A 115,343-nucleotide genomic window follows, 5' to 3' on the forward strand; every position below is an offset into this window, starting at 1 on the left:
AACATAGGTGAATTCTTTAAAATTTTGATTAGGCGCATTACGAGTAATCAAAACCACATCATCTGTATTAACATTAATAGTTTGACAATGAAGGTCAGAAATATCGTAAGTAAAAGCTTCTGCGAACGACGCAGAAGAAAATAATAAGCTAGAAACTGCCAGCCCTTTTAGAAAGCGTTGACTAGGCATATATTACTCCATTTTCACTGATTTATAGTGGTATAGAGAATAAGGTAAAAAAAAGATAAATCAATAATTAATTGAAAGATAAAATAGTCGATAATTTAAAAATAAATCAATCAATAAAAGATGCAGGTTGATACGTGGAAAAGCAAAGCGACAATACTTTGCTAACAAACAAAAAACAACCACAAAGCTAAAGCAACAAAACAAATACTTTTATTTTAATGTGTGCTTTAGATACCTTCTAATCGACATTGTCTGCACATCCGATACAATTAAAAACATTCAAGTTTTACTCTCTATTTCATTCAAGCATTCTAGTTGACCGCAATTCTGTATTTAAGTAGAAATCTAAGCTTATGATAATTATCGAATATTAAGTATGCATCGTTGAGCCCAACCAGCCTCGAAGATTGTTAAGCGAAATACGTCAATGAAAATTTTCTTCAGCAGATTGTCTCGCTCAACCTTGCCTTTGATTTCGTGACAACCCTTCTATTTGCCATAGTTGTACTGTGAGTCTTTCTTAGTTTCATCAAACTACCATTGGAAAACCCCAGTTAGCGGTTTCATTATAATTATATTTTAATTTATTATTGTTTTTCTGGTAAAACTGTACTACTAACTCCTCAGCATTTAATTACTTCATGTAATTTTTCTGAACAATAAATTCCTTTCACTCGACGCTGCAGCTTTTCTGTCTTGAGATTAGTAAGGTGGATCAAAAAGGCCAAGCTACTGCTACGAGCCCTGCAAGATGTTCTCAACATCACAGCAGCAGGTTGATAACACTAAAGTGTCACTTTCTTTCTTTTACGTAAAATTAGTTATTTGCTAATTAGTCACCTTAATGTTGCCACATTATTTTTTGATAAATTAAATAAGCCACTGAAAACAAAGCTTTCAAATAAATCTGACATGCCGTCAAAAATTACATTACTTGCATTGACAGCCAGGATTCTTTTCACTGGAATGCTCTGTAGGGCAACGTTCTATCGCAGAAACGATGGCCTATTTAAATCCATAGAGCCGAACTAAATTTTAACAAAATAAAATATCATGACAGCTGATGCTGCAAGCTAGCCTAATCAATATTGTGACATATTATGATATTTGGTTGGATTCTTTAATACTATATGATACCTACAAAAAACAAGCGAGACAAATATTATGCATTCCTAATTCTTATAAAATATAAAGCGATTGGTAGTTATATTAATGGCTATTAATTGAGTTCTAGTATCACAATTAGACACGTATTGGCAGGCGCGTTTAATGATACTGCATCTTTTATAGATCAAGCAGAAAAGGTTACAAGCCAAAATAAAATAATGAGTCAGTTACGAACGAACCAAAAGATGTTGAGCAACAGCTGAGGCGTTTCATTGCGAGACTATTTTACTCGTAGTAAGAATGTTGAAGCAACGATGGTCATTCGAGGTAGAAAATCACAACATTGACAGCACGATTGTATGTGAAGGCATATAAAAAACGCTATTTTATTGCGGCATTAAAATATGAAAATAAAATAGAATGTCAGTATTTGGTTGTGAAAAATCTGTCGTGGCACTACGCAGATATTGCTCGATTCTATTTACTAAGGTGGTTATTACAGATTTCCATTCAGGTTTGGAAGGCACACGATGGTTAGAAAGAAGAATCAGAGCAAGGCCTGATTCTGATTCTGAGTCTGTTATGCGAGCATTTGTTGTTACTGTATCCTGAGCAATCGGCAAGGCTTAAAAACTAACAGCTCGGTTTGCCTGTTAGTTGTTTGATAGCGCACCTTAAAACAGAAGCTTTGATCTATACCGTGAAGTCTGTGATGAATGCAAAAACCTTAGATATTGCATTAAATGATTTAATTTTCGGTCTGGAACTAGTGCTGCTTACACGAGAATCAGGTCGACATATGGCGGGCAAAGATTTAGGCAATCAAGAACCAAAACCGTCTTTAATTCGCCATGAAAAACATGTGGCATGATTTGATTAGTCATTCAATCACTCAAAACTAAAGTATCGAGCAATAGTTGCTGGAACGGTTTTATAGATATTGAAATATATCACCTGACCAAAGAAACGATAAACTGCATTTGCGCCAGATTTGATTGCCCAGCTCTCTTTAACTGACAGCTCAAAACTTATTATTTCAACCTTTATCGCCAAAGGCTTCCATTTCGAATGGTTCAATATCTAACTGCAAATTTTTGGCCGCAGGACTAAACTGTAGCGATTTATCGTCAAAGTAGATCAATCCGTTAGCATCTTTCCAAGTGTAGATTGCTGCCGAAGCACACTAATAGAACTCAACAGCAACAAGCTAGGCAAGGCAGCGGAAGAATAATTAACCGGAGAAACGATACATTTAATCAAGGCTTCGGTAACTAACACAAGACTTAATAGGCTGACTAAATATATCCATAATATCGACGCCATAAGTCATGTTGTAGATGCAGTTATTCAAAAACTAGGCATTCCCATGTGGATAGACCCCATACTTCCTTGTTCGGGGTATCCCATTATTAACTACAGCATTTTTATCCCAACTGCCTCAGCACATTAACCGGTGGCGTTTGTAGCGCTTTACGTGTCACCAATTGGCCACTAATTAAAATCAACAATACTGAAGCAATTGGTGAAATCACCCACCAAATGAACTGCGGTTGAAATTCAATTTCAAATATCCGCTGATAAAGCATCCAAAGCACGGCCTGTGATGCCAATAGTGCCAGCACGCCTGAAATCAGCCCGAGCAATACCAGCTCAGTTCGAAATATTTGGCCAACTTTTGATAAAGGTGCGCCGAATGTTTTTAATAATGCACCAAGTCGAGCCCGATCACTGCGGCTAGATTGTAATGCCGTTAGCAACACCATTAATGCCGCCAGCAATACAAAAACCATTAGCAGCTCAACCGCTAAAGTCACCTGCTGCAACATGCTGGTGACTTGGGCTAGTATTCGACTGATATCGAGTAATGTAACTGTTGGGAATTGCCTAACCAGCGAGCTATATGCTTTTTCGGAAGCTGCTCGTTCAGTAGCATTGGTTACTTCAGGCACATTAAAACTGGTCATCATATTAACTGGCAATTGCTCAATTAATTTAGGGCTGAATAACAAGAAGAAGTTTGGCTTCATTCGCCCCCAGTCAATTTTACGTAAGCTAGAAACTGTCGCATTAAATTCAATGCCACTAGCACGTAATGTCAGCTGATCACCAATCGATAAACCTAACCAATCCGCATAACCTTCTGCCACTGAAACCTGGTGTTGATAAAGCGGACTTTCCACCGTTTGAGTATTATCTTTTGATCCTGATTTACTCGTTTCTAGTTGCTGCAAAATATCTTTAGGCGGCCATGCGCCAGCAACAATTTCATTGCCATCGGGCAGCAGTTCGCTGGCACCAAACATTAAATCTCGGTAAGTTTTGCTTTGCTCACCTTCTCTAGAGAATTCTGATATTGGCGTGCTATTTACTTCGATAATTCGCCCTGGAATCATCGGATATAATGGTGTTGCCTGATAATTTCGTTCGGCAATTGCGGCAGCAAAGTCATCTGCCTGCCAGCGCTGAATATTTAAGGCGAACTGATTTGGCGCATCAACTGGCAAGCTTTGCTGCCAATCTTGTAACAAGCCTGAACGGACTTGCAGCACCACTAGCATAATCATCATTGGCAATGAAAAGGATAAAACCTGAGCAGCGGTCTGTTGCTTATTTCTCGCTAATTGCTGGCTAGCCAAACGCCAGTTCAAACCGCGATTTTTTAACAAGCTGCTGGCGGCTAGCACACCGATTAACCAACTGAATAACTGCATTAGCAACCAAATGGAAATTAACCCACCACCACAAATAATTAGCGTCAGGGTTAAGTCACCGCTATACCACCAAAATAATCCACCCAGCACTAACAAAGCCGACAAATAAGTTAACCAGCTACTGGCCGGCATTGGCGCTAATTGACGGCGCAATACTCGCAGTGGCGGCACTGCACCTAAACGGAAAAAGTGAGGACTGGCAAACCCCAATAATATTGCAATACCGGAAACAAAGCCGGTAACTAATGGTGCAATGCCTGCCGGAGGCAATTTGGTTGGTAATACATCAACCAGCAATTGCACCAATAGCCAATGGGCGCTCCAGCCAATGATTAATGCGATGCCGCTGGCAATCGCACCTAATACAAAAAGTTGGCTGATAAATAATTGGTTAATCTGCTTACGACTAAGCCCCATGGTGCGTAATAAAGCGCTAGTGTCGTAATGTTTCAGTGCAAAATCTCTTGCCGCCATACCGGTTGCAACACCGGCTAATAACAGTGCCAATAACGCCGACAAGGAAAGAAAACTTCTGGCTCGATTGAGTGAGCGCGCCAAACCGCGATTACCATCTTGCAGATTTTCCAGCTGCTGGTTATCGGCTAATTGGCTTTCGGCATAATCAGAAAACTGTGCAACGGACTGAGCATTACCTTGCAGCAGTAAGCGCCAGCTAACCCGGCTACCCGGTTGAATCAATCCAGTAGATTGAATATCGCTAAGATTGACCATTACTCGCGGTGAAAGGGTATAAAAATTGCCACCGCGGTCGCTTTCTTGCAATAAAATACCACTGACAGTGAATGCTGACTCACCCAATTCAATCGGGTCATCCAGCTTAATATTCAGCAAATTAAAGAGCCGCCGCTCCAACCAGACTTCACCGGGTTGTGGCCCACTATTTTTTATTTGCCCTACAGATGTGTCGGCACTCTCAGCGACCTCCAGCTTAGCTGCCAGCGGATAGTGATCACCCACTGCCTTTAATGCCGACAGCGACATTTCTTCACCGGCAATTACCACGGTGGGAAATTGCAAGGTAATCGCACTATTTAAACCCAGTGCATCGGCCTGCTTTTGCCAGTGATCTTCAATCGGGGTTGAAGACTTCAAGCGCAACTGGCCACCGAGTGTTTCCGCTGAGCGATCCAGTATTGCGCTATCGAGCCGCTCGCTGATTAAAGCAATGCAAGTTGCCGAAGCGACCGCGACAATAATCGATAGGCTAAGCAGCCATAACTGGCCAGATTTCCACTGGCGCAATAGCAGTCGCAATGACATTTTAAAATTCGACCAAGCATTCATAAGTCAGCCTGCGTACTTATTGAATCAGTAGTTTGCAGAGCTTGTAAGTAACCACTATCCATCACTCTTTGATGCTGACAACGGGCAGCCAATCGCTCATCGTGAGTTACTAGAATTAGAGTGGTTTGCTGTTGCTGATTTAACCGAAATAACAGCTCGGTGACTTGGTCACCATTTTGTCGATCTAGGTTGCCGGTAGGCTCATCGGCAAAAATAATTCTAGAACCACTGGCAAAAGCTCGGGCAATCGCCACTCGCTGCTGCTCACCGCCAGATAGCTGATTCGGGTAATGCTCGACTCGTTCAGCCAACCCTACCTTCTCTAACCAGCTGGCTGCTGTTTGCCTGGCTTGGCGGGTGTTATCAGACTTCAGCTCCAGCGGCAGTAATACATTTTCCAATGCGGTTAAGCCGGGCAACAACTGGAAATTCTGAAATACAAAACCAATGCCTTTGGCCCGAACTGCAGAACGCTGGTCTTCATTTAGTTGGTGCAATGGCTGGCCATCAAGCCAAACCTCTCCTGAGCTGGAACTATCCAGCCCGGCCATCAGTCCCAGTAGGGTCGACTTACCTGAACCAGACGGGCCGATAATGGCGAGGCTTTCGCCATAGTTGATGTTCAGGCTCACCCCTTGCAGTATGTCCAAGGAATGATCGGCCACTGCCACCTGTTTGCGGAGATTAACGACTTTGACAGCAAAATTTTCCATAGCTTCCATTTTCACAACTATTAGCTTCACAACCATCAGATTCACAACCATGGTAAGCCTGAGTGCCAGATTATTTAGATTTCTTTTGATTTCTTTGCTACTGATTGGTTTCAATTCAGCCCAGGCAGAGATATCGGCAACACCCGCCAAAGCTAGCTTTTCAGAAAAAGGTAGCCTTGCAAAAACCTCACAACAAGATCAACAAAAGAAACTTTTGGTGATTGGAGACAGTATCAGTGCAGGATACGGGATTGACCAACAAAAGGGATGGGTGGTTCTACTAGAAAAGCGAATCAAAAGTGCAAGTTTAAATTGGAAGGTTATCAATGCCAGCGTTAGCGGCGATACCACATCCGGCGGATTGACTCGCTTAAGCAAAGCATTACAGCGAGTTAAGCCAGATTTATTATTGATTGAGCTGGGCGGCAATGATGGCTTGCGCGGCACACCGACTAAATTGATCAAAGAGAATTTACGGCAAATGATTCGTCAAGCTCAAGACAGAAATGTCGACGTTGCCATTTTAGAAATGCGTATCCCTCCTAATTACGGCAGAAAATATACCGAAGCTTTTCACAATCTTTACCAAAAACTGGCTAATGAAGAAAAAATTTCATACATCCCGTTTTTTCTAGAACAGATCGCACTGAAACCAGAACTCATGCAAGCCGATCGAATTCACCCAACCGAGCAAGCGCAACCATTAATGGCTGAGAGTGTGTTTGAAACAATTAAGCCGCAGTTAAAATAAAAATCCGCCAGTGCATTCACACTGGCGAAAAACTATCTCTACAATAACTCTAGAATTTTTCTAGCAAGTCATTTTTCTTCAAATAACTTACTACTTTAGAAGTTTTCTCCAGAGCAGATGGGTTTACCGATAAACGTTTATTAAGCTGCTTTTGATTCGCAACAAAGCCAGGTGATTTTTTATATAATACTGGCTGAACTAACCAATTTCCGGGCATCGACTGCTGAGCCTGCACCGTTAGCCGCTCTTGATACTCCATTTTTTCCAGTCGAGCTATCCATAGTCGATTTTCTGCAAAATCTAACATTGGAAGGTCATTTGGACTATCACCACCAATCAAGAAAGGCCGTTCTTTGCTGATATATTTCATAATGTTGGCAACCTTACCAAAGTATCCAGTAATTGGATAAACTATCTGACTGGTTAATTGATAGTTGGCTAATTCTTTCTTATTCAAGCTTGCATATTCTGAATTGGATTTTACTAGCAATGGATCTTTGTAAAGCTGTCCATCACGTTTATCCATCAACAAAACACTCACGCCAATCACATGATCCGCAGCAATTTTAATACCTTCGCCAAATTGAGCTTCCAACACTGGATTAAGGTTTTCTAAAACCATCCACCGAACAGTCCAAACATTTGAAGCTGAACAGACGTACACATCGTATCCATTTTTAATCAACGTACCATAAAGCTCAACCATTTCTGGATAAAAAAATGGCATTCGATAGCCATGAGTTTTACTTTCCTTCAACCCACTATTAAATTTATCTTTAATAGCCATATTATTGGAAAAAGCGGTTTTGCTGAAAGGAATTATCTGATCTGGCGACATGCCTGACATTATTTGCACCACCCAAGCATAACTATTAGAGTAAGGAGTAGATTCTCCCTTTTGATGCTTAGTGGCAGATAAGAAAGCTTCATAAAAATCTGGTAAATTTCCAACTGTATCAATTGAATATTTTTTACCATTCAAAGTAAATGGTGGCGTAATGCTTTTGGGTATATTCTTGGTAGACAGGCGGTTTTCACCAGCCATTACCGCAAATGTCGCCTCACCAATATCTCTGCTGATGGTTGTGTTATCAAAATCAAAAACAACTTTCTTACCTTTAAATGCATTTTCAAAGATAAGCTTTTCAAGCCTGGCTTTAACTACAGGGTTCCATCCATCTGATTTCAGTTGAACATCAGCCCATACTACCGGGCTAATTAAAAAAGAAATGATTACCAGGGCTATATTTACAACTGCTGATACTTGAAAACTTAACTTCATAAGTACTCCGAAACACTCGAAACAAGAATATGATGCAAATAGGTCGAATCATATTCACTCATTGAGTAGAAACACCATTCTTTATATATCTTTTATTTTGGCCTATATGCTTTGAGCAACTAACTTATTAAACATTTTAAAAAGCTTTTACAAGAGAAATATTAAACATACTAATAAACATCACCATTGCGTGAGCAAACTTTGATGCTATGCAATACGATCTAATCAGCAAACCATTAGAATCCAACCCGAACCAGTCTTCACCAAGCAACCTTATGACAATCTGCATTCGAACCTATCAGGGCAGCGATTACTCCGAGTTAGAGCGAGTCTACAATCTGTGCAAACCACTTGAGCTAGCCGGTGAACATGAACCTTACCAGCTAGAGACTTTTGCCGAAGATGGCCCAAGACGATCTATTATTTTTGAGTCAGATATCTATGTTTGCGGCAATTCAGAAAAAATGGCTGGCTTTGTAACCATCAAGCAAGAACAAACTCTGCAGCAGATCGGTTGGCTTTATGTTGACCCAGAATTTCAACGCATGGGTATTGGTCAGCAACTATTGTCACATATTATTCTTCAGTATCCGGGCGATCTGATGTTGAATATTGTGCCATCGAATAAGCCAGCATTGCGGTTATACAAAAAGAATAATTTTGTAAAATTCAATTCATTTTCAATCAATTTGTCAGGGCGAAAATTAACAGTTGATCAAATGAAACGATCTATATAAAAATTTAATTCAGAACTATTTACGGTGAACACAATGAAAAAAGCTTACTTCGGTATTAAATTTTATCCCGACAATCAAAACCGTCCATTAATTGATGCGATTTCAGCTGCATTAGAAGCACAGAAAATTGAAACCTTCTGTGTTGCCCGGGATCTGGAAAAATGGGGTGAGATTCAGTTTACCAACCAGAATATGATGCAGTTAACCTTTGCTGAAATCGATCAGTCTGATCTTGTAGTGATCGAGATGAGTGAAAAAGGTGTCGGTTTGGGTATTGAGGCGGGTTATGCCGTTGCTAAAGGCAAGCAACTGATACTGCTGATACAACAGGGGATTGAGCTAAGCGCCACCATGGATGGCATTGCTGACCGGGTCCTCTACTACAGCGACCCATCGCAAATCGTCATTAATATCTAACGGCTAAGGTATATTTACTCACTAGCTACTTGCTAACGGCAGGTGCTTATCGTTCAATAGCACCACTTCGCAACAGTTATCTCGGCAACTCAACGAGATCAAACCGTGCCTGATTTGAACCATCACTTTTCAAGATTATTAAATGAAACTCTATATTTATATCGATCAGTTTGATCAAGATGAACTGGAACAAGACATCATCAACTCGCTTTCCAGTTGGGTTGGTTCAAGCAAAGGCAGTTATCAACTGGTCAATCTTCGCCCGGAAGATCATCCAGAACTGGATTGCTGGAAGCTGGGGATCACGCTGGAAATCAAAAAGAAGATTGAGCTGAAAAGTCCACTGAATTTATTATATTCATTGGCCAAGAAGCACAAGCTGGATTTTGTCATTGGTATTATCGATAACAAAAGCGGTGATGAAGAAGATATCTGCTACTTTGGCCATGAAGAAGGGCGCCCGGATCTTTATGAAATAGGCAGTTACCTTGGCATGTAGCTTATCTTGAGCTATTTTTATGTTTCTGTATGCTCTACTGAATTAGTAGAGCATTCTTCGCATAAAAATGGATTTAATGTGTGGCTAGTATTTTTTGACCTAGACCAAACTCTGATTTGTGCAGCACATGAATTAGGTCGTCTCAGCGAGACCCAGAAAAAAAACCTTAATCAATCGATTAGTTTTCAGGTTAAATCTCCTACAAGTAAAAAGGGCATTGTCGAAATAACTACCCATCCCCTCTACCAAATACCGCATTATATTTTTTTCAAAGAGCTTTCAAAAAAAGAAGACCATCTACTGTTTTTTATGACAGCAGCCACTTACCAACCATCTTCAATAACTCAAATGATAAAAAGTTTTTTCTCTATAAGCGACCAAGATCTTTCTAGTTATTTCGAAAAATCGAATATTATTAACAGAGAAATGCTAACCTATTTTTATAAAGAAAGAAGGAAGAATACGAAAAAAACCGTAGCTCTAAAGAAGAAAGAAATGATGTTATACTGGATAGAATTATTTGAAGATCCACATGAAGCAGTTTCTACTTTAGCAAGCAACCAAACAACTTTTCTAATCGATGATAATCTTGATAATTTATTAGCTGCTGAAAATTCTAGCATCAACTACATTGATTCAACTAAGGCTGCATACCAACAATACCTTAAAATATTACTTTCGAAAATACCTTAAAAATATTCCAATCCTCTCAATAATATCATACTCTGAATTCAGCCCAAGTAATAATATGCGCTATGAGTTTGATAACCTGCCACGATTGTGGCTTACAGCAACGCTTACCACCAATACCTGAAGGCACTCGCGCTAGCTGCACTCAGTGTAATCGTTCGATTTTTTCAAATCATCGTGACGGTTTAAATCGTTTGCTAGGCTACAGCTTTAGCGGTGTGGTACTGCTGTTTCTTTCGTTAGCCTTTCCTTTTATGTCTTTGGTCGCCAATGGCCAACAACAAACTATGTCTTTGTTTAGCGGTGTCATGGACATTTGGTTGCAAGGCTATCCATTCCTTTCGATCATTGTTGCCATCTCTATTTTCTGTCTGCCCGCCATTATCTTGCTTCAAATTATTTATCTTTTATTACCAGTAAAGCTTGGCTTTAAACCACCAAAAGGCAGCCAGGTTTTTTATCGTCTATTAGAAAAACTGATCACATGGAGCATGGCTGAGGTCTTTTTGATCGGCGTATTGGTCTCACTGGTGAAGCTGGCTTCGTTGGCAGATATTATTCCAGGGTTATCCTTTTGGGCTTACTGTGGTTTCAGCATTTGCTTGGTGATGGTGCTAGCTACATTAGATAAAAATCAATTAGATGATTGGCTGCAGCATCAAATTCACCGCCATCATACCGAAAGGCCTGTTAATCGTTCCAAAAGTCTCAATTTTTGCGGCGCATTATTATTAACTGCTTGTATCTTATATATTCCAGCTAATTTCTTACCGATTACTACCACCCATTTTTTTGGCCAGAAAGATGATTCGACTATTCTAGGCGGTATTATTACGCTATGGCAGTTGGGCTCATATCCAGTTGCCTGCGTTATTTTTATTGCCAGCATTGTAGTGCCTATTGCCAAGATTTTGTCTCTAACTTATTTGTGCCTGAGTGTAAGGTTTTCCAATCAACGCCGACGCCATCAAAGAACTACGATCTATCGTATTACCGAGCTCGTCGGTCGCTGGTCAATGATTGATGTTTTTGTCGTCGCAATACTGGTTTCGCTAGTTCAGTTTGGTGGACTATTGGCATTTAACCCTGGCCCTGCCGCAATGGCATTTTGTGCTGTGGTCGTTTTAACCATGCTGGCAGCAGAAAGTTTTGACCCCAGAATGATCTGGGATGAACCACCTAAAAATTCATCAGATAAATCCAATAAAGAGAATTCAGTTTGAGTGAGATAACAGCCACAGCAGCAATCAAACAAGGCCGACGTTTTTCTGCGATCTGGATTCTACCGCTAGTATCCATCGTGATTGGCATTTGGATGGTCGGGTATCACTTATCCAGCCAAGGGCCAACAGTTGAAGTTACCTTTGCCTCAGCCGAAGGCTTAGAGGCGGGTAAAACCTACGTTAAATATCGCAACGTAAATGTCGGCCAGGTTAAACAAGTCAAACTCAATAGCACCTTCGATGGCGTGAACGTAATCATTCAGATGGAACCAGAAACTGAAGCATTATTACGCCGAGGTAGTGATTTTTGGGTGGTTCGTCCTAGGATAGATGCGGGAGGTATTAGTGGTTTCGGAACTTTACTGTCCGGCGCTTATATTGAAGTCAGCCCCGGCTCAGGGGCTTTTGGCGAAACCAAATATCCTGGCTTGGAAAACCCTCCGATTACGGCGCCTGGCGTACCGGGCATTCGAATCACTTTAAAAAGTCTTAAAGCCGATACTTTAGGCATAGGTGATCCGGTGCTTTATCACGGCTATCAAGTCGGTCAAATTGAAACCGCTGGTTTTGATATCGACAAACAAAAAGCCGTCTACCAGTTATTTATTAGCGCGCCTTACAATCAATTAGTCACCAGTAATTCTCGGTTTTGGAACGCCAGTGGCATCAGTTTCAATGCCAGCACCGAGGGCATTAGCTTTCGTACCGGTAGCCTACAAACGCTATTACAAGGTGGGGTAGCTTTTGACCTTCCTGAAGGCGAAGCAAAAGGAGATCCGATAGCGATGGGGCGTGAATATCACTTATACCCGGATTTCGAAAGCATCCATGATCGCCAGTATCAGCAAAAACTAGAGTATGTACTGTTATTTGATGAATCTGTACGTGGTTTATCAGCTGGCGCACCAGTGGAATATCGGGGTGTTCGTGTTGGAACTGTAAAAAGAATTGCATTAGAACTAAGTGCACGCAGCGCAATGTCGATGGTTGAACAAACTCAAGCGATTCCAGTATTAATCACCATAGAGCCTGGACGGTTGGGAGAAGGCGACACGGCTAAAGTTGCTGAAGCTTATGCCAAGGAAATTACTAAAAGCGTTGGCATGGGATTAAGAGCATCACTTAAGTCAGGCAATTTACTCACTGGCAGTTTATTTGTTGAAGTGAATTATCACAGTAATGCTAAGCCAGCACATATTTCGAATTATCAGGGTTATATGGCTCTTCCCACAGTTAAGAGCGGGCTGGAGCGCTTGGGTGATCAGCTAGATGGCATGATTAGCAGAATGGACCAACTGAAGTTGGAAGAAACGCTCAGCAGTATTGAAGTAGCGATGAATAGCGCCGGCAGCAGCATGGACCAGTTCAAAGTCACCATGATGTATGCTGAACGATTTATGGATAGCAAAGAGTTTAAGGCATTGCCTGATAGTTTGGATAAAACCATTACCAGCTTGCAAAAATTATTGAATGATTATTCTGCTGATGGGCAATTATATAATGAGCTAGAAACCACCATGAATCAGTTGAAAGGGCTAATGTGGCAATTACAGCCGCTCATGCAATCACTACAAGAAAAACCAAACGCTATCATTTTTGGCAAAGACCGCAAAGCTGATCCATTGCTTTTGCAGGAGCAATAAATGCGCATATTAATTTTATTTTTCTCACTATTTTTGTTTGCTTGTAGTAGCGTGCCCGGCAAAACCTTTTTACTATTACAACCACCGCAGCAAGCTAGTGCAATTGAAATCACTCACCCGGTCAAAAAACTCAATGTTCAATTGAGTGAATATTTAAATCGACCCGCATTAGCAATCGCCAATCAACAGGGCGAAATTTTATTCAGTGAGCAATACCAATGGGCAGAACGGCTAGATATTGCCTTAGCTGATATTTTGCAACAGCGAATTAATCAGCAGTTTTTAAACCGGACTTCAAACCAGAAATACCGGTTACAGGTTTTTATCCAACGCTTTCACAGCATCAAGAGCAGCGACCCTGAGCTAGCTGCAAACCAAATGATTTTGAAAGGCGAATATTTATTGTTTTCTGATCAGGGTGATTTGTTGGAGCAAGCTGGCTTTGCTTTACAACAGTCGCAGCAAATTGAAGATTACCAAGATATAAACCTAGCGATGCAAGATCTAATCAAACAGCTGGCTGAGTTGATCAGCCAGCAGATTATCGAACTGGGAAAATTTAAGTAACCTACAATCTAAATCATTGCATTATCAAAGGGCGCTGAAATGGGATGGATTCCAAAGCAAATTCACTATATTTGGCTAGGAAATGCTATCCCCGCTCGATCTCTAGCCGTAGCTAAACGTTTTCAAGCACTAAATCCCGACTGGATTGTCAACATTTGGTCAGATGCGCCTCTTACAATTGAAAAAACAAATACCGAATATGACATGAACATCAAATGGTCATTTCGTCATTTAGATTCATTGTTTGACTTGAACAATGCTCTTGAAAAACAACTTTATCAAATATTTGTAAGAGAAAGCTCGGGGCATTTCGTAAATTATGCCGCAGCATCTGATGTAGCGCGCGTATTAATACTATATAAAGAAGGTGGAATTTACTCAGATCATGATGTTTTCTGCCTTTCAAAAATCCCCGAACTATTTGCTCCATCAGGACTACTAATTCCTTCTCTCGATGAAAGTTCAAGCGTTACAAATGCTCTAATAGCAGGATGTCAAGGCAGTCTCTTGCTTAACCTTATGCTCAAAAAAATGCAATTTTGTTATTTTGAAAGTAAAGAATATGCGCATTTAGCTTGGAGTGAAAAACGACCTTTTGCTACAAAAGGCCGCTTAGTTGCTTACAATCTCAGAAAAACATTAACTGTTATGATGACCGGCCCTGGGATGCTAACTGATGTACTTACGCGGCCGGGTATGCCAGTCCAAGTTGACTATGAACAGTTTAATGATGACTCTGATTATTACGTACTAGACCTAAGCCTCACGCTTCCACTCAATCTTTTTAAAATCTATTACGCCAATACATGGTCTCATTTAAGTCAACAAACTTTTGGGCAATCCATTCGTTAAACTGCAAACCAATAAAGCAATCCAAAACCAGCAAAGAATCGGCCGGTCACTGGCGGTAGCTTTTGCCGCTGGCCTTCTGGTTTGAGGAACTCTTTAAGCGGCGCAATTAGCAAAATGAGTGCAGGCAATACCATCCAGAAACGCGGAATCAACTCATAAAGCGAAAACACAGCTGCAAAAGGCGCAATTGCCAGTATTACGAACAAAATTCTTGCCGGCAATAAGCCGATTCGAACAGACAATGTGCCAATCTGCTTCGTCTTATCATCTTCATAGTCACGAATTTCATTGGCCAGCAAAATAAGTGAAGCAATCAAACTAACCGGCAATGAAAGCAGGAACACCCTTAAAGACCAGTCACCGCCCATGGCCATCCATGCGCCATAAACCATCATTACTCCAGTGAAGATAAAAACCCCCACCAAACCCAGTCCACGATGTTTATAAGCAATCGGTTTGGCGGTATAGAACCAGCCACCAGCCAAACCGATAACGCCCAGCAAAAACAGTTGCCAGCCAGTTAACCAAACCAGCCATAAGCCAAGCCCTGCAGCCGCTACAAAACAGCCAACACCTAGCCACAGATTGCGTTTTATGGCGTGTTTTGCTTGATCGGTCAAACTGTGGGTTTCGATATCCCGGTGGTCATTGATCAGGTTAACCCCAATTTGTGCGATCACTGCAGCAAAAAAAATCGCCAATGCGCGCCCGATATCCTGATAACCTGCTTGCCAGGACAAACGAATTCCCAGCCCACAAACTACCAAAGCTACGATCAACGAGAAGGGGCGAGCAGCCCGCTTGAGTAAATATTTATCCATTAAAATCGTCTATCACTTGCAGCAATCAGCCAGATGCAGTGATTATACCTGCAGTCTTAACACGCTTGCTATGTCATAATCTGGCCGCGAAATTTTGGGAGAGAGTAATGAAACTGTGGTTTGCACCTGTTGCACTTGCGTTATCCATGTCTCTAAGTGGCTGTGCTGCTGTAGTTTTAGGTAGTGCTGGTGTCGCTGCTTATGAAGTTCAAAAAGATGAGCGTAGTGCTGGAACTGTTTTAGATGATGCATCTATTACAGCCACCATCAAGACCCGCTTGTTGAAAGACAAGGGCGTCAATGGACTAGATATCAACGTTGATACCTTTGACGGCGGTGTCACCCTATATGGTTATGTCGACAGCTTGAAAGTTCGCGAGCGAGTGACCGCACTTGCCTGGAGCGTTAAGGGTGTTGATAAAGTGATCTCAAAGCTGGTTGTGATTCCACCGGCCGAATAGGACATTATCGATCTTGCTAGCAAAACTTTGTTGCCCGCCGGATTATCCGGCGCTGGCAAAACTGGCCGTTGAATACCCCCAACCCTCGGACCCTGATCATCCATCGCAGGTGCTATTGTGCCTAGATGATCAGCAACGTCTGGTATTACGCCAATCTGGGCCTAAGGCGCCTGGAGATGTATTGGTTGATTTTGTTGGCGGCTCACAAGGACATCGCCGTAAATTTGGTGGTGGCAAAAGCCAGCAAGTTGCTAAAGCCTGTGGTTTGCACAAAAAGAAAGATCCATTAATTCTTGATGCAACCGCTGGGCTCGGTCGAGATGGCTTTGTGTTAGCCAACATTGGCGCCCATGTTATTTTGTTAGAAAGGCATCCCTCAGTCGCAGTAATACTTCAGGATGGATTAGACCGAGCTGCTGCTTGTATTGAAACTGCAGAAATAGTCAGTCGAATTTGTTTGTACCACGGCAGTTTATTAGACGCACAATTACCAGAATTCGAGCAGCCAGATATTGTCTATCTTGATCCGATGTTTCCCGAGCGTAAGAAAAAAGCCGCAGTAAAAAAAGAGATGGTGTTGTTTCATAGCTTGGTCGGCTGTGATGAAGATAGCGACCAGTTACTGAAGCCTGCATTGGCGTTGGCTAAAAAACGAGTAGTGGTCAAAAGACCAACCCATGCGCCTTGGCTAGACAATCAAAAGCCTTCTCTAGAACTCACGGGGAAATCTTGTCGCTTCGATATTTACTTCACCGCCGAGTAGTGATTATTTTTTCTGTAAATATTTTAATATCTGATTACAAACCTAGATATAAAAAAACCTGCCAACGCAGGTTTTTTTATGATTATGATTCGTAAATTTAATTAAAAAACAATTCATTTGATTGCTTTTGGTAAGTATTTAAGTTTACTAAACCATTCTAAATTGAATCTACATCCGATTAATTTAAACGAACACGATACACTTCTGATAGAGATATTTTCTTTTCTCTGGCTAACGCTAAAGCGGACTGAGTTAGAGCCATCATCCCTTTACCCAATGCGTAACCTTCTATGTCGTAAGTTGACGCACCTTTAAGCACCATACCTTTAATAGCAGAATCGATCTTGAGCAGTTCATAGACCGCCATACGACCTCTAAACCCAAGCTGGTCACATTCATCGCAGCCTCGACCGATATAAAAAGTTTCATCCTCGGAAAGATCAAATGTTTTTCTAACTGCAGGAGATACCTGTTCAACAGCCAAGCAATGGGGGCAATTAACCCGCACCAGTCGTTGCGCCACTACACCTAACAGGCTGTCATTCAACAAATAAGGTTCTATGCCGATCTCAAGTAATCGTGTAATCGCCGATGCAGCAGAATTAGTGTGTAATGTCGTTAAAACCAAGTGACCAGTTAGAGAACTTTGTACTGCCATTTTAGCGGTTTCTTTATCCCTAATTTCTCCAATCATAATCACATCAGGATCGTGGCGAAGTATATGGCGCAGCGCAGTGGCAAAGTTATAATTTATTTTACTATTTACTTGTATCTGCCTGACACCTGCCACCTGATATTCAACAGGATCTTCAGCTGTAATAATATTTAATTCTTGTTCTTTAATTTGATCAATAGCAGCGTATAAAGTGGTCGATTTTCCTGACCCAGTAGGCCCGGTAACTAAAATAATGCCAGAGTTTTGGTGGATCATATCAACGATCGACTCAAGGTCATCCTGCCGAAAGCCTATTTCGTTAAGCGGTTTAAACCCGGCCTGTGTATCTAGTACTCGAATAACGACACTCTCACCCTGACTGGTCGGAATAACCGAGGTTCTTAAATCAACCAGCTTTCCATGGCGACGTACTCGGGTATTTCCATCTTGCGGCAATCTATGTTCTGCAATGTTTAATCGACCTAGAATTTTAATTCGACTGACCAGTGACGGCAACAGTCTTTTGCTTAACTTTCTAATTGGAACCATTTGCCCATCAATTCTAAAAAACAGTTCAATTTCATTTGGCATAGGGAAAATATGTATATCGGATGCCCGTCGACGAACTGCATCTGAAATAATACCATTAACTAATCTAACTGTTGGTCGATCAGTTCCTAAAACTGGATCAAAATCTCCGTTCGCATCCTCGTCGTCTGCTGATTCGAGTTCATCAATCATTTCTTCATCATTTAAAGCACTATAAAAACGACCGATTGAACGAGTAATATCTTCAGGTGTCGCAACCGCAACCTCAATCATCTTTCCAAGAATAAATTTCAGTGTTTGTTGTGTTTCATGATCGGTTGGATCTGCCATTGCAATAATTAAGCGTTCATTATGATGCATGATCGGTATTAGGTGGTGTTCAGAAACAAAAGATTCGTCTAACAAACCAGTGGCACTAGTACTAATAGGAAAATGCTTCAGTGAAACAAATGGAAGGCCTAGGTTAGCCGCAAGCGCCTGATGAACCGGAACGCTATCTACCATTTTTTTGTCTAATAAAATCTCACCCAACCGCCGATGTAATTGACCCGTTTCATCTTCCTGAGTTTGTAACAGCAATGCATTTCTAAGCTCATCATTAGTTAATCGACCCGCTTCTAACAACAATGCGCCCAAAGGCTTGCCTGGCTGCTGCAAACCAAAATCCAAAGCAGAAATTAATTGATCGGGTAATGTAATAATTTCCTGAGAGTCAATCGAGGAACCTTTGTTCGGATTATTATCAACTAGGCTAAAATCTCGAATCACTGAACGAGGAATAAAACCTCTAAAAACTTTATCATCACGAATATGAAAAACATGCAGACAAGACTCTTCATCAAGCGCACGTAAAATTGGTCCGGTATATCTTTGCCCATCTCGAAAAACCAAATGTAATGTTTTTCTTGGCTCTTGATCAAGGTCGCCACTTTCAGGTGGTAGCAAGCTTTGCTCAAACAATAAGCTTCGTATTTCAGAGAAACTTAATCGATAATTTTCTTCTTGATAAATTAATGATATTTGTTTCATGCTGAAGTCGATTGATACAAGCTTCGCTTTAAAAGGCGATTGAATGGTGCAACCGTTCATTCCCAACACAGTAATTGATGCATGCAGCAATGGCACATCAGTTCCGAGTTCAGCAGGTGCTGCTGGCCAAGCCATTGCCAGATCAGTTTGATCATTCATATAACGGGTTCCCATAGTTGATTTCAACAGTATAGGAGGCAACCCGCCAAGCCGAGTAAAGGTTAGGTTTTTGGTGATCGAGACAGCCGATAAGACAGCGCTTGAATATTCGCCATCAACTGACCATTTTGATCCTTCACTTCAGTTATATAGGTGTTAATTCTATTGTGATCGCTGATCCGTCGGCATTCAGCAACCAGCTTGCCTGCTGAGGTATTGGCCAAATAGTTGATTGAGACTTGCAAGCCAACTCCATTACTTGCCGTCGAATTACACGCATGAGCTAACGCAAAGTCAGCTAAAGCAAAGATCGCTCCACCATGAACTGCTCCAAAGTGATTTTTGTGATGCGGCGCAACCTGCATTGATACTCGCGCATACTCACAAGCAACTGACTCCAGCTCAAACTGATTATGTATCGCAAAAGGATCATCACCGTAAAATGGATTTTCTGCTACCGATGGCACCGTATTATTTTTCATAGAAATCACCAACGTTGTAATTTTTTACATGATAACCAGCGGGATAATTTAAGTCACTTGCTGAACCATCGATAACGCTTCATTGCATTTAATAACTTTCAACTGAACCTTACTGTTTGTTGCCGCAATATCGTATTGGCCAGTTTTATTTGAGTCCTGATCTACCACCACACCAAACCATTTAAGCTTGTTGCAAATTTTATCTCGAATCTGAGGAATATTTTCACCAATGCCGCCGGTAAATACCAAAGTATCTAAGCCATTTAAAGCCGGTAGAAGCGCTGCAATCTCTCGAACAACCTGAAATATAAAATGATCAATCGCCAATCGGCAGCGTTCATTATCTACTTCAAATAAACTGTTAATATCAGCACCAATACCTGACAGAGCAGACCAGCCGGAGTCTTTAAATAACATTTTTTCTAATTGATTCGCGCTATAGCCATCAGTTAGTAGTTTAAGAATAATACCTGCATCTAAACGCCCCGCCCTAGTCGACATTACCGGCCCTTCAAGGGCGGAAAAGCCCATACTGAAATCCTGACTCTGCCCTTGATGAATCGCACACACACTCACACCACTGCCTAAATGGGCAATAATAACTCGCTGGTTAAATTGTTCCGGCTGCTTATCACAGAGCTGTTTATACACATGTTGATATGACAATCCATGGAAACCATAACGGCGAATGCCTTGTGCACGAATCGATTCAGGTAAGGCATAGATTGTTTTGTAGCTAGGCATATTCTGGTGAAACGCAGTATCAAAGCAGGCATATTGGTCGATATCTTTAGGCAGAATCCCTTGAAATAACCGAATCACTTCAAGCGCTGGCGGCTGGTGCAAAGGCGCTAAAACAGATAACTCGGTTAAATCTGAAAAAACTTGGTTATCAATTTTCACTGCCTGAAAATACTTTTCACCACCGTGAACAATTCGATGCACCAATCGATCGGGTAATAAATCAGCTTGTGTTAATTGCTGCCACACCAAAGTAAGCAGTTGCTTAAGCGGTGTGCTTTCTGGAAATGTTGTCACTTGTGGTTGTAGTAGGCATTCAGAATTTACTTCAGTTTTCAGTTGAATCGATGAATTATTTAAACCGTTAATGGTGATTTTCACCAATCGTTCAGGTACTTCATCGTAAGACCGATACAAGCTAATTTTAAGGCTTGATGAGCCAACATTTAACGCAAGAATTTCCATAGTGTTTCTATTTATTTTTATGATGATTATTGTTTATGAAAAATTCATATATTTAGAACTGATCTTGTTTATAACGGCTAACTAAGCTTGCTACTGCACAAGAATAAATTCTGGTTTGCAGGCTATCAGAACGACTGGTTAAAATAATCGGCACCCGAGCACCCATCACCAAACCGGCAGACTGAGCACCACCCAAATAACACAACTGCTTGGCTAGAATATTACCGGCCTCTAGATCTGGGACTAACAAAATATCCGGCTCACCAGCAACGGGGGACTGAATGCCTTTAATTTGTGCTGCCTTGGCAGAAATTGCATTATCAAATGCCAGTGGGCCGTCGACAATAGCACCAGTAATTTGCCCGCGATCTGACATTTTACAAAGTGCTGCTGCATCAATTGTTGCAGGCATACTGGGTTTTACTTTTTCAACAGCAGCCAGAATGGCAACTTTAGGTTGCAACAGGCCAATGCCCGCTGCTAGATCAATCGCATTTTGTAAAATATCTCGCTTAACTGCTAAATCTGGCAAAATATTAATCGCAGCATCGGTGACCAGTAATAGCTTGTGGTAATGCTCAGCCTGCAACACAAAAACATGGCTAACACGGCGATCGGTACGAATCCCTAGCTGTTTGTGAACCACCGCCCCCATTAACTCAGCCGTCGCCAAGCTGCCTTTCATTAATGCTTGGACCTTTTGCTCTCGTGCTAAAGCAACAGCAATTTCCGCTGAAGCATGGCTGTGCTCGCAGTCAATAATTTCAAACCCACTAATGTCCAGATCAAACGATTCTGCAATCTGCAGCATTCGATCTTTAGGACCGACCATAATCGGCTCTATCAGACCAGCCTTAGCAGCTTCGACCGCAGCTTCTAGCGAATATTTCTTCATTGGATGTACTACCGCAACCTTCAGCGGCGGATTACTTGCTGCTTTTTTTAACAGCACATCCAAAGTAGATGAGACTGGCTCTGAAATTTCCATATTTCGCCTTTATTATTGTTTTTACGAAAAGAATGAACATCATTTGCCGATTTTGTCGTGAAATGAACAAAAAAGAAAGTTTCATAACAAAATGTCATATAACTTTCTTTTAGCAACACCACAGTAACCATCACAGTTAAGAGTGTCCAAACTTGTTGCGGCAACATCGATGCTTGTTTACGAAATACATTTGGAAATAACAAAAAAAACCCGCGATCATTTCTGATCGCGGGTTTTAATTTTTCAACAATTTCAGCAGGCCATCAAACAGATTAGTGTTTGATATTTAGCGTAAACTAGCCTTCTTGAATCGTCGCAATCTGGCACAGCTTCTGGTAATCGTTGATGCGTACTTCTTTGCTCTCAACCGCCAGAATACCTTGCTTTTGGAAACGGGTCAGAACACGACTTACCGTTTCAACTGCCAGACCTAAATAGTTGCCAATCTCAACACGTGTCATAGGTAAACGAAAAGCAGTAGTCGATAAACGACGACGCCCGTTACGCGTTGAAATACTTAACAATAATGAAGCGATACGTTCTTCAGCATTCTTCTTGGCTAACAGCATAATTAACTGCTGCTCTTCACGAATTTCCTTGCTCATCATCTGGAAGAAGTGACGCTGTAGACCAGGTAGTACTTTGGTTAGCTCTTCTAAACGGTTAAACGGAACTTCACAAACTGTTGTTGATTCAAGTGCCTTAGCAGAATTCACGTGATGGTTGGTATTGATGCCATCCATACCCATGATTTCACCCGGCAAATAGAAGCCGTTAATTTGTTCTTCACCAGACGGTGTAATTGAGTAGGTCTTGATAGCGCCGGTTCTAACAGCATAAATTGCTTTGAACTCGTCACCACTACGGAACAAGTGCTGACCTTTCTCAACGCGTTGTCCCTGTTTGATAATTTCGTCCAGCCGATCAAGGTCCTCTGCCTGGACAGCCAAAGGCAAACACAGGCTGCTTAAGCTGCAGTCACTGCAAGAAGCTTTAATCGTGCGGCAGGATCCTGCCTTATGAACTTCGGTCATTGCTAGCGCTCTCGTAATTCCAGGCGAATCCCCGATCCTAATAGCTTGTTTTTATTAATCAAATGAAACATTTGTTATTACACTGCTATCAGTGGTCTGCGGGTGAATCGCAGTCGCCGTTTCGAAAAACGGCTCGTTATGCATAAGTCCCTGATAATTAGATAGACAGCCGCCGCCAGAGTGACTTAAACAAGTATCAAAGCGGCCTGCCAATTACTGCGACCTCTCAACAACAATATTGGCTGGCTGAAAAACTGAATCGCAAAATCCTTTGCTATTCCAATGTAGTTTGTAGGATTGTAAACCACTGCCGTTCGTAACCGAACATGCAAAGGTATATTTTGACCGTGATCAAATTACTCGACATGATATAGATCATATTCTGGAGTATTGGCCGGAAGATTGTCAGCTAATGCTCAAAACAGTTAATCATTTCCGGCAGACGGCAATCAAAATAGAACAAAGGGCAAGCTTTAACCTCTCAATGTTTTGAGTGGTTAAAACTTGCCCTTATCGGTCGCTTTTTTTTAGATGATTTTTGAGTAAATAGTATCCTTAGTTGGGACCTGCTCACTCAAACGATTCATATTATATGAATCAAATGCCATGCAAATAGTTCGGATCAACAACCGGCCTTTATCGGTGACTTGAATCCGCTCTGAACGAATTTCCAGCAAACCATCTTGCTCCATACCACGCAGCAGTGCCAAAGACTCTGAAAAATGCTCAGCAAAGACGATGCCATACTTGCGCTCAACCTTGCCAATATCCAGCGAAAAATGACAAATCAGCTCGGTGATCACATGGCGACGCAATCGATCTTCATCAGTCAGTGCATAACCACGCTCAATCGCCAACTCACCTTTTGCAAGGTGCTCTTGGTAGGTTTCAATATTCTTACTGTTCTGGAAGTAAGTGTTATCAACCTTACTGATTGATGAACAACCCATCGCAATCATGTCAGTACCACCACAGGTTGAATAACCCTGGAAGTTGCGCTGCAGCTCACCGTTATTCTGTGCCTGACAAAGCGGATCTTCTGGACGAGCAAAATGGTCCATACCGATATATTGATAACCGGCATTGTTCAGTTGTTCGATTGATTGCTGCAAAATTTCTAGGCGAACTTCTGCCGATGGTAATTGCGATTCATCAATCTGTTTTTGCACCTTAAATAACTGAGGCAGATGCGCGTAATTGAACAAGGAAATTCGATCTGGGTTGAGATCAATGGTTTTTTCTATGGTAATCCGGTTGGTTTCTAAGGTTTGCAATGGCAAACCATAGATCAGGTCCATGCTCAAACCATGGAATTGGTTATCGCGAATCGCTTTAACTACGCCACGAACCATTTCTTCACTTTGAACCCGGTTGACCGCTTTTTGCACCGCCGGATCAAAGTCCTGAACTCCTAGGCTGATTCGGTTAAAACCAAGCCCACGCAATAGCGCAATGGAACCCGGACTGGATTCACGAGGATCCAATTCAATCGAATACTCACCGGTATCATCATTACGCAGATTGAAATGCTTACCTGTTTTATGCATTAACAAAGTCATTTCACTGGAATCGAGGAAGGTTGGCGTACCACCACCCCAGTGCAGCTGGATCACTTCACGGCTGTTATCATACAACTGACCTTGCATTTCGATCTCGCGCATCAGCTGCTGCAAATATGGCTCTGCACGGCGACGATTAGCGGTGATCACCTTATTGCAAGCACAGTAGTAACAAACCGTATTACAAAACGGGATATGGAAATACAGTGAAAGCGGGCGCGCACTAGCATTACTGCGACTAACAGCGGCCAGCATATCTTCCTGGCTAAAGTCTTCTCTAAACTGGATTGCAGTTGGATATGAAGTGTAACGCGGACCGTTGATGGTGTAGCGCTGAATCAGCTCACCATCCCATTGTATTTTGCAGCTCATGACTGGCTTGACTCCTCGTAAGCGTCCCTATTCGGATCGTGAGACATCTAAGGCTCGTTCCTGAAGCCTTCTATTTTGGCCGACAAATCTCATGGTTATATCACTTTGTTTACTTGACCTTGATGCAAATCAATCACTTGATTAAATTACAAATCAATCAACAACAAGCTTACCTAGCTTCTTCCATTGAAAAATTAATATTTTATGCTGCAAATCAGGATGTTAAACATCATCATTCTTGGGTTTAGCCACCAACCGTTAAATATCATAATTTTCATTAATGATATTCAATCATTAAAACAAAAGCTTATAACCAGAAAGAATCTTCACCTTTGGCTAGCGACTCATCACCGAATCACCAACAGACAATTAACTCAACTGATTAAAGCTGCATACTGCTTACAACCTGATCATCTGAAATACTGGTCTGCTCAAAGCAAGATTTTTGCAGAGTTTCACCTGATTCAATGATTCCTTTTTTATATTAATTTACCAAGCGCCAATCTTTTGTGGAATATGAAAAAGGTTGTGAAAGTTAGTTGACAGCTCACCGGAAATATCAGATAACTTCGCCAGATTTATTCAGGAATGTTGTATTACATGAACTTGTCCCACCAATATTTTTACTTTTTTGGTTGGTTTTGCTCCCATAGCGGGCGCGAAGGGATGGTTTGTGGTTAACATAAACTGAATTGAACAATTCCCGAAGCCCGCTCACTGAGCGGGCTTTTTTTTGCTTTGGAGAAAATCATGATCGTTGTATTAAAGCCTGGGGCAACCAAACAAAGTGCCCAGCCGCTGCTGAATAAAATTGACGCGGCCGGGCTGAAATCGCTTTATTTGCCAGGTGTCGAGCGAATCGTCTTGGGTGCTATTGGAGATGAGCGTATCCTTGCCTCACTGAATCTAGATGCGGATCCAATGGTCGAAAGTGTTAAGCCGATTCTCAGTCCATATAAATTGGTTAGTCGAGAAGCACACCCTTCATCTTCTATCGTAAAAATTGGCAATACCGAAGTCGGTGGTGACACCTTTACTGTTATCGGTGGCCCTTGCTCAATTGAAAGTCTCAATCAATCACTTGATATTGCCCGTGTGGTTAAAGATGCCGGCAGTCATGTCTTCCGTGGTGGTGCTTTTAAGCCTAGAACCAGCCCTTATGCCTTTCAGGGTTTAGGCGAAGAAGGTTTAAAAATTCTTCGTAAAGTCTCCCAACACACTGGCTTACCTACCGTAACCGAAGTCGTTGATGCTGGAGATGTCGGATTAATCACCGAGTACGTTGATTGTTTGCAGATTGGTGCCCGCAATATGCAGAACTATCGCCTACTCAAAGAGGTCGGCCAGGGACGAAAGCCGGTGCTACTTAAACGCGGGCTATCAGCCACATTAGAAGAAACCCTGCTAGCTGCTGAATACATCTACCACGAAGGCAACCATCAAGTGATTTTGTGTGAGCGAGGTATTCGCACTTATGAAACCGCGACCCGCAATACTCTGGATTTAAATGGCGTTGCTTGGTTGAAACAGCGTAGTCATTTACCGGTTCTAGTCGACCCGAGCCATGGCACGGGTGTTCGTGAGCTAGTGATTCCAATGAGTCGTGCGGCGGTTGCAGTGGGTGCTGATGGCATTATTGTTGAAACCCATACCAATCCGGCAGAAGCCTTATCTGATGGGCATCAAGCGCTCACTGAAGTGATGTATCAAGAGCTAATTAAAGAGATCATGCCGATTGTTCATGCGATGGGTAAAAAGCTATAAACCGTTTACTCAAAAAGGATGCTTCGAGCGTGGGCTTTATCAAGATTCCATCTGCATCAGACGTAGCAGATGGAATCGTTTAATTATCCAGAAACTGCTGCGTATTAAATTTTTCAGATAACGCCGGTAACTGGGCAATCAGTAAGTCGATACTGGTGGGGCTTGCTATATAATGGCCTTGCGCAACATGACAACCCGATTGATTCACTAGCTGGAATTCTTGTTCGGTTTCCAAGCCTTCAATTAACAGCTCAACACCCAACCCCTGCATCATTTGATTCAGAGAGCAAAGCAGCAGCTTGCCCCGGCTAAAATCTTCCAGCTCCTGTAAGAAACGGCAATCGAGCTTTACTCGAGACCAAGGTTTACTTACCAAGAAATTCAGAGAGCTACCACCTGGGCCAAAGTCATCGAGTACTAGTTCAAATCCCTTGTTACGACACATAGCCAAAATCCCTGGCTCAAGTCGCTCTGCTTTTCGCGCTAAAGATTCTTTCATTTCCAGCATGATTTTCTGCTGCTTCAAGCCGGTCATTTCTAATTGACGCTCTATTCGCTGTAAACGCTCACTAGATAGCCGATGTAAATTAATGCATAGCAGCCAATCTGCCGGCCAACGTCTGGCCGTTTGCAAGGCTTCATGAATTACCCACTCTTCTAGTTTTTCAAGCAGGGCATGCTTTTCTGCTAAATCCAATAATTCTTCTGGTTGAATTTCGCCATATCGAGGATGTTCCCAGCGCAATAAGCACTCAATCGCCACCAACTCTCCAGTTTTCATGTTTAGTTGTGGTTGGTATGCAAGCTGTAATTTGTCTTCTTCAACCGCATCAAATAAGTCTCTAATCAGATCACGTTTACGTTCCAACTGCTGATTTAATTTGTCTTGAAAGAATTGAAAAGGATGATCATTACCGGCCGCTTTTGCTTGATACATTGCTAAGTCAGATTGAGTCATCAGCTGCTCGACCGACTGACCATTTTCTGGAAACAAACTGATGCCGCAACTAACGCTAATACGACAAGATTCATCACCTAGCTGAATTGGCTTATTAAGGCAAGCACACAATCTGCGGGCTAAAGCTTCAGCACTGACCTCGTTATCGAGCATGGGCTGAATCACTGCGAACTCATCACCACCGATGCGAGCGATCAAATCACTCTTTCTCAGTTCGCGGCGAAACCTGTCAGCGACTGCCTGCAATAGTCGGTCACCATGACTGTGGCCAAGGCTATCGTTGATATCTTTAAAACCATTCAAGTCCAATAAATGAACTGCCACGCCACCATGATAGCGAGAGGCCTGCTGTACTTGTTCTTCTAATCGCTGCCTGAAACAAGTGCGATTGGCTAGCCCGGTCAAACCGTCCTTTAATGCTCGGCTTAAATTGGTCTGCTCTTGTTTGCGCAGGTGATAAACCAATATCGAGCCGAATAATAAAATCCATAAAAAATCTGCGAACAATAAAGTTTCCCAGCGTCGCGCTTCATCTAACCTGCGCTCAATTTGCAGGATCTGTCGCTGCTCTAGCGCTAAGCGAATTCTAGAAAGCTGCCGACTTGCTTCCAGCAAGTAACTTCTCAACTGATCTCGATTAATTTGTAAATTATCGGGGCCAGTCATTAATCCATGTAAGTTTTTTTGCAGTTGAATAATAGGTTTTTGCTGCAGGCTAATTGATGATTTCTCTACAGCGATCATTAGGGAAGAAAGGGTCTTTTGATAACTTTCCAGTTGATCTATGAGAACAATGCGGGGGATTAAGTTGGATTTATAAGTATTTAACTGGCGATGCATTGCTTGCTGGCGGCCGCTGAGTTGTTGCAACTCAACACCTAATGGATCGTTACGCCAATCCAATCGGGACATGCTGTAATGCAGCCCCCACAAACTACCCACCACCAGCAATAAACTGAGCAAAGTCAGGGTGATTAATAACACCTGAAATCGGTTAATTCGAAAGGCTATTTGACTGTCCAGAAGTTCCCTCTCCCGCCAGCAGCATGCTGCTGATCAACCGGATCGTCCTTGATCCAGTGAAAATTTATTTAATTACTGCCCATCGTAGATATCGTGTGCGTAATCATCAAACCGAGTAAAGCGACCTTGGAAGGTTAGCGGAACCGAACCAATTGGGCCGTTACGCTGCTTACCTATGATGATTTCTGCCTTGCCGCGCTCCGCTGTTTCAGGATTGTAGACCTCATCTCGGTATACAAACATAATCACGTCAGCATCCTGCTCAATCGCACCTGATTCACGTAAATCCGACATCACAGGGCGTTTATCTGCACGTTGTTCGAGTGAGCGGTTTAGCTGAGAAAGCGCAACTAAAGGGCATTCCAATTCACGTGCCAAACCTTTTAAAGAACGAGAGATTAAAGAAATTTCTGCGGTACGGTTTTCATTCATACCAGGCACCGACATCAACTGCATATAGTCGACAACAATCAGACCTATCTGACCACCGTTTTCACGGGCAACTCGCCGAGCACGAGCACGCATTTCATTCGGCGATAAGCCACCTTGATCATCAATATAGACTTTTCGTTCTGAGAGCATGGCAACCGTGCTGGTCAGCCTTGGCCAATCATCATCTTCCAGTTGACCTGCTCGAATCTTACTTTGATCAATTCGCCCTAGCGAAGATAACATCCGCATGGCCAATTGCTCTGCGGGCATCTCCAGCGAGAAAATCAGAATCGGCGCATCCTGCCCCATTGCAACATTTTCAGCGAGATTCATCGCAAAGGTGGTTTTACCCATCGATGGGCGACCTGCCACAATCACCAAGTCACCTTTCTGTAAGCCTGAAGTCAACTCATCTAGGTCGGTAAATCCGGTAGAGGCGCCGGTAATCGAACCCTCGGTATTAAACAGTTCATCGATTTTGTCGATGGTGCTCGCCAATATCTTTTTGATTCCCTGCGGGCCATCGCCTTTTTGGGTACTGTTTTCAGCAATGTTAAATACCTTGCTCTCAGCAATATCTAAAAGATCGTTAGTTGAACGGCCATCTGGATTAAACCCAGCATCGGCAATTTCTTGCGCCACTCCAATCAACTGACGAACTACCGAACGCTCCCGTACGATATCGGCATAGGCAGCAATATTGGATGCGCTAGGTGTGGAACGTGCCAGTTCACCCAAATATGCCAGTCCACCGGCTTGCTCAAGCACACCGTCCCGCTCGAGGGTTTCAGATAGCGTGATTACATCTAATGGCTGCGATTGTTCGGCAAGCTTAGCAACCGCCTGAAAAATCAATCGATGATCAGTGCGATAGAAATCATGCTCTGTTAAACGTTCAGAAACTTCATCCCATGCATCGTTTTTCAGCATCACGCCACCCAGAACTGATTGCTCAGCTTCAATGGAATGAGGTGGCGTTTTTAACATAGCCAGGTCGGTGGGCGCTGACGCTGAACGGGCTTTATAATCAGTTTTCATAGGATGAGGGACTGTAAAAAATCCAAGGATCGATTCGGTTGGCTATTTTGCCACAAAAAAAGCCAAGTTAATCTTCTATTTTGTTACAAGCTCGGCCACAAAAAGATCAATTCGGTCGTCCCTTTTTCCAGTTGCTAGGGTCAATGGACTAATTGATGATCACTTTAATTCACTCTAAAAACGTCAAACGTCAAATTTCTATTGCAGTCGTAAAATGCACCTTTTTCATCGACATTCTGGTTTCAGTACCGACAACACCCGGTAATCGCAGTAATTTTTCTGAAAAAATCTTTTCAAATGCGGCGTTGTCTTGGTAAACCAATTTAATTAGATAATCTGAACTACCGGTCATTAGGTGACACTCTTGAACTTCAGTTAACTCCCTGACCGCTTCTTCAAATTGTTCGAAAATTTCTGCCGACTGATGAGACAGAGTGACAAAAACAAATGCAGTACATTCCTTTAGTAATTTTTGTCGGTTAACCAGTGCGACATATTTCTCTAAATAACCTTGCTGCTCGAGACTTCTTACTCGACGTAAGCAGGCGGAAGCTGACAAACTAACTTTTTCTGCTAATTCAATGTTGGATAGTGCTGAATTTTTCTGTAGCAAATTCAGGATCTGACGATCACGACGGTCCAGTTCAATTTGGTTGCTCACAATTTAATTCCGCTTAAGCCGCTATTTAAACAATTATATTGCATAGCAGCCAAACAATGGCTGCAACTAAGCAAGCAAATCGCTCCATTCAGCACCCATAATGAAGTCATAACATCACAAGCTGAAAGCCAGATACATATTTTTAAGTTTGTAGCTGGTGTTTTTATAAATTGATCCTATTGGAGTGCTGCAAATGTTGATCGGTGTACCAAAAGAAATTAAAAACCACGAATACAGAGTAGGCATGACCCCGGAAAGCGTTGGTGAAGCGATTGTTTCTGGACACAAAGTTATCGTTGAAACACTCGCAGGTAGCGGTATCGGTGCTAGTGATCAAGACTACATCACAGCCGGAGCTGAAATTGTTTCCACAGCAGCTGAAGTATTTGATCGTTCCGAAATGGTAGTTAAGGTTAAAGAGCCACAAGCTGTTGAGCGCGCCATGTTAAAACCAGGTCAACTGCTATTCACCTACCTGCACTTGGCACCAGATCCACAGCAAACTGCAGAATTAATGAAATCTGGTGCAACTTGCATTGCCTATGAAACCATTACTGCCAATGACGGAAGCTTGCCATTATTGACACCTATGTCTGAAGTTGCCGGTCGCTTATCTATTCAAGCCGGCGCTCACGCACTAGAAAAAGCTCAAGGCGGTCTAGGTTTGTTACTCGGCGGTGTTCCGGGTGTTGCGCCGGCAAAGGTAGTCGTTATCGGCGGTGGTATCGTCGGTACTAATGCTGCTGAAATGGCAGTGGGCGCCCGTGCTGATGTGGTGATCCTTGATCGCTCTAAAGCAGCACTAAAGCGTTTAGACGCCCAGTTTGCTGGCCAAGTAAAAACGGTTTATTCAACTCGTGAAAGTCTGCTCAAGCATGTATTAGATGCAGACTTAGTAATTGGCGGCGTATTGATTCCTGGCGCAGCGGCACCGAAGCTGGTAACGGCTGAAATGATCAAGCAAATGAAGCCAGGTTCAGTTGTAGTTGACGTTGCGATCGACCAAGGCGGTTGTTTTGAAACGTCTCACGCCACCACCCACCAAGATCCAGTTTATGTAGTTGATGAAGTGGTTCATTACTGTGTTGCCAACATGCCTGGTGCCGTACCAAAAACATCTACCTATGCATTAAATAATGCCACGCTGCCATTCATTCTAACTTTGGCTAACAAAGGCTGGAAGCAAGCATGTGCCGATGACAAGCACTTGTTAGAAGGCCTGAATGTACACGACGGTAAAGTGACCAATTTCCATGTTGCAGAAGCATTGGGACTGGAATTCCACACACCAGATCAGTTTGTTTAGTTAGTTAATACTTCATACTAATTTTTCCGCCAGCTGTTTTATGCTGGCGTTTTTTTGTATTCGACTCTAACTATATTTATTTGCACCTCGCACTGATAGAACGTAGCGTTAAAACAACCTAATATATTGATTAATAACTCAATAAAAGTAAGCCATTGTTTTTAAAAAATTATATTTTCTTAGATCAACATATCTTTTTTAATCATTGCAATTATTAGCTAAACAGTAGAAAATGTTTTTGGAACTCCCCCTCTTACTTTATTTGTTATTAAATATTATGAATGTTCTTGCCAGAATCAAAACACCTAAAATACTAAACGAGTGGCTAGATCGTCGTCTCGAAAAAGAATTATTGAAATTAAAATACAAACCCGTAGAAATTCAACGAATTAAGGCTCTTTTAGACGCAAATAAAGGCATGTTAATTATGATGCCTATAAGTGATATGTATGTAGAAAAGGTCAGTGAAGATCGCTCAATCAAACTTGCTCATCGTATTTCTGGGGATGCATTTACTCAGAAACCTAGTTTTCTGAGTAAATTAGCAATAAAATCTTTTAGAGCCTTTCATACGCCTATTTCAGTCGCTCATGTGCATCATTGCTTATTAATATATTTCAAAGATGAGCTGGTATGGGGTTGTCCGATTACAGCACACCCATTAAAGCCATTAATTACGCCACATGAACTTGATTTAAATCGTGATCCTGATGAAGTAGATAATGCGCTATTAGATGCCATCGACGCAAGGCACACGCGCGACGACTTAAGAGCTGGGTAGAGGCATAAACCGCCTTAAATTTAAGTAATGCTTTCTGCACTGAGCGATCAGTTTTACTTATGCATAAAAAAACCGCCAACTGCAAAACAGATGGCGGTTTTTTTTATTGCGTTACTCCCGAAGGAGCAAGCAATTAAGCTTCTTCTGGTACGATAACCAAAGTCACAACTGCAGACACTTCAGCGTGTAATGCAATGCGAACTTCGAATTCACCAGTAGCGCGGAAAGCACCTTCAGGAAGACGAACTTCCTTCTTGGCAGTTTCAGCACCTGCTTCAGTCAATGCAGCTGCAATTTCAACTGTACCTACTGAACCAAACAGCTTGCCTTCGTCGCCAGCATTGGCAGCGATGGTAATATTTTCCAAAGCGGTCAGCTTATCAGCGCGTGCTTGTGCAGCAGCCAATTCGCCTTGAGCTTTAGCTTCCAGTTCAGCACGACGGATTTCAAAATCAGCAACGTTTGCTTCATTTGCAGGAACCGCTTTGCCTTGTGGCAGCAGGAAGTTACGACCGTAGCCAGCTTTAACGTTTACTTTGTCGCCCAGGTCGCCCAGGTTACGAACTTTCTCAAGTAAAATTACTTGCATTGTAATAACTCCTCGCTCTTAGTGCTGGTCGCTGTACGGCAGCAGAGCCAGGTAGCGGGCGCGCTTGATAGCGGTAGCCAGCTGACGCTGATACTTAGCTTTAGTACCAGTAATACGGCTTGGTACGATCTTGCCAGTATCAGTAACATAATTCTTCAGGGTAACCAGATCTTTATAATCGATCTCGGTAACGCCTTCAGCAGTAAAACGGCAGAACTTTCTGCGACGGAAAAAACGAGCCATGGTAATTCTCCTGTAGATTATTCGGCAGCTGCTTCAGGGGCAACTTCAGCGGCAACTTCAGGAGTAGCTTCAACAGCTACTTCAGGAGCAGCTTCAGCAACTACTGCAGGAGCAGATTCTTCAGTCTGTTCCTTGCGCTCGCTACGCTCTTCACGGTCTTCACGACGAGGTGCTTTTTGAGCATCACGCTCATCTTTAGCTTTCATCAAAGGAGAAGCTTCAGTGTCAGCGGCCTTAGTCTTCAGAACCATGCTACGAATTACTGCATCGTTGAAGCGGAAAGCATTTTCCAGCTCAGCCATTGCTTCCAAACCACATTCAACGTTCATCAGAACGTAATGTGCTTTGTGGATTTTGTTAATTGGGTAAGCCAGTTGACGACGGCCCCAATCTTCAAAACGGTGAATTTGGCCTTCGCCTTCAGTGATGATCGCTTTGTAGCGATCAACCATTGCAGGTACCTGCTCGCTCTGGTCCGGGTGAACCATAAATACTACTTCGTAATGACGCATATACGCTCCTTACGGGTTAGACAGCCCCGCAGTAAGTACCGCTGGGACAAGGAGTCTCTACCACGAGGGCAGAGGAAGGCGGGGATTCTATGGCTAAAAGCCCTTTCTGGCAAGGTTTTTTACTTGATTTCAGACACTTTAAACGCCCGGTCATTCAAGCGGCTTGATTTACTCTGCTCTGGTGGCAATCAGGATTTAAAATCGTATGTATAGAAGAGCAATCAATAACTCAACAAATGCCAGTATGGATCGAAGCGGCATTGCTTGAGTTAGAGGTTGCGTAAATTTTTATACGATGCACTCATTGCATGCTAAAAATATTGTATCTCGAATGGAAATAGATTGTCTAAGTTCGGCATTTAAACAGTGCAAAATCTAGTTTAAGCAAATTATTGAATAAGCTACTGCGCGGCAGAGGCTTTATTTTATCTCAAATATAAAAGATTGTAATCATTGACATATAACTTAAGGATAAGTGAATACCTATGTCAGAAATAGTCGCTCAAAAAATTATGTCGCTTCGAAGCATGTTGATTACCGAACTAAATAATTTAGGCGTAAGAAACATGCTACCTTTTAAAAATTTTCTTCCAGAACCCTCTAACATTGAAGAATGGCCTGATGTTGTTTTTTGCTGTGCATTAATTGTTAAAATAACTAATCAAGTTTTTTATGAGACAATTGTAAAACATAAATTACCCTTAACATGCAATGCTAGATTTTTAGATAGCACCGAGTTATACATAGACACTTGGTCATACAATAAAGATAAAGCACAAAAGATTAAAGTTATTTTTTCTAGAATTACAAGATTAATTATTAATGTATTATTCCCTATTGAATCGATATCAAGAAAACCTGGCGTTAAGGTTATACATAGAATATGGGTCGGAAAAACTCCGAGCCAGGATATACTCACCAGCATAGCTGCGGCTAATTTGAAGATTCAAGCATTTTGGCCTAATTCAGGATCAGCGAAATGCTATTTATGGACAGATTGCCACGCATTATTAAACAACTCTAGGAATACATACAACTTTGAAGTTAGGCATATAAATGAATTGTTAAATATTTCTAGCTTACAAAAAAATGATCCGCGGTTATTTGAAACCACTCGCTCTTTAGTTAATTTATTTATCGGTCGATCTTTTTTTGCTCATGCTGTTGATTTATTAAGACTACTAGCTTTGTACAAATATGGAGGATTATATCTAGATTTTGGCTTTATTTTTCCGCACGTGTGGCATGGCCTTTCAGAAATACCTTTTCCTTATCAAAACCAGGGAAGAGAGACAAACCAACACATCGAGGCTCCAATGATTTCTGGACACTGGTTTGAGCCAAGCGAGAATGATTTTTTAGTCACAAGAGCGCCTGTTCTTCAAGGTTCTTTTCACTTTGACTCTAGTGTATTTTCTGAAAACACTGCGGATATAGGGCAAACTCATTATGGCATCACAGGGTTAGAAAACGGTATGCTTTATTCTGGGAAAAAAGAATCTCGAGATATAACTTTTGCTCTTAAGCAAATTTGCAGCCAAACAGCAGGATTTAACGATATTACAAAAAGATATCCTTTGTTATTAGACAAAAACCATCATTTTAAAAACCTTCATCTTTTGATGGATTTAGAGCCACTGGCGCACACGCTAGTGAATTGTGGGAGGCTTGCTAAAATACACTTTAAAGTGTCTTTAAATTATAATGACATACCATACCCGACGCCAAGCAAATTCCATACGCAAGAAGGTAGATTTTATTGTGTATATTTCGAAGTAGATAAAAAGAGTTTGTTCATAGTTGATTTTACTAGCAATGCGAAGAACCCTTATGAATTAAAAAAACATTCCTCTTATTATTATCCGATTTTTCAGGTTAGTAAAAAACTTAACAGTACATGGGTTTTTGAAAAAACAGATAAAAAGAGCAGGGAAATTTGATTCGATGAATATTGCAAAAAACCACTTGAAAAATCAAGTGGCTGCCCAGAAGAAAAATCTAATTAAAATCAGACTCTAGTTCCAAATAAAATTTTCTTAGCCGCTTCTTTTTTGCGCCCGGCATCCATACGGTCAACCGAAGCGGCCATCAAATCAGAAACAGCACGCTTAAACTCGGCACAACTTAATACCGGTTTACGAATCGCTGCAGCCCAAGTTTTAGTAGTCCGATGCCGTCCAAAACTATTTAAAGCATCAGTAACACACTCCATCTTTTTTCTACGACAGAAAGATCCAACGTTGCATTCTAATACTGCTTCTAAATATCCTGTAAATTCTCGACTGCTCATCTTCATAACTTGCCCTCCAAAATTCTAAGATTATTGTCGGTAAGTAAGCAAAATCTAACCGGAATTAATCCACAAAGCAGCTTGGGACGGTCATTTGAAAGGATATAGTTGTGAACAAGTTGTCAGGATATCGCTGAATTGTGGACAGATTGACAGCTTTGAGGAATGGCAGTGACTGGAATAACGACTGGGAGTGTCTGGTATGTTGCGAGACCTATATGGGGACGTAAATTACAAAATCAAACCCCAAAAAAACTGAACTATAATGAACTTCACAGTAAAAATTGAGTTAGGGCTGAAGTGCTTGCAATCGACGTTTGTTAGCGAGATAGTATTGATAAAGATCAATACCGGATGAGCTCTCGCTGCTAATCTCAGAGTTAAGGAAACAGAGAGGAACGAACAATCATCCGATATCATCTAGAGGTCTAACAAGACCTTATGTAAGCTGCGCATCTCTTGCATCGATTATTAGCGCAGAATAACAACATTGGAGGTACTGCTATGCAGAAAGCGTTACAGGTGGTTTTCCGGGGCATCGAACATTCAGATGCAGTTGAAGTTAATATTCGAGAAAAAATGGGTAAACTCGAAAGATACTGCGATTCCATCACCTCCTGCAGGGTAGTAGTTGATAAGCCGCATAACCGGCATAGTAAAGGTGAGCTATACCATATTACGATTGATCTCGCCGTTCCAAATGAAACGATCGTAGTTGACCATGACCAACATGACAATGAGTCACACGGCGACGTATATATTGCTATCCGCGACGCATTTAATGCAGCAGAACGGCAGCTAAAGAGTTCAGCAGGTCGTCAACGTAAGAACCTGCGAGATGAAACACTGCAACCAGTTGATCCAATAGATCTGGAACCTGAGCCAGCAGCGCTTTAGCCACAAAGTTTAGCCGAAAGGCAATACGTCCTGTCCCATACAGGGCTATAAAACCCCCGCCAAATTGAGTGGGGGTTTTTCTTGGTCAATAGAAAATAAATTTAATTTGGTTATCGGCAATCATTACTTAATTAATATTGTTGATTACCACATAAAAAATTTCCTATGAATAAAAATATTAACCAAGCTAAAATTCAAGAAAAAAAAACGAGCGACCTATTCGGTGCCCGTTTTTTTTGTTGATATGACTTTATTTCGATCGATTACTTTACCGTATATCGATTTTTAATGTATCTGGTCTTCAGATAAATCAGCGTCACGATCCATCTGCTCATTTACTTCCAGCCACATCGCATTGATGATGCCGAAACTGCAAGCCAGTAAAACACCTAGAATCCAGGCAAAATACCACATATTAATATACCTCTGTACTAGCTCGGCTAGTAAAGTGAATGGCTATTAGCCTGAACATGATCGACCGTCACCCGACCCCACATTTTGTAATAACACCACAGGGTGTAACTCAAAATAATTGGCACGAATATCATAGCAACCCAGAACATAATAGTTAGGGTTAACTCACTGGAGGTTGCATCCCACATCGTCAAACTGGAATTTGGATTGATCGATGACGGCATTAAAAATGGGAACATTGAGAACCCAGCCGTCAAAATGACACCAGTTTGTGCCAGCGAAGTACCCAAAAACGATAGTGCGGGTCGTTTCACCAAAGCCATTAACAATGCCAGCAAAGCTCCGGCATAAGCCAGCGTCGGCGCAGCTATCATCCAAGGATATTGAATGTAGTTTGCAAACCAACCACCCGCGACCAATTCTACTTCTTTGGCTAGTGGGTTTGGATTAGCTAAAGTCGACGGCATACTGACAATTTGATAACCATCAATACTGCTCCATAACCAAAAACCCGCCAGCGAGAAGGTAGCAATTAACACCAGTGCCGCCAGCCAAATGACTTTACGCGCTCTGTCTGCAATCACTTTGTCGGCTCGCATAAACAACCAGCTCGCACCATGCATGATGGTCATGCTTACTGCGACTACACCAGCGAGTAGCGCAAATGGATTTAATAAACCAAAAAATCCACCGTCGTAATGGGTACGCATTAAATCATCTAGATAAAATGGAACACCTTGCAATAAATTACCAAAGGCTATGCCAAAAATTAATGGTGGAACCGCACCGCCAACAAACAAACCCCAGTCCCAGCTTTTTCTCCAACGAGGGTCATCAATTTTGCTTCGATAATCAAAACCTACCGGACGGAAAAACAAAGCAAATAATGCCAGAAACATTGCAAAATAAAAGCCAGAAAAAGCCGCTGCGTAAACCATCGGCCAGGCAGCAAAAATTGCGCCACCTGCTGTCACTAGCCAAACTTGGTTACCATCCCAATGCGGGGCAATGGTATTAATAATAACTCGGCGTTCCTCGTCTGTTTTACCAAGGAATGGAATCAGCGCACCTGCCCCCATATCCATGCCATCAGTTATCACAAAGCCAATCAGCAGAACACCAATTAAAACCCACCAAGCCAGCTTGAGCATTTCATAATCCAAAACCATGGTTTATCTCCTCAAGCTTTCTGTTCAAAGTGATAACGACCGGTATGCAAACTACTTGGCCCTTTACGGACAAATTTCTGCATCAGGAACACTTCGATAATTAATAAAATGGTGTAAAACAACGTTAATCCAGCAATACTCAGCATTAAATCATTTGCAGTTAAATCTGAATTAGCGATTGCGGTTGGTAAAACTTCTGCAACAGCCCATGGTTGCCGCCCATACTCCGCAACAAACCAACCCATTTCTATAGCAATCCACGGCAATGGAATACTAAACATTGCTGCTTTTAACAACCAACGTTTTTGTTCTGCAACATGTTTGGCAGAGAAGTAAAATGAAGCAACAAATACAAATAACATGATGAATCCGCAAGCAACCATAATTCTGAAACCCCAGAACATCGGCCAAACTTTTGGAATAGTATCCCTAGCGGCTTTCTTAATTTGCACTTCACTGGCATCAACAACATTTTCGGTATAACGCTTCAGTAATAAGCCATAACCTAAATCTTTTTTAACCAGGTCAAATGCGGCTCGATTTTCTAGCGTATCTTCACCACCGCGTAGTTTTGTCAATAAACCATAAGCAATCATTCCTGAACGAATTCTTAACTCATGGTCAATCATCAAATCTTTTATGCCAGTTACTTCCTTATCAAGAGACCGAGTAGCAATTAAACCTAACGCATAAGGGATTTTAATCGCCGCATGGGTCTCCATATTTTCATCATCCGGAAAACCAAAAGCAGTAAAGGCCGCCGGTGCTGGATGGGTATCCCATTCTGCTTCTATTACTGCGAGCTTGGTTTTCTGTACATCACCCACTTCGTAGCCTGATTCATCACCCAGCACAATCACCGAAAGAATAGCTGCTGTACCAAAACTGGCAGCAATTGCAAACGAGCGGCGAGCAAAGGGCAAGTCACGGCCTCTGAGCATGTAATATGAAGAAATACTCAAGACAAACATCGCACCGCAGGTATAACCAGCAGCCACCGTATGAACAAATTTCACTTGGGCTACTGGGCTAAATACCAAGGCTGCAAAACTGGTCATTTCCATTCGCATGGTTTCAAAATTAAATTCGGCACCCACCGGAAATTGCATCCAGCCATTGGCGATCAAAATCCACAATGCAGAAAAGTTGGTTCCGAGCGCCATCAACCAGGTTCCAGCCAAATGCTGATTTTTGCTCATTCGGTCCCAACCGAAAAAGAACATGCCGACGAACGTCGATTCAAGGAAGAAAGCCATTAAGCCTTCAATAGCTAAAGGTGCACCAAATACGTCACCTACATAATGCGAATAGTAAGACCAGTTAGTTCCAAACTGGAATTCCATCGTCAAACCAGTTGTTACACCTAGCGCGAAGTTAATACCAAACAGCTTGCCCCAAAATTTAACCATATCCTTATATACTTGCTTGCCCGTCATCACATAGACGGACTCCATAATCGCAAGCAATATAGAAAGGCCGATAGTCAGGGGAACAAACAGAAAGTGATACATCGCAGTCAGCGCGAACTGAAGTCGCGACAGCTCAACCACCATGTCGGTCATGCCAATTACCTCATTAATAACAAAAACAAAAAGATGCATTGAAAAGAAATTTTTACGTAAGCAGCAAGTACTTAAATTGGCGACATTCTATATCAGTCACTACTAAAGTTCGATGCTGTTTATAGTACGGTCGCAACAATAAGCAGCGCAATCATTTGATTTTAAACTTGTTTATATCGAATGATAGAATTATTCAATCAATGACTTAGCTAGTGGCTATGGTCAATTAGAACGCTTCATAACAGATCACTTTTGGTTATTGCTACAAATATTCACTCATTTAAACATGAAAAACTGAGTGATTTTATCGGATTTTATTCTGCTATGCTGAGACTTGTGAAAGTTGGCAACTAATAAGGATATGGACGCCTGCTATGCGATTACTAGTGATGGACCTAGATGAGACATTGTTTACATCTAAAAAAAGAATTGAGGCATCAAGGCAAGGAGGATTATATCACGGTACAGCGATTAGCCCATCTCAGTTATCTAACATTGGGGATAACTGTACTAAATTATTTCGCTTCGACAATGGTCACTATTCAGGAAGAATAGTTTATCCATTGTACCCAGTTTTACATAAAAGACTTTTTGCTTCGTTATGCCTGCAGCCACATAAATCATTTCACACACATTCTGATTTAATCGAGTCAGATACTATTGTGATAATATTAACAGATGGACACTATGATATTGAATCGATAAGACTCGCTTTAACGGAAACTTTCGGTCTATACCAAGCATTTAGAAATATTTATATTTTCAATTATTATAGTTTTTTTACTCCCGATAAAATAATTAGGCGATCTTTGAGTGGTAGCGGCGATCGATATCTTTCACCTGAACAAAGTAAAATAGGAAAAATAAAATATTTTTTAGACGTACAAGATATAAAAAGCTGCGATGTTACAATTGTTGACGACAACCCTTTAAACCTGCTTGCTGCTCAAACATTTGGATATTCTTTCATAGATTCTTCTGCCGCTGATTATTGCTCGAAAATGCATAGCTATTTAGGGCAACTCGCCAAGACAGCTAATTCACTGCTTTCAGGACAGGTAATCCGAAGATCTGAAAGCATGCCACTATTAACATCTTTTAATTTACTTGCTATAGAAGACAGCTCATCAGAAGCTTCAAGTGATGGCTTTGATATGATACCAGACGATTAATTAACCATACCTACTAATTCACAAGAAAACATTTCAAACTAAATTAAAATCAAAAATATCATCTTTAAGTACTAATTTAATTTTTACAGCAGATAATTTATGGCATCTAGCACCTAATTTTTCATAATCCTCTTCTGTTAATGCACCCTCCAATCGTTCTAGCCGCTTCAAATAGTAATAGCCATCAAACGAATAGATTTTATCACCCACAATAGGGTAGCCAAGCGTAGCTAATTGAGCTCGAATTTGATGCTTACGGCCTGTGAATAAAGCACATTCAATCAAGGCATAGCCATCTTCTCGTTTGAGTACCTTAAAACCGGTACGGGCCTTCTTTGGTTTTAAGTAAACACCGTCATAATCATTGTCGAGTGTTTGTTGGCTGATTGAATAAACCTGACTGCGAATTTTACTACCTGCTTTTTCAACCAGAATTGATCGATAATCCAGCACATCCCACTCAGGAGCCCCCCAAACTTTGGCGTGATAGATTTTTTTAGTAATTAATCGTTTAATTTTCGATTTATATTTTTTATCTGCCCGTTTGTTTTTTGCAATTACCAGCAAACCAGAAGTTTCAGCATCTAACCGATGTAATAAGTGTGCATCTCTAAAAGGCGTTTGCCGGCGAACTAACTGAATGAGTGTATTAAACAAGTTTCGTGTGGTACGGCTTACTGGCAAATTTGCTGGTTTATCAATCACCATCAACTGCTCATTTTCCCAAACCTTGCGCCATGAATTACAGGTTGTGGCTTCAAAATGATCCAACATCTTCAAAGTCACTTGCTGGCCTAACTCAAGCTGCAAATCCTCTCGACATAGTCGCTGATCCACCAATACTCTCGATTGTGACAGCCATTGCTCGGCCGTGCCTTCCACCACCTGATTGAACTGTTCTGTGAGAAATTCAATCAACCTTTGTGATTGGAAGATCTGATAACTGACAGGAAACTGACAATGGTACATAACAACTTGGCTCTGCAATCAATCGTGATAATGATGAGAAGGTAATGAGAATTTTAGACGTAATGGTGGCCGAGAAAATTCATGATGATCGATCTTGGTGATAACACTTACTTCAGCCTTACTAGCAGCTTACTTTATTTACCCGCTGGATAACCTTTATCTGATCAAAAAACAACCAGATTGATAAAAAGCGCTACAGCCAAGCTATATCAGCAAGATGTAAATCCATTCATAGTTGTCACACAGGCTATCCACTGACTTATCCACAGGAATAGTGTACTAATCAACCTGCTAGACCTGAACTCTATAAAACTATTCACAGACTACATCTAGTAGAATCAATATCGATCCACTACTAAATAGACTTGCCACATTACAGGCTGTGAATAACTTAAATTATTTACCCAATATCAAGCAGCATAGATAATTAGCTGTTTACTCGAATTAAAAAATAATTAATAACAAGTTATTCACAGGGTAATTCACACCGCTGTTTTGGCAAAAATTCTTCAACGTCACAGGAACAATCCACCAAGAAAGCAAATATGATCGACAAACTTAAAATTCGATACCTTCCCTCGCTTTAATACCGGCCCGAAATGCATGCTTCACATCGCGGATTTCACTCACCGTATCAGCCAAATCCGTTAGCGTTTGCGGACAACCACGGCCGGTAATAATCACACTTTGTTCTAATGGACGATTAGCAATTGCTTGCACCACTTCATCCAGGTCGAGAAATTTATTGCGGAACATATAGGTAATTTCATCTAACACCAGCAGATAAATATCCGGGTCTTGTAAGATCCGTTTTGCTTCGGCCCAAGCACCTTCAGCAGCTGCTTTTTGCCCTGCATGATCACCTGACTCCCAAGTAAAACCGGTGCCCATTTCATAAAATTGTACGCCGCTTTGCTTGCGCAGCATTAAGCGTTCACCTGTTTCTTGCCGGCCTTTGCAAAACTGAACCAAGCCTACCTGCTTGCCATATCCCAACGCCCGAAACGCAGTTCCGTAAGCTGAGCTGGTTTTTCCCTTACCATTGCCAGTAATCACAATAGTGACACCGCGCTCTTCAGTGGCCTTAGCGATTTTCTGATCGACAACTTCTTTCGTTCGTTTCATTCGCTGATCAAATTTTTCAGTATCGATTTCTTTGCTCATAAATAACCTATCAAAATAATTAAAACATGATCGATTAGATCATCTCTATTCCATTAAGATTTTCAAAACAGCTATCTTTCGCTGTTAATAAAAAATCTTTCATAAAAGGTGAAGTTAACTGTTCTTCACGTACTGCAGCATATAATACACTCCACAATCCATTTTTCTCAGGTGGCTTCAACCGGCGAGCCTGAACATAGCCTCGCTGTAAATATTCATCTAATGCCCAGTTAGGCAAAGCTGCTACGCCACGATTACTCGCCACCAACTGCAACATCATCACCGTCAGTTCTGACGTTCGTAAGCCAGCTGGTTCAACATCTGCTGGCTCTAAAAAATGACAGAAAATATCTAACCGCTGTCGATCAACCGGGTAATTAATTAATACCTGATTTTGTAAATCTTCCGCTTCGATCCATGTTTTCTCTGCCAATGGATTACGTTCGCTTAATGCTAACAATATTTCATAACGGAATAATGGGATATAACTAATACCTTCAATTGGCGAAGTATCAGAAGTTACTACCAAATCAAGATCACCACGGATTAACGCCGGCATCGGTGCAAAATTAAATCCCGCCGATAAATCGACTTCAATATTCGGCCAATGCTGTCGATAATCATCAATACACGGCATCAGCCACTGAAAGCAGCTATGACATTCAATTGCAATGTGCAATCGTCCAGCCTCCCCACTGCCCAGTCGAGTTAAATCTCTTTCTGTCGCACGAACCACAGGCAAAATCTGATCAGCTAGCTTCAATAATCTCAAACCTGCTGTAGTAAATCTGGGTGGCCGTGATTTTCTGATTAATAAATCATTACCCAGCTTTTGCTCCATCTCCTTCAGTTGGTGTGACAGTGCGGAAGCAGTCAAGTGCAACTTATTAGCAGCTTCTGCCAAACTTTTGCTATGACGAATCGCTTGTAACGTCCGGAGATGGCGCAGCTCCAGCCGATCTTTGATCGTAGATACTTCAGGTTGAACTTTGTTCATGCTTTTATTGAAATTATTGAAATTGATTCAATAGTAAAACCACTAGACACTAGAAGGCAAGCGCCAGAAATTAAGTAGTCGCTCTGGCATAGCGCAAAATAATAACAGTACCGGAGAGACCATGAGCCAGAGCCAAGTAACTCAACCCGCCCAGGATAGCCTGCAGCAGTTAACACAGCTTTTGAGTAGTTATTCAGTAGCAAGTCAGCCAAGCGAAATAGCCACGATTACCGGGCCGGTCAGTTTCATGCGCCAGGCTCAACTAGAACTTCCGCTTGAAGAGCGGTTGAGCTATCTAAACCAGGTCGTCGATCAATATTGCAGATTTTTACAGCAACAAGCAGACAGCGGACAGCAATGGATTCGAATCAATGAGCCTGCCTTCACTGGCAACTTAGCGGCGGTATGGTGGGAAGCTTTGGAATATGCCTGTAGCCGTTTGTGTAGTGCGCCACTTAACTTATTAATTAGTGGTATTAACCAACCGGCAGAGAATCTCGATCGCCTATTAGATCTGCAAGCCGATGGCATCGAACTGGATTTTACCGGTCAACCAGCATTGGTAGATATACTGCTAGATCGACTACCTGCTTATAAAGTTTTATCAGCTTACTTCCAAGCACACACTACGCACTCAAAAATCATCGCTGCCAAACTGGAACAAGCGAAACAGAAATTGCCAGAAAGACTATGGATTAGAATTCTCTAAAGACTCTGACCCGAGCTATATCTTTAGTAGCCCATGATGCATTAAGTGTCTTGCAAAGGCTTAAAACAGGATGATAGTGAAAAAAATCTTGATTTAACTTTTCAAAATGATCGATTAAATCAGGAGTGTACTGCGTTAAGAAACCCTCAGGTTTATACGAAAAAGACTGCCTTAAAGTTCCGAAGTTTTTTATTAAAGATTCATCTGTGGTCACTCTTAAATCTTGCCAGAGACCGTGATGAATTGGCAAATAATCAAACAAAGCATGAAGGCCCGGCAGTCGATAATCAATCTTATCAGTTTCTCCTAACAGCTCCATTCTATAACAATGCAAAATTTTATATTTACCATTGAAATGTTCAGATTCAATAGCTTCTTTCATAAACTTCAGCATGTGACCAGTACAATTAGAATAGGGCTTACCAATATATATTAAGCCATTTTCCATCCCGCATAAATAAATTGGAACAGGCTTATATATTGTTGACATAAAAGAATCGAATCCGGTTGAAACTCCCTGTGGAAGCACACAAGAACGAGGATTAGTTGGTTGATTAAATTGAGTAAACCTAACATCTTCAGTGTTAAATGAAAATTTTTCACTTCGATTATAAAGATAAGAATCGATAACATCAGGAAGTGAAAAAAAAGTAAAATCTAAATATAATCCACCAAAAAAAATATAATATTAGTATTCTTAGTATATCGCATGCATGAGCATATTCTTGATGCTGAATAAGGCTATTAGCAAATATAAGCGTTACTCTAATTTCTTTATATTCTTTAGTAGCTATATCGTATAAATCATCTATGTTTCGTATTTCAAGTGATGCATGTTTTGCTATGTGGTCATACACACCATTCATTAACAACTGATTATTTGTCCATAATATATGTCTCGGATTCGCCAGTTTTCCTCCTGCTTTCAACCATTTTTGTGATAGCCTTTTTTCTGCAGCACATACTCTTGTAAAGGTATCTTCATCAGGAAGCTTTCCAAGCCAAATCCTATGGCTAACAGCAACGCCTCCATTATCTTTAGGAAGAAAAGGATCACCCGATATGTTTAAAACAAGATTAACTCTCCGGTAACTCTCCGTAATTATTTTTATAAAATTAAGTGTAATTTCATCTGAAACACCGGAAAAAAATTTTCGACATAGAACTGACGTCCGCATTATAGAAAAAGAATTTTGAAAATAAACTCGCCGATAAGAACCAGTTTTTATATACGATAAAAAAACTTTTTTCAATAAAACACCAAATATTATTCCATTATACCCATGTAATTCAAGGCTAACTATTTTACTAATAAAAGTATCTTTTTCGATTAGATCGAGTCCTTTTAGCACATCACCAACTTCAGACTTGAGCTTTCGTAGTTCCATTAATAAAGCTTCTGAAGACATTTCCATTGCTCTGTAACTTACAATATCATAAAGTATAGCCCAGCATTAACAACTAAAAAATCACCTCCATTATTTAGCTCTTTGTCGCATTCCATACTCTTACTTAGCGGCATAAAAAACAAAGTCATTTTTCAGTCATCGACATAGAAAAACTCCCATACATTAAAATAAAATTACATCATTAAAATCAACTTGATTTTGCCAGCCAAAGGCATATCCTAAAAGACATAAACCAACAGGAGATTGGGTGATGCTAAAGGTTATTGGTTGGCTTTTGCTAGGTAGCGGTTTGACGGTTTGCTTCGGTCATATGGGTTTACTGCCTGGGTTGTTACTGATCATTGTTGGTGCAATATTAGTGACCAAAAGCTTAACAAGTGATAAGACAGCTTCTCAGTAGTGACTGTTTTGTTTTAAACAAAACAACTACCAAGTACTCAAAAAACCTTATTTACGGAATAGCTTCGCATATTTAATTAATTTTTTTGAGCTTTTAGCTAGATTTTATCATAAAGTTATGTCTAATTAGTCGTTTAGGTATAATTGATATGAAGGTATTTTATCAGCTCGTCCTACTAATTAGCGCTAGCTCCTTAGCTTTAGTAAGCTGTGGAGGCAGTAGTAATAGCAGTAGCCCTTTACCAAAATTACAAATCAATCAAATTGAATCTGATAGTTTTTTTATTGTCAAATCTAATAACAACAAGTGTTACGAAATTGTCGCCACAGACAATTCTCAAGTCTATGATTTGCAAAAAAACACTTGCGATATTTACAATAGAAACCAATGGTTTTATCGCCAGACTTCTGAGCAACAATTAGTACATCATGCGACACAAACGTTGTTACAGTTCTCTGGTGACAATCCTCATCAACTGTCTTCCATAGCAGAGCCTTCCTCGCCATTAACACTCAATCAACAATTAGTGAATGAAAACATCTATCGAGCAACCACTGTTAGCTTACCTTTACCCATAGCAAAAAGTCGCTTTAGCTTCACTGGAAGCCCTGCATTATCTGAAATACTGGATACGATAAGCTATCAACAAGATGCAACCAACAATAATCTTGAAAATATCATATTGACCAGTAGAAACTTACCGGGCATTTCTTTAGCTTTTTCAATTGAAAACAATCAAAATTTAAAGCGCTTTAAGTTATTACAAAACAACAATAACTTATGTATCAATAGCTTTTCAGCAGTTATTGATAGCCTGAATGAACAAGAAATAAATGGCGATAGATTTTTTAATATTGTTGTAAATTGTAGTAGTGGTCAGCTGAATTTTACGCTTTCCAACGAACAGCTCGAACAGTCATTTCCGCCCCCTGAACAAGCACTCTCTTTCACACCGATTGCTTCAACTACAGATGCTTATATGTCGGGGTTATATATCACAGGTTCTGGTAGAACCATCCTGAATTTTATTCGTCAAAACCCAACCGTTACTCGCTTGATATTTATAGATCTTCCTGGCTCAGAAGACGATGAGGAACTTGCTCACTACGGTCCCTTTATTCGAGCTGCTGGCCTATCTACCCATATGCCGGCCAATGGCCAAGCATATTCTGGCGGCGTCGATCTTTTTCTTACAGGCACGAGTCGTACTTTTGAACGAGGCGGTATTTTAGGTGTGCATTCATGGAGTGGTGGCGACGTAGATGACGCTTCAGAACTTACAGATAATGACCCTCGTCATCAGCGATACATCAATTACGCTAATTCAATGTTAGGTAGCCCTACCGGAAGAAATTTTTATTTCTTTACCATTAAAGATGGCGTCGACTTTTGTATTATGAGCGAATCACAATTAACGACTTATTCTGTTATTAGTAGTGTTGTCATTCCTACGCCAGCAGGTGTGACACCTATAACTAGAATAGATCCAAGTTGCAATGACTAGCTTGTGATATCTGTAATATTTAAAGGCCTCTACCTGAAAATTAAAAAACAACCAGAAACGGAGTCATCATTGCAATTAATAGTTAAGTCTGCAGAACACTTTCGTTAGGCGTTTTAGTGCAGCCAGTGAATTATAAAATCACTGTGCGATGCATGAAAAGGTGCCAGTAGTTTTACTGCTGGCACTTTTTTTATTGATTAACCGTTATAGTTCGGTAATCACTTCTTGCTGGGATAAACGCGCCTTAGCTGCTTTATCTACCGTATTAAAATCTTCTTCTGAGCGATAACCCACCGCAGCAACCACCACTGAAGTTAAGCCTTTTTCTTTCAGACCTAAAAGCTGGTCCATTGCTTCTTCTGAAAAACCACCAATTGGGCAGCAATCTAGCTCTAATAATTGGCAAGACAGCATAAACTGGCCAAATGCCATAGCAACCTGCTGCTTCAGCCACTCACTTTTTTTGCCTGGCTCCATGCCTTCAGCGTAAGCACTCATCATTTCAAAGCGCTGTTGGTTAAGCGCTTCTCCACGAGTATCTGCAACATTTTGCTCAATCTTACGCACATCTTCAGCACCAAACTCAGTTTTGGCACAAAAAACAAACACGTGGGATGCATCATTAAATTTTGGCTGATTAAAATCCCAGGCAGCTGCCGCGATTTCCGATCTCACCTTTGGGTCAGAGACAATATAAAAGTGCCATGGCTGACTATTAATTGATGACGGACTCAGTCGTAGCGACTCTTTTAGAATATCAATCTTGGCCTGGGGTACTTGCTTGTTGGCATCGAATATCTTGGTGCTATAACGGTTGCTTAGCTGATCAATAAGGTCAAATTTCATAGTAACTCAATCCTGAAACGGAAAACTGCCTTATTAAATCGAGATTCAGCGAAAGAGGAAAGTATTAAGGTTGGAATTTATGATTGCCGGAGACAGCAAAAGACAAAAGGTGACAATCCGCCATATTTATTTTGGTTTTGATCAAAACCAAAAGCTCAATACAATTGACGACAGATTGAAGACACTACCATGACTAGTTGGTGTGCAATATCGCTTGCTCGCTTAAGCTCGAGAAGGGCCGTGGAAATAAATAATCTTTCTACGCTTTTGCGTAGGTCATCCTTAAGCCTTGGCGAAGCGTGACATTTCGTTGGAAAGTCACTATTCGCTTCGCTCATAACGACCTACATCAAGAGTATTTCTTTCTATATTTATAAGGTACTAATGAAATAAAAAACACCACTTCTTTGACAAAGAAATTTAATAGGAAATATTCGATAAAAAAGAAGCAGCATTATTTATTAATTTTCATAATTACAAATTAGACAAGTCAACTTCTACCGATAACGCATCGGTAAATTGCCCATTACTCGTGAACTCAGCTTGCGCCTGATACTGCAGAACATCTTGAGCCATTTGCGGCATTACAATAGCAGGGTTGCCTGCTAGCATTTGCTCGCCATTGGCAATAATTTCAGCAAAATTAGCTATTTTTCCACTTTTGCTAGACCAGCGTAATTCAGCCTTCATCGGGCTAACTGCTATTTCAGTATTTTCAGCAACCGCTTGTGCCAGCACTAACTCTGCAACTTGCAGATCTTGTTGTGCATTATTAAAACTAAAGCCTTGTTGGCTAAAACAATTGGCTGAATATTGCTGCTGGTTAACAGAAATCGCGGCTAAAGGTGCGCTCATATCATCACGAACCTTGCTAGCTTGCGCAGTGTAATTAAGCCCTGCTAATGCCGCTTGGTTAGCCGAAGTGGCATCGGTTTGATCATATAATGCACTTTGCAATGTTTCGGCCGTCAGATTTTGCGCGAAATCAGAATTAAAGGTGATCGTGGTATTTTGTGCCACTTCACCAATAATTTGTCCATTGGTACGCAGCACCCCACCCTCTTCAATCAATTGAACTGGCTGCTGCAGGTAATCACCGGCGCACAAGCTCATCGAATAACCATTAGCATTAACTTCAATTCGATAGATCGCTTGATTCCAACTTTGTAAGCTACCGGCAAGTGACCCATGCTCTGGTGAGCCATCCAGCTGACCATTTACCTGGCCTTTAACCAGCCACAAGCCACTTAAATTGGCGGTAGAAACCTGTTGGTCACCCGGAATATTATCTGGAGCTTTATCGGAAGAAGGTGCGTTACTGCTACTACATGCAACTAAAAATGAGCTGCATAAACTGACAAGTGCCAACTGGCGAGTAATCGAATTCATAAGCTTTATTATTTTTGTTAGAAGCGTTGGCCGATAATGAATAGCCAGCTAGCTGATTGCAATTAGAGAAAAAGCAATGGCAATATATCTGCCACGCCATATTCAGGTTTTCACCTCATTGATAGTAATTGCGTTTCGCGACTACTCACTGGTCGGCTAGGAATAGCTTTAGCCACAAGCCAGCTAAACTGGTGGTTGGAGATCTCGTTTTCAACACAAGAGCTTAATAACTATGGAACTTAACCGACATAACTTCCGAACCTTGTTTATGCAGCTAGGGCTATCTGACAACGACCAATCAATAGCCAATTTCATCGAAAACCACCGATCACTTCCCGCCAATATTCCATTAGAGGAAGCCGGTTTCTGGAATGCCTCACAAGCCATGTTTCTCCGGGAATCGGTGCAACTAGATTCTGACTGGGCCGAAGTGGTCGATCAGTTGAATCAGGCTTTAAGAGATTAAAAAAAACAACGGCTGGGAATTAGTGCCCATTCCATGATTAAAGTATCAGCAGATAACCTAAATTAGCGGCGAGCCAATCCGACTATTGGCGCGCTGTGCTGAGCATTTCTCTGTTATTCTGTGGCATCTACCAGCCGTCTATTTATCAATGAGTTGTCTCTATGTTGTTTGACCTTTGGCCTGCCATGATCGCCTTAACCCTACTGACTATGGCTCCTGGTGCTGACACGCTAATCGTGATGCGTAATACCAGTCGCGGCGGCATGCTTGATGGTACCGTGACTAGCCTAGGTATTTGCAGCGGTTTATTTGCCCATGCATTAGTTTCGGCAGCCGGTATTTCGGTTATTTTATTACAATCAGCAATGGCTTTTAGCCTGTTAAAACTCGCGGGGGCTGGTTATCTGGTTTGGCTGGGTGTTGGTAGCTTATGGCAAGCTTGGAAAGGCAGTAACGGTTTGAATATCGCCAGCGCTAATGAACATAGCTTTTCTGCGATGCGCTCATTTCGTGAAGGTCTGTTATCTAATGTATTAAATCCAAAAACTGTAATTTTTTATATGGCATTTTTACCACAATTTATCGACCCGACTGGTTCGGCAATTTTTCAGTCGATGGTGTTAGCTAGCGTACACTTTTTGATCGCTATGACCTGGCAAAGTAGCTTAGTATTAATGGTCAATAAAGCAAAAAACTGGCTAGCAAAGCCTTCGGTTAATCGCGGATTTAATACAATAACCGGTGGTTTATTGGTTAGTTTGGGTGTTGGATTAGCGTTAGAAAATGATTAGTTTTATTTAATTAATTCTAGACAAAACAATAGCACTAACAAGCACCTTTGTTTTGTCTAGAATGCTGCTTAGGTACAAATGTTATCAGTATGACAGCCTACTGTAGCAGCTCTATTTTAGGCTTTTTTAGATCCACTTCCGACAAAATAGCTTCCAGTACTGGCAAAGTCAGATTTCTCGCATCAGACTTTGCGACATCAGACTTTGCAATATCAGACTTTGCGACATCAGGCTTTGCAACATCAGGCTTTGCAACATCAGGCTTTGCAACATCAGGCTTTGCAACATCAGGCTTTGCAACATCAGGCTTTGCAATATCAGGCTTTGCAATATCAGGCTTTGCAACATCAGGCTTTGCAACATCAGGCTTTGCAACATCAGGCTTTGCAACATCAGGCTTTGCAATATCAGGCTTTGGAGCGATCGGAGTAGATTCTAACGCTATAATTTCTGCTGCAGAAACTAGCCCGAATATTTTATTTTCTATCTGACCATTACTACAATTTTTACGATCAATATTGACCGTTACATCACGAAAACCATCATTATCTACATCGGTAATTTTCAGCTGCTGAATGCTAGAAATTTCAGCAAGTCGCCCCTGAGAACTAGCACTCATTGCATCGTAGCAAATGTCATTATTATCACGATGGGGCTGATAATAATTCACTTCAATAATTTTATGTTTAGAGTAAACACCATTATTGATCACCACGGCAGAAATCGTTTCATTAACCAAACCTGATTTACTGACAGCAGCCCGAATTACCACCACCATTCTGTTCTGATCTTGGTAGATGCCATCAAACTGAGGTAGCCCAGAGAAGATTCTTTCTAGCTCATCGGTTTTAAGATCAACGTAATATAAACCATGGCCAATTTTGCCTGACTGATCCCAGTCGATAGCCACTACAAATTGTTTTTGGTTAATTTTGTAATACTTTGGGTATTCTAACATATCGAAGATTTTTGAGCTTTTAAGGAACCGCAATAAGCGTGGTTCTGCTTGCTCCATATCATTCGACATAAAGCCTGCTTTGGCATTCAGCTCGCCCAACCGTTGTTGATAGACATCTCGTAAACATAAGCGTGTATTACTGGCAAGCTGGCATTGCTCATTTCTGAGCTTGAGCCACGCTAACTGTTGCTGCCTTAGCACGGGTTGCTGTTGATCAGTGCTGTAGAGATGGAGCTGATTAAATAAATTGCTTAGTTGGCTGTCTAATTTAAAGCTTTTTCGATCATCACAAATTTCTTGTTCTATTTGATTCGTTACATTATTGCAATCTAAGCTGGCAGAAAATACTGGGCAAGATAGCAATAAACCCAACACAGCTAGCTTAAGACGTACCAACCTGAATTTCATAAAAGTCTCATATTTAATTGACTGCGACTTAAAAACAATATCAATAGTAATGTCTTGTTAGCCGAGCATACCTAAACAACACTTTAGATAAGCATCCAATATGCAAATTAAAACTGTCGTACCAAACTTACTTGCGGCTAGGATAATAAAGGCTCTGCCATAAACAACAATCGAATATTTTGTCTTAGCACAAGTGATGCGCTAAATGATGCGCCTTTACTGACCAACGAAAACAAATGACAATTAATTACTTTTAATCTTGCCAAAACAACAGATACTGGCTAAATATACAGCACTGTTATATATTTGGTCTCTGTTATGTCTGCTTCACATCGACCTATGAACTCCAATCAATCGCAATTCTCAGCCCCAGCGCCATCTTCAACAACTTCTGCGGCCAGTGCCATTCAACAAACTAGTCAGCAGATAGCGCAAATCCAACAAGCTGCCATCCAAACTTTGCAGCAGTACTTTGGCTTTGACCAGTTCCGCCGGGGGCAGTTGGAAATCATCCAGTCAGTGTTGCAAGGCAAGTCCGCTGCAGCGATCTTTCCCACTGGTTCTGGCAAGTCACTTTGCTATCAGATTCCAGCATTATTACTGCCAAATCTCACTCTGGTGGTATCACCGCTATTGGCCTTAATGCAAGACCAATTGAGCTTTTTACAAGCGAAAGGGATTGCTGCCGCTAGCATTGATTCAACCCAGACTCGGGAACAAACTCAGCAAACTATGCGAGATGTTCAATCGGGTCAGATTAAAGTGTTGATGATTTCAGTTGAGCGTTTAAAAAATGAACGTTTTCGAAATTTTATTCATCGAGTACCTATTTCATTATTAGTAGTCGATGAAGCGCATTGTATTTCAGAGTGGGGGCATAATTTCCGCCCTGATTATTTAAAATTGCCACAATATTTAAAAGAATTTTCAATTCCTCAGGCTTTACTGCTCACCGCAACGGCGACACCTCGAGTTATTGATGATATGCAGCAGAAGTTTTTTATTCATAATCATGACGTACAATTAACTGGCTTTTATCGCGCTAATCTTAAATTAAAAGTCCAATCAGTTGCCCAGCATGAACGGCTAGAAACACTCGGACAATGGCTAAGCGAACGTCAGCAGAAAAGCGGCATTATTTACGTCACCCAGCAAAAAACAGCCGAAGATGTCGCCAATGCATTAAGCAAGCGAGGCATTTCAGCGGTTGCCTATCATGCAGGCATGGGCCATGAGCAACGTGAGCAAATTCAGCGTGCATTTATGCACAATCAGCACCAGTGTATTGTTGCGACAATTGCATTTGGTATGGGCATCGATAAATCTGATATTCACTATGTCGTACATTACGATTTACCAAAATCGCTAGAAAATTACAGCCAGGAAATTGGCCGCGCCGGGCGTGATGGACAAGATTCAGAATGTTTAATGCTGGCTGGGCGGGATAATCTGCATTTACTAGAAAACTATGTTTATGGCGACACTCCTGATCAACATGAAATTGCTCAGATTATCGAACAAATTCAGCAGTGCCAGCAAAGCCAACAGCGCTGGGAAATTATGCTTCTTCCGCTGTCTAATACCACTAATATTCGGATGCTACCGTTAAAAACACTATTGGTGTACCTAGAACTAGAAGGCATTATTAAACCGCTATTTAGTTGGTTTGCTGAGTTCCGTTTTAAATTGCTGGTCGACCAGAATCAGTTGGAAACAAAATTCCAGGGCGAACGCGCTGAATTTGTCAGAGCACTATTCTCCAGCTCCAGCAAAGCTCGCGTCTGGTGGACGGTTGATTTCGATGCATTACACCAGCAATATCCCAGCGAGCGCTCAAGAGTCACGCTAGCTTTGGACTATTTCCAAGAGCAGGGTTGGATCGAATTAGAAACCAAACAGATGACCGAAGCTTTTGAGGTGTTAAAAGCCATCCCTGAGCCTGCAGTGCTTGCCCAGCGATTACGCGATATGTTTTTGACCCGCCAGCAGGCTGAGATTAATCGATTGCAACAAATGCTCAATTTATTCGAAGCCAATAGCTGCTTATCATTGCAATTAGCTGATTATTTTGGGCAAACGTTATCTACCAATTGTGGTCATTGCTCAGTGTGCACCGGGCAAACAACTGCGCTACAACCGCCAATTCAGCTACCCACATTACAAGCGGCCAATCTGAATAAAGCTTGCCAGCCATTGGTAGAAAAATACCAGTCTGTTTTTTCTGTTGAACCAACAGCCGTACTAAAAGCGCGTTTTTTAAGTGGCATTAGCTCGCCGCACTTAACGCGCATTAAAGCCCGCCAATTAAAAACCTATGCCGAGCTGGAACAATACCCATTTGATAGAATTCTGAAGGCCTTGCAGCAGTAAATCATTGCACTACAGCCCTAGCTCTTTGCGACATACCATAGATCTCTATACATAAATAATCCGGCGCTTATATGATAAATGCCGGATTATTTATATACGCTTTTAGCTCCCTTCGATTCGTTTCACTATCATAAGCACCTTTAACCAAAGTCATATTTCCACTCAGCTTTTAAATTCTTAATAAGCTTTACCTGATTTGTTCTTTACGGTATTAAAAAGATACAAAATAAAGTCAGCTTCTCTTGTTTGCGCTGCAACATAGCTCAAATCAACTGACTGGGCACTTCAAAATAAGGCTCAATATTGCTATGGCCTCCTCATTCGGCTTTGATCTAAAAGCGCTAGAAACCTTCGTTCAGGTAGTTAAAACCGGCAATATGACGTTTGCTGCACGTAATTTGGGAATGAGCCAATCTTCAATTTCTCAAAGCTTATCTAATTTAGAAACATCAATGCATGTCGAGCTATTAGATCGTAGTGTTCGGCCAATGGAATTGACCACTGCCGGCCGTTATTTCTTTGACCGTGCAACAACCATGCTCGATACCGCAAAACAAACTAGCCAGGATATGCGCAAAGCAGATTACAAATTGCTACGACATGTAAAAATGGCGCTCGTCGATTCAATGATTACTGCGGTTGGCAAGCCACTAATTGACGCGGTCAGTCAACGGACTCAAAACTGGTCAGTAATGACCGGGCAATCACATTTACACGCCCATATGCTAAATAGTCGTCAAGTCGACATGATTATTTCCGACGACCCACTCGATAGTATTTCCGATCTTGCGCGTCATAGAATTATAAAAGAGCCATTTGTGCTGGCTGTTCCTAATAATTATCATGGGCCACAAGAGCTGCATTCTGTATTACAGCACTACGACCTGATTCGCTACAGCAGTGGTTCATTAATCGGCCAAGATATCGAGCGTTATTTACGGCGCAATCAATGCGAACCCGTCGCCAGGCTGCAGCTGGATAACTCGTTTGCTATCGTTTCTGCAGTAGCCTCAGGAATCGGCTGCTGTATTACCTCGCCGCTGTGTTTATTTCAAAGCAGCATTAAACAGCAGCAAGTAAAACTGATTCCATTAAAAGATTCATGGTATCGTAATATCACACTAATCACTCGTCAGAATGAATTAGGTGATTTGCCTGGAATGATCGCCAGTGATTGTCGAAAAATTTTAAACTATAATTTTTTATCACAAATCACCGATGAATATCGCTGGTTAAAGTCAAAAATAATAATTTCTAATGATTAAATAAGAATAAAAATGCCTCGGCGATAAACCGAGGCATTTTAAGATAAACTATCCATCATTGCTGAAGAAAATTTAAAATCCAACGAGCCATAGTTAAATCGTCAACATCAGCATGCAAAGAATTAAGTGCTTCCCGTACCCGGTGGGCTGGAATGCGATCACGGCGAGCATTAGTTAATGCCGAAGAATAAGCACGAGAGAACTCGGGGTGCCCTTGAATACCCAGCATGCTACTGCCTATTTGAATCATATAATTAAGACAAAATGAGCTTTGCGCTAGCACTTGAGCGTTTTCAGGTAATTCAACCACCTGGTCTTGATGACTTACCACTAAATCTAAACCATTTTGTTGTGGTTTCATCCATGGCGTTTGCACCACTATCTGGTTAAATGAGATCCCAGCACCCCAACCTTTTTCAGATCGATCGACTTTACCACCCAGCGCCTTGGCAATTAGCTGATGACCAAAACAAATACCCACAAATGGCTTCTTCGCACGATAGGCTTTTTGTACAAAAGCTTCCAATGGTTCAAGCCAAGCTAGCGAGTCATTAACCCCATAGCGACTCCCAGTCGAAATATAACCATCGCAATCATCCAAGTGCTCGGGGTATTCTCCTATTCGTACATCATAAACCTGCCAAGTTAAATCATTCGAAATCTGGTTAAGCAGATTTTGAAACATGCATGGATAATTGCCAAATTCCAACTGAAGTGCTTCCTGCACATCGTCACATTGCAAGATACCGATCTTCATACAGTATCACCTTTTATTTAGTTCTATTTATCGACAATCTCTAACGGTAAAGTCGGAGCTGGCTTGAATCTAATTAGAGCTTTCCGAGTACCGCATCTTTTAAGATAACGGCATATTGTTCAGCGCTATATTGAACTGGATTACCACTCGCACTTGGATCTTCAGTCGCCATGACTGCTATTTTATTTAACTGGCTCTGGTCCGATGCTAAATCAGCTAGACCTATTTCTGACAAGCTATGTGGAATACCTAACTGCTCTCGTAAGGCCAAAACCCAACGCATAAAACCCTCAAAGCTACTATTTTCCAGACCTATGTATCGGGCAGTTCGTTCAATTCTTTCTTCAATAAATGCTCGATTAGATTGCAAAACATATGGCATTAAAATCGCATTTAACAAACCATGGTGCGCGTCGTAAATTGCTCCTAGTGGATGCGCCAATGCGTGCATACTGCCTAAGCCTTTTTGAAAAGCAGTTGCACCCATGGATGATGCCAGCAGCATTTGCATTCTGGCTTCAATGTTATTTCCATCAGCAACAGCGGTTGCTAAATGCTCCTTAACCAATCGAATACCTTCCACTGCAATGCCAGCTGCCATCGGGTGATAGAAAGGCGAACACAAGGCTTCGAGGTTATGCGACAACGCATCCATCCCAGTTGCTGCCGTTACTTTGGCGGGTAATCCAACGGTGAGTTCAGGGTCAAGAATCACTAATGATGGCAACATTTTCGGATGGAAAATGATTCTTTTAATCTGATTGTCCTGATCGGTAATAACCGATGCTCGCCCAACTTCTGAACCGGTTCCCGCAGTCGTCGGCACAGCAACAATCGGCGCTACGCCCGATTCATTTACCCGAGTCCAATTATCTGCGACATCTTCAAAATCCCATAAAGGACGATCTTGCCCCACCATTAGAGCAATCGCTTTTGCAGCATCCAATCCAGAACCACCGCCAAAAGCAATCACACCATCATGCTTTCCGGCTTTATATGCGGCTACGCCATCTTCAACATTTTTCCCATTAGGATTAGCTTTAATCTGGCTAAAAACACCACAATTCAAACCTGCTACCACGCAACTGTTCTGCGCTTGCTGCACCATAGGCAGTGCAGCCAAGCCTGGGTCGGTAACCAGTAGTGGCGCTGTTATACCGAGGCTTTTACAACATTCGGCCAATTCAGAAATTCTTCCGGCACCAGCACGAATTGAACTTGGATAATTCCAGTTTCCAGTCAGGTTTTGATAACTCATATAAAAATCTCGTAAAATATGCTTCGATTGAGATAAAATCTATTGTTGTATTTTATTACAGGCTAGTTTTTAAATGAAATGATTTTCCACGAGTTAACTGTTCATAACCCAAAGTAGATAAAGTACAGCCCTTGCCTGAATTTTTAACTCCGACCCAAGCCAACTCTGGATCAAGATAATCACATCGATTGATAAAGAAAGTACCCGTTTCTAACTGCTCACCTATCGCAATACCTGCTTCTATGTCTTGAGTAAATACAGAAGCTGTTAATCCAAATTCTGAATCATTAATTAACTCGATGGCTTGATCGTCAGAATCTACCTTTTGAATTCCTACTACTGGACCAAAAGACTCTTCGGTCATTATTCGCATTTTATGATTTACATTCGTTAAAATCTGCGGTGCCAAATAAGCAGTTTTTGGCTGATCCATCACAAAATCTTCAGCATTAATATGAGCCAGAGCGCCTTGGGCAATTGCCTCGGCTGTTTGTACACGAACAAATTCAGCGGCCTCAGCTTTTACCAGAGGGCCTAGCGTGGTAGTTGGATCATCCGAACGACCCAATTTATATTGCTTAATCAGTGCAACTGCTTTTTCAACAAATTGATCATGAATTGCCGCATCAACATAAATTCGTTCAATGCCACAACAAGACTGACCAGAATTAAAAAAAGCACCATCAATTGTCGTTTCTACTGCATGTTGTAAATTAGCATCAGCTCGAATATAAGCAGGATCTTTACCGCCAAGCTCCAATCCCAAGCCAATAAAGCGCCCGGCTGCAGCACGTTCCACCATCGCACCACCAGAAACCGAGCCAGTAAAACAAACATGATTCACTTGCTCAGCTTGAATAACAGATTCAGTGGTCGGGTGATCTAAATGTAAATGTTGAAATACTCCAGCAGGCAAACCTGCTTCAGCAAAAGCATCATCTAATCTTTCAGCACACAAAGGTGTTTGAGCCGAATGTTTTAGAACCACCGAATTACCCGCCATAATTGCCGGGATAATCGCATTAATAGAAGTTAAATAAGGGTAGTTCCACGGTGCGATGACAAAAACCACACCCAATGATTCTCGCTTGATATAACGACTAAAGCCGGGTTTATCTTCCAGCTTTACCGTCGCCAACGCTTGATCGGCAATGTCAATCATATACCGTGCGCGTTCTTCCAGACCGTCTACTTCACCAGCGGCATAACGAATTGGCCGTCCCATCATCCAGCATAACTCTTCTGCGATTTGATCTTTCTTTGCAATAAAAGCATCAACCATGGCATGGCATATTGCAGCCCTTTGCATTACTGGAATTTTTTTCCAATGTTTCTGTGCTTGCTGTGCCTTTAATAGCACCTGCTGTACTTGCTGGTCAGTGGCATAATCTCTAGAAACATAAACTGAGCCATCAATTGGTGAAATGGTATTTAACTGATTATTCATTATTTACTTCTCATCTTGAATATTAAATAATTAATGGATTAGATATTAAATGATTTCGAAATAACGAGACAATTCCCAATCAGTAATATGTTTGCGGAATTCACGGCCTTCCCACTCACGAGTTGCGGCATAGTGCTCAACAAACTCATTACCAAACATTTCTCGGGCGGCACTTGATTTTTTTAACGCCATCGCGGCATCAAACAAAGTATTCGGTAATGACAGACTTTCCGGATGCTCCTGCTCATAAGCGTTACCTTCAACCATTGCTTCTGGCTCTAGCTGATGCTCAATACCATAAAGCCCGGCACCCAAGGCGGCAGCCAGTGTAATATATGGGTTAGCATCAGCAGATCCCAGTCGATATTCCACTCGCTGTGACTTATCGCTACCCGGAATTACCCGCAATGCTGTGGTGCGATTTTCACAACCCCATGTCGCATCAGTTGGCGCCCAAAAACCCGGCACCATCCGTGAATAGCTATTAACGGTTTGAGCAGTCATCACTAATAGTTCTGGCATTAATTTTTGTTGGCCCGCAATAAAGTGCCGTTGCAATTTACTCATACTTAATGGCTGGTCAGGATCATAAAAAGCAGACTTTCCATTTTCTTTATGACGGAGCGACATATGTAAATGCCCCGATTGTCCTGGATAATCATTCGACCACTTAGCCATAAAGGTCGCCATCATATTACGCCGCTGTGCCCACACCTTAGTGAATGTTTTAAATAAAGCCGCTTTATCTGCAGCAGATTGCGCACTATCAACCGCTAAAGCGGCTTCAATGACTCCAGGCCCAGTTTCGGTATGCAAACCTTCAATTGGAAAATCCATTTGCTCCGATAGTTCTAACAACTCATGGTATAAATCTGCATGTACGGAGCTACGAATCATCGAATAGCCATAATTACCTGGAGTAATTGGCTTTAAATTTCTATAGCCTTTTTCTCTGGCAGATTCAGGGGTTTCGTTAAACATGAAAAATTCATATTCAAAAGCCGCATAAGAATCAAATCCCATATCTTGGGCTTTTTGCAACACGCGTTTTAATACATTTCTTGGGCAGACTTTGCCTGCTCTGTCTTCAAAATCACACAAGAACAGCAGCATATCGCCTTCAAATGGCACACTACGACAAGACTCAGGAATCACTTTAACCGGTGCATCCGGATAGCCTGTGTCCCAGCCAGTAAGCTTAATATCAACGCCTTCATACAACTGATCATCTGAATCCCAGCCGAGTACAACGTCACAAAAAGCAAAACCACTTTCCAACGATGAAAAAAACTTGGACTTACTCATGTATTTTCCGCGCATTACGCCGTCAATATCAAATAAACCTACTTTTACATGAGATAAATTTCTTTCTTCAACAATTCGTCGGGCGTCTGCAGTAGTCTTGACATCTCTTGGGTTGATCATTTTTCAGAAGCCTTTTTTTATTTTCGATTATCTTTAAATAAATCTAGTGAGCTAATTGCAGCAAGCTCCAGCTATTCAATCTATTTACATTTACAGAGCGTTTATCATTAAAGTGGTACCAGCCTTATCGTTATTTTGCTCCGACTAAAGCCGGTTAGATGAGAGGTCTACAAAATAGCGATAAGACTCATACCAAAAAAACACGATTAAAAAGCGTTAGCAAATATCAATTCAACTCTGCTTCTGCCTTGGCAATCGCTTCAAACTCTTCTTCTGGCGCTTGGGCAACTAGATGATGGCGGCTATAAAAAGCAAAGTAAGCCACCATAATCGCGTAGAAAACGGCACTCCACATGGCTGCTTCTTGACTGACAACAAAAGTCGATGCGAAAGCGATGATCGATAAAACAAAAGCAACGCCAGAAGTAAAAGTACCACCCGGTGTTTTATAGGGGCGCTCTAACTCAGGTTCTTTCTTGCGCAATAAAATGTGCGAAAGCGTCATCATGGCGTAAGAAATTGTCGCACCAAATACCGCCATGGTGATCATTAAATCACCTTCACCTGTCAGAGAAAGAAGAAATCCGATAATTCCGGGAACAATCAAAGCCATAGTCGGTACTTTATTGCTACCAGTCTTGGATAAAAAGCGAGGTAAATATCCCGCTCGGGAGAGCGCGAATACCTGTCGAGAGTAGGCATAAATAATTGAAAAGAACGATGCAATCAGACCTGCTAAACCCACTAGATTAACAAAAGTCGCAATGGATGAGTTTTCACCATAAACCGTCTGCAGAGCGCCAACTAACGGTGCGCCATGGTCTTTCATCGCATCGGCACTGGAAATACCTGGTGCTAAAAATAATACACTACCGCCAAAAATCAGCAGAATCACCATTGCGGTAATAATGCCTTTGGGCATGTCTTTCGCTGGATCTGCTGTTTCTTCTGCCGCCAGCGGAACACCTTCGACCGCTAGGAATAACCACATGGCAAATGGAATCGCAGCCCAAATACCAACATAGCCTTGGGGAAGAAAGCTACTGGCTCCAGCTACTTCAGTGTTCACTGCGATATCGAATAAATTAGCACTATCAAAATGCGGAATAGCTGCGACGATAAATACCACAATTGCTGCTGCAGCAATTGCAGTAATCACCATCATAATTTTCAGTGCTTCGCCGGCACCCCATAAGTGAATACCAATAAAAATGGCATAGAATGCAGCATAAACTAACGGGCCATTCAGCCCCAGCAATTCATTAACATAACCGCCAATAAATACTGCTATCGCAGCCGGTGCTATTGCATATTCAAGTAAAATTGCAGTGCCTGTTAAATAGCCACCCCACGGGCCCATTGCCCGGCGAGCAAATGAATAGCCACCACCGGCAGTCGGTAAAGATGATGAGAGTTCAGCAAGAGTTAATACTTTAAAGGTGTACATAATTGCCATGGCAATTGTTGCAATCAGCATTCCGCCGAAGCCACCTTGTTGCAAGCCAAAATTCCATCCAGCAAAATCACCGGAAATAACATAGGAAACACCCAGACTTGCGAGAAGGATCCAGCCAGCTGCCCCTTTTTTCAGCTGACGTTGTTCAAGATACTCACTAGAGACTCGCTCGTATTCTACCGAGCTGTTTGCATCTGACATGTTGTTGTTCCTTTTTATGCATGGTCAGCTCCATGCTAAAAAAGGTCAGACCAACTCTGCAAACAAAGATCGTTTTGAACAAAATGTTACTATTAGTTTTTTTAAAGCTATCGCTAACCATCTAAATCAAAAGTATTTTATCCGCAGCACCTTCAAGCCAATTCACCGTCCAACTGCTATCTTAAAGTGATCTTGTCGATTGATTAGTCTGGAAAAGGATCTTCCATGTTGAATCGTTACCTAGCTTTGCTGTTACTCGCCGTCAGTATTCTGCCACTTCAGAGCAGCGCTGCTGAGCCACAACTTATGCTGGCTAAACATTGGGATAAATCGATTGACCCTACCGGTTGGTTGATTAGTGAAAAGTACGACGGTATTCGTGCTTATTGGGATGGTGAAAAATTATTGTCCCGTAAAGGCAACCCACTTAAACCACCCAAATGGTTTATTAAATCAATGCCAGACTTTCCTATCGATGGTGAGCTGTGGATTGGCCGCAATAAATTTTCCCAACTAGCTTCGGTAGTTAAAAAATTCAAAGGCAATCGAAGCGAAAATTGGAAAAAAGTGCTTTTTATGGTGTTCGATGCACCAAAAAGAAAAGGCGATTTCAATTCTCGTTACTTTAAATTAAAGCAATGGTTTGGCGGTAGAAAAACTGACCATATTCGATTAGTCAAACAAACCCGTTGCAAAAGCCCTGAGCATTTGAAACGAGAATTGGCAATGGTTGAAAAGCGTGGCGGTGAAGGGTTAATGATTCGCCAACCGGAAAGCCAGCACATTGCCGGACGCTCAGGCGCCATTCTAAAAGTTAAAAGCTGGCACGATAGCGAAGGAACAGTGATTGGCTATGTAAAAGGCCGAGGTCAATTCCGCGGTATGATGGGGGCGCTAAAAATTAAAATGCCCGATGGAAAAACCTTTTCTTTAGGTAGCGGATTTAGTCGATTCCAGCGACAGCAGCCACCCAAAATTGGCAGCACTGTGACTTATCGCTACCGCGGCTTCCATGCATCTGGGTTGCCTCGCTTCACTAGTTTTGTACGAGTTCGACAAGACATTTAATTCTATTAAGTGATCAACATAAAAAAGCCCGGTGAAGTTTAATTCACCGGGCTTTTTATTGATTTACTTTAGCTAATGTTCTGAGAAATTTAAAATTATCCCGAACACTGTAGGTTTGATGAGTGTTAACGAAATCAGACATCTGGCGATATATTTTAAAAGTGTCTAATTACGCTGAAGGCTTGTCAAACCTACACGTAACGTAACATAAGATTAGACGCGCCTGAAACAGGTTATTTTTTATTTTCCACAATCCCAACCAGCGCTCCGTTAAATCTGAACCAGCGCTGCGACTAATCCAATCACACCGCCGAATACGCCGCCCCAAATCACCAGCCAGCCAAGGTGCTGTTTAATCATTTGTTGAACAATTTCTTTTACCAGCTGCGGTGTTAATTCATCTAATCGCTGGCTAACAATCGCTTCAATTTTTTCACGGGTACCTGAAATCATATCGGGCTGTTCTAATTGATTACGAACCAACTCGGCAAAGTCGTCACTCTGGGCAATATCAACCAATGACACTTTCATTTTTTCAATAAAGGGTTCGCGTAATGGTAACAAAGCTTCAGTACCGCCAAACATTCCCAGCATGCTACCAAATGAAGACTGTTCAACCGTTTGCAGCAATGCATCAAATGATGACGATAGATCGACTTTTTCAATGACGGGTTGCAAGTCAATATGGGTGGCTGCACCAGATTTATCAGATAAGAAACGGTCGATATTTTCTGCAGTAAAAAATTGCTCCATCATTAATTTGAAAATAGCGATTTTGAATTCTTCAAATCTGGCAGGAATAACACCTGAACCATACAACCCCGGTACCTTCTCAAACAGCATGTGAACGGCCAGCCAATTGGTGATCGCACCTGACAAGGCAAATAATCCAACAGAAAACAGTATTGGTTGATGCAAAAAATAACCCGCAGCCATCACAAGTGCTGCAATTAAATTAGTAAGTATGCTTTTATTCAATCCAATATTCCTCTGATTTACGATCAATTGATTTTGTTGAGAGTTAGTCTGCCAGCATTTTTTCTAGCAGAGCCGACTCAAACTCGGTAGTAGATGGCTATCAATATACGACAATCAGTGCGCAAGTGATAAGTCCCGACAACAGTTGTTAACGCTATTCTAGTGAAAATTGAAATTCAGGCAATTGATCAATCGATGCAGGGTCAATCTTTTTAGCTGTTTTTTGATTCGACCTATTTGGCAGCCGTAACCGCTAGGCGTAAAATCCGACATCTAACAAAGCAGTGACAAAGGTAGCAAATTGCAAGGACTACTACAGCGAGTGAATCACGCCTCGGTAAAAGTTGACGGTGAGATTGTTGGCCAATGCGGCAAAGGTTTAATGGTATTGATTGGTGTCGACAAGGGTGACACCGAAGCGCAAGCCAAGCGATTGGCTGAACGCTTGCTCAGCTATCGGGTATTTACCGATGACCAAGGCAAGATGAATTTGTCGACTGCTGATATTAAAGGTGAGCTGTTATTGGTCTCTCAATTCACTTTGGCAGCAGATACTAAAAAAGGAAACCGCCCTAGTTTTTCCTCGGCGGCACATCCTGATGACGCTTTGCAATTATTCAATCTATGCGTTGAGACGATTAAAAACAGTGGACTAAAAGTCGCAACCGGTCAGTTCGGTGCTGATATGAAAGTCAGCTTAGAAAATGACGGCCCGGTGACATTCTTACTCACCACCTAGCAAAAGCACCTCGCCCATTCTTAGCCTGCCTTCAGTCACTTGATAACTTACTGACTAAAGCGCTGGGTTCACTATTTCGCTTATTAATATTTGTTGGGTTATTTCGCCCGACTGCTGGAACTTCAGCTGTCGGGCGGCGGTCTATTACTTATCTCTAAAATAACAATCTCTAAAATAACCATTCTTTCGATGTGCTTTAGATCGAGGGATTTTAGATTTAGTTAAATGAGTAGAACATTAAATTGGTCTAACCAAACTTAATGAATAGCTGTTTAGAATAAATACCGATTAAAATTAAGCTAACGACCGCTAACAACAAAAACTTACCCTTTTAATACAACAAGAAAATGAAGATAGGTGGTTGTACACTGTCAAACGAGATGAATCGTCATCTTGATGTGCTGCATTTATATGCAAGCTTTGCTCATTGCAGTGGTTTTAGATATATTGCAGAGCCTTTGTCTGAATTTAGTCAGTGACAGAGTCAAAACAACAGGCCGTTATTTCACTGACAAGGGTGCTTATACCCAAACCACTTTGAGATGGAGAGGTGGCTTGGGTACAGACAATCCGGATGGATTCGGAACACAACATAATCGCATAAACATAATGAGTGAGCCGATACATGAAAAAGTTACTGATCGCCTTTTTGGCAATCTTCAGCCTGAATGGCCCTGCCTTTGCCGGCACTCTAGATGACATCCTAGATCGCGGCACGATTCGCGTCGGTTTCGATGCAGGCTACCAGCCATTCGAAATGGTAAATAAGAAAGGGGAATACATCGGCTTTGACATCGATTTTGCCAAGCAATTGGCTAAAGCGATGGGCGTTAAAGTTGAATTTGTTAACACTGCATGGGACGGCATTATCCCAGCACTGTTAACCAAAAAATTCGACATCATCATGGGCGGCATGACGGTAACTTCGCAGCGCAACCTGCGAGTGAATTTTGCTGACCCTTACATCATCATCGGCCAAACGATTGTGATGCGTAAAGAGCTAGCGGGTACCATCAAAAAGCCCCGTGATTTAAACAAGCCGCAGTACAAACTGGCAGTTAAGTTAGGTACTACCGGCCATGAAGCAGCTAAGCGTTATTTCCCAAAAGCACAAATCTTTGAATTTGAAACTCAAGATGATGCCAAGTTGGAAGTATTAAACGGCAAGGTAGACGCATTTGTTTATGACCTGCCATACAACTCTATCTTCGCTTCTCAAAATGAAGGCCGCGTTGCATTCATCGCAGAACCCTTCACTTATGAGCCACTGGCTTGGGCAGTTAAGAAAAACGATGCGGACTTCCTCAACTGGTTGAATAACTTCCAGCGCCAGGTTCGTGGTGATGGTACTTATGATCGAATGTATAAAAAATGGTTTGAATCTGATCGTTGGTTAACCACGCTGAAGTAACCATTTTCGGGGGCAGCTAAACCCTGCTCCCGAATTTATCGCCGATTATTATAAAGAATCAATTGGCAACTCTAGCAATTTAGTAATTTCTGCGAAATGCAGTCCTGGTGCAGGAAAGTTAAGTGTTTAAATCAAATACCCCGCGTGTCCGGCAAATGGAACGTCAGCCAAACAACTGGCTTTGGCACGGTATTTTTGTCGCTGTTGTTATTGCCTCATGTTATGGCTTTTTTAAATCAGCCCAGTCTATTGATTACACCTGGCGCTGGGAGCGACTACCTCAATATATTCTTTATAATGCTAACCAGGATTTAAACGCCGAGTTCGATGGCAATATTGTTGAACAAAACGGCCAATTGGTTTTACAAAGTGAAATCGATCCTGACCAAATTCAGCCCATCGAAAACGTTGAAGTCATTTCGGTCGATAATGGTGATTTGATTTTCGAAGGCGATGCTTTGGGCTATACCCAGAGCTGGCAAGCCGGGCCAATATTGCAGGGTGTCGGCGTGACACTAGAATTGTCGCTATACGCAGGTGTGCTGGCAATTGTTATTGGCACCTTAACCGGCCTAGCAAAAATTTCACCTAACCCGGCGCTACGTGATTTTGCCGGGCTTTACATCGAAATTATTCGTGGCACGCCGCTTCTGGTTCAGATTTTTATTGTCTACTTCTTTATTGGCACAGTATTAGATTTAGAACGATTTACTGCAGGTGTCATCGCACTATCAGTATTTACCGGCGCCTATGTGGCAGAGATCGTTCGCTCAGGCATTGAAGCAATTAACAAAGGGCAAATGGAAGCAGGCAGAAGCCTTGGCTTAACCTATGGCCAAACCATGAAAGACATTATCTTGCCGCAGGCATTTAAACAGGTGTTGCCACCATTGGCTGGCCAGTTTATTAACCTGATTAAGGACTCTTCACTGGTTTCAGTTATCTCAATTACTGACTTAACCAAAGCCGGTCGAGAAGTGGTGAGTTCAACTTTCAGCCCATTTGAAGTCTGGATCTGTGTAGCAATTATGTATTTCTTGCTCACCAGTTGCTTGTCTTTTGTTGTTCGCAGACTGGAGAAGAAATATGCCGTCTCAAGATAATCAAACGCCACAGCCAATTATTAGTGCAACTGGCGTAGAAAAAATTTATCCCGGCGGGGTTCATGCACTGAAAAATGTCAGTGCAGAAATTATTGAAGGCGAAGTAGTCGTCATTGTTGGGCCAAGCGGCTCAGGAAAATCAACCTTTCTTCGTACACTCAATCAGCTAGAAACCATCAACGAAGGCGAAATTATTGTTGATGGCATTTCACTCACCACACCCGGTGATGTGAATAAATTGCGCGAAGAAATTGGCATGGTATTCCAGTCGTTTAACTTATTCGCTCATTTAACGGTGCTAGATAACATCAGCCTGGCACCGATGCGGGTTAGAAAATTATCCAAAGCCGATGCTAATGCGCGCGCTAAAGAACTGTTAGAAAAAGTCGGTCTATCCGATAAAGCCGACAGCTTTCCTTCGCAGTTATCCGGTGGTCAGCAACAGCGAGTCGCGATTGCCCGAGCCTTGGCCATGCAGCCACGCATTATGTTATTCGATGAGCCAACCTCAGCACTCGATCCAGAAATGGTCGGTGAAGTACTCGATGTCATGAAGTCATTAGCCCATCACGGCATGACCATGGTGGTGGTCACCCACGAAATGGGCTTTGCCCGTGAAGTCGCGGATAGAGTGCTATTTATGGAATCTGGCGAATTGGTAGTGGAAGACACGCCAGAAGCTTTCTTTGGCCAGCCTAAGTCTGAGCGGCTGAAGAAGTTTTTGAGTCAGGTTTTGTAAGTTTTTAAATCCGACTTTGTTGGTTTCTAAGCAGCCTTTTGGGGCTGCTTTTTTAATGGTTACTTTAATAGCAACAATTGATCTCACTACCATCAATTAAAAAATTTACCGCATGATAAAGTGAGACAAAAACAACTTGCGGAGAAACACCACACAAAGAAATAGTAAAAAAATTACTTTATGACTGAGCGTTGCGCGCTATTGTTGAAAACCATTCACTGGTTGTTTGAGTGATCTTACCCGTTAAGCTTGACGCAAACCGATATTCAGCCATAGGATATAATTTTTCCTACAACCTAAACACCCAATTACTGGAATGTTGGAACGAGGGCGATGGCTGGTTACATGTTCAGTGTAATTTTTAGAAATAATAATTAAATATGTATTTTCCGCGATCGAACCATATGCTCACGTAGGTAATAAGCTCTCGCAGACCCCGTTTCTACGATTCCATTAAGTAACTCAAGGCATGAGTTATACATTTTTCGGTTTAATATTCCTCTATTCTCAACCTGTAAATAGCGCCCTATTACCATTTCCAAGTAATAAGCGGTATTGACTTGTTTACTGATAAGATCTGAATTACCAGCAAATTTTGAAGCTAATAAGTGGATACCTTTATCGAAGAAGACTTCATGAAATTGATACATTAATGATGCTAATGCTTCGAATACATGGCTATTGTTTGCAGATTCATTTGCAAATTCTAATAAATAATGTGCCCCACGTTTCATATCAATTTCTTCATTCTCATTACCTTGCCAAGGGCAATCAGCATACATCATTCCACGTAACAGCTGATTTAAATCATTCTGCAAACCTATATAACGATCGTTAACATCATTCAAAGCTATCTTATGTGCTTCTGGTGCTAACAAGCTCCAAAGTGTCCATATAGCATCATAATCATCCTCTTTTTCCACAGCGACATGATATGAAAGTGTTAACGAATAAATAAAGCTGGGTGCTTTTGAACAACCTAAGGTCAATAGATCTTTAAAGGGCATGAAATTACTATTCCTTGAAGAAATAACATGTTCGGAAAGACAGTCTTGCATCTGTTTTTTTATGTCGTGATTTATTTTTTCATCACCACTTGAACGATGGTTTTGATATTCTGTATCAAACACAAAATTCACTAACTTTTGAACAAACTGAATCTGGCTATCATCTATAGTGTTAAGTGGGACCATTAGCATAGGTAAATGAAGAAACCATGAACTGTGGCTTTCCAAAGAAATGTCATTAACTGCTAACTTAAAACGTCCCTCAAGTAGATTATTGCGAAATGTTGTTATGAGGCTATTCCAGTTTTCGAGAGCAGCTTTCAATTCATCACCTTGTAAATGATAAAACCTTCGCGCCATACTGTCTTCTCTTCGAAATCGGGCATACTCGACCATTCCGCTTATACAGCGAGATGCTAATTCAGAGTCTCTTGACCAAAGAAACTCTCTTACTCCTTTGGCGGCATAAGCATTAACATTTTGGTTTTCATGTGTTAACGCTGTAGCCAAAGCAAACTTCAAATGTTCTTCTTGTTCTGAATCAAGATCTAAATCAAATAGCTTAGGTAAGACAAATGCACAGGCACCAGAGCCATAATAATCAGTTTTATCATGGGCTATTGTCCCATCCATATTATCTGCGTGCATAAATATTGATTCAAGAATAACTCCTAGGCACCACTCTTTATTTTCATCACTCAAGTTTAAAAGATCATCACGAATACAAACGGCAGCAACAGTTGTAATTGTGCCTACAGCCATATTTGCAAAATTATGAATCTCATTTTTTTGAAGAGCTTTAAGTATTTCTTTTGCTGCTATTAATGCATCTGAGTATGAAGAGAAATATTTTTCTTCGAGTAATTTTTCTTCGAATAGTTTCCTTCCCCATAAATTTAAACTAGTTAGGGTGTTATCAATTGCATGTTTTTCATTAAATTCTTGTTGATCTTGTTTTAAATCTGCTGGAAGTTCAGAGGAGCTTTGAAGCAACACTCGATCGTTTTCTTTATCTTCAACGGCTTCCCAAGTTCTTGTATCAACACGGTGTACCATATACCGAAGATTTTTTTCATTACGAGTAGTCGCTTCGCTTATCAATTCATCAACGATTTTTAAGACTTCATCCCTTAGAGCATTCACAAACTGAAGCCTTGTTAATAAGGTTTCTAATGACTCTTTCCTCCAAGGTCTAAGCGCAGCTTCTCTTCTTTCCGCGATGTAAATTTTTGTCATTACATCTCTTTGATGATTAAAGAAATGCAATTCATTCCCTCCCATTTCTTGCGTCATTCGAATCAAATCTAAATGGTATAAATCAGCAGTTTTCAGTAAAGGAAATGCTGCTTTTCCTACTTTATTAGGGAAACCTGTCGCCACTGATGCTAAAACAGATGTGGGCATGACTGAGTTACTAGATCGTAGTAAGTAATCGTAAATCCAATCTATTTCATTATTTTTGCCACTCTTATCAATATATTCAACTAGCCAATTCTCTAGTGCCATAAGCCCGCACTGCAGCAGGTAAGGTAACGTAGACTGTCCTCGATAGCCTTTCCAAAGGTGAGGTGACGCATACTGCTTAACTATTGTGCCATCATTGAGTGTTATATCTACTTGCTTTACGACTGTTTCATAGGCATAAATAGTGTCTTCTTCATTATCATAAGGTTTAGCAAATTCAGATTCAGAATATTTTTGTGCCGTTAGGTTGCATAACTTAATAATAAAATCTAACGCTAGTCTAGGTTTTGATTGAAGAAGGTACTTAAAAGGCCCTTTAGAACCACTTGCAGGAAAAAAATCTCGTTCTCTATCTAAACCAAAGGATTCTTCAACATCTACTCGGCCATAAGAACCATATCCAAATTCATCTTCTTCTGGTTTTTGCAATAACCATTCGTGCAATGAAAGCTTAACAACAAAGTCAGGGTTACGTTTACACAACATAGGTACATTAGTGCCTACAAGGGCCAAACTTGTCAGCTCGTCAACATAGCTTAATCTTCTTGGCTTCACCTTGGATATGAAAACATCCTGCTCCATTAATTCATCAAATTTTTCTTTAACTACTGTTGAAACTTTTAATAGAGCATTAAGTATTTTTTTTCTTCGCCCTTCATCACGATAAGAATCTTTAACCTGTTCAAGCAACCATAAACTCAACAAGCCAACCTTGCGAGACGCTTTTGGCAGATCATCATATATATTAATGAGACCACACCATTCATTTATCACCTCAACAACTTGATTACTCATAGAGTTGCTCAAATCGTGCTTAACTTCATAAATAAAATTAAACAGTGCTTCCCAACCATTACCATAGGGTTGTAAGAACAAAGACTTTAACATCCCTGATTTTTCATCTTTAATCAGTAAGTCGTTATATAGTGAGTTTGGTCTTTGGCAGGTTATTCTGAGAATAAAACAAAAGCGGATCAGTAGCGCACAATCATCTTTTAGAAGCTGAGACTTTAGAAAGTAGAGAAAGCCTTCTGGCGAGCTATGTTGCATGATCGCTGCAATAGCCTCGTCCTTCCAGTAATTTTCTACACCATCCGTGGTTAATACTTCTTCAACAAATTCATTCGTTGCATCATCAGATTTTAATTTCCTATATAGCCATAACCTAAAGGCCCTACTGATTGCTGGTTCATTACCAATAGTTAATAAAAAATTAACTAAGTCATGTGAATTTTCAACGTACTCACTCTCAATGTATTCTTCTAAGGCCCAATCCTCTAATACATCGTGCATTGGACTGATAGTGGCAGACCTCTGGTCACGGTGAATTAAATGATCTTCTTCCAATTTCGCAACGACTTCAGGATCAAACTCACGAGCGCTGATACCAAACAGCATTTTTTTCGCACGTTGTTTTGCAATATTAATGAAGGTTGTTCTTCGTTTATCCGGCATTCCTGACTTTCTATCTGTCTCTTTTGAAATCACTGTTGCCCAAACAGTATTTCTAAAATCGACTTCAGTATCACCAGATTTAAACTGTGCGCCATTTCCAATAGCTCTTACTGCAATCTCGATAAAAAATGGTACTTTAAGTAATTCAACTAATGAATCATTAGATACTAATTCTTTTAGTTCAGGTATATGATCACAAACTTGTTCAACTTGCTCCGTAGTAAGCCTCTCTATATTTACACTGTCAAATTGGATAGCGCTAGGTTGAAGATAATTAAAAGTAAGTTGTTGATATGCATAATCACGGCCCGTAGCAACAATAGTCCAACCCGCTTGTCCTTTTATGTATTGAAGTAAATCCAAAAATGCATCTTGATAATTTAGCTCTAAAACTTTTTCTAGAGATTCAATAACAAGTATTTTTTCTTTAAGTAACGAGAAGTACCCTTCAATCTGCCCTAACGTGGAATTCATTCCGATAGATGTAAACACATCATTAAGGTGGCTCTTATCTAAATCTTCAGCTCTTAAATAGAAAACAGGAACATCTTTACCTTTCGTTGAGATAAAGTCTTTTACAACTCCTGATTTTCCAATACCTCTAGCACCAGTAACAAAAAGAAAGTCATTCACACCGTATAGTTCAGATATTTTTGCTAGCTGCTCCTCTCTATCTACATGAAAACCATTAATAGTGTTCGATATTCCTTCAAATATATGGTCACCACGCTCTTTAAGCTTTAAGAAATCATTTTCAAAATTTATTTTACTTGCCGGCTCAAATAATAATTTAACTTCTTTAGGCGCATTATCTTGAGTTAGAGTCCCTGCATTCTGGTTAAATTCTTGAGCACAAGTCACTAATTTAGACAAAACAAGAGATGGTAATTCATCCGAGTAACATCCAATCAAAGAGCACAGCAAGTTTGCAACGACTGAATATTTGGCATCCAAGTCGAAAGAAATTAACTGAAAAGCTTTTAAGAAAAGCCATAATTCATCGTCAGTAATTACACCCCCTTCGTTAGCACTGGTTAATTGTGCCCTGAATATGTTTAGCTTTTTAACCTTTGCTTCACTAGTAAAACCTTTGGTTTTTGATTTTTTAATAAAATCTTTTGAATTTGATGAATATTTAGCCCACTCCAATATAGGAAGAGTATTATTAACTTCAAGTTTGGGTAACGGCCCTGTTATTAATGCAATTGAATCATTTTCAATATTAAAATTAGTATTTTTAAAATCTTTCCATGCACTGTTAATAACTTCAGCGAACATTGAATCAGTAGATCCACTTATAGTAATTTCGTGCTTAATCTGAGCAAAAAGCTGACTTTGGTTATTTTCTTTATCAGTCGCAACTAAAACAAAGTCATCCGTATTTACGCCATCATATTTGTTCTGAAACTTTAACTCTTTTGCCCTCATATGTTGTGATAAACAAGGAACACAAGACTTTGTTAATAGTGACAGTGCAAAAGCGGCTTGAACTCTAGTTTCAAAGTTTACACCGCCTCCCCCAGTTGAAAATGGATTACTTTGTTGTTTTACGTCTTTTCTCATTTTGTTTCCATAATTTTAAAACAGAGCCCAACAGAAATTGATTGTATCTTGAGAAAACTGTGGTGAACGAATCGGCGCATAACCAGCCTGTAGATTAACGCTATCCAGCCCCAAATCTGGCAACAACATCACGCAGCAAATCTGGCAACAACATCACGCAGCAAAGATGAACTTCAAATTCCAGATAAAGCGATCTCAGCTCGGCTTTGTTGTTGCATTGGTTGCGTATATTGCCGGATTGTCGGTCTATTTACTATTGGATCGATCAATATCAAGTAGCCTGTCCATACCATTGAATTTTCTGACGCTTTTAAACTCAAGGCATACGCTATAGAGAACAGTAACCGCTACGCCTTACCTTGCTTTTGCTATGACAGCATGAAAATGGAGGTTTGTTTAACCGATGACGTTATCAGCCGCAATTAAATTAACTCGGAGTTTTAGGGAAGGTTTCACTGAAACTCATCCGCTCATGGAAGTTGTGTTGCCAAGTCCTTAGGGATATTTTAGGGGCTCAGAAACTTTAAATTGTCCCGGACACTGTAGGTTTGATGAGTGTTAACGAAATCAGACATCTGGCGGTACATTCCAAAAGTGTCTGATTGCGCCGAAGGCTTATCAAACCTACACGTAACATAAAGTTAGGTGCTTCTGAAGCGGATTATTTTTCACAACCCTCAAGTAATAATCACCTGAATTTATCTTTCAAACTATTAATGAATAGTTTCGTAGGTCTTAAATAGATTCTTAATTCATTACTACTGTTATCTGATAAATAATATTTCGCAGCAAACCATTCCCCTGCTCACTCAACAACCACAGCAAAACAATAAAATTCAAAAAAACAGTTATCCAAAATACGGTTTGGAATTCTTTTTTACTCGATTTATGTCGCAATGTTTTTTGCGCGATATAGCCACCCGGCCAACCGCCAAATAAAGCCAGTGTATGTAAGGTACTTTCCTGGGTTCGCCAACGACCGGCTTGCGCTGCTGATTTGTCTATCGCATAAAAAACAAAGGTGATAAAACTGGCAGCCAAATAAAATAGTCCCGCCTGCCAAGGTAGTTGCACGGTATAAATCGTATAGCTCACCATGGTCAGCAAAAGCGCAATCGCAACCTCTCCCCACCAGTTGGTTTTATTTGATCTGTTTTTGGCTAAATGGGCTCGCGATGCGGCTTGATTGAGGATTTGAGAGAATTGAACATCGACTGCTGAATATCGACCTGATGACTCTTTTACTTGCTGATAAACAATCAAGTCGCCGTCTGCTGGTCGCTTACCATGGCGATTTGCGAAAGCCTTAATGTGTACAAACACTCGTTGACCACCCGATAACGGCTCAACAAAACCATAGCCTTTTTGATCATTCCAGTTAGATAGCTTTCCCTTTAATCGCATTACAAGCCTTTGCCGGCATCTTATTATTTCTCGATTATACCGATGCATCGTCATTAAACAAAAACAACACAGCCCTTATTGCTAGCATCAAATTTAAGGTGGCATTAGCTACCCTGCATTACATAACTTCAGTGACAGCGCAAGCAGTCACAACAATAAGTCATATCAGGGCGGGTTTCCCACAGCTTCTAACTCCGCCTTAAGGTTATGAGTTTAAAGAATGCGCAGATGCCCCTAGAGAATAAAAGATTGATTCAGGTCGCTTGCCATTAATGCCGTTCCCCCGTAACTTGCCATTACGGTTTTTTATTCATGGCTATGATTGATGGCAACAACAGGTATGACAACTAACAAGCAGGAAGCTTCTTTTAAGTTTGCACATACTGCGGTTGGACGTTTTAGCCATGACTACCGCTATTTCTGGTCTTATTACTTTTAGACCGGGCCAGCAGCTACTACCTAAAAGCTGGCCTGCAAACAGGGCTGGCGATAAAAATAACTATTCACAATCCCACTCTAAAATTGCAGGCCGGCACTGATTAATAAATTAAGGTTTATACCCAAACCACTTTAAGGTGCAGAATTCAGCTGGAATTAAAAACGTTTTTAGGCAAGGCATTGATTGAAGCGAATGGTTACTCCCTTTTCAAAATCAATAACGCAGCATAAAACGTTTTTAAACCAGCCCTCCGGGGATCTCTGAGAAAAACATGCTCTTCGTTATCTCTCTTTTTAAGGGAACACCATGAATACAGAGAGCTGCCTTGATCATGATTCTCTCAGAGATCCTGAACGCACATCTTGAAGTGGCTTGGGTATATATAGGAGCCCGACGATGCACAACGCTCAATCCGACATCGCCTCCCCCAGTTCTTCAAATGAAGAGAGGCAGGGATTCTCATCTCGTATAGGATTTATTCTTGCCGCTGCAGGCTCTGCAATTGGTCTTGGAAATATCTGGGGTTTCCCAACCCAGGCCGCCCAAAATGGCGGTGGCGCATTTCTACTGATTTATCTGATCATGGTATTTATTCTGGCTTACCCAATGTTGGTGGCGGAATTAACCATTGGCCGGTTGTCTCAGAAAAATCCAATCGCTGCATTACGCAATTTATCCGACAATCCCACTGCGAAAAATTTCGCCAGCCTAAGCGGTATTTTAGGCGTTTGTGCGCTGTCTTTAATTCTTAGTTTTTATGCGATTGTTGCCGGCTGGCTAGTCTCCTTTATGCTGGAACCAATTTTTAGCCTGCTTGGCATGAATGCAATTGCCGATTGGTTAACCGGGTTTTCAACCAGCCGTAACTTAGTAATGATGCTGGTAATTATGCTGCTGACCATTCGAGTGGTTCAGGATGGCGTGAGTGCCGGTATCGAGCGCTGGTCAAAACGATTAATGCCTGCGTTACTGATTTTGCTGGTTTTATTGTCGGTTTATATTTTATGTCAGCCAGGCGCAATGGAAGGTTTAGAGTTATATCTGATACCCAATTTTAGCCAGATCAACGCCGATTTAATGGTCAGCGCAATGGGCCAAGCATTCTTCTCGCTCTCATTGGGTGTCACCGGCATGATGGTGTATGGCAGCTACTTAGCGAAGAAAGAAAACTTGCCAGCGACTGCGGCAATGGTTGCCGGGCTAGATACCTTTGTTGCGATTTTAGCCGGCTTATTAATTATTCCTGCGATGTTTGTTGCTCAAAAAAATGGCGTGACGATTTATGCTGAAGATGGCTCGTTACTGTCGTCTGACACATTAGTATTCACCGTGCTACCGGCAATGTTTAATACCATGGGCTCAGTCGGACCTTTTATTGCGATTGGCTTTTTTACACTGCTGACAATAGCCGCAATTACTTCAACCATTTCGATGTTGGAATCACCGGTCAATATGGCTTGTGAGCAATTTAACCAGCCGCGCAAGAAAATGAGCTGGTTAACTGGCGGCGTTATTACCCTGATCTCAACCATTATTGTGTTTAACTTCGGCAGTTTGTTCGGCCTGGTTATCACGATTACCACGGTTTATGCCCAGCCAGCATTAGCAATGGTCTTTGGTTTGCTGTTGATGTGGGTGTTAAGGCGAGACCGTTTGCTGAAAGAACTTCAGCAAGGCAATCCAGAAATCGAAAGCAGCTTGTTCTGGAAGATCTGGCCTTGGTACGTCAAGTTCATCTGCCCAGTAATGATTCTGGTGGTGTTTTTTAACTAAAATGGCTTACAGGCAAACTACTACAAACCGGTTATAGATTCAGGCTCGGCTTTATGCCGGGCCTGATTGTTTTCTGCCCAAGCATTTTAGTCAGCCTACAATCTCTATTACCCAGCTTTTTACGTGCAAGTCAGGAGTTATGTTTTATGGCAATTACCATCAATCTTGAAGGCCTTGAGTCTTCAGCGGGCAGCTTACAAATTCGTCAACACCGAGTATTAGTTGATCGACCGGAAGAAAAAGGCGGTACTGATCGCGGCCCTATGGGCGGTGAATATCTAGTAGCGGGTTTGGCGGGCTGTTTTTATAGCAACTTAGTTGCTGCCGCTGAAGCCAGAGCAATTGACTTGAGTAACATTCGGATCCAAGCCAGCGGTGAACTCGATGGTATGCCAGCCAAGTTTACTTCGATCAAGCTGACCGTTAATGCCCAAGGGTGTGAGCATGGTCTACTGGAAAAGCTATGCCAATTGGCAGAGAAGGGATGCATTGTTGCCAACACATTAAAAACGGCGCTCTCAATTGAGATCGCCGTTGTTTAATCAGCAAAACTGATTGGGATAAAAGCTTCCTACGGAAGCAATGGATCAGTTTCAGCTAAAGGGTGAACCACCGGCTTTGGGAGGAATATAACCTTCTTTCCAAGGCTCAAGGTGAATACTTTCTAACGCCATACCACCCATAGTCATCCAGCCTTTACGGCGCTCTTGGCCATCACCAGAAAACTCAAATTCATACAAGCGCCCAAACATTAAACGGCCGCTCTTTTGGTCTCGCTGTATCCAGCAGCGCTGCTGGCTAACAGTTGCATTTAGCAGCTGCAGGTTTTCTTTGTTGCAAACCTGTTTGGCCAAATAAACTGCATGATCCTTGATCGCGATCGACTTCCAGATAAAGCCAACGAAACCGGCGACTACAAATAATACCAATACTTCAAGTAGTGACACGGAACCCATTCCCCAAATATTTGAATAGTTAACAGATCATTTGATTAGAGATTGAAGGAAAAATTCCCTTACAACAACCATAATTTTGCTTACGGTCAATATTTTAGCTTGGAAAGTTTATGCGCGCGCTAGTTTGTCTCTTGTTGCTTAGTTTTAGTTTGTTATTAAAAGCCAGTCCTCTCAGTAAATTTTTAAACGACTCAACAGTAGCATCAGACTATAGCCACCAACTTTCCCAGCAGTTTAATTTTCCAATCTGGTTAATTGAAAGGCCCTCTGCACAGCTACTTGAACAATTAAATTTACCGCAACACCCGCAAAAGGAAAGTTGGCTCGCCCGCTACCAGCGCGGATTGTCCCAAGCAACTCAGGCTGGTTTTAGCCTGAAAATTCCCGGTGAATACTTACCTTGCATGATATCTCTACCTGGCAGCTACCAAAGCCATGTTGAAACACCAGCACTGATTGAACTGCTAACCGAATATCCTTACAACCCTTGGCAAGGCCAGGCAGAAGCATTTAACAAAATGGTATTGTTCCATGAAATTGGCCACTGCTTTGAAAATTTGCCCGACAGTGCCAGTGCTGAACGCTTTGCTGATTTATTTGCCGTATTGATGTTGGGTGCCAGTGAACATACGATGCAACGACAATTAAATGGTCGATTTTTTTCATTACTAAAAGGTGATCAACAGCATTTTTCTAATCTTGCACTGCAAAAAATGTTTCAGGATATTGCAACTCAGTATGAGCCGCTTCCTTTAGACACAGTGGTTTCATTGGCAACCCGCTATGCCACCCAGCAACAAGAGCTCAGCCAAGTCGACCGATGGGTAGAGTATTTACGGCTTCACTGGGCAGTAATGCTCGACCAACAAGATTTGAATATTATTGGCAATGACACTTCAGATGATATGGAAGCATTGCGCGATCAATTTATCAGCCGCTATCAACAAAATTTACAAATAATTTACCAAATTGATGAATCGTTTGATCCCAATGATTATCACGAAATTAAAAATTTAATCATTAGCATGGCGCAACAAATGTTATCGGTTCGCTTACAGCGTGGTGAACTGGAAAACCAAGTACAGCAAGGACTTTTTTTAGCAGATATTAATTTGTTATTTACTAGCTATGGCTTTACTCCCATCAATATAGAAGCCAACATGCCATTTAAAGAAAAGCTCAACCGGTTAATGGCGGCCAATAACAGTTATCTGGCACCTGAAATACGCTTGCCAATTCGATTACTAGAAAATTTAGAAGATTAGTTTTTATATTTTTACTTACATACCGAAAAACTTAACCATTTGAGAAAATTCATAATTTACACCTTCAAAAATCACATTTTTCGACTCATGCCATATCAGCAATTGAGTCGAGCATTAGAATCTGACTTAGTGTCAAACTACTCAAGCTAGTGTATATTGCGTCTTTATTTTTTCCCGGTGTCTGGAAGCAGCATGCAGCGCACTATTTTTGATACTCCCATTGTAAACAACATCTTCCGTGGTTTATCGCGCCTCGGGCTCAAACTGGCTGGCTGGAAACTGGAAGGCAAAGCACCCGCCTCTGAAAAATACGTGGTGATCGCCGCGCCTCACACCAGCAACTGGGACTTCCCACTGACCATTGCCATGGCTTTCCTATTCGAGATGAAAATCTACTGGATGGGCAAAGACGCTTTGTTCAACGGCCCAATGGGACCGATGATGAGGTGGCTCGGCGGAATACCGGTTGAGCGCAAAGCAAAACATGGTTTAGTACAACAGGTTGTCGATCAATTCGCTATTCACCAGCAACTGATCGTAGTGATTCCACCAGAAGGTACTCGCAGTAAAGTATCCAAATGGAAGAGCGGTTTTTACCACGTCGCCCATGGTGCCAGCGTACCGATTGCTTTGGGGTATCTGGATTTCCAGCGTAAACGTGGCGGATTCGGCCCTTTGTTTGAAACCACCGGTGATTACGAAAAAGATTTGATAGAAATTCAGAAGTTTTACGCTGAAATTAAAGGCAAGCGGCCTGATCAGTTCTAATAATTTAACTGTCGAATTAAAAACTAAAAAGCTTCGCATTATTGCGGAGCTTTTTATTTCATTAGATATTAATAACCGAAAATTATTTGTTGAAATTTACGACCTAACCACAAGAATCATTCTAAGGCTTGGCATTATGCTAACCGCTTTATGTCTCGACAACTTCACAAACCGATCTGCTTTTTCTGCTAGCGATGAGCCCAAAAATATTTGGGTGTATTTTGCAATCAACTTTACCCTCAGCAAGTCACCGAGTATCAATGCTGTTTGTGCAAAACAATCCACTTGGGCGCTAATACTAGGGGTTATAGTCCTTTCTCGTTCATTAATGCTGCCTAGGCTAGAACAGCTAGCAAACAGTGCTATTGACCATCTAAAAAACATTCTCACCCAACCATATTGAGTTTCTTGTCAACTATACTGCACGTTATAGCTCAGAGATGGTCAAAAGCGGCTGATGCGGAGCGGCCATACTTCTCAAACAGCCCAACCCGATTGATACGCGCTGCACATAGCAGTTTAGTCTCGGCTCACAGCAGCATTACTTGAAACGACTCTTAGATAGCTATTTGGCTCAGCCATAATTTATCTGAGATCTATTAATCAATTCTTAATCAGGCAGCTAATCAATTTATGTATCCTCTAGCTTACGACATTGCCAAAGACTTTCTGGAAAGACACACCGGTGATAACACACTCATACAATTCGAGCAGGTAGCACTTGAAGCTGAAAGATTTAGCTGTTCAGAAAGAGTCTATCGGCGGGTTATTACTCAATTAATCGATTTAAAAATTATTGAAAAAAATGGAAGAAATATCACGGTAAAAGATATTGATAAACTTTTACGGTTTATTCATAGCCACGAAAAGAAATAACTGCAAGAGAAACAACCTGAAATAAAACAAACAACTATGTTTTTGTAAATTAAATAAGCGTCCGATACTTAAAGATCGCAATCGTATTATTTTTACAGTATTTTCTCGTCGATTAACGATATTGGCGGCTGCAAAACTATGAGCGATTAAAGTTTACAAAGCTTTTAGTCTATAAAAAGCCTCGTATTATTGCGAGGCTTTTTTTTCATTTTAATTAAATGACAAACATTGATTACTGTGCACGAACTGTTTAGTAGCACTACCGGAAAAGCACTAATCACCAAACCATAGCCAACAAACAATACGCAGCCGCAAGTGTTACTTACCCTTAGCCAGCGCATATTGCTCATCAACAAAGAAGCCGTCACGGTAAGAGAGGCTAAATAGCCCGCAGCTTCCATTTCCACTGCTAAAATGTCCATTTTTTCATGGCAGCCAATTTCTTGGGCTTGCCACCATAGAAAAGATCATTTGAAAAAATATTACCGTAACGAACTTGCAGCCCCAGATGATCTGCTGCTTGCCAACAGTTTTTCAGCGATTCAAAATCTGGCGTTGCACTGTAATCATAACCGGCAAAACGATCCCGATTAGTCGAAGACGCAGTACTAGCTCCGGTGGCAACAATCAAATCTCGCAACTTTATATCGCCCGCAACACCACCACAGCTACCAACACGAATTATGCTTTTTACCCATAAAAATGGATTAATTCATGGGCATAAATAGCCACTGAAGGAATACCCATTCCATGACCCATCACTGAAACAGGCTTGCCTTTATAAGTACCGGTAAATCCCAGCATATTTCGTACATTGGTCACTTCTCGCACATGTTGCAGATAGGTTTCTGCAATATATTTTGCACGTAGAGGGTCGCTAGGCATTGGTACTGTTTCTGAAAAATTGTCAGGCTGAGCATTGATGTGGGCGGTCATAATTCTCTCCAGTCGAACTACTATGGCTTAGGCCAGAGAAACTACTGGACAGTAAGTAGGACAACTGTCCGTCTGAAAAAATTTATTCAAGTGATTAATATGACAATAGAACGGCTTGCAAAACAGGGTCATCAGCTGATTTGTCAGTGGGTTAACCAACAAGACTTTGCCAGAAAAACATTTGATACCGGAGATTTTTTGTTACGGCAGGGCCAATTGAACAAACATCTTTTGTGGGTTGAGCATAGTGTCTGTCATGTCAACTATACTGCAGCAAATGGTCGCCGATTTAGTTATGGCAAAGCGATGGTTGCAAACCGCTTATTTGGTGAGATCGAGTTGCTCACTAGTGGTCCCAACCAGTTTGACGTCCGCTGTGATAACGAAATATCAGCGATTTTAGTACCCGTACCTGAGCTAACAGCATTACTTTAAACGACGCCTCAGATAGCTATTTGGCTCAGCCATAATTTATCTGAGATCTATTAATCAATTCTTAATCAGGCAGCTAACCAATTTATGTATCCTCTCGCTTATAACATCGCTAAAGATTTTCTGGAAAGACATATTGATGATAAGCCTTCAATACGGTTTGACCAAGGGCCTACCGAAGCAGAAAAATTCAGTTGTTCTGAAAGAGTTTATCGACGAGTTATTACTCAATTAATTGATCTGAAAATCGTCCAAAAGGATGGCAATGAAATTCTGGTAAAAGACCATGACAAACTTTCTAGGTTCATTCACAGTCATGAAGAAAAATAAAAAAAATGCCGAGTAATTAACTCGACATTTTTATTTTTCGCACTTAAAACAAATCGGCTTTAGCCGCCAAAACGTGCTTTATATTCACGGCGACGTGCATGCAACAATGGCTCGGTATAACCGCTAGGCTGCTCACAACCTTTGAATATCAGGTCGTATGCCGCCTGGAAACCAATGCTATCTACAAAATTTGGCGCCATATTACGATAAGTCGGGTCATTGGCATTTTGACGATCAACCACTGCGGCCATCCGTTGTAATGTTTCCATCACCTGAGCTTCAGTACAAATGCCGTGGCGCAACCAGTTAGCAATGTGCTGGCTGGAAATACGCAAGGTTGCACGGTCTTCCATTAAGCCGACATCGTTAATATCTGGCACCTTAGAACAACCAATTCCCGCTTCAACCCAGCGCACCACATAACCCAAAATACCTTGGGCATTATTGTCCAGTTCATTTTGAATCGTTTCTGCAGTGAGTGAATTTCGATCCTGTAGCAGCGGAATGGTTAAAATATCATCCAGCGAAGCAGTTTCACGCTGGGCAATCGATTTCTGCAGATCAAAAACATCAATCATGTGGTAATGCAGCGCATGCAAAGTAGCTGCGGTTGGCGAAGGTACCCAGGCAGTATTGGCGCCTGATTTTGGATGGCCGATTTTGGCTTCCATCATCATCGCCATATTATCTGGAATCGCCCACATGCCTTTACCGATTTGCGCTCGGCCACTTAATCCACAAGCCAAACCTGTGTCGACATTCCAGTCTTCGTAGGCATTAATCCACGGCTGTTGCTTCATTTCGGCCTTAGGCACCATTGGCCCAGCTTCCATGGAAGTATGAATTTCGTCACCCGTACGATCGAGGAAACCGGTATTAATAAATACTACGCGTTGCTCGGCTGCTTTAATACATTGCTTGAGGTTTACCGTAGTGCGACGCTCTTCATCCATAATACCGACTTTAATGGTATTAGTTGGCAGCTGGAGTACGTCTTCAATACGACCAAATAACTCATTGGCAAATGCGACTTCTTCCGGGCCATGCATTTTTGGTTTTACAATATTAATGCTATTAGCACGAGAGTTTGCCAGGTTGCCAGTACGCTTTAAATCATGCATGGCGATTAATGAAGTCATCATGCCGTCCAGAATACCTTCTGGAATTTCATTACCATCAATATCTAAAATCGCATTAATAGTCATTAAATGTCCGACATTACGAACAAACATTAATGAACGACCATGCAGTGAAATTTCACCGCCATCTGGCGCAGTATATTGACGATCCTGATTCAAAGTACGAGTAATGGTTTTATCACCCTTACTGACTTTTTCAGTCAGGTTACCCTGCATCAATCCCAGCCAGTTGCCATAAACCACAACCTTATCTTCAGCATCAACCGCTGCGATTGAATCTTCACAATCCATTATGGTGCTGAGTGCAGCTTCCATTAAGACATCTTTAACGCCTGCAGCGTCACTTTGTCCGATTACAGTTGATGGATCTATCTGGATTTCGAAATGCAAACCATTGTGCTTAAACAAAATAGCCAAAGGTGCTTCAGGTTTACCCTGATAACCCGCTAATTGGTTGCTATTTTTTAACGAGGTCTGCTCGCCACCTTTTAGTTTGATATTCAATTGGCCGCGATGAATTGAATAATTCACCGCATCTTTATGACTACCTGCTGCCAAAGGAGCTGCTTGATCAAGGAAGTTACGCGCGTATTCAATAACCTTAGCGCCACGCTTGGGGTTATAACCCTTACCTTTTTCTGCGCCATCGGCATCAGAAATAACATCGGTGCCGTAAAGCGCATCATACAAACTGCCCCAACGTGCATTGGCGGCATTCAACGCATAACGCGCATTCATTACCGGAACTACCAACTGTGGCCCAGCCAAAGTAGCAAGCTCAGCATCTACGCTTTCAGTGCTGGCTGAAAAAGCCTCGCCCTGGGGTAACAAATAACCAATTTCCTGCAAAAATGCTTTGTAAGCGACTGGGTCATGACCCTTATCCGCCTGAGCACGATGCCAGTCATCAATTTGCGCTTGCAGCGATTCACGCTTTTCCAGCAACTGGCGATTACGAGGTGCCAAGTCTGCCAATATAGTGTGAAAACCTGCCCAGAATTGATCTACAGAGACGCCGGTTCCAGGAATAGCCTTCTCGTTAATGAAATCGAAAAGTACCTTGGCAACCTTCAGGTCACCTACTTGAACGCGTGTTGTCATAATTATTAGCCTCTTGTTCTTGTCACCCGGCTTGTATTTAACTAACCAATACAAGCTGCAGCGGGTTGGTGCAGGACACGGCAAAACTTGCCTTGAACTGAAAGAAAACCTGCGTCTTCCGGCATCCTGCCAGAATCAAACACTCTGCATCAGCTTTGATGGTTTTAGACTGAAGAATTAAAACTTTCCTTGCGTTTTCAACAGCGATTCACTGATGCTAGAAATTATTTCACATCATATACCGCTTGGCTGATAGCGTCATCGATTGAGCTACAAATGGCCATTCATTTAAAAAATATGCGGCATTGATTAGGTGAATTTCTTTAAAATACAACCACGTCATATGATGGTTTTATTACGAGGACAAATAGCGACTTTTACTAGGTCAATTAAATATCAGAAAGCCCGCTAGAACAAAGCAGCAAATGAACGCCGGATCGAAGAAAAGAAGTTTCAGGGGATCAAAATGACTGCAGAAAAAATGGTTGTGCTTAATGATCAGCTCAAGCCTTCACCATCCGAGAAACTGGCTAGCCAATGGGCTGATAACCCTCGCTGGAACAAAGCTCAGCGCACCTATTCGCCACAGAAAGTCACGCAGTTGCAGCTCGCCCAGCCATTCGATTTTTCCACCGCCAAAGCCGCAGCAGATAATTTATGGTCGCTACTAAACCAGCCAGAATTGATTCACTGTGACGGCACATTGTCTCCCGAGCAAGCACAACAGCAGCAAAGATCGGGCAAATTATTAGCCTATCTCGCTGGCTGGCAAATCACTGCTGACCAAAACTTCGGTTTTCCTCTATATAACGATTTCACCCGCTTTCCAGTCAATAGCATGCCTGGCATGGTGCATCAGTTATCACAGACCATCGACCCGACTACCATGCCAATCATTGCCGATGCCGAAGTCGATTGTTCTGGGGTGTTAAATGCTTATGAGTTAATGCGCTCATATATTGAAGCAGGTGTTGCCGGGGTCCATTTTGAAGATCAGCTAATGGTGCTGAAACAGTCAGGGCACCATGAAGGACGAGTATTATTGCCAACCCGTGAAGCGGTGCAAAAATTGGTTGCTGCTCGATTAGCTGCCGATGTTGCCAATAGCAATACCCTAATTTTTGTTCGCTGTGATGCGCATAGTGCAGCACTGACTACCAGCAATAGCGACCCTGCCGATGCTCAATTCTTAAGTGGCACTCGAAATCAGGAAGGTTATTACCATACCCAAAGCAGCATTGAGCATGCGATTGCCAGAGGCTTGGCATATGCCCCATATGCCGATGTGTTATGGCTAGAAACTGAACGCCCGGATTTATTACAAGCCGCACAGTTTTCCAAAGCCATTCACAAACAATCCCCTGGTAAGTTACTGGCCTATAATTGCGCCAATGACTTTATCTGGGCCGATCGATTTAACCAAACCCAAATTGCTCAATACCACAAGCACCTGCAATCTTTAGGCTATAAATTATTATTCACTAATTCTGATGGTTTTAAGTTAAAAAGTGTTTCAAAAAGAAAAATAGCCGCGCCCGCTTTTAACCAGATGCCGAATGCCTTGGCTAAAGCACCTCAGCAAGCAAGAATCTAATTTTTCATAAAAAACATCGAGATACTCTTCAGCGACCAGAGTGATTTTAAGTTTCTTCAGGTTCAATTTGGCCATTACTAGATGGTATCAATATGACCAAGGCAATCTGGCACAATAGTCTATTCTATTTAAGATCTTGGAAATAAATAATCTTTCTGTGACTTTTCGTAGGTCATCCTTGAGCTTCGGCGAAGCATGACATTTCGTTGGCAAATCGCTATTCGCTTCGCTAATGACGACTACATTGAGGGTGTTTGTTTCTTTTTACGCATCTTACTCAAGCAAATAATTCAGTTACAAAAGATTAGTTTCAATCTTAAACAAACTGAAATTGTAAAAATGGAAATCGATAAGTGAAATTTATATTCTTTGACTTAGATGAAACCTTAATCGTGACTGAAAGTAGATTGCATATGCTATCGGAATTCCAAAAAAAAAGGAGTACCCAACAAACTACAATAAAAATAGCTAAAAAAAATTTTTACATTCTCTACTATCAGCTCCACCATATGGTTTTTCAACATTTCTACTGCAACCAAAAAGATTTTAAAGTATTCATCATGTCGAAATCTAAATATAAAAAACCTAAAATACGAGAAAAAATAAATTTATCTTTTGATACCGAGTTATTTACTTCTGATTTTAAATACATGCAATCCGAGGCAACAGAAACTTTTGAAACGGTTCCATGGGTTGATTTAGATTATTTAGGAAACATTAGAAAAGAAGCTAAGATTCAATCAATTATTGAATTTTTATACAACAAGAAACTCACAGATGTAGATTGTTTCTTGGTTGACAATCATCCTAAACATTTAAAGCGTGCCCATAAATTAAATATTACTGTAATTGATTCATCCGCTCCGGATTATCAACCATCTCTTACTGAGCTCGTATTCGGTGAAACCAAGTCGTTCACGAAAGACGAATGGTAAAGAAGCCTCAACTAGCCAACCTAGGTAAGATACAAGATTTGATAAAATCAGAAATATCATCGACTTGGTTATTACGGGTACTTCATGATTTGCCAGTTCTTTCAGGTTCAGCTCTAGTAAGCCTTCAATTGTTTCAGATACAGTCTGGACACTACTAGATAATATTAGAATTGTGGCTGTAAGCTTTGATTTTAGAGAAAAACTCATCTGATTTATTGATATAGCTGAGAAGCAATGCCAAGCTAAAAACTACAATTAATCAGTGACAGAAGAATTTTTGAATAAAACATTTGCTTTCAATCGCTTGTTTGATTAAACACTGGATCGCTTCAAACTATGGATAGAGTATTTATTGAATGAATTTTTTCTTCTTCGATTTAGATGAAACTTTGGTCGTACATACTGGGAGGATTGAAAAACTATCGCCCATTCAAAAAGAAAATTTGAATACAGAGGTTTCATTTTCCATCGAAAACTTAACATTTCATCCTCTTTACCTTCAAAATCATATTGTTTTTTTTCAGCATATGCTGTTTAATAAAGATCTATTTAATATAGTCATCATTACAAATTCTACATATGTACCAGAATTAGCAAGAGCAATGTTAAATTATTTTTTCAAAACAACTCTATTTTCAGAGAACTACAGTCATAGCGGGCAAGATCCAATTAATCTAGTGCATTGGATTAGCAAACGCAATTGGCATGAGCATAATAGCAAATCAAAAATTAATGAGATTATTTATTACTGCAACGCAACATTTGGTAGTAAATGGCCGATAAATTCCTTAACTTTAATTGACGATAACAATTCGAATTTGGTCGATGCATTTAAAAATAAAATAAAAGCTGTACATTCAGCGAGCAACACATACGTTGATTTTTTAAAATCTGCTAATGGTCTAGTCTATAACCAACTAATTCAAAAAATCCCTAACCAGAAAGCTGATTAGGGATTTTTAAAAATACTAATTTAAGTAAGATTAATTTAAACGATCTACATCTTCTCAACCACGTTAATACCCAGCAGGCTCAGGCCTTGCTTTAAGGTATCTGCCGTGCGCTTACATAGCAGCAAACGGCTTTGTTTCACATCTGCGGCCACATCATCTTTATTCACCGGACAGGCTTCGTAAAAGCTCATGTAGCTACCCGCTAATTCATAAAGATAGTTACACAGCATGTGCGGCACGCCTTCTTCTGACAAAATTTCCACCGCTTCTTCAAAGCGAGCCAAATTCAGTGCCAGTGTTTTTTCCTGTGGTTCAATGATTGAAGGGGTGCCGGTCAGGCTAGCCATTTCAATGTCCGCTTTGCGGAAAATACTGCAAACACGGGTGTAGGCGTAAAGCATGTAAGGTGCGGTGTTGCCTTCAAAGCTCAGCATCGAATCCCAGCTAAATACATAATCACTGGTGCGGTTTTTCGACAGGTCAGCATATTTAACTGCACCCATGGCAATTGCCTGGGTAACTGCTGCTTTTTCTTCGTCAGATAAATCGGTACTTTTTTCTGCAACGGCCTTAGCTGCCCGCACTTCTGCTTCGTCTAACAAGTCAGCTAACTTAACGTTTTCACCACTGCGGGTTTTAAACGGGCGGCCATCATCACCCATCATCATGCCAAATGGATGGTGTTGTAATTGGGTTTCCGGCTTGGCAAAACCGGCTTTACGAGCAATCAAATAAACTGACTCTAAATGCTGTGCTTGGCGAGAATCGACATAGTAAATAATACGGTCAACATTTAATTCACCGGTACGATAATTAATCGCAGCCAAATCAGTCGTGGCATATAAATAACCGCCATCTGATTTCTGGATAATCACACCCAGTGGATCGCCATCTTTATTGTTAAATTCTTCAACAAAAACGACCTGAGCACCTTGGCTTTCAACGGCCATACCCTTTTCTTGCAAAGTACTCACGGTACTTGCAAGCCGGTCATTGTAGAAAGATTCACCACAAGCATCAGCGGGGGTAAGTGAAACATTTAATCGGTCATAAACACCCTGGTTTTGCTTCAGAGTGATATCGACCAATTGCTTCCAAATTTTTCTAAAGCCTTCGTCACCACCTTGCAAACGAACCACATAGTCGCGGGCTTTAGTGGCAAAAGCAGCATCGTCATCGAAACGTTTTTTGGCGGCCTGGTACAACTTAACCAACTGAGACAAGTCCATCTCAGAAACTTCAGCTTGCTGCTCTTCAATAAAGGCAATCAGCATGCCGAACTGGGTGCCCCAATCGCCAATGTGATTCTGACGAATAACTTTATGACCAAGGAATTCTAAAGTACGCACCATCGCATCACCGATGATGGCTGAACGCAGGTGACCTACGTGCATTTCCTTAGCAACATTAGGCGCCGAATAATCGACCACCACAGTTTGTGGCTGGTCAGTTTTGGCAATACCTAATCGCTCATCAGATTCCAACAAGCTTGCCAACCATTCTGGCTTGAGATGGATGTTGATAAAGCCTGGGCCAGCCACTTCAATTTTTTCTGCTTCCGCTGACAAGTCCAGCGACTCAAGCACCTTGTTCGCCAGATCACGTGGATTGGTTTTGAGCTTTTTAGCGGCACCCATGATGCCGTTGGCCTGATAGTCGCCGAAGTTGGCTCGGGCACTTGGTCGTACTGCCGGGTTGCTACCTTCTGGTAAACCCGCGGCCACCATAGCCTGAGACACTTTCTGTTCCAAATAACGACGAATATTCATGAGCTCCACTTCTCCGGGAAAACTGCTGGTCTGAAACCTGACGACATGCTCAGCAGTCAGGGTGGTAAAAAGTGCGATATGATAGCGCAGTTTGCCGCGTCAGGATAACCTTCGCGGCATGTTTACAAGCCTTTCGATTAATCACAGCAGCAGACCCGCCATGCCTGAAATCGCGCTATATCAACCAGAAATTCCACCGAATACCGGTAATATCATCCGTCTTTGCGCCAACATGGGCTTTGGATTACACCTGATTCACCCGTTGGGTTTCGATCTTTCCAGCAAACAGTGTCGCCGCGCCGGTTTAGACTATCGGGAAATGGCCAATGTCACCGAGCACGCAAGCTTTGAAGACTTTCAAACCGCAATGGCCGGTCGGCACATTTTGGCCTGCACCACCAAAACCAGCCAATTTCATAGCCAAGCTAAAATACAGCAAGACAGCATTTTGCTATTTGGCCCAGAGACCCGGGGCCTACCAGCGGAATATCTTGCCAGCTTGCCGTTGGAACAGAAAATTCGCATTCCGATGCGGGAAGGCAGTCGCAGCATGAACCTTTCCAATGCGGTAGCGGTCATTGCTTATGAAAGCTGGCGTCAGCTAGGTTTCGATGGCGGTGTTTAACCACTTAGTAGTTAACGTTCAGCAGCCAGACGCTATTCCCTGTCTGCTGAACTGACTCAAAATCTTGTGAAATCTGCCATGCCGACAACAATTATCTCAATACTATGTCTTTTGTTGTGATCATCATTTTCATGAACTGATATCACCAGCAAGTAGCGGAGAATGTTAATGAACGAAGTTCTGGAGCTGCAAACCGGCCAGGTTGCATTTATTAGTAGCTTAATGGCGGGCTTTGCGGTTTCGATTGCTGTCCAGATTATCCGTGGCTATACCAGTGGCCGAGTTGCTGACATCTGCATTCTTAATTTTATTCTGACTGCATTGTTATTTTTGGTCGCCCTTTATATTGATGTCACATTAATTCTGCGATTAGTGGGTGTCACCGAATTTAGCGATGCACTACTAACCAGCATTAGTCATATCCGCTCAATTGGTACCTCTGCAGCAACCCTCGCAGTATTTTTGTTTATTGCCTCGATCGGTTTAATGGGTTGGTTGCAAGATCGCTTAGTTGGCATTCTTAGTACGAGCTTTGCTTTGATAGCGTTTGTTTTAATGTGGTACTCGCGAAGTTTGATAACCGGACTAGCGATTTAAAAAGCAGTAAGTTCTCTAAAAAGGTTGCCACTAATCAATCAAGCTTCTGCATTTGCTGCCGATTAACTGACAGGGATAATTTCAGTAATCGGTAGTGGATATGAAGCATTGGATTTGGCGTATAACAGCAGCTTTGTTGGTAATTGGTAGTGGATTGGTTTCTGGTTGCGTCACACAAAACATGCGCATGGACAATCTAGGTGTTGCCTCCACCGCCAATGTCACGGTTTATGCCGATGAGTTAAAAGGCCAGGGAAATTACGGCTACCACGCTCGAATTATGGGCATTGAAGGTATGGAACTGCAGGGGCTAGATGGCTCCAATGAATCTGCGCGTTTCTGCCGAACCTTAAAAACTCATATCGCCGCCGTACCCAATTGCGGCTTTGGAGTAGTTCGAATTCCACCCGGTGAACATTTAGTTAAACTCGCTTTAATTAAAACTCGCGATATCACCCGGGTCTCGGTCGTTCATGTGCGAGCTATTTTTGAAGCTTCCGGTACCTATAGTATTCGCTGGCCTCGACGCGATGACGGCGCAATATTAATGATCCCTCGCGGCATCCGAGTATTGGACCATAAGTATGCCAACTTCATCCCAATCAAAGTATATTAGTCGTGTTATGAAAAAAATATGGGGTTTGAATGAAGTTATAAGCATTACTTTTTCAATCCAGCTTAAATAAGTTAACTACTATATAGATAAATAACAGCGGCGCTATTTATGGATAAACAGCGCCCATCAAGGTCATAAAAGAACAACTCTAAAAATACTTGTTCGTTACACTAAGGTTTACCACAGTCTACTATTATCTATCCAGACAACAAAATGAGATGATCTATTGTCTCTACAACCTAAAGCAATGGATATGCAATCGTTATGCTGCTAGCTAGAAGCAAAATTATCACCCAGTCAATTGGTCAAGCTTTCAAGCTATTAACTCAAGACCAGCTTGCTATTCAATCCACCCCTTCTATGTCTTATTGCAATGGACATATTCGCACTGCGTATTTTCCTTTAACGTTTACACGGAATCTCTCTTATATATCGCCTTTCCACCAAGTACCCAATTCGAAAAAAATTGCTACCAAACCAATACTTTTAAATCCGGGAGAACCGATCATATGCGATGCGCATATGACTCCTTTTGATCTTTGGCTACCAAATAAAAGTCGCCTACAAAAAGAAAAGTTTCTGATGATTCAAAAGCTATTTTTTGGTGGGTTTTTGCCTCAAATAAATACTTTACCACCTAAAGATATCGTTGAGTACATAAAGCTTCATTATACGCACGATCCTCTTTTACCAGATTTAGCATTAGGATTAACTCATCAACGTGATCTAAACCAATTTCTAATGAATTTAATGTCAAGCGAAGGTGCCCCTCCCCCTCTATGCTCACTAACTAATTTTTCTAGTAAAAAATCAGCTGTCTCAGATTTTGATTTTATGAAAAAAAATAGATATCTCATTCCATATCCAGGATCAACAGCGAGTGCCAACCAAGTATCCCGTGCCTATACCCGTAGCCGAGGCGGGGTACTATCTGCAATGTTAAAAACTGTCTTCGATGGTAGGAAGATTCATTTCAACCTCGAAGGAATCAATTTAGAAGACTTGAATTTTTTTCAAGATAGAAGCCCGAACCCTGGTTTGTTTCCTTACAATATTAAAGATAATTTTGACCGAGATTTTATCAAAGCAGGCATACCATTTACATTCTTTGAATTGTTAAATATTCTTGGAAATGTCTGTCTCTATTATAATACAGAGTTTTATGAAAATAGTGACGCCCCCTCGCTTTCACTCGAACAAAAAATAGATAGAGGTCTAGCTTTGCAGCATGGCTTCAAATATCCAGGGCAGCACTTAATGATGAGTTATACCTGCTCTCAAAAACAGATTTCAGAAATCATTTCTCATTACTCAACCGAATATAATCAATGGCTTAAAACAGGAGAAAAATCTGAAACAATGCCATTCGCTCCAGATTTTAATTGTGATATTTAGGCTTGAAAAAAATCTACCCGCCCAACAAGCTACTTTGCTTGATACCATCGATCATAAACTGAACCGCTAATGCAGTCAGCAAAGCATCAAATACTCTATGTATTTTTATTTTTAATTACTTGATTTACCAAAATGGTTTCGATTTATTTGTATCATCAGTAGCGCTATTTTCACTGGCGGGCTGGTTGCAAAGTTTAGAGAAGCTATATTGATGATGATTGCATTACTAACTATAACTGCATTTTTCGGTGGCTTAGGTTATTTAGTCTGGATTATAATTTAATAAATGCCGAGCAAACTTCTCAGCATTTTTCTTTCTGTTCTTTAAAGCTCAACCAACACATCCGACTGTAGCTTATATCTTTGTCCAACTATATCTGTTGAATAAGCATGCTCTCTAGGATTGCGATAAATACCATGCTTATAATGGTGTGCGGTATCCCAGCCACCTCTTTTAGTCACTTCATGTCCCGAAAACAAAGCCTGCCAGATATCGACTACAAAAGCATCTGAACCCCAGGTTCTATAATCCTGAATATGAGAATCCAGTTTGCGATTAACTACCACGTAATGATGATGGATTTTGGTTTCAGCAAATAATTCAGCATGACCAGAACCTGAAAGATATTCCTTCAAGTAAAATAAAACTAATGCTGAGCAAGTATCACAAACCAAATCAATTGGGCGGCTTTTAGACGCAGCTTTAATTCTTACTGAAAGATCTCGGCCGGTATTCAGCCAATATTCGGGAGCTTTTGTATCTACTTTCTGGTTTTTTTTACGCATTTTAAATGCACTCATCACTGCACCAGAAAGCGCAGCATTGATCTTTAAGTTAGTAGCAACGGCAGGCGCAGTATCACCAGGGCGGCGCTTTCTATAATTAGCTGCATTGGCAATAGCAATATTTGGAAGTAGCGGCTCTAAGCGCGGTTTAAGAACTGATATGACCTTATTTTTACTCTTCACGTAACACTCCTCATAACTTTAGAAAGCATTTAACACCTTACAGAAATCCTTACTACAACTAACAAATCTTTGATAACAAAGAACATCCCTGCAATATAAACTCTCTTTAGTCCATGATTAGAGTATCAATAAATTAAAGCCAGCTATTATGTGTAAAAAAGAAATTACGATAAAGTCTAACGTATATTTTTATTGTTAAAACAATCAATAACTTTAGCTTTTCAACTTCTCTATAATTTTGAAAAAAATCGACAGGAAAAGTAATAAATGAGAAGTGATTTACATTCAAAAGAGCGCGGATTCGTATCATAAGTGCATAACCTCTGTTCGCTAACAGAGGTTGAGCTAAAAGAAGAGCTCAGATATTTTCTCTGTTGGCGACCAAACCAAACAGAGGCCACTATGGGCTACAAACATCTGAGCTCCGAAGAAAGATACTATATTGAGACACGCTTGAAAATGGGTGACTCGCTTAACACTATCGCCAGCAGCCTTCAGCGCAACCAGAGTACACTTTCCAGAGAAGTGAAACGCAACACAGGATTACGAGGCTATCGCCATAAACAAGCTCAAGCATTTGCCCAGAAACGCCTTGAAGACAAGCCTAAACAGAGAAAGATTACTGGCGCTACTGTCGATTATATTTGCTATGGATTAAAGGAAAATTGGAGTCCGGAACAAATTGCGGGGCGCGCAGGCAAAGATGGTTTGTTTAAGATGCACCATCAGACGATTTATAATTTTATTCGTAAAGACAAAAGATTAGGCGGGTTACTGTATCGCTACTTGCCCAGGAAATTAAAACCTTATCGAAAGAAATACGGTAGTTCCGGTGGCTCGTGCAAAGGTATTCCAGGGCGGATAGGAATAGAAGATCGCCCAACCATTGTTGATACCAGAGCACGTATTGGAGACTGGGAAGCTGATACCATTATTGGAAAAGGTCACCAAGGTGCGATTGCAACGATTGATGAGCGAAAGAGCAAGCTTCGTCTGGCAATGCCGGTTCATAAAAAAACGTAACCATTCAGCACAATTTAATATAAAAATCGCTTGACAGGTTTTTTGATATTTTCCCGAATTTAAGCACCTCTTTTAGAATACCACTTAAACGCCGCATTAAACTGCTATTAACACACCTGATTATCAATGTTTTTTGCTCAGAATAGCGCATCAGCATTCCGCTTCTAAAAAGTCGCCACAGTAAGCCTCAGAGACAAAAAAACCACCCTGAAAACCTGTGCGATAATAACCGCATGGACTCAATCGAAATTAATAAAACCATCGCTGAAACCGAGCGCTTGTTAGCCAAAAGCAAACGCTTACCGCCCGAACTGGTGGCGATGGTTCGTATGCTGATGCTCGTCGTTAAGATATTGCTTGATAGCAAAGGGCTAAACAGCAAAAACTCCAGCATTCCGCCATCGGCAGATCCTAATCGAGAAAAGAAATCGCGCGCCAAAAGCAATAAAAACCCAGGCGGGCAGCCTGGCCATAAAGGCAGTAATTTATCACCGGTGAAAGACCCAGATGAAGTGCTGGATATTACGATTGATCGTAGCCAATTGCCGAAAGGAAAATACCGTGTTGTTGGCAGTGAAAGCCGCCAAGTAGTTGATGTTCGTATTACCCGATATGTCACCGAATATCGGGCGCAGATTCTACAAGACGAGCAGGGTAACCAGTTTGTTGCTGAGTTTCCGCAAGGGGTCACTCGGCCAATACAATATGGCAATGAGTTTAAAGCCAACGCGGTTTATATGTCGAGCTACCAGCTGATTCCTTATGAACGGACTCAAAAGCACTTCGCTGAGATATTGGATGCGCCAATCAGCACCGGTAGCCTTGCCAATTTTAATCAGGAAGCTTTTCATCGACTGAAGCCATTTGCTCAGTTAGTACCGGCTATTTTGCGTGCTGGAGATTTGATTCATGCCGATGAAACCGGCGTCAATATCAATGGTAAACGAAAGTGGCTACATGTCGCGAGCAATGACCGCTGGACGTGGATTGAAGCGCATGAATCAAGAGGTATCGAGGCAATGGAAGCGATCGACATCTTGCCTAAATTTACCGGTTTATTGGTACACGATCACTGGAAAAGCTACTACCGATTTGTGCTGTGCTTGCATGTATTGTGTAACGCCCATCATGTACGTGAATTGGCGCGAGCCCATGAGCAAGATGGCCAGCAGTGGGCCAAGGCAATGGAAGATCTGCTTTATGAAATGAATACAGCAGTCAATGAGGCGGGGGGTGAGTTGGATGAAAAGCAGTGTCAAAAATGGGTGAAGCGATATCGAAAAATATTAAAAGCAGGTGATCGGGAATGCCCGGCACCTGAGCCAAAAAAAGCGGATAAAAAAGGTCAATTAAAACGAGGGAAATTAGCACGAAGTAAATCGAGAAATTTATTAGAACGGCTGCGGGATTTTGAAGCAGACGTGCTGCGGTTTATGAGTAATACCCGAGCACCGTTTACCAATAATCAGGGTGAACGGGACTTCCGTATGAGCAAGGTTCAGCAGAAGATATCAGGCTGCTTCCGCTCATGGGATGGCGTGAAAGCGTATTGCAGAATCCGGAGCTATATATCGACCTGCCAAAAACATGGGGTCGGTGTTGGGGAAGCTTTGTCGTTATTATTTGCGGGTAAATGGCCGGACTTTATTCAGGAGAAATTGGATCGGTTGGTGTGACATGCTGAATGGTTACAAAAAAACAACAGAAAATGTTGTCGGGGCGCTGATTAGCTTACTACTGCCGCTTAAAAAGCATGTTAAAACAATAACATTTGATAATGGAAGAGAGTTCGCTAGCCATCAAAACTTAAGCAAAAAAATTAAGTGCGACAATTATTTTGCAAAACCTTATAGCTCTTGGGAAAGGGGGCAGAATGAAAATGCCAATGGATTGTTACGACGTTACTTCCCAAAGACAATGTCTTTGAAAAATGTTAAAAACCAAGAAGTGATAGAAGCGGTTGATCGATTGAATAGTCGCCCAAGAAAATGTTTGAATTACCAAACTGCATACGAAGCATTTGAAGCAGAAACCAAGATCAGTAGAAAACAATTACTGGGTTATGCACTTAAGATTTGAATTCAGGGAGTACTTTTTATAGCGTAAAGCTAATTAAGGCTCCTTGCTCTCGATACCCTAGGCTAGCTACCCAGCAAACCACTTTGCTTAATACCATCAAACATAAACTGAACTGCTAACGCCGTGAGTAAAACACCAAATACCCGGCTAATTACATGCATACCAGTTAACCCGAATAACTGCTGTACCCGGTTAGCTAATAACAATAATACCAGTGTTAATGCTGTAACCGAAACTAGTGCAAGAATGACCACACCTTGGTCACCCCAATGCCCCGTATTATCTGCCATCAACAGAATTGCCGCACCCATTGCACCCGGCCCACCAATCAAAGGAGTTGCCAATGGAAATACTGAAATATCCTGTTTTTCATCAGACTCTTGACTCTCTTCTTCAGCAGCAGAAGCCGCAGGAGAAAATACCAGATCAATGCCAATTAATAACAGCAAAATACCACCAGCTACTTTTAACGCTGCCAGAGAAATCCCCAGATTATCCAGAATAAACTGACCTACCAGAGCAAAAAACACCAAAATTAACGTGGCAATAATCGACCCTTTAATTGCCATAGCACGCCGACTGGCAGCAGAAGATGTCGCAGTCAGGCCGATAAAAATAGCGACAACGTCTAGCGGGCCAATAGTGGCAAAAAAAGTGGTAAATGCGATGGTGTAAGTTTCTAACATGACAACCTCAATCAATCTTATTCATTATTTTAATAGCAGTATAAAAAAGCCGAGCTATTTAGCTCGGCTTTTTTGTGTTCAATCTTTTAAAGCAGATTTATTTAAACGCATCCTGCAGCGATGGGATCACTTGTTTTTTACGGCTTAATACACCTTCTAACCAGACTTTTCCGTCGGTAGTTGGCTTGCCATAAGCGCGCTCGGTTAAGTCTGCAGAATCGCTTACAACCAGCATTTCTGAGCCTTCACGCATGATATCGGTCAGCAACAATAATACGCTGTGACGGCCGCCTTCTTCTTTCAATGCAGCGATATCGGCTTGCAGATCATCTTTGATTGAATCAAATACTGCCAGGTCGATAACTTCTAACTGTCCCACACCAACTTTGTGGCCATTCATATCGAAATCTTTGAAGTCACGTTTAACCAGATCACGAACTGGCGTGCCTTCAACTGCAGATTTCACTTTGAACATTTCCATGCCCAAAGCAACGATGTCATCAACACCGGCAAGTCTGGCCAGATCTTCAACCGCTGCCTTATCAACAGGTGTACAAGTAGGCGATTTGAAGATAACCGTGTCACTCAAAATGGCGCACAGCATCACGCCGGCAACATTCTTTGGAATCTCAATACCGTAAAAGTCATACATCTGCTTGATGATGGTATTAGAACAACCTACAGGACGAATCCAGCATTCCAAAGGAGTAGATGTTGTCAAATCACCCAGCTTATGGTGATCCACAATGCCAACGATAGTTGCATCAGCAACATCATCTGGAGCTTGGCCTACTTCAGAGTGGTCAACAATGAAGATTTTCTCACCGGCATAGCTGGTTTTGTATTCCGGAGTTTCAAAACCGAACTTGTCCAGAATGTATTGAGTTTCTGGTGACAACTCACCCAGACGTGTCGCAACTGCTGGCTCACCGATCTGGTTCTTTAAATGAGCTAATGCGATAGCACTACAAATCGAATCGGAATCAGGGATCTTATGGCCCACTACATAAATTGGCATAGATAAATCTCTCTTCAAAACTGGCGGCATTCTAACAACAAACATCGTCATTCTGAAATAAATTAAAATTCAAGTTAATCAACAATAAGTATTGGTTATCCACAACTCGCTCGAGCAGCGGATTCCCAGTCAGTTAATAGCCGCATGATTTGCTGTGAATCGTCGATAGTTGGGCAAGAATCTGGCAGAAATTGGCGGCCTTGCTCTATCGCCTGACGTACTTGTCTTGTCTGGTAGAGAAAAGCATCACCCTCAGCATCTAGCTCAATCAGCTGTGTTGGTTGGTCATATAGTTTGAGTTCAATCTGATTATCTTTGGCTTCAGGCAGCCATGGATTACTCAACAAGTTAATCGTGCCCTTGTCACCAACCAAGGTAAATTGGTGCGCCATCCCATAAGTTTCTGCGGTATGAATTCTCGCCGTCAATCCATTACTAAGTTTCAAGCTCAATGAAGCATCACAAATATTGTGGTCTTTTTCAGAAATACTGCCTTGGGCTGCTAATTGATAATTTTCAAACGCATTTTCAGGAAATGCCGTTTTAATCATTAGATGCATTAAAGATATTGGATAACAGCCCAGGTTATAAATTGCACCTTTGCTATCGGGGTTAACAAACTTCGCGATATCAGCACAATAAGAGCCACTAATAGATTTTAATTCACCTATCGTTTTATCTTGAATTAGTTGCTGCAGCTGATAAACCAAAGGGTGGTGCAAATACATTAAGCCTTCAATAAAAAAATTGGTGCTTTTTTTAACTGCGTCGACAATTTGTTGCGTTTTATCTATATCAATTGATAAGGACTTTTCACTCAACACATGTTTGTCAGCTTCTAATGCAGCAATAATATATTGATGATGTAGGTGATTGGGCAAGCCCACGTAGACTAGGTCAACCTCTGGATCATTTATCAATGCTTGGAAATCGGTATAACCCGTCACTACCGGAAACTTGTCTCTGAACTGATCAACCGCCTGCTGACGCCGACCTGCCACCGCCTGAATTGAAGAACCTAGATCATTTACAATCGCTTGTGCCACTGTATCGGAAATAAAACTGGTGCCTAAAATGCCCCAACGCAACATGATTTAACCATGGGTGATTTACAACTGGTAGCTAGCCTAACTTATCCTCTTACAACAGCCAAGTCAGCATAATACTAGCCATTGCCAGCAACCATAAATACGAGATAGCATCGGAAATAAAACTGATATAATCCTACTCACAAATACCCTAGCGCAACATGATTTAACCATGGGTGATTTACAACTGGTAGCCAGCCTAACTTATCCGCTTACAACAGCCAAGCCAGATATTACACTCTATTTCTTGCAAAATTTAATTCTATTTTGCGTAAACCCTATAAAAATGTGCTAAGCATTTTTAACACTCTACACTCAGAATAACTTTAGATTTCTTCAACCCTAAAAAATATCTGACCGCACTGTAAAACTTAAAAATAAATTCAGTTTAACTGGAAAATTGCTTACGATATTGCACTGGCGTTACACCGACTAATTTCCTGAAATAATGACGCATTGCAGTGGCATTGTTAAAACCAGATAATTCTGCAACCTTCTCTACCGCATGACTTTCTGACTCCAATAACTGTTTCGCTTTTATAATTCGTTGCTGGCTGAGCCATTGCTGGGCACTTAGATTAAAACTGGAGCGAAACTTTCGATCAAAAGTCCGGCGCGACATATTTGCTTTAGCTGCTAGAAAATCAATATCAATTGGATCTGCCAAATGGCTAATCACCCAGTCCAATGTGGCAGCAAACTGATTCGGCACTGCTAGCAACGGTGTTTGAACGAATTGCGACTGGCCACCCGCCCGATGTGCCGACATGACTAATCGCCTAGCGACCTGATTAGCTATTTGATAACCATAGTCCTGTCGAATTACTTCGATGCCTAAATCTAACGCTGCTGCACTACCTGCAGAACAACCTAGCTTGCCATCGAATAGATACAAAACATCATCAACATAATTTATTTGCGGGAAGCGTGCTTTAAATTGCTCGGCGTAACGCCAATGCGTAGTCGCATTTCGATTATTTAATAAGTCAATTTCAGCTAATAAAAAACTACCCGAACAGAAGGAAACAATAACTTTCCCCGCTTGATAAAATTGAATAATCGCTTGTCGCAATTTTTGATCAATTTCTGTGTTATTCACTGGCCAATACGGAATCACTAAGTGGCTAAACTTATCTAAACAAGAAATTTTGGTTATTTGAAGTTGAATGCCACACAGCGCCGAAAGCTGATTTTCCTGCCACGCCACCACCTGAGTTGCATACCAATGATTAATCTCAGGTCGAGGCAAACCAAACAGCTCAACCGCACAACCTAATTCAAATAACGAAGCCTGTGGGTGGGCCAGAATCGCCACCTTGGGACTCACTGTGGTTTGTGCCATAGAATTTGCCGTTTTTACTAACAGGCTCCTGTTATAGCACGCTTTAACACTTTGGCTGAATATTAACGAGCATTGTCTTTGAGACATATCGATAGATGACTCGCAACAGGCCAGAATACTTAGGCACTGCAAAACAGGCTGAGTGAAATAAAGTATTTTCCTCCATCACTGCTTTTGCAGAACAAGTTTACTAAGAGCGTAAGCGGCTCGCCTGCGCGCCCAGTAAAATTCATTCAATCACGCCAACCCAAAGAGACTAAAAAGGAGAAATTATGAGCTCTGCAGTATCCCGAGCGCCAGCCGCCGCCAGTGAACTGGCGTTAAAGCATTTTCAATCCTTACTGCAATATGAAACCGATTGCTGGGATATTCACCATGCAATCAGTAACCAACGACAAGACTTTATTTTATTGGATGTTCGCGGTGTAGAACTGTTTCAACAAGGTCATATCGAAGCAGCAATCAACCTGCCATGGAGCCAGATTAATCAGAAAAACCTCGAGCGTTTTCCATTAGATAGCTTGTTTGTAGTTTATTGCGCCGGGCCACATTGCAATGCCACCGAGAAAGCCGCCATTCGACTGGCAAAATTAAATCGACCAGTTAAAAAAATGATTGGCGGGGTCTGTGGCTGGCTGGATGAAGGGTTTGAATTAAAAAAGGGAGCCTAAGCTCCCTTCGATTAATTATTTTTTATTACATTTTCTAACTTCGCATTTCAACAACTCGCTAATGCGATCATCTTGTTGTTGCCTCGAAATATCTGAACCTCGGCGTTGATAGCCTAAAGCAAGCATCAACTCTACAGTTTCATCTAAGCTGGCACCGCTATATGCAAGCTTGCGGACAGCATTTAACTCTTCAGGTAAGTAGAATTTTTTCTGGGCCTGCATGGTACAAACTTCAACTTCCTGTTGTGCGTCTATCATCATTTTACGAGAGAAGTCATCTAGCTTAATACCTGAATCTTTCATCAGATTTTGTATTTTTTCTCGAAGTGGCTTCCAATAAGCTTCTTTCAATTGTTGGTCAGTAACCGACTCATCTACTGAAGCTAATTGCTCTTGTTGTTCTTGGGTTAATACCGCTTTAAAAGTAGGTACTTCGCTTCCTGTCGTGTAATAAATACTATCATTATCTTCTATTGCACAAGAATCTATAAGATTAGCCTCTATTGGTTCTTTCTTATCTTCAGGGAAAGCACCACATGCATCGAGCTTATCTTGATTTTGCATCAAAATAGCAGCCAATTTACCCGCAGAGACTGTGCCAAGCATTAATCCCTGCTTTACATCAGCTGGAGTATTATCAAATATTACTTGCCCATGGCACTTACAGATATCTTGTGATCCCGGGTGCTTTTTATTACAACCCATCACCATTGCTTGTGTAAAAATTCTATCGTAAACCCCATTGCTTTTTGCTACTGGCTTATTGGCTTTTTCAGGATTACTTTGGCAAGCAACAATCATTAGGGTTAGAGCAATAACTACTAGTTTCTTCATAAAAATATTCAGTTCATTCTTGTGATTTATAACAAACAAGAATGCAAAGAATTACCTCCCGTTTTTATAGAAGGTGCATTATATACACTAGTTTACAAATTGAAATGCATGGCTATACATTCAAGCAAAAATAAGGGATATTAATTGCTTATTTTTCACTACAAAATAATTTCCCCCTGCAGGTACTTCCGAGTATAACCTGAAACCATTACGCCGCCCCTAACCAGCTCACAATAAAGCGTACCACCACGTTTTGAAGCTTGGTATGCAGTAATTTTCTGCTTGCCCAACTGTTCAGCCCAATAGGGCACTAGCGCCGCATGAATTGAGCCAGTTACCGGATCTTCTGCACCACCATTAGCTGGCCAAAAATAGCGTGAGATAATATCGAAATTAGTTACGTCTAGATTGCCTACTTGCTGCAGCATCGATACATCAGCAGTAACTACAACATCTAAAGGTGCTAATTGTTTGAGTAATTCACAGTCTGCTTCAACCGTTAAAATATCTTGTGGATTACTAAGCACCACCACATAAGCTTGTCGGTTCTTTAATACCGCTATCGATTGCACCGGCTGGCAATTAATTAACAAGCTTTTTTCGATTTGCTGCGGCGGATTCAAAACAGCCTGTGGTTTTAAATTGGGAAACTGCATTTCAATTAAACCATCAGGCTTGTGAGTAATTACCAGTTCGCCCACTGCATCTGCTGTGAATATAATCTGTTCTAGTTGAGGCTGTTGCTCAAAAATAACTGACGATGATGCCAAGGTAGCATGACCACAAAAATCGACTTCAGTCAGTGGTGAGAACCAACGAATCTGATATTGACCTAAAACCACTGGAACCAAAAAAGCGGTTTCTGAAAGGTTGTTTTCAAATGCGATTGACTGCATTAATTCATCATCGAGCCATTGCTCAGTAATCACCACAGCCGCCGAATTACCTTTGAAAATTTGGTCGGTAAATGCATCGACTAAATGGATATTAATTTTCATTATTTTCTCCAGTTAAATCCTTCACCATTAGCTGAGGGCTACTTTTTAGCAGGCCTTGTTTAACCCAACCATTTTTTAAGTAAAGATTCTCCGCTCGATAATTGCCTTCAATATAACGCAGCGCCGCTTGCTTACAGCCTTTCGATACTAAATGCTGGGTAGCATAGTCCAACAGCTGCTTACCAAAACCACAGCCCCGGTACTCAGGAATCAGGTAAATGAAGTAGACATAGCCACCAGCTTGCCCATTAGGCGCAGTGAGCGTTGCATTGAATTCCAGCTGACCAATGATTTGCCGATTTAACCAGACATGAACAAAACCTTCAGGATAAATCCTCAAAAGCTTTTGATACCACTGCAGGGTATTGGCAGGATCATAATTATCTAGACAACCAAAGCTGACCATATGGGCATCACGGCGGAAGCTAAGACAAATGTCTTTATCCTGTGAAAAATTGATTGGGAGATACTCAAACTGCACTTTTTCTAATTTTTTACCACACACGCTAAAACTCATCACCTTTAGCTAAGGTAAGTGAGTCTATCTCTGGTAATACTCTGCAAACAAGTTAATTAACTACTAAGCCATGAGCGATCTAGACCCCCTAGTTCATCCCAGAAATTGTTCTGTACTAAATAACCTTCCAAGGCCATCGGACTAGTAAAGCGAGCATCTTTAGCCATTACTTGTGCTGAAGCATCTGGTCCGGCTGCGGCCTGCCAGATAGCAACGACAAACATAGAGCAAAACATTTGTTTGATACCTGTTTCATTATGCAGCGCAGGAACTGAACCATCCTGATGTTGAAAATATAAAGCAGCTTGCTGTTTTGCCCCTGAACCATAATGAGATGAGCGACCAAAAGTTCGGTAGGCTTTTCGTGCACTGTAAGCAGCAGGGCCGTAATAGTATTCTTCACCCTTCCAAAAGCGTGGTTGGCTATTGCAAGGCACCCATTTTCTAGCAATTATTCCCGATAAATCAGCCAAGCCTCGACATGATTGACATCGAAACACTTTGAACGAACTTCCTTCGTACAATCCTGTTTCTGAGCCTAGCGTGTCAGCTGCTATTTCTATGCGGGCAAATCCTTTACTGGCAGCATGGGCTAGTTCAACTTTATTTTTTTCAACATGGCATACTATTCCGCAGTGATATGTTTCGGGACTCGCTGCTCTAGTTTGCCAACTATCACGGCCAAAAAGACAAACTTTTTGTAGAGCAGTTTGCGCTTTAATTACAGAAGCACCGTTTGTCCCTTGGCCATTCATAAAGACAATGTCGCCCAACTTTAATTCAGAAAACTGCATGTACATATCTGACTTGGATTTTCAGTAATTCATTAAATAAGTTTTTTAAAATCCACATGCAACGGATATTAAGTGACCAACTATCTCGCTCTAACTACAAACTATTAAATAAAAAGAAAAAAAGCATAATTTATGATTTCATTAAAATGCCAACTCGTTCAAATTTTTAAAATAAAAAAAAAGGTGACAGTCGACACCTTTTTTTTACTTTAAAAATTTATTTTATTTAACCAAATTTACTATCAGCTACAAACGGATTACTCTCGCGCTCGGCACCAAAAGTAGAACGTGGGCCGTGGCCGGGAATAAATTCAATGTCATCACCTTGCGGGAACAGCTTGTCGCGAATTGAATTAATTAATGCCTGGTGGTCACTGCCGGGAAAATCTGTTCGGCCAATTGAACCGGCAAACAAAACATCACCGACCATTGCCAGTTTATTTTCTCGATTCAAAAAAGTGATATGGCCTGGCGTGTGGCCCGGGGTATGGAACACTTCCAAGGTTTGATTACCAATTTGAACGCTATCGCCGTCATCCAGCCATTTGGTTGGAGTAAAGCCGGTGACCGGATCGAGATAAAACCGTTTTGCTTGGTCATCGAGTGCTTCAATCCAGAAAGCATCTGCCAGATGCGGGCCATAAATCAGTAAGCCTTTTTGCTCGGCTAAATCACCGGTTCCACCGACATGATCCAAATGGCCATGGGTTAGCAAAATCTGTTTCAGCTCAACACCCGTTTCTTGCAATGCCGCTTCAATACGCTCCAGATTACCGCCCGGGTCAACAATCGCTGCCTGGTTAGTTTCATCACACCACAGCAGGGTGCAATTCTGGGAAAAGTGGGTCACCGGAATGGTTTTAAATTTAAGCGCCATGTGCACTCTCCTGAAAATCAATTGTGAAATTTATGGCAGGCGTTCATTGCTGAATCCCGTCATCCCGTATAGGAAGTGCAAGGATGCACGGATTAGGGCGAGAATGACGCGGAGGATAACAACCAGCCACGTTCAAAAATTACGCTACAAAATACTCGTTCAGCGTTTGTTTCAATTGGCTTACTCGTTCAGCCAATGCCGCCTCTGAATAAGCTTGAGCAGCAAAACGCCCCCAAATAGGACTAGGCCAAGCCAAGTCATTAGAAAAACGCGCCACATGATGCAGATGAAGCTGAGGCACCATATTGCCCAGCGCTGCAATGTTCATTTTTTCGGCCGAGAACAGCTGTTCCATGGTGGCCGCTAGTAAAGAAGACTCTTTCAGCAACTGCTGCTGATCGGCTTCAGACAAACGATGAATTTCTCGAATCTCATCTCGGCGCGGCACCAAAATACACCAAGGATACAAAGCATCTTTTGCCAGCAAAACACTGCACAAAGGAAAGTCACCTAGTTTGACGGTATCAGCAGCCAGCTGCGGATGAAGTTGAAAGGCCATGATCAGACTCGAAGGGTTATCAGTTCGTCGGGTGAAAGCGAGTTTAACGGAAATCGACTGGTTTTCAGAAAAGCTTCCTGTTAAATATTGGTCTTACCAATGATCAGTTCAGTTTTTCGTTAAAACCTTACAGCCAATATAGAGAGAGCATTCGTATGAAGCCGGTGTATCGCCTGACTGTATCTTGCCCCGATCGGGTTGGAATTGTTGCTAAAGTCAGTGAATTTATTGCCTGCCATGGTGGCTGGATTATCGAAGCCAATCACCATTCAGATACCGAGTCCGGCTGGTTTTTTATGCGACACGAAATTATCACAGACTCCATCACCATTGGTCTTGATCAGTTCAAAGCACTGTTTGCGCCAATTGCCAGCCGTTTTGAAATGGAATGGCAGATCACCGCCAGCGAGCAAAAACCTAAAGTCGTGCTGATGGTCAGCAAAGAAGCCCACTGCTTGAATGACATTTTGTTTCGCTGGAAAAGTGGCGAAATGAATTGCGATATTGTGGCGGTAATCTCTAATCACGATGATCTTCGCGGTATGTGCGAATGGATGGAAATCCCTTACCACCATGTTCCGGTCGATAAGCAAAACAAAGCACCGCACTTTGCCGCGGTCGAACAATTGATCGAACAATATCAGGCCGACACCATCATTTTGGCCCGCTACATGCAAATTTTGCCCGAAGCCGTTTGCACTCGTTATCCGGGGCAAATTATCAATATCCACCACAGTTTTTTACCCTCATTTGCCGGTGCCAAACCTTATCACCAGGCATCTGTTCGCGGGGTAAAGCTGATTGGTGCCACCTGCCATTATGTCACTACCGACTTAGATGCCGGGCCGATTATCGAGCAAGATGTTTTGAGAATTGACCATGGCGATACCACCGAAGATATGCAGCGAATGGGCCGTGATGTTGAGAAAATGGTGCTGTCACGCGGCCTGCGCTATCACCTAGAAGATCGGGTATTGCTGCACGGAAATAAAACCGTGGTTTTTGATTAAATTTCGACAAATTTTGAGCCCGTTTTTGCTGGGTAATATGAACCGTAGAAGATGCTTTACGGTTCATGTCAACCTTGACGAGGCATTAACCAAGCAATCAGCGAGCGCTACTTTCGGTTGATATCAGATCTTCTGCGGAATTAACCCGACCAGTAGCGATCATCAACTCAGCAAGTTGCTGTTTATCTGAAATAAGTTTTTGCTGACAGATTGACATATTGATCATCAGCCGCAATGGTAGCTGCGGTGCTCGGCAACTGAGCGAATTTAGCTAAAAATATCGCCAGTAATTGCAATTTACTGAAATTACGATCTATTTTGCTTCAGTAGTGATCGTTTTTGTGCCAATGAATAGCACCAAGCACATTGCGGTTACATGCATGCTTTATCTTGACGCTACGATAAAGCTGCTATATACGTTCCACCGCTCTGGAACTACCAGCGTTTATATAAGCATCATCTGCAGGGATACCAATGGGAAGATCACTGGTCATAGTCGAGTCGCCAGCCAAGGCCAAGACCATCAACAAATATCTGGGCAAAAACTTTATTGTGAAGTCCAGCGTCGGTCATATTCGTGATCTCCCTACCGCAGGGGGTAACAAAAAGCCGGTAGATGCCAGCGCCAGAGCAAAAGAATCTGCTCGGGTCCGTAAAATGGAACCCGTAGCTAAAGCTTTGCACCAGGCGAAAAAGCAAAAAAGCCAACTAATCGAACGAATGGGCATTGACCCTGACGACGGTTGGAAAGCGCGCTATGAAATCCTTCCCAATAAAGAGAAGGTGGTAGCTGAGCTGCAAAAACTGGCAGCCGATGCTGACGTCATCTACCTCGCAACGGATTTGGACCGTGAAGGGGAAGCAATTGCATGGCACTTGCAACAGGCAATCGGTGGCGACGACTCCCGATTCCGTCGCGTGGTGTTCAACGAAATCACCAAAACGGCCATCCAGGAAGCTTTCAAAGAACCTGGCAAAGTCGACCAAGACCGTGTCGATGCCCAACAAGCTCGCCGCTTCCTAGACCGTGTGGTGGGTTACATGGTTTCTCCGCTGCTGTGGAGCAAACTGGCGCGCGGTTTAAGTGCTGGGCGTGTTCAATCCGTTGCAGTGCGATTAATCGTTGAGCGTGAGCGGGAAATCCGCAAGTTCATTCCAGAAGAATTCTGGCAAATGAATGCCATGTTAAGCGACGGTCAAACTTCTAAGGAATCAGCCACCGAAGCGCTGCCATTTGAAGTCACCAAGCACAACGGCAAAGCTTACCGCCCAACCAATCAGCAACAGTCAGATGCCGCCGTCGCACTACTGCAAAATGCTGCTTATGTGGTCAGCAAGCGCGAGCAAAAGCCAACCAAGGCCAAAGCCGGCGCACCTTTTATTACCTCCACCTTGCAGCAAGCTGCCAGTACGCGTCTGGGTTTCTCTGTTAAGAAAACCATGACCATGTCGCAGCGGTTGTATGAAGGCGGCCACATCACCTACATGCGTACCGACTCAACCAACTTGAGTAGCGAAGCAGTAGAAGCGTGCCGCGAATATATTAATGAAGAGTTCGGTGCCAAATATTTACCTGAAGCACCGGTTTCTTTCTCAAGCAAGCAAGGTGCTCAAGAAGCTCACGAAGCGATTCGCCCAACCAATGTCAAAATGAAGGGTGAATTGTTATCGGATATGGAGCGTGACGCCCAACGTTTGTACCAGTTAATCTGGACTCAGTTTGTGGCATGCCAAATGCCAAACGCAGAATATCTAAGCACTTCACTAACGGTTACCGCCGGTGAATTTGAAATGAAACTGCGTGGCCGCGTTCTGATTTTTGATGGTTTCACCCGAGTCAGCAAACCTGCTAGCAAGCGCGAAGAAGACCGCGAGCTACCAGACATTAAGCAAGGGCAAATCCTCAAGCTGAACAAACTGGACCCAACCCAGCACTTCACCAAGCCAACCGCCCGCTTCACTGAAGCCGGTCTGGTTAAAGAGCTTGAGAAGCAGGGTATTGGTCGTCCATCTACCTACGCATCAATCATTTCAACCATTCAAGATCGTGGCTATGTGAAGCTGGAAAACCGCCGCTTCTACGCCGAGAAAATGGGCGATATCGTTACCGACCGTTTGGTGGAATCTTTCTCAGGTCTGATGGACTTTGGCTTTACCGCCAGCATGGAAGAAAACCTCGACCAGATCGCTAGAGGCAAACAGCAGTGGATCAACACGCTGGACAACTTCTATGAAGGATTCTCTGAGCAGCTGTTAAAAGCCAACAAGCCTTCTGAAGATGGCGGTATGCGCGCTAACACGCCAACCGACATTGGCGATGTTAATTGCCCAGATTGCAGCCGCCCAATGATGATTCGTACCGCCAGCACCGGTGTATTCCTCGGTTGTAGCGGCTATGCCTTGCCACCGAAAGAACGTTGCAAGTGCACCATCAACCTAACCGCAGGCGACGAAGCCATCGCTGCCGGCCTGGAAGATGAAGAAGCCGAAACTAATGCATTGCGTGCCAAGCGCCGTTGCCCAATTTGTGAAACGGCAATGGAAGCGTATCTGATCGATGAAAAACGCAAATTGCATGTTTGCGGTAATAACCCAGATTGCCCCGGCCATGAAATTGAAACCGGCGAATTCCGCATTAAAGGCTACGACGGCCCAATTATCGAATGTGATAAATGTGGCGAAGACATGCAGCTGAAAAACGGCCGTTTCGGCAAATATTTCGGTTGTACCGGCGAAGATTGTAAAAATACCCGCAAACTATTAAAGAGCGGTCAGGCTGCGCCACCGAAAATGGATCCGATCGATATGCCGGATCTGCAGTGTTTAAAGGTGGACGACCATTACGTATTACGTGACGGCGCCTCAGGCTTGTTCCTGGCAGCATCTGGCTTCCCGCGTAACCGCGAGACCCGTGCGCCATTAGTGAGCGAAATCGCACCAGTAAAAGCCCAGTTACCAGAGAAATATCATTTCCTGTGTGACGCTCCACAAAAAGATACCGACGGAAATCCAACGACTATTCGTTATTCCCGTAAAACAGCCCAGCAATATATTATGTCTGAAATTGAAGGCAAAGCGACCGGCTGGAAAGGTTTCTTCAGTGACGGCAAATGGGCAATTGAAGAAAAGAAAGTTAAGGCAAAAGCCAAAGCAAAGCCGAAAGACGAATAGTTTTTCGCTGACTTTGCATTGAACAAAAAAAGCGCTTCGGCGCTTTTTTTGTGCCTGTAACCCGGAGTTAATTGTTGGGCACCACTAAACACAAACACCGCATTGAATTGCTGGGCAACGCGTCATCCTCGCCAGGGATTGGCGGGGACCCATGGACAGGGAAGTTAAACCAGCAACTACCTACCAACCTCAACCATTACCATCCATGGCTTATAGATTCCGGCTTCCCTGCCCGGAATGACGGTATGGAGTAACTTGCTGGCCCTTGCATCACCCTCACCAACCGCGCTGTAACCACAGAGCTCGATTTATTACACTGCACTCGCGACACAACCATCACACCCCGTTCATTGCTTGGCAGCACTTACAACACCACCGCAGCTAATTGCTGGGCAACGCGTCATCCTGCACATGGAAGTACGGGATCCATGGCCAGGGACGGTAAAATCTGTACGCTCTAATGCTCAATCCCATCCAACCCAATCACAATGGATGGGAACACCTATAGCAGCGGCAACCACCTAGCTCTATTTAATACACCGAACACGCAACAAATAAAATCCACAAAGCATATTAACTATTGCTATACCCCAGTGATAAAGGAGGATCAAATAAATAATAAAAGTATGCACCCTGATATTTTCAATCCGATCCACATATGCTCTGATTACACTCAAAATCAACGCCACAGCATTAAAATCATACCTAATGAACACCCAAATCAAGCATTTACATTGACCAAAAGAAATTCCATTATAGAATCAGCAACAAGCAATGGATTAAATATCCCCCGCTGAGGCATATTCACGTTTATCGTAACTGTGAAAAAACACAGTTGTCCTAACTAAGTTGAAATGCACAGTACATTTTTTAAACTGGCTGAAACAATGCTCAAGTTGAGACAACACTATTTAAATTGACAGTCTTTTAATATCTATATCTGGCTAATATTGATTTCAATTGAGTGATCATAGATAGTGGCAACTGCTAAAGGGGTTTTATAATGATAAGTAGCAATGCTGGTGTGGAAGGTTCATCTGGATATTCTTTTCAGCGATGCTGTGTCGTTTTCCTTATATTTGATAACCAAGAAGAATTATCGCAAAAAAATTATTTTGTTTGCATGGAACACCATGAAGACTTTCTTTTTGCGTTTTTAGATGAAGAGGGGAAGATTCAAAATATTGATACATACCAGGCAAAAAAATCAAGCAAGGATTGGTCAATAAACACAGATCTCCGTGAAATAATTGGAAAGATAACATTAGTTGGAAAAGAACTTCTTAATGACAAACACCCAAAATCAGATGATTACTACCACACTCTTGGTTTTTTAACTAATAAGAAGATCTCATTAAAAAGCCAAAAAGAAGACAACGTAAGAATAGAAACTAAAACTGTTAGTGTATCTAATTTGCAAGCAAACTATTCCAATCTAGATCCAAAAATAAAGAAAAATATACTAAAAGGTATAGACGAATCTCTACTTGAAGAAAACCAGCTAGAAAACATCCGTTTTCAGTTCATTGACTTGCCACAGGGATACAATGGTTGGCAAAGAACGCTCACAGGGTTATCACACGAAAGGTTTGGTAAGAAGATCAATGACCACAAAGCTGTCATCGCAACATTACTCCAATTACTACAAAATATCGAACAGCATTACAATAATGGGAACATTGTCTCTCTTACTGATACAAAAAAAACATTTACCAAACCCGCCCTGTCAGGATAGTTGTCTCTTAACTTAATCCATCCTTTTTCAATTGAGGATGGCAGGAATTACGGACATGCCCTCTTATTCTGAAGAAAGAAAACACGCTGTTTTAAAACGATTATTACCTCCTCAAAGCTTATCTATTCCTGTGCTTGCTAAAGAAGAAGGTATTTCTGAGGCAGCATTGTACAATTGGCGCAAACGATTTAACCTCTCTGGTCATCCCATGCCTGAAAAACATCTGAGTTCTGAACAATGGTCTGCTGAAGCTAAGTTTGCTGTTGTCCTTGCAACTGCCAGCTTTAATGAGGCTGAACTGAGTGAATATTGCCGTGAAAAAGGTCTGTATCCAAACCAGATAAAGCAATGGAAACAAGCCTGTATTCACGGTAACCAATCGGCGGAAAAAGCATCCAAAGCGCCTCGAAAAACGCTTAAAGAAAAAACAGATGAAAAGAAAATCAAAAAGTTAGAAAAAGAATTGAGACGTAAAGATAAAGCACTTGCAGAGGCGAGCACGCTGTTGATTCTTTCAAAAAAGCTCGATGCTTGGTACGGAATCGACAGCGAGGACAACTAACGTCACTTGCACAGCGCCAGCAGTGTTTGGAATGGTTTCATCAAGCCATTACTGAGGGTGCGCGCCGTCGCCAAGCTGCTGATATATTGAATATCAGCTTGAAAACACTGAACCGTTGGCAAGACAAAGCAGGCAAAACTATAGAAGACCAACGTCCATTGGTGGTTAAAGATATGCCTGCTAACAAGCTGTCAAAGGAAGAAGAAAAGACAATAT

102 protein-coding genes and 2 pseudogenes (2 of these 104 cut by a window edge) are annotated in these 115,343 nt (G+C 41.7%); 51 read left to right on the forward strand and 53 right to left on the reverse strand.

Annotated features, from left to right (window positions below):
* Positions 1 to 189: the 5' end (the start) of a CBM96 family carbohydrate-binding protein gene (locus DC094_RS08030; RefSeq protein WP_116686597.1), read on the reverse strand. The gene continues 1,293 nt to the left of window position 1, outside the view; only the first 189 of its 1,482 coding nucleotides appear in the window; the start codon lies at positions 187 to 189; its stop codon lies off the left edge, out of view.
* 1,819 nt (positions 190 to 2,008) lie between these two features.
* Here DC094_RS08030 and DC094_RS22085 point away from each other — a divergent pair.
* Positions 2,009 to 2,167: a hypothetical protein gene (locus DC094_RS22085; RefSeq protein WP_158527260.1), complete on the forward strand. Its 159-nt coding sequence runs from the start codon at positions 2,009 to 2,011 to the stop codon at positions 2,165 to 2,167.
* Between the two features lie 553 nt (positions 2,168 to 2,720).
* Here the strand turns inward: DC094_RS22085 and DC094_RS08035 are convergent.
* Positions 2,721 to 5,312: an ABC transporter permease gene (locus tag DC094_RS08035; protein ID WP_116686598.1), complete on the reverse strand. Its 2,592-nt coding sequence runs from the start codon at positions 5,310 to 5,312 to the stop codon at positions 2,721 to 2,723.
* Positions 5,309 to 6,034: an ABC transporter ATP-binding protein gene (locus DC094_RS08040; RefSeq protein ID WP_206605614.1), complete on the reverse strand. Its 726-nt coding sequence runs from the start codon at positions 6,032 to 6,034 to the stop codon at positions 5,309 to 5,311. The genes DC094_RS08035 and DC094_RS08040 overlap by 4 nt, the downstream gene beginning before the upstream one ends.
* A gap of 40 nt (positions 6,035 to 6,074) precedes the next feature.
* On the opposite strand from DC094_RS08040, the gene DC094_RS08045 reads away from it, so the two are divergent.
* Complete coding sequence (locus DC094_RS08045) at positions 6,075 to 6,776, forward strand: arylesterase (RefSeq protein ID WP_116686599.1); 702 nt, start codon at positions 6,075 to 6,077, stop codon at positions 6,774 to 6,776.
* Positions 6,777 to 6,825: 49 nt separating this feature from the next.
* Here the strand turns inward: DC094_RS08045 and DC094_RS08050 are convergent, their stop codons facing one another.
* The gene (locus DC094_RS08050) at positions 6,826 to 8,058 is read right to left on the reverse strand and encodes an HAD family hydrolase (protein WP_116686600.1); all 1,233 of its coding nucleotides are present in this window, start codon (positions 8,056 to 8,058) and stop codon (positions 6,826 to 6,828) included.
* A 275-nt stretch (positions 8,059 to 8,333) separates the two neighbouring features.
* Here DC094_RS08050 and DC094_RS08055 point away from each other — a divergent pair, with 275 nt between their 5' ends.
* From DC094_RS08055 to DC094_RS08090, 8 genes are all read left to right on the forward strand, one after another.
* A complete protein-coding gene (locus tag DC094_RS08055; protein WP_158527261.1) occupies positions 8,334 to 8,795 on the forward strand; it encodes a GNAT family N-acetyltransferase in 462 nt (153 codons plus the stop codon).
* 33 nt (positions 8,796 to 8,828) lie between these two features.
* Positions 8,829 to 9,212, forward strand: a complete 384-nt coding sequence (locus tag DC094_RS08060) for a nucleoside 2-deoxyribosyltransferase (protein ID WP_116686602.1) — start codon at positions 8,829 to 8,831, stop codon at positions 9,210 to 9,212.
* Between the two features lie 142 nt (positions 9,213 to 9,354).
* Positions 9,355 to 9,711 (forward strand): hypothetical protein, encoded by a 357-nt coding sequence (locus DC094_RS08065; RefSeq protein WP_116686603.1) that lies wholly within the window; start codon positions 9,355 to 9,357, stop codon positions 9,709 to 9,711.
* A gap of 78 nt (positions 9,712 to 9,789) precedes the next feature.
* Positions 9,790 to 10,404, forward strand: a complete 615-nt coding sequence (locus DC094_RS08070) for a hypothetical protein (RefSeq protein ID WP_116686604.1) — start codon at positions 9,790 to 9,792, stop codon at positions 10,402 to 10,404.
* Between the two features lie 62 nt (positions 10,405 to 10,466).
* Positions 10,467 to 11,624: a paraquat-inducible protein A gene (locus tag DC094_RS08075; RefSeq protein ID WP_116686605.1), complete on the forward strand. Its 1,158-nt coding sequence runs from the start codon at positions 10,467 to 10,469 to the stop codon at positions 11,622 to 11,624.
* A complete protein-coding gene (gene pqiB / locus DC094_RS08080; RefSeq protein WP_116686606.1) occupies positions 11,621 to 13,267 on the forward strand; it encodes an intermembrane transport protein PqiB in 1,647 nt (548 codons plus the stop codon). The genes DC094_RS08075 and pqiB overlap by 4 nt, the downstream gene beginning before the upstream one ends.
* Complete coding sequence (locus tag DC094_RS08085; protein WP_116686607.1) at positions 13,268 to 13,834, forward strand: PqiC family protein; 567 nt, start codon at positions 13,268 to 13,270, stop codon at positions 13,832 to 13,834.
* Between the two features lie 39 nt (positions 13,835 to 13,873).
* Positions 13,874 to 14,686: a glycosyltransferase family 32 protein gene (locus tag DC094_RS08090; RefSeq protein ID WP_116686608.1), complete on the forward strand. Its 813-nt coding sequence runs from the start codon at positions 13,874 to 13,876 to the stop codon at positions 14,684 to 14,686.
* Here the strand turns inward: DC094_RS08090 and DC094_RS08095 are convergent.
* Complete coding sequence (locus DC094_RS08095) at positions 14,683 to 15,507, reverse strand: prenyltransferase (protein ID WP_116686609.1); 825 nt, start codon at positions 15,505 to 15,507, stop codon at positions 14,683 to 14,685. The genes DC094_RS08090 and DC094_RS08095 overlap by 4 nt on opposite strands.
* Positions 15,508 to 15,614: 107 nt before the next feature.
* Between DC094_RS08095 and DC094_RS08100 the strand changes: the two genes are divergently transcribed.
* Positions 15,615 to 15,968, forward strand: a complete 354-nt coding sequence (locus DC094_RS08100) for a BON domain-containing protein (RefSeq protein WP_116686610.1) — start codon at positions 15,615 to 15,617, stop codon at positions 15,966 to 15,968.
* Between the two features lie 13 nt (positions 15,969 to 15,981).
* Positions 15,982 to 16,731, forward strand: coding sequence for a class I SAM-dependent methyltransferase (locus tag DC094_RS08105; protein ID WP_158527262.1), 750 nt, complete (start codon positions 15,982 to 15,984; stop codon positions 16,729 to 16,731).
* 178 nt (positions 16,732 to 16,909) lie between these two features.
* On the opposite strand, the gene DC094_RS08110 is transcribed toward DC094_RS08105, so the two are convergent.
* The 6 genes from DC094_RS08110 to hemN all read right to left on the reverse strand — a co-directional run bounded on the left by DC094_RS08110 (position 16,910) and on the right by hemN (position 24,764).
* The gene (locus DC094_RS08110; RefSeq protein ID WP_158527263.1) at positions 16,910 to 19,123 is read right to left on the reverse strand and encodes a GspE/PulE family protein; all 2,214 of its coding nucleotides are present in this window, start codon (positions 19,121 to 19,123) and stop codon (positions 16,910 to 16,912) included.
* Between the two features lie 62 nt (positions 19,124 to 19,185).
* Complete coding sequence (locus tag DC094_RS08115) at positions 19,186 to 19,605, reverse strand: PaaI family thioesterase (protein WP_116686613.1); 420 nt, start codon at positions 19,603 to 19,605, stop codon at positions 19,186 to 19,188.
* A 48-nt stretch (positions 19,606 to 19,653) separates the two neighbouring features.
* Positions 19,654 to 20,811 carry an acetate/propionate family kinase gene (locus DC094_RS08120; protein WP_116686614.1) on the reverse strand — a complete coding sequence of 386 codons (1,158 nt, stop codon included), beginning with the start codon at positions 20,809 to 20,811 and terminating at the stop codon, positions 19,654 to 19,656.
* Positions 20,812 to 20,863: 52 nt separating this feature from the next.
* Positions 20,864 to 21,799, reverse strand: a complete 936-nt coding sequence (locus tag DC094_RS08125; protein WP_116686615.1) for a bifunctional enoyl-CoA hydratase/phosphate acetyltransferase — start codon at positions 21,797 to 21,799, stop codon at positions 20,864 to 20,866.
* 296 nt (positions 21,800 to 22,095) lie between these two features.
* On the reverse strand, positions 22,096 to 22,833 hold the full coding sequence (fnr, locus tag DC094_RS08130) for a fumarate/nitrate reduction transcriptional regulator Fnr (RefSeq protein ID WP_116686616.1): 738 nt from the start codon (positions 22,831 to 22,833) through the stop codon (positions 22,096 to 22,098).
* 527 nt (positions 22,834 to 23,360) lie between these two features.
* On the reverse strand, positions 23,361 to 24,764 hold the full coding sequence (hemN, locus tag DC094_RS08135) for an oxygen-independent coproporphyrinogen III oxidase (RefSeq protein WP_116686617.1): 1,404 nt from the start codon (positions 24,762 to 24,764) through the stop codon (positions 23,361 to 23,363).
* A 750-nt stretch (positions 24,765 to 25,514) separates the two neighbouring features.
* On the opposite strand from hemN, the gene aroF reads away from it, so the two are divergent.
* Positions 25,515 to 26,528, forward strand: a complete 1,014-nt coding sequence (aroF, locus tag DC094_RS08145; protein WP_116686619.1) for a 3-deoxy-7-phosphoheptulonate synthase — start codon at positions 25,515 to 25,517, stop codon at positions 26,526 to 26,528.
* Positions 26,529 to 26,607: 79 nt separating this feature from the next.
* Here aroF and DC094_RS08150 read toward each other — a convergent pair whose 3' ends face one another.
* The 3 genes from DC094_RS08150 to DC094_RS08160 form a co-directional block, all read right to left on the reverse strand.
* Complete coding sequence (locus DC094_RS08150) at positions 26,608 to 28,470, reverse strand: putative bifunctional diguanylate cyclase/phosphodiesterase (RefSeq protein ID WP_116686620.1); 1,863 nt, start codon at positions 28,468 to 28,470, stop codon at positions 26,608 to 26,610.
* A gap of 111 nt (positions 28,471 to 28,581) precedes the next feature.
* Positions 28,582 to 29,979, reverse strand: coding sequence for a replicative DNA helicase (gene dnaB, locus DC094_RS08155; RefSeq protein ID WP_116686621.1), 1,398 nt, complete (start codon positions 29,977 to 29,979; stop codon positions 28,582 to 28,584).
* A 190-nt stretch (positions 29,980 to 30,169) separates the two neighbouring features.
* Entirely contained in the window at positions 30,170 to 30,640 is a 471-nt protein-coding gene (locus DC094_RS08160; protein ID WP_206605602.1) for an Lrp/AsnC family transcriptional regulator, read from the reverse strand.
* A 193-nt stretch (positions 30,641 to 30,833) separates the two neighbouring features.
* Between DC094_RS08160 and ald the strand changes: the two genes are divergently transcribed.
* The gene (ald, locus tag DC094_RS08165) at positions 30,834 to 31,946 is read left to right on the forward strand and encodes an alanine dehydrogenase (RefSeq protein WP_116686623.1); all 1,113 of its coding nucleotides are present in this window, start codon (positions 30,834 to 30,836) and stop codon (positions 31,944 to 31,946) included.
* 232 nt (positions 31,947 to 32,178) lie between these two features.
* Positions 32,179 to 32,727 carry a hypothetical protein gene (locus DC094_RS08170; RefSeq protein ID WP_116686624.1) on the forward strand — a complete coding sequence of 183 codons (549 nt, stop codon included), beginning with the start codon at positions 32,179 to 32,181 and terminating at the stop codon, positions 32,725 to 32,727.
* Between the two features lie 133 nt (positions 32,728 to 32,860).
* Here the strand turns inward: DC094_RS08170 and rplI are convergent, their stop codons facing one another.
* Genes rplI through rpsF form a run of 3 tightly spaced genes read right to left on the reverse strand, consistent with a single transcriptional unit; the run spans position 32,861 to position 34,071 of the window.
* On the reverse strand, positions 32,861 to 33,316 hold the full coding sequence (rplI, locus tag DC094_RS08175; protein ID WP_116686625.1) for a 50S ribosomal protein L9: 456 nt from the start codon (positions 33,314 to 33,316) through the stop codon (positions 32,861 to 32,863).
* A gap of 18 nt (positions 33,317 to 33,334) precedes the next feature.
* On the reverse strand, positions 33,335 to 33,559 hold the full coding sequence (gene rpsR / locus DC094_RS08180) for a 30S ribosomal protein S18 (RefSeq protein WP_116686626.1): 225 nt from the start codon (positions 33,557 to 33,559) through the stop codon (positions 33,335 to 33,337).
* Between the two features lie 17 nt (positions 33,560 to 33,576).
* On the reverse strand, positions 33,577 to 34,071 hold the full coding sequence (rpsF, locus tag DC094_RS08185; protein ID WP_116686627.1) for a 30S ribosomal protein S6: 495 nt from the start codon (positions 34,069 to 34,071) through the stop codon (positions 33,577 to 33,579).
* A 485-nt stretch (positions 34,072 to 34,556) separates the two neighbouring features.
* Between rpsF and DC094_RS08190 the strand changes: the two genes are divergently transcribed.
* Positions 34,557 to 36,011 (forward strand): glycosyltransferase, encoded by a 1,455-nt coding sequence (locus DC094_RS08190; RefSeq protein WP_116686628.1) that lies wholly within the window; start codon positions 34,557 to 34,559, stop codon positions 36,009 to 36,011.
* Between the two features lie 68 nt (positions 36,012 to 36,079).
* On the opposite strand, the gene DC094_RS08195 is transcribed toward DC094_RS08190, so the two are convergent.
* A complete protein-coding gene (locus DC094_RS08195; RefSeq protein ID WP_116686629.1) occupies positions 36,080 to 36,367 on the reverse strand; it encodes a hypothetical protein in 288 nt (95 codons plus the stop codon).
* Positions 36,368 to 36,865: 498 nt separating this feature from the next.
* Between DC094_RS08195 and DC094_RS08200 the strand changes: the two genes are divergently transcribed.
* A complete protein-coding gene (locus DC094_RS08200; RefSeq protein ID WP_116686630.1) occupies positions 36,866 to 37,258 on the forward strand; it encodes an HPF/RaiA family ribosome-associated protein in 393 nt (130 codons plus the stop codon).
* 285 nt (positions 37,259 to 37,543) lie between these two features.
* Here the strand turns inward: DC094_RS08200 and cydX are convergent, their stop codons facing one another.
* Genes cydX through DC094_RS08215 form a run of 3 tightly spaced genes read right to left on the reverse strand, consistent with a single transcriptional unit; the run spans position 37,544 to position 40,403 of the window.
* Complete coding sequence (gene cydX / locus DC094_RS08205; protein ID WP_116686631.1) at positions 37,544 to 37,672, reverse strand: cytochrome bd-I oxidase subunit CydX; 129 nt, start codon at positions 37,670 to 37,672, stop codon at positions 37,544 to 37,546.
* A gap of 26 nt (positions 37,673 to 37,698) precedes the next feature.
* Positions 37,699 to 38,841, reverse strand: a complete 1,143-nt coding sequence (gene cydB / locus DC094_RS08210) for a cytochrome d ubiquinol oxidase subunit II (protein WP_116686632.1) — start codon at positions 38,839 to 38,841, stop codon at positions 37,699 to 37,701.
* A gap of 11 nt (positions 38,842 to 38,852) precedes the next feature.
* On the reverse strand, positions 38,853 to 40,403 hold the full coding sequence (locus tag DC094_RS08215) for a cytochrome ubiquinol oxidase subunit I (RefSeq protein WP_116686769.1): 1,551 nt from the start codon (positions 40,401 to 40,403) through the stop codon (positions 38,853 to 38,855).
* Between the two features lie 374 nt (positions 40,404 to 40,777).
* On the opposite strand from DC094_RS08215, the gene DC094_RS08220 reads away from it, so the two are divergent.
* Entirely contained in the window at positions 40,778 to 41,575 is a 798-nt protein-coding gene (locus DC094_RS08220) for a hypothetical protein (protein ID WP_133245499.1), read from the forward strand.
* A gap of 33 nt (positions 41,576 to 41,608) precedes the next feature.
* Here the strand turns inward: DC094_RS08220 and DC094_RS08225 are convergent, their stop codons facing one another.
* The 3 genes from DC094_RS08225 to DC094_RS08235 form a co-directional block, all read right to left on the reverse strand.
* Positions 41,609 to 42,544 (reverse strand): RluA family pseudouridine synthase, encoded by a 936-nt coding sequence (locus DC094_RS08225; RefSeq protein WP_116686634.1) that lies wholly within the window; start codon positions 42,542 to 42,544, stop codon positions 41,609 to 41,611.
* A 558-nt stretch (positions 42,545 to 43,102) separates the two neighbouring features.
* Positions 43,103 to 43,708, reverse strand: a complete 606-nt coding sequence (gene cobO, locus DC094_RS08230) for a cob(I)yrinic acid a,c-diamide adenosyltransferase (RefSeq protein ID WP_116686635.1) — start codon at positions 43,706 to 43,708, stop codon at positions 43,103 to 43,105.
* 34 nt (positions 43,709 to 43,742) lie between these two features.
* Positions 43,743 to 44,705, reverse strand: coding sequence for a LysR family transcriptional regulator (locus DC094_RS08235; RefSeq protein WP_116686636.1), 963 nt, complete (start codon positions 44,703 to 44,705; stop codon positions 43,743 to 43,745).
* Between the two features lie 121 nt (positions 44,706 to 44,826).
* Here DC094_RS08235 and DC094_RS08240 point away from each other — a divergent pair, with 121 nt between their 5' ends.
* The gene (locus DC094_RS08240; RefSeq protein WP_116686637.1) at positions 44,827 to 45,414 is read left to right on the forward strand and encodes a uroporphyrinogen decarboxylase/cobalamine-independent methonine synthase family protein; all 588 of its coding nucleotides are present in this window, start codon (positions 44,827 to 44,829) and stop codon (positions 45,412 to 45,414) included.
* Here DC094_RS08240 and DC094_RS08245 read toward each other — a convergent pair.
* Together DC094_RS08245 and DC094_RS08255 are read right to left on the reverse strand one after the other, a co-directional pair.
* Positions 45,401 to 45,796: a hypothetical protein gene (locus DC094_RS08245; RefSeq protein ID WP_133245500.1), complete on the reverse strand. Its 396-nt coding sequence runs from the start codon at positions 45,794 to 45,796 to the stop codon at positions 45,401 to 45,403. The two genes, DC094_RS08240 and DC094_RS08245, sit on opposite strands and share 14 nt — an antisense overlap.
* A gap of 250 nt (positions 45,797 to 46,046) precedes the next feature.
* On the reverse strand, positions 46,047 to 46,823 hold the full coding sequence (locus DC094_RS08255; protein WP_133245501.1) for a hypothetical protein: 777 nt from the start codon (positions 46,821 to 46,823) through the stop codon (positions 46,047 to 46,049).
* A 548-nt stretch (positions 46,824 to 47,371) separates the two neighbouring features.
* Between DC094_RS08255 and DC094_RS08260 the strand changes: the two genes are divergently transcribed.
* Positions 47,372 to 48,727 carry a hypothetical protein gene (locus tag DC094_RS08260; RefSeq protein WP_116686641.1) on the forward strand — a complete coding sequence of 452 codons (1,356 nt, stop codon included), beginning with the start codon at positions 47,372 to 47,374 and terminating at the stop codon, positions 48,725 to 48,727.
* 204 nt (positions 48,728 to 48,931) lie between these two features.
* Here the strand turns inward: DC094_RS08260 and DC094_RS08265 are convergent, their stop codons facing one another.
* Together DC094_RS08265 and DC094_RS08270 are read right to left on the reverse strand one after the other, a co-directional pair.
* Positions 48,932 to 49,573 (reverse strand): nitroreductase family protein, encoded by a 642-nt coding sequence (locus DC094_RS08265; protein WP_116686642.1) that lies wholly within the window; start codon positions 49,571 to 49,573, stop codon positions 48,932 to 48,934.
* A gap of 474 nt (positions 49,574 to 50,047) precedes the next feature.
* Positions 50,048 to 50,962 carry a hypothetical protein gene (locus DC094_RS08270; protein WP_116686643.1) on the reverse strand — a complete coding sequence of 305 codons (915 nt, stop codon included), beginning with the start codon at positions 50,960 to 50,962 and terminating at the stop codon, positions 50,048 to 50,050.
* 232 nt (positions 50,963 to 51,194) lie between these two features.
* Between DC094_RS08270 and DC094_RS08275 the strand changes: the two genes are divergently transcribed.
* Together DC094_RS08275 and DC094_RS08280 are read left to right on the forward strand one after the other, a co-directional pair.
* Positions 51,195 to 51,428, forward strand: coding sequence for a DUF2789 family protein (locus DC094_RS08275; RefSeq protein WP_116686644.1), 234 nt, complete (start codon positions 51,195 to 51,197; stop codon positions 51,426 to 51,428).
* A 161-nt stretch (positions 51,429 to 51,589) separates the two neighbouring features.
* Positions 51,590 to 52,219, forward strand: coding sequence for a LysE family translocator (locus tag DC094_RS08280; RefSeq protein ID WP_116686645.1), 630 nt, complete (start codon positions 51,590 to 51,592; stop codon positions 52,217 to 52,219).
* 97 nt (positions 52,220 to 52,316) lie between these two features.
* Here the strand turns inward: DC094_RS08280 and DC094_RS08285 are convergent, their stop codons facing one another.
* Entirely contained in the window at positions 52,317 to 53,585 is a 1,269-nt protein-coding gene (locus tag DC094_RS08285) for a lysozyme inhibitor LprI family protein (protein WP_116686646.1), read from the reverse strand.
* A 318-nt stretch (positions 53,586 to 53,903) separates the two neighbouring features.
* On the opposite strand from DC094_RS08285, the gene DC094_RS08290 reads away from it, so the two are divergent.
* Together DC094_RS08290 and DC094_RS08295 are read left to right on the forward strand one after the other, a co-directional pair.
* Positions 53,904 to 55,955, forward strand: coding sequence for a RecQ family ATP-dependent DNA helicase (locus DC094_RS08290; RefSeq protein ID WP_241503993.1), 2,052 nt, complete (start codon positions 53,904 to 53,906; stop codon positions 55,953 to 55,955).
* Positions 55,956 to 56,263: 308 nt separating this feature from the next.
* Positions 56,264 to 57,220, forward strand: coding sequence for a LysR family transcriptional regulator (locus DC094_RS08295; RefSeq protein WP_116686647.1), 957 nt, complete (start codon positions 56,264 to 56,266; stop codon positions 57,218 to 57,220).
* A gap of 55 nt (positions 57,221 to 57,275) precedes the next feature.
* Here DC094_RS08295 and DC094_RS08300 read toward each other — a convergent pair whose 3' ends face one another.
* From DC094_RS08300 to eat, 5 genes are all read right to left on the reverse strand, one after another.
* Positions 57,276 to 57,977, reverse strand: a complete 702-nt coding sequence (locus tag DC094_RS08300) for a glutamine amidotransferase-related protein (protein WP_116686648.1) — start codon at positions 57,975 to 57,977, stop codon at positions 57,276 to 57,278.
* A gap of 73 nt (positions 57,978 to 58,050) precedes the next feature.
* A complete protein-coding gene (locus DC094_RS08305; RefSeq protein WP_116686649.1) occupies positions 58,051 to 59,235 on the reverse strand; it encodes an iron-containing alcohol dehydrogenase in 1,185 nt (394 codons plus the stop codon).
* 55 nt (positions 59,236 to 59,290) lie between these two features.
* Positions 59,291 to 60,682, reverse strand: coding sequence for an aldehyde dehydrogenase family protein (locus tag DC094_RS08310; protein ID WP_116686650.1), 1,392 nt, complete (start codon positions 60,680 to 60,682; stop codon positions 59,291 to 59,293).
* A gap of 45 nt (positions 60,683 to 60,727) precedes the next feature.
* Positions 60,728 to 62,107 (reverse strand): glutamine synthetase family protein, encoded by a 1,380-nt coding sequence (locus DC094_RS08315; RefSeq protein WP_116686651.1) that lies wholly within the window; start codon positions 62,105 to 62,107, stop codon positions 60,728 to 60,730.
* A gap of 226 nt (positions 62,108 to 62,333) precedes the next feature.
* Positions 62,334 to 63,764, reverse strand: coding sequence for an ethanolamine permease (gene eat / locus DC094_RS08320; protein ID WP_116686652.1), 1,431 nt, complete (start codon positions 63,762 to 63,764; stop codon positions 62,334 to 62,336).
* A gap of 225 nt (positions 63,765 to 63,989) precedes the next feature.
* On the opposite strand from eat, the gene DC094_RS08330 reads away from it, so the two are divergent.
* On the forward strand, positions 63,990 to 64,832 hold the full coding sequence (locus DC094_RS08330) for a DNA ligase (protein ID WP_116686654.1): 843 nt from the start codon (positions 63,990 to 63,992) through the stop codon (positions 64,830 to 64,832).
* A gap of 270 nt (positions 64,833 to 65,102) precedes the next feature.
* Here the strand turns inward: DC094_RS08330 and DC094_RS08335 are convergent, their stop codons facing one another.
* Complete coding sequence (locus tag DC094_RS08335; RefSeq protein ID WP_116686655.1) at positions 65,103 to 65,810, reverse strand: DUF445 domain-containing protein; 708 nt, start codon at positions 65,808 to 65,810, stop codon at positions 65,103 to 65,105.
* Positions 65,811 to 66,111: 301 nt separating this feature from the next.
* Between DC094_RS08335 and dtd the strand changes: the two genes are divergently transcribed.
* The 4 genes from dtd (at position 66,112) to DC094_RS08355 (ending at position 69,802) form a co-directional block, all read left to right on the forward strand.
* On the forward strand, positions 66,112 to 66,549 hold the full coding sequence (dtd, locus tag DC094_RS08340; RefSeq protein ID WP_116686656.1) for a D-aminoacyl-tRNA deacylase: 438 nt from the start codon (positions 66,112 to 66,114) through the stop codon (positions 66,547 to 66,549).
* Between the two features lie 625 nt (positions 66,550 to 67,174).
* On the forward strand, positions 67,175 to 67,960 hold the full coding sequence (locus DC094_RS08345) for a transporter substrate-binding domain-containing protein (protein WP_116686657.1): 786 nt from the start codon (positions 67,175 to 67,177) through the stop codon (positions 67,958 to 67,960).
* A 122-nt stretch (positions 67,961 to 68,082) separates the two neighbouring features.
* Positions 68,083 to 69,063 carry an amino acid ABC transporter permease gene (locus DC094_RS08350; protein WP_241503995.1) on the forward strand — a complete coding sequence of 327 codons (981 nt, stop codon included), beginning with the start codon at positions 68,083 to 68,085 and terminating at the stop codon, positions 69,061 to 69,063.
* Positions 69,047 to 69,802: an amino acid ABC transporter ATP-binding protein gene (locus tag DC094_RS08355; RefSeq protein WP_116686658.1), complete on the forward strand. Its 756-nt coding sequence runs from the start codon at positions 69,047 to 69,049 to the stop codon at positions 69,800 to 69,802. The genes DC094_RS08350 and DC094_RS08355 overlap by 17 nt, the downstream gene beginning before the upstream one ends.
* A 374-nt stretch (positions 69,803 to 70,176) precedes the next feature.
* On the opposite strand, the gene DC094_RS08360 is transcribed toward DC094_RS08355, so the two are convergent.
* Complete coding sequence (locus DC094_RS08360; RefSeq protein WP_116686659.1) at positions 70,177 to 75,291, reverse strand: P-loop NTPase family protein; 5,115 nt, start codon at positions 75,289 to 75,291, stop codon at positions 70,177 to 70,179.
* 747 nt (positions 75,292 to 76,038) lie between these two features.
* A complete protein-coding gene (locus DC094_RS08365; RefSeq protein ID WP_116686660.1) occupies positions 76,039 to 76,695 on the reverse strand; it encodes a DUF1294 domain-containing protein in 657 nt (218 codons plus the stop codon).
* 835 nt (positions 76,696 to 77,530) lie between these two features.
* Between DC094_RS08365 and DC094_RS08370 the strand changes: the two genes are divergently transcribed.
* Together DC094_RS08370 and DC094_RS08375 are read left to right on the forward strand one after the other, a co-directional pair.
* On the forward strand, positions 77,531 to 78,907 hold the full coding sequence (locus DC094_RS08370) for a sodium-dependent transporter (RefSeq protein ID WP_116686661.1): 1,377 nt from the start codon (positions 77,531 to 77,533) through the stop codon (positions 78,905 to 78,907).
* A 146-nt stretch (positions 78,908 to 79,053) separates the two neighbouring features.
* Positions 79,054 to 79,449 (forward strand): OsmC family protein, encoded by a 396-nt coding sequence (locus tag DC094_RS08375; RefSeq protein WP_158527264.1) that lies wholly within the window; start codon positions 79,054 to 79,056, stop codon positions 79,447 to 79,449.
* A 51-nt stretch (positions 79,450 to 79,500) separates the two neighbouring features.
* On the opposite strand, the gene DC094_RS08380 is transcribed toward DC094_RS08375, so the two are convergent.
* A complete protein-coding gene (locus DC094_RS08380) occupies positions 79,501 to 79,854 on the reverse strand; it encodes a DUF3301 domain-containing protein (RefSeq protein WP_158527265.1) in 354 nt (117 codons plus the stop codon).
* 119 nt (positions 79,855 to 79,973) lie between these two features.
* On the opposite strand from DC094_RS08380, the gene DC094_RS08385 reads away from it, so the two are divergent.
* The 3 genes from DC094_RS08385 to DC094_RS08395 all read left to right on the forward strand — a co-directional run bounded on the left by DC094_RS08385 (position 79,974) and on the right by DC094_RS08395 (position 82,772).
* Positions 79,974 to 81,128: a hypothetical protein gene (locus DC094_RS08385; RefSeq protein WP_116686664.1), complete on the forward strand. Its 1,155-nt coding sequence runs from the start codon at positions 79,974 to 79,976 to the stop codon at positions 81,126 to 81,128.
* A gap of 192 nt (positions 81,129 to 81,320) precedes the next feature.
* Positions 81,321 to 81,896: a lysophospholipid acyltransferase family protein gene (locus tag DC094_RS08390; RefSeq protein ID WP_116686665.1), complete on the forward strand. Its 576-nt coding sequence runs from the start codon at positions 81,321 to 81,323 to the stop codon at positions 81,894 to 81,896.
* 633 nt (positions 81,897 to 82,529) lie between these two features.
* A complete protein-coding gene (locus tag DC094_RS08395) occupies positions 82,530 to 82,772 on the forward strand; it encodes a winged helix-turn-helix domain-containing protein (RefSeq protein ID WP_116686666.1) in 243 nt (80 codons plus the stop codon).
* A 409-nt stretch (positions 82,773 to 83,181) separates the two neighbouring features.
* On the opposite strand, the gene DC094_RS22700 is transcribed toward DC094_RS08395, so the two are convergent.
* Together DC094_RS22700 and DC094_RS22705 are read right to left on the reverse strand one after the other, a co-directional pair.
* A complete protein-coding gene (locus DC094_RS22700; protein WP_255420878.1) occupies positions 83,182 to 83,412 on the reverse strand; it encodes a nucleoside phosphorylase-I family protein in 231 nt (76 codons plus the stop codon).
* Between the two features lie 50 nt (positions 83,413 to 83,462).
* Positions 83,463 to 83,708 (reverse strand): phosphorylase family protein, encoded by a 246-nt coding sequence (locus tag DC094_RS22705; protein WP_206605604.1) that lies wholly within the window; start codon positions 83,706 to 83,708, stop codon positions 83,463 to 83,465.
* Between the two features lie 99 nt (positions 83,709 to 83,807).
* Here DC094_RS22705 and DC094_RS08405 point away from each other — a divergent pair, with 99 nt between their 5' ends.
* The gene (locus DC094_RS08405) at positions 83,808 to 84,143 is read left to right on the forward strand and encodes a cyclic nucleotide-binding domain-containing protein (RefSeq protein WP_116686667.1); all 336 of its coding nucleotides are present in this window, start codon (positions 83,808 to 83,810) and stop codon (positions 84,141 to 84,143) included.
* 84 nt (positions 84,144 to 84,227) lie between these two features.
* Positions 84,228 to 84,470, forward strand: a complete 243-nt coding sequence (locus DC094_RS08410; RefSeq protein WP_116686668.1) for a hypothetical protein — start codon at positions 84,228 to 84,230, stop codon at positions 84,468 to 84,470.
* A gap of 59 nt (positions 84,471 to 84,529) precedes the next feature.
* Here DC094_RS08410 and DC094_RS08415 read toward each other — a convergent pair whose 3' ends face one another.
* Complete coding sequence (locus DC094_RS08415) at positions 84,530 to 86,710, reverse strand: malate synthase G (RefSeq protein WP_116686669.1); 2,181 nt, start codon at positions 86,708 to 86,710, stop codon at positions 84,530 to 84,532.
* Between the two features lie 466 nt (positions 86,711 to 87,176).
* On the opposite strand from DC094_RS08415, the gene DC094_RS08420 reads away from it, so the two are divergent.
* From DC094_RS08420 to DC094_RS08430, 3 genes are all read left to right on the forward strand, one after another.
* Positions 87,177 to 88,304, forward strand: a complete 1,128-nt coding sequence (locus DC094_RS08420) for an isocitrate lyase/phosphoenolpyruvate mutase family protein (protein WP_116686670.1) — start codon at positions 87,177 to 87,179, stop codon at positions 88,302 to 88,304.
* 353 nt (positions 88,305 to 88,657) lie between these two features.
* On the forward strand, positions 88,658 to 89,239 hold the full coding sequence (locus tag DC094_RS08425; protein WP_116686671.1) for a hypothetical protein: 582 nt from the start codon (positions 88,658 to 88,660) through the stop codon (positions 89,237 to 89,239).
* Between the two features lie 356 nt (positions 89,240 to 89,595).
* Positions 89,596 to 90,192 carry a hypothetical protein gene (locus DC094_RS08430; RefSeq protein ID WP_116686672.1) on the forward strand — a complete coding sequence of 199 codons (597 nt, stop codon included), beginning with the start codon at positions 89,596 to 89,598 and terminating at the stop codon, positions 90,190 to 90,192.
* Between the two features lie 44 nt (positions 90,193 to 90,236).
* Here the strand turns inward: DC094_RS08430 and argS are convergent, their stop codons facing one another.
* Positions 90,237 to 91,961 (reverse strand): arginine--tRNA ligase, encoded by a 1,725-nt coding sequence (gene argS, locus DC094_RS08435; protein ID WP_116686673.1) that lies wholly within the window; start codon positions 91,959 to 91,961, stop codon positions 90,237 to 90,239.
* 160 nt (positions 91,962 to 92,121) lie between these two features.
* On the opposite strand from argS, the gene DC094_RS08440 reads away from it, so the two are divergent.
* The 4 genes from DC094_RS08440 to DC094_RS08455 all read left to right on the forward strand — a co-directional run bounded on the left by DC094_RS08440 (position 92,122) and on the right by DC094_RS08455 (position 95,194).
* Positions 92,122 to 92,586, forward strand: a complete 465-nt coding sequence (locus tag DC094_RS08440; RefSeq protein ID WP_116686674.1) for a tRNA (cytidine(34)-2'-O)-methyltransferase — start codon at positions 92,122 to 92,124, stop codon at positions 92,584 to 92,586.
* Between the two features lie 168 nt (positions 92,587 to 92,754).
* Positions 92,755 to 93,183 carry a phosphoadenosine phosphosulfate reductase gene (locus DC094_RS08445; protein ID WP_133245502.1) on the forward strand — a complete coding sequence of 143 codons (429 nt, stop codon included), beginning with the start codon at positions 92,755 to 92,757 and terminating at the stop codon, positions 93,181 to 93,183.
* Positions 93,184 to 93,283: 100 nt separating this feature from the next.
* The gene (locus DC094_RS08450; RefSeq protein WP_133245503.1) at positions 93,284 to 93,799 is read left to right on the forward strand and encodes a hypothetical protein; all 516 of its coding nucleotides are present in this window, start codon (positions 93,284 to 93,286) and stop codon (positions 93,797 to 93,799) included.
* Positions 93,800 to 94,063: 264 nt separating this feature from the next.
* Entirely contained in the window at positions 94,064 to 95,194 is a 1,131-nt protein-coding gene (locus tag DC094_RS08455) for a hypothetical protein (RefSeq protein ID WP_116686677.1), read from the forward strand.
* A gap of 324 nt (positions 95,195 to 95,518) precedes the next feature.
* Here the strand turns inward: DC094_RS08455 and DC094_RS08460 are convergent, their stop codons facing one another.
* Entirely contained in the window at positions 95,519 to 96,163 is a 645-nt protein-coding gene (locus DC094_RS08460; RefSeq protein ID WP_116686678.1) for a hypothetical protein, read from the reverse strand.
* Positions 96,164 to 96,565: 402 nt separating this feature from the next.
* On the opposite strand from DC094_RS08460, the pseudogene DC094_RS08465 reads away from it, so the two are divergent.
* The 3 genes and pseudogenes from DC094_RS08465 to DC094_RS08475 all read left to right on the forward strand — a co-directional run.
* Positions 96,566 to 97,183: pseudogene (locus DC094_RS08465) on the forward strand (IS30 family transposase); the annotation flags it as partial.
* Positions 97,184 to 97,419: 236 nt separating this feature from the next.
* The gene (gene tnpC, locus DC094_RS08470) at positions 97,420 to 98,862 is read left to right on the forward strand and encodes an IS66 family transposase (RefSeq protein WP_116686680.1); all 1,443 of its coding nucleotides are present in this window, start codon (positions 97,420 to 97,422) and stop codon (positions 98,860 to 98,862) included.
* Between the two features lie 16 nt (positions 98,863 to 98,878).
* Positions 98,879 to 99,265: pseudogene (locus tag DC094_RS08475) on the forward strand (IS30 family transposase); the annotation flags it as partial.
* Positions 99,266 to 99,327: 62 nt separating this feature from the next.
* On the opposite strand, the gene DC094_RS08480 reads toward DC094_RS08475, so the two are convergent.
* The 4 genes from DC094_RS08480 to DC094_RS08495 all read right to left on the reverse strand — a co-directional run bounded on the left by DC094_RS08480 (position 99,328) and on the right by DC094_RS08495 (position 103,399).
* A complete protein-coding gene (locus DC094_RS08480; protein WP_116686681.1) occupies positions 99,328 to 99,951 on the reverse strand; it encodes a MarC family protein in 624 nt (207 codons plus the stop codon).
* Between the two features lie 97 nt (positions 99,952 to 100,048).
* Positions 100,049 to 100,969: a manganese-dependent inorganic pyrophosphatase gene (locus DC094_RS08485; protein WP_116686773.1), complete on the reverse strand. Its 921-nt coding sequence runs from the start codon at positions 100,967 to 100,969 to the stop codon at positions 100,049 to 100,051.
* A 95-nt stretch (positions 100,970 to 101,064) separates the two neighbouring features.
* Positions 101,065 to 102,060 carry a Gfo/Idh/MocA family protein gene (locus tag DC094_RS08490; protein ID WP_206605605.1) on the reverse strand — a complete coding sequence of 332 codons (996 nt, stop codon included), beginning with the start codon at positions 102,058 to 102,060 and terminating at the stop codon, positions 101,065 to 101,067.
* Between the two features lie 385 nt (positions 102,061 to 102,445).
* Positions 102,446 to 103,399 carry a helix-turn-helix domain-containing protein gene (locus DC094_RS08495; protein WP_116686682.1) on the reverse strand — a complete coding sequence of 318 codons (954 nt, stop codon included), beginning with the start codon at positions 103,397 to 103,399 and terminating at the stop codon, positions 102,446 to 102,448.
* A 272-nt stretch (positions 103,400 to 103,671) separates the two neighbouring features.
* Here DC094_RS08495 and DC094_RS08500 point away from each other — a divergent pair, with 272 nt between their 5' ends.
* Positions 103,672 to 104,070: a rhodanese-like domain-containing protein gene (locus DC094_RS08500; protein WP_116686683.1), complete on the forward strand. Its 399-nt coding sequence runs from the start codon at positions 103,672 to 103,674 to the stop codon at positions 104,068 to 104,070.
* A 15-nt stretch (positions 104,071 to 104,085) separates the two neighbouring features.
* Here DC094_RS08500 and DC094_RS08505 read toward each other — a convergent pair whose 3' ends face one another.
* The 6 genes from DC094_RS08505 to DC094_RS08530 form a co-directional block, all read right to left on the reverse strand.
* Positions 104,086 to 104,904 carry a hypothetical protein gene (locus tag DC094_RS08505; RefSeq protein WP_116686684.1) on the reverse strand — a complete coding sequence of 273 codons (819 nt, stop codon included), beginning with the start codon at positions 104,902 to 104,904 and terminating at the stop codon, positions 104,086 to 104,088.
* Between the two features lie 158 nt (positions 104,905 to 105,062).
* Positions 105,063 to 105,902 (reverse strand): PhzF family phenazine biosynthesis protein, encoded by an 840-nt coding sequence (locus DC094_RS08510; RefSeq protein ID WP_116686685.1) that lies wholly within the window; start codon positions 105,900 to 105,902, stop codon positions 105,063 to 105,065.
* On the reverse strand, positions 105,892 to 106,419 hold the full coding sequence (locus tag DC094_RS08515; protein ID WP_116686686.1) for a GNAT family N-acetyltransferase: 528 nt from the start codon (positions 106,417 to 106,419) through the stop codon (positions 105,892 to 105,894). Before DC094_RS08515 ends, DC094_RS08510 begins: the two co-directional genes overlap by 11 nt.
* 56 nt (positions 106,420 to 106,475) lie before the next feature.
* Positions 106,476 to 107,213, reverse strand: a complete 738-nt coding sequence (locus tag DC094_RS08520) for a hypothetical protein (RefSeq protein WP_116686687.1) — start codon at positions 107,211 to 107,213, stop codon at positions 106,476 to 106,478.
* A gap of 226 nt (positions 107,214 to 107,439) precedes the next feature.
* Positions 107,440 to 108,090: an MBL fold metallo-hydrolase gene (locus tag DC094_RS08525; RefSeq protein WP_116686688.1), complete on the reverse strand. Its 651-nt coding sequence runs from the start codon at positions 108,088 to 108,090 to the stop codon at positions 107,440 to 107,442.
* A 139-nt stretch (positions 108,091 to 108,229) separates the two neighbouring features.
* Entirely contained in the window at positions 108,230 to 108,649 is a 420-nt protein-coding gene (locus tag DC094_RS08530; protein ID WP_116686689.1) for an HIT family protein, read from the reverse strand.
* Positions 108,650 to 108,804: 155 nt separating this feature from the next.
* Here DC094_RS08530 and purU point away from each other — a divergent pair, with 155 nt between their 5' ends.
* The 4 genes from purU to DC094_RS08550 all read left to right on the forward strand — a co-directional run.
* Entirely contained in the window at positions 108,805 to 109,659 is an 855-nt protein-coding gene (gene purU / locus DC094_RS08535) for a formyltetrahydrofolate deformylase (RefSeq protein WP_116686690.1), read from the forward strand.
* Between the two features lie 474 nt (positions 109,660 to 110,133).
* A complete protein-coding gene (topA, locus tag DC094_RS08540) occupies positions 110,134 to 112,830 on the forward strand; it encodes a type I DNA topoisomerase (RefSeq protein WP_116686691.1) in 2,697 nt (898 codons plus the stop codon).
* A gap of 1,003 nt (positions 112,831 to 113,833) precedes the next feature.
* Complete coding sequence (locus DC094_RS08545; protein WP_116686692.1) at positions 113,834 to 114,565, forward strand: dsDNA nuclease domain-containing protein; 732 nt, start codon at positions 113,834 to 113,836, stop codon at positions 114,563 to 114,565.
* Positions 114,566 to 114,620: 55 nt separating this feature from the next.
* Positions 114,621 to 115,343, forward strand: a protein-coding gene (locus tag DC094_RS08550; protein WP_116686107.1) for an IS3 family transposase whose coding sequence is annotated in 2 segments (ribosomal slippage) — positions 114,621 to 115,080 and positions 115,080 to 115,343 — 1,554 coding nt in all; it runs 830 nt beyond the window's last position. Because the reading frame shifts where the segments join, the coding sequence is not laid out codon by codon here.

The organism is Pelagibaculum spongiae (assembly GCF_003097315.1).
GTDB lineage: Bacteria > Pseudomonadota > Gammaproteobacteria > Enterobacterales > Pelagibaculaceae > Pelagibaculum > Pelagibaculum spongiae.

What these genes read in the sequence shown, in the direction of transcription:
- DC094_RS08405 (WP_116686667.1), top strand. Translation starts at nt 83,808, where the DNA reads ATGACAATAGAACGGCTTGCAAAACAGGGTCATCAGCTGATTTGTCAG.
- cydB (WP_116686632.1), bottom strand. Translation starts at nt 38,841, where the DNA reads ATGGTTTTGGATTATGAAATGCTCAAGCTGGCTTGGTGGGTTTTAATT.
- DC094_RS08215 (WP_116686769.1), bottom strand. Translation starts at nt 40,403, where the DNA reads ATGACCGACATGGTGGTTGAGCTGTCGCGACTTCAGTTCGCGCTGACT.
- DC094_RS08110 (WP_158527263.1), bottom strand. Translation starts at nt 19,123, where the DNA reads ATGAATGATCAAACTGATCTGGCAATGGCTTGGCCAGCAGCACCTGCT.
- DC094_RS08240 (WP_116686637.1), top strand. Translation starts at nt 44,827, where the DNA reads ATGAGCCAGAGCCAAGTAACTCAACCCGCCCAGGATAGCCTGCAGCAG.
- purU (WP_116686690.1), top strand. Translation starts at nt 108,805, where the DNA reads ATGAAGCCGGTGTATCGCCTGACTGTATCTTGCCCCGATCGGGTTGGA.
- DC094_RS08050 (WP_116686600.1), bottom strand. Translation starts at nt 8,058, where the DNA reads ATGAAGTTAAGTTTTCAAGTATCAGCAGTTGTAAATATAGCCCTGGTA.
- DC094_RS08430 (WP_116686672.1), top strand. Translation starts at nt 89,596, where the DNA reads ATGAATTTTTTCTTCTTCGATTTAGATGAAACTTTGGTCGTACATACT.
- DC094_RS08265 (WP_116686642.1), bottom strand. Translation starts at nt 49,573, where the DNA reads ATGAAATTTGACCTTATTGATCAGCTAAGCAACCGTTATAGCACCAAG.
- DC094_RS08370 (WP_116686661.1), top strand. Translation starts at nt 77,531, where the DNA reads ATGCACAACGCTCAATCCGACATCGCCTCCCCCAGTTCTTCAAATGAA.
- DC094_RS08100 (WP_116686610.1), top strand. Translation starts at nt 15,615, where the DNA reads ATGAAACTGTGGTTTGCACCTGTTGCACTTGCGTTATCCATGTCTCTA.
- topA (WP_116686691.1), top strand. Translation starts at nt 110,134, where the DNA reads ATGGGAAGATCACTGGTCATAGTCGAGTCGCCAGCCAAGGCCAAGACC.
- DC094_RS08515 (WP_116686686.1), bottom strand. Translation starts at nt 106,419, where the DNA reads ATGAGTTTTAGCGTGTGTGGTAAAAAATTAGAAAAAGTGCAGTTTGAG.
- cobO (WP_116686635.1), bottom strand. Translation starts at nt 43,708, where the DNA reads ATGAGCAAAGAAATCGATACTGAAAAATTTGATCAGCGAATGAAACGA.
- DC094_RS08545 (WP_116686692.1), top strand. Translation starts at nt 113,834, where the DNA reads ATGATAAGTAGCAATGCTGGTGTGGAAGGTTCATCTGGATATTCTTTT.
- DC094_RS08355 (WP_116686658.1), top strand. Translation starts at nt 69,047, where the DNA reads ATGCCGTCTCAAGATAATCAAACGCCACAGCCAATTATTAGTGCAACT.
- DC094_RS08455 (WP_116686677.1), top strand. Translation starts at nt 94,064, where the DNA reads ATGCTGCTAGCTAGAAGCAAAATTATCACCCAGTCAATTGGTCAAGCT.
- DC094_RS08330 (WP_116686654.1), top strand. Translation starts at nt 63,990, where the DNA reads ATGTTGAATCGTTACCTAGCTTTGCTGTTACTCGCCGTCAGTATTCTG.
- DC094_RS08120 (WP_116686614.1), bottom strand. Translation starts at nt 20,811, where the DNA reads ATGGAAATTCTTGCGTTAAATGTTGGCTCATCAAGCCTTAAAATTAGC.
- DC094_RS08085 (WP_116686607.1), top strand. Translation starts at nt 13,268, where the DNA reads ATGCGCATATTAATTTTATTTTTCTCACTATTTTTGTTTGCTTGTAGT.
- DC094_RS08490 (WP_206605605.1), bottom strand. Translation starts at nt 102,060, where the DNA reads ATGTTGCGTTGGGGCATTTTAGGCACCAGTTTTATTTCCGATACAGTG.
- DC094_RS08285 (WP_116686646.1), bottom strand. Translation starts at nt 53,585, where the DNA reads ATGAAATTCAGGTTGGTACGTCTTAAGCTAGCTGTGTTGGGTTTATTG.
- DC094_RS08345 (WP_116686657.1), top strand. Translation starts at nt 67,175, where the DNA reads ATGAAAAAGTTACTGATCGCCTTTTTGGCAATCTTCAGCCTGAATGGC.
- DC094_RS08360 (WP_116686659.1), bottom strand. Translation starts at nt 75,291, where the DNA reads ATGAGAAAAGACGTAAAACAACAAAGTAATCCATTTTCAACTGGGGGA.
- DC094_RS08065 (WP_116686603.1), top strand. Translation starts at nt 9,355, where the DNA reads ATGAAACTCTATATTTATATCGATCAGTTTGATCAAGATGAACTGGAA.
- rpsF (WP_116686627.1), bottom strand. Translation starts at nt 34,071, where the DNA reads ATGCGTCATTACGAAGTAGTATTTATGGTTCACCCGGACCAGAGCGAG.
- DC094_RS08445 (WP_133245502.1), top strand. Translation starts at nt 92,755, where the DNA reads ATGAACGAAGTTCTGGAGCTGCAAACCGGCCAGGTTGCATTTATTAGT.
- DC094_RS22085 (WP_158527260.1), top strand. Translation starts at nt 2,009, where the DNA reads ATGAATGCAAAAACCTTAGATATTGCATTAAATGATTTAATTTTCGGT.
- ald (WP_116686623.1), top strand. Translation starts at nt 30,834, where the DNA reads ATGTTGATCGGTGTACCAAAAGAAATTAAAAACCACGAATACAGAGTA.
- DC094_RS08415 (WP_116686669.1), bottom strand. Translation starts at nt 86,710, where the DNA reads ATGACAACACGCGTTCAAGTAGGTGACCTGAAGGTTGCCAAGGTACTT.
- DC094_RS08295 (WP_116686647.1), top strand. Translation starts at nt 56,264, where the DNA reads ATGGCCTCCTCATTCGGCTTTGATCTAAAAGCGCTAGAAACCTTCGTT.
- tnpC (WP_116686680.1), top strand. Translation starts at nt 97,420, where the DNA reads ATGGACTCAATCGAAATTAATAAAACCATCGCTGAAACCGAGCGCTTG.
- DC094_RS08480 (WP_116686681.1), bottom strand. Translation starts at nt 99,951, where the DNA reads ATGTTAGAAACTTACACCATCGCATTTACCACTTTTTTTGCCACTATT.
- DC094_RS08525 (WP_116686688.1), bottom strand. Translation starts at nt 108,090, where the DNA reads ATGGCGCTTAAATTTAAAACCATTCCGGTGACCCACTTTTCCCAGAAT.
- DC094_RS08260 (WP_116686641.1), top strand. Translation starts at nt 47,372, where the DNA reads ATGAAGGTATTTTATCAGCTCGTCCTACTAATTAGCGCTAGCTCCTTA.
- fnr (WP_116686616.1), bottom strand. Translation starts at nt 22,833, where the DNA reads ATGACCGAAGTTCATAAGGCAGGATCCTGCCGCACGATTAAAGCTTCT.
- DC094_RS22705 (WP_206605604.1), bottom strand. Translation starts at nt 83,708, where the DNA reads ATGACCGCCCACATCAATGCTCAGCCTGACAATTTTTCAGAAACAGTA.
- aroF (WP_116686619.1), top strand. Translation starts at nt 25,515, where the DNA reads ATGATCGTTGTATTAAAGCCTGGGGCAACCAAACAAAGTGCCCAGCCG.
- DC094_RS08040 (WP_206605614.1), bottom strand. Translation starts at nt 6,034, where the DNA reads ATGGAAGCTATGGAAAATTTTGCTGTCAAAGTCGTTAATCTCCGCAAA.
- DC094_RS08190 (WP_116686628.1), top strand. Translation starts at nt 34,557, where the DNA reads ATGTCAGAAATAGTCGCTCAAAAAATTATGTCGCTTCGAAGCATGTTG.
- DC094_RS08520 (WP_116686687.1), bottom strand. Translation starts at nt 107,213, where the DNA reads ATGCAGTTTTCTGAATTAAAGTTGGGCGACATTGTCTTTATGAATGGC.
- DC094_RS08420 (WP_116686670.1), top strand. Translation starts at nt 87,177, where the DNA reads ATGACTGCAGAAAAAATGGTTGTGCTTAATGATCAGCTCAAGCCTTCA.
- DC094_RS08530 (WP_116686689.1), bottom strand. Translation starts at nt 108,649, where the DNA reads ATGGCCTTTCAACTTCATCCGCAGCTGGCTGCTGATACCGTCAAACTA.
- eat (WP_116686652.1), bottom strand. Translation starts at nt 63,764, where the DNA reads ATGTCAGATGCAAACAGCTCGGTAGAATACGAGCGAGTCTCTAGTGAG.
- DC094_RS08375 (WP_158527264.1), top strand. Translation starts at nt 79,054, where the DNA reads ATGGCAATTACCATCAATCTTGAAGGCCTTGAGTCTTCAGCGGGCAGC.
- DC094_RS08510 (WP_116686685.1), bottom strand. Translation starts at nt 105,902, where the DNA reads ATGAAAATTAATATCCATTTAGTCGATGCATTTACCGACCAAATTTTC.
- DC094_RS08115 (WP_116686613.1), bottom strand. Translation starts at nt 19,605, where the DNA reads ATGAAAAATAATACGGTGCCATCGGTAGCAGAAAATCCATTTTACGGT.
- DC094_RS08440 (WP_116686674.1), top strand. Translation starts at nt 92,122, where the DNA reads ATGCCTGAAATCGCGCTATATCAACCAGAAATTCCACCGAATACCGGT.
- DC094_RS08035 (WP_116686598.1), bottom strand. Translation starts at nt 5,312, where the DNA reads ATGAATGCTTGGTCGAATTTTAAAATGTCATTGCGACTGCTATTGCGC.
- DC094_RS08270 (WP_116686643.1), bottom strand. Translation starts at nt 50,962, where the DNA reads ATGAATTCGATTACTCGCCAGTTGGCACTTGTCAGTTTATGCAGCTCA.
- DC094_RS08125 (WP_116686615.1), bottom strand. Translation starts at nt 21,799, where the DNA reads ATGGAAATTTCAGAGCCAGTCTCATCTACTTTGGATGTGCTGTTAAAA.
- DC094_RS08275 (WP_116686644.1), top strand. Translation starts at nt 51,195, where the DNA reads ATGGAACTTAACCGACATAACTTCCGAACCTTGTTTATGCAGCTAGGG.
- DC094_RS08170 (WP_116686624.1), top strand. Translation starts at nt 32,179, where the DNA reads ATGTTTTTGGAACTCCCCCTCTTACTTTATTTGTTATTAAATATTATG.
- DC094_RS08235 (WP_116686636.1), bottom strand. Translation starts at nt 44,705, where the DNA reads ATGAACAAAGTTCAACCTGAAGTATCTACGATCAAAGATCGGCTGGAG.
- DC094_RS08305 (WP_116686649.1), bottom strand. Translation starts at nt 59,235, where the DNA reads ATGAGTTATCAAAACCTGACTGGAAACTGGAATTATCCAAGTTCAATT.
- DC094_RS08310 (WP_116686650.1), bottom strand. Translation starts at nt 60,682, where the DNA reads ATGAATAATCAGTTAAATACCATTTCACCAATTGATGGCTCAGTTTAT.
- DC094_RS08290 (WP_241503993.1), top strand. Translation starts at nt 53,904, where the DNA reads ATGTCTGCTTCACATCGACCTATGAACTCCAATCAATCGCAATTCTCA.
- DC094_RS08495 (WP_116686682.1), bottom strand. Translation starts at nt 103,399, where the DNA reads ATGGCACAAACCACAGTGAGTCCCAAGGTGGCGATTCTGGCCCACCCA.
- DC094_RS08315 (WP_116686651.1), bottom strand. Translation starts at nt 62,107, where the DNA reads ATGATCAACCCAAGAGATGTCAAGACTACTGCAGACGCCCGACGAATT.
- DC094_RS08045 (WP_116686599.1), top strand. Translation starts at nt 6,075, where the DNA reads ATGGTAAGCCTGAGTGCCAGATTATTTAGATTTCTTTTGATTTCTTTG.
- DC094_RS08500 (WP_116686683.1), top strand. Translation starts at nt 103,672, where the DNA reads ATGAGCTCTGCAGTATCCCGAGCGCCAGCCGCCGCCAGTGAACTGGCG.
- DC094_RS08505 (WP_116686684.1), bottom strand. Translation starts at nt 104,904, where the DNA reads ATGAAGAAACTAGTAGTTATTGCTCTAACCCTAATGATTGTTGCTTGC.
- DC094_RS08095 (WP_116686609.1), bottom strand. Translation starts at nt 15,507, where the DNA reads ATGGATAAATATTTACTCAAGCGGGCTGCTCGCCCCTTCTCGTTGATC.
- dnaB (WP_116686621.1), bottom strand. Translation starts at nt 29,979, where the DNA reads ATGAAAACTGATTATAAAGCCCGTTCAGCGTCAGCGCCCACCGACCTG.
- DC094_RS08300 (WP_116686648.1), bottom strand. Translation starts at nt 57,977, where the DNA reads ATGAAGATCGGTATCTTGCAATGTGACGATGTGCAGGAAGCACTTCAG.
- argS (WP_116686673.1), bottom strand. Translation starts at nt 91,961, where the DNA reads ATGAATATTCGTCGTTATTTGGAACAGAAAGTGTCTCAGGCTATGGTG.
- hemN (WP_116686617.1), bottom strand. Translation starts at nt 24,764, where the DNA reads ATGAGCTGCAAAATACAATGGGATGGTGAGCTGATTCAGCGCTACACC.
- DC094_RS08220 (WP_133245499.1), top strand. Translation starts at nt 40,778, where the DNA reads ATGCGATTACTAGTGATGGACCTAGATGAGACATTGTTTACATCTAAA.
- DC094_RS08225 (WP_116686634.1), bottom strand. Translation starts at nt 42,544, where the DNA reads ATGTACCATTGTCAGTTTCCTGTCAGTTATCAGATCTTCCAATCACAA.
- DC094_RS08485 (WP_116686773.1), bottom strand. Translation starts at nt 100,969, where the DNA reads ATGCCAATTTATGTAGTGGGCCATAAGATCCCTGATTCCGATTCGATT.
- DC094_RS08090 (WP_116686608.1), top strand. Translation starts at nt 13,874, where the DNA reads ATGGGATGGATTCCAAAGCAAATTCACTATATTTGGCTAGGAAATGCT.
- DC094_RS08195 (WP_116686629.1), bottom strand. Translation starts at nt 36,367, where the DNA reads ATGAAGATGAGCAGTCGAGAATTTACAGGATATTTAGAAGCAGTATTA.
- DC094_RS08200 (WP_116686630.1), top strand. Translation starts at nt 36,866, where the DNA reads ATGCAGAAAGCGTTACAGGTGGTTTTCCGGGGCATCGAACATTCAGAT.
- DC094_RS08390 (WP_116686665.1), top strand. Translation starts at nt 81,321, where the DNA reads ATGCAGCGCACTATTTTTGATACTCCCATTGTAAACAACATCTTCCGT.
- DC094_RS08255 (WP_133245501.1), bottom strand. Translation starts at nt 46,823, where the DNA reads ATGTCTTCAGAAGCTTTATTAATGGAACTACGAAAGCTCAAGTCTGAA.
- DC094_RS08055 (WP_158527261.1), top strand. Translation starts at nt 8,334, where the DNA reads ATGACAATCTGCATTCGAACCTATCAGGGCAGCGATTACTCCGAGTTA.
- DC094_RS08245 (WP_133245500.1), bottom strand. Translation starts at nt 45,796, where the DNA reads ATGAAAGAAGCTATTGAATCTGAACATTTCAATGGTAAATATAAAATT.
- DC094_RS08060 (WP_116686602.1), top strand. Translation starts at nt 8,829, where the DNA reads ATGAAAAAAGCTTACTTCGGTATTAAATTTTATCCCGACAATCAAAAC.
- DC094_RS08385 (WP_116686664.1), top strand. Translation starts at nt 79,974, where the DNA reads ATGCGCGCGCTAGTTTGTCTCTTGTTGCTTAGTTTTAGTTTGTTATTA.
- rplI (WP_116686625.1), bottom strand. Translation starts at nt 33,316, where the DNA reads ATGCAAGTAATTTTACTTGAGAAAGTTCGTAACCTGGGCGACCTGGGC.
- DC094_RS08450 (WP_133245503.1), top strand. Translation starts at nt 93,284, where the DNA reads ATGAAGCATTGGATTTGGCGTATAACAGCAGCTTTGTTGGTAATTGGT.
- rpsR (WP_116686626.1), bottom strand. Translation starts at nt 33,559, where the DNA reads ATGGCTCGTTTTTTCCGTCGCAGAAAGTTCTGCCGTTTTACTGCTGAA.
- DC094_RS08280 (WP_116686645.1), top strand. Translation starts at nt 51,590, where the DNA reads ATGTTGTTTGACCTTTGGCCTGCCATGATCGCCTTAACCCTACTGACT.
- DC094_RS08075 (WP_116686605.1), top strand. Translation starts at nt 10,467, where the DNA reads ATGAGTTTGATAACCTGCCACGATTGTGGCTTACAGCAACGCTTACCA.
- DC094_RS08410 (WP_116686668.1), top strand. Translation starts at nt 84,228, where the DNA reads ATGTATCCTCTCGCTTATAACATCGCTAAAGATTTTCTGGAAAGACAT.
- cydX (WP_116686631.1), bottom strand. Translation starts at nt 37,672, where the DNA reads ATGTGGTATTTTGCCTGGATTCTAGGTGTTTTACTGGCTTGCAGTTTC.
- DC094_RS08365 (WP_116686660.1), bottom strand. Translation starts at nt 76,695, where the DNA reads ATGCGATTAAAGGGAAAGCTATCTAACTGGAATGATCAAAAAGGCTAT.
- DC094_RS08395 (WP_116686666.1), top strand. Translation starts at nt 82,530, where the DNA reads ATGTATCCTCTAGCTTACGACATTGCCAAAGACTTTCTGGAAAGACAC.